The sequence below is a fragment of the Geodermatophilus sp. SYSU D00697 genome, assembly GCF_054050175.1.
This window is the reverse complement of sequence record NZ_JBJGYV010000004.1, coordinates 170,954-276,652: the sequence shown is the minus strand read 5'-3', so window position 1 is coordinate 276,652 and position 105,699 is coordinate 170,954. Positions and strand designations below refer to the sequence as shown.

Genomic DNA, 105,699 nt, shown 5'->3' with positions numbered 1-105,699 from the left:
GGAAGGGGCGGGGGCTGATGGACAGGTTCACAGCGTTACGGCGGCCATGGCGAGAGGGAAACGCCCGGATCCATTCCGAACCCGGAAGCTAAGCCTCTCAGCGCCGATGGTACTGCCCCGGAGACGGGGTGGGAGAGTAGGACGCCGCCGGACAACACTCCACGAAGGGGCCCCAGCAACCGCTGGGGCCCCTTCGCGCATCCACGCACCGTACGGCGGCAGCACCGTCCGCGGAGCACTGCGGCGCCGGTGACCGGAGTGCACTCCGGGCCGACGTCCCGACCCGGGGCGGTCGTGGGCACCGGGGCCAGACGCCGCCCGCCTCTCCCGTCTGCGACGCCACGGCCGCGCAGCTGCTGGCCCACAGACGTGCGTCGGCCCCTCCGTCACGTGACGAAGGGGCCGACGGTGGGGGCCGGGAACCGGGCTCAGGGGACGACCCGGCGGATGCCACCGAAGGAGGCCGCGGCGGCGACGGCGGCGATGGCCGCGGGGATGCCGAAGGTGAGGGTGATCGCCGAGCGGTCGGTCAGCCAGCCCCACACATCGCCCCAGGCGCTCAGGCCGGTCGTCAGGACGGCGAAGCCTCCGATGACGACGACGGTGAGGATGGCCAGCGCCCACAGGCCGTTGGCGCCCCAGAGCTTGTAGACCACGCCGATCCCGAGCCCCACGAAGATCAGCGCCAGCATCGGTCCGCCCGAGTAGAGCACCTGCAGCAGGAAGTTGTCGGCCAGCAGTGGCGTGGGCACCCAGAAGTTGAGGTCCACGCCCCAGCCCCCGGTGGCCTGCCCGATCTCGTTGAGGACGGCCAGCGCGATGCCGTAGCCGAGCGCCGAGACGACCCCGACCAGCGCGGTGCCGAGCCAGTAGGTCCGCCGGCTCAGGCTGATGCCCATCGCGAAGGGCAGCATCTGGGTGAGCGCCTGGACGAAGACCACGCACACGGTGATGTAGAGCGCGGAGACGCCGCCGGCGAAGTTGTTGGGGTCGTGCTCGGCGACGTCGGCGAGCGCCCAGACGGCCCAGTTGATGGCGAAGCTGGTGGTCCCGACCATCCACGGCACCCCGAAGGTGACCAGCGGGTGGACCAGGTGCAGCCGAGCAGCGGCGAGGACGCGGTTCACCGGGAGACCTCTTCGAGGTCGGACGGGACGGCGGGGTGGTCCCGAGCCGTCCGCAGGCTCATGGCCACCACCAGTTGCTGGAGGCTCGTGGCCTCCCAGGAGAGGCCGGCCGCGGCGGCGTCCCCGGCGTCGGTGCCGGGGCGCAGGCGGACGACGGCCCGGCTGTGCCCGCCCAGGGACTCGGTGTGCAGGACCTCGTGGCCGGCGGCGAAGGCGTCCACCGTGGCGCGCGGCCCGGTGACGGTCAGGGCGCTGCCGCGCAGGGAGTCGGCGTCGGCATCGAGCAGCACCCGGCCGCGGTCGATGAGCAGGACGTGCTCGAGCAGGCTGGCGATCTCCTCGATGAGGTGGGTCGACAGGACCACGGTGCGCGGGTTCTCGGCGTAGTCGGCGAGCAGCCGGTCGTAGAACAGCTGCCGGGCGACGGCGTCGAGGCCGAGGTAGGGCTCGTCGAACAGCGTGACCGGTGCCCGCGAGGCCAGGCCGATGACGATGCCCACCGCGGAGTTCATCCCTCGAGAGAGCTTCTTGATCGTCCGCTTCGGCGGGAGGTCGAAGTCCCGCAGGAGGGCGGCCGCCAGGTCGCCGTCCCACCGGGGGAAGAGCATCGCGGCCGACTCCAGCGCGTCCTGCACCCGGAAGTGGTCGGGGTAGCGCTGGCCCTCCTTGATGAAGCAGACGCGGCTCAGGACGGCGTCGTTCTCGTACGGCTCGCCGCCGAGGACCTCGACCCGCCCGCTGGTCGGCCGGCGGTGGCCGGTGAGCAGCTGCATGAGGGTGGTCTTGCCGGCGCCGTTGCGGCCGAGCAGGCCGGTGATGCTGTCGGCCTCGATGGTGGTGCTCACCCCCGAGAGTGCGGTGTGCTCCCGGAAGCGCATGGTGACGTCGGTGACGGTGGCCGCGGCGCTCATCGAGGGTCCTCCCAGCGGTCGATCATGGCGCTGAGCTCCCGGGTGGAGATGCCGAGCTTGTGCGCCTCGGCCATCAGGGGGCGGACGTACTGGTCGGCGAACTCGCTGCGCCGCCGCTTCAGCAGCTGCTCGCGGGCACCCGGGGCGACGAACATCCCGACTCCTCGTCTCTTGTAGAGGACCCCGTCGGCCACCAGCTGGTTGAGGCCCTTCGCGGCGGTGGCGGGGTTGATGCGGTGGAAGGCGGCCAGCTCGTTGGACGAGGGCGCCTGGCTCTCCTCGGCGAGGGAGCCGTCGACGATCGCGTTCTCGATCTGCTCGGCGACCTGCCGGAAGATCGGGCCGCCGTCCTCGTTCATCGGAGGTCCCGGCGGGGACCCCGTCGGTTCCTTGGTTCATTACTCATGTAACGAACCATAGAGGTGCCGTGGGGTCGTGGGCAAGGCCACTACGGTGGCCGGGTGGACGCCGACGTCATCAGGCCCTTCACGGTGGACGTCCCCGAGGAGGCGGTGTCCGACCTCCGGGGGCGGCTGCGCGAGACCCGCTGGTCCGACCCGGCCACGGTCGACGACTGGTCGCAGGGGGTGCCCCTGCCCTACCTGCGCGAGCTCTGCGCGTACTGGGCGGAGGGCTACGACTGGGCGGCGCGGCAGGAGCGGGTCAACGCCGTCCCGCAGTTCGTGACCGAGGTCGACGGCCTGCCGATCCACCTCCTGCACGTCCGGTCTCCGCACGACGGCGCGCTCCCGCTGGTCCTCACGCACGGGTGGCCGGGGTCGGTGTTCGAGTTCCTCGACGTCCTCGGCCCGCTCACCGACCCCGCCGACCCGCGGGACGCCTTCGACGTCGTCGTCCCCTCGCTGCCGGGGTTCGGGTGGAGTGGCAAGCCGACAGCGCCGGGCTGGGGGCTGGAGCGCACCGCCGACGCGTGGGCCGAGCTGATGTCCCGGCTCGGGTACTCCCGGTTCGGCGCCCAGGGCGGGGACATCGGCTCGTTCGTCTCGGCCAACCTGGGCGCCCGGCACCCCGACCGGGTCGCCGGGGTGCACCTCAACATGGTGGTCACCGGCCCGCCGGAGGGCCGCACGGAGCTCACCGACCGGGAGCAGCGGGCCCTGGAGCGGGAGCGGCGCTTCCGCGCCGAGGGCGCGGCCTACAACCAGCAGCAGCGCACCCGTCCGCAGACCCTCGGGTACGGGCTGACCGACTCCCCGGCCGGCCAGTGCGCCTGGATCCTGGAGAAGTTCCACGCCTGGGCGGACTGCGCCGGCGACCCGGTGGCGACGCTGGGCGCCGACCGCATCCTCGACCACGTCAGCACCTACTGGTTCACCGCCTCGGCGACGTCCTCGGCGCGGATGTACTGGGAGATGGCGCAGGCGCCGGCCGCCCGCACACCCCGCGCGACGGTGCCCGTCGGGGTGTCGCTGTTCCCGCACGAGATCTTCCAGCCGCCCCGCGAGTGGGTGCAGGAGCAGTTCCCGGACCTGCGGACCTGGCACGAGCACGACCGGGGCGGCCACTTCGCGGCGATGGAGCAGCCCGGCCTGCTGGTGGACGACGTCCGGGAGTTCTTCCGCCCGCTGCGCTGAGGCGCAACAGAGCCGTCACACGACGCGGCTAGCGTCCGGGCTCCGCGAACACCCGGAGGTCCCGCCGCTGTGCACCTGTCCCCCCACGAGCAGGAACGGCTGCTGCTCTCCTACGCCGCCTCACTCGCCCGCCGGCGGCGCGCACGCGGCCTGCGGCTGAACCTGCCGGAGGCGACCGCCATCGTCACCGACCACGTGCTCGAGGGCGCCCGGGACGGCGTGCTGGTGGCCGAGCTCATGCAGTCCGGCCGCACGGTCCTCACCCGGGACGACGTCATGGACGGCGTCCCCGAGCTGCTGGAGGAGGTGCAGGTGGAGGCCACCTTCCCGGACGGGACCAAGCTGGTGACCGTCCACCAGCCGATCCCGTGACCGCGAGCTCGCCGGGCGGTGGCCGGCTGGTCCCGGGCGAGGTGATCCCCGCGGAGGGGACGATCGAGACGCTGCCCGGGGCGCCGCGCATCGAGCTCGAGGTCACCAACACCGGCGACCGGCCGGTGCAGGTCGGCTCGCACTTCCACTTCGCGCAGGCCAACCGGGCGCTGGAGTTTGACCGGGAGGCGGCGCACGGTCATCGGCTGGACGTCGCCGCCGGCACGGCCGTCCGCTTCGAGCCGGGGATCACCCGGACGGTGACGCTGGTGCCGCTGGCCGGCGCGCGCGTCGTGCCTGGCCTGACGACGGCACCGGGAGCATCGCAGCGAGGAACGAGCGAGGAGCGGACCGGGGCGCGGAGTCGGGCCCGGGGGCACGGCCTGACGACGGCACCGGGAGCATCGCAGCGAGGAACGAGCGAGGAGCGGACCGGGGCGCGGAGTCGGGCCCGGGGACACGGCCTGACGACGGCACCGGGAGCATCGCAGCGAGGAACGAGCGAGGAGCGGACCGGGGCGCGGAGTCGGGCCCAGGGGCACGGCCTGAGAGGCGAGGGAGGGCTCGGCTGATGGTGCAGCTGTCCCGGGAGCGCTACGCCCAGCTGTACGGACCGACCGCCGGGGACCGGATCCGGCTGGCCGACACCGACCTGCTGGTCGAGGTCGAGGAGGACCGCTGCGGCGGTCCGGGCCGCGCCGGTGAGGAGGCGGTCTTCGGCGGCGGCAAGGTGATCCGCGAGTCGATGGGCCAGGGGCGCGCCACCCGCGCCGAGGGCGCGCCCGACCTGGTGGTCACCGGAGCCGTCGTCCTCGACCACTGGGGGGTCGTCAAGGCCGACGTCGGCGTCCGCGACGGCCGGGTCGTCGCCCTGGGCAAGGCGGGCAACCCCGACACGATGGACGGCGTCCACCCGGACCTGGTGATCGGCCCGGGCACCGAGGTGCTGGCCGGCAACGGCCGGATCCTGACCGCGGGCGGGATCGACTGCCACGTGCACTTCATCTGCCCGCAGATCGTGCCGACGGCGCTGGGGTCGGGGGTCACGACACTGATCGGCGGCGGCACCGGCCCGGCGGAGGGGTCCAAGGCCACCACGATCACCCCGGGCGACTGGTACCTGGCGCGGATGCTCGAGGCGATGGACCCGTGGCCGGTCAACGTCGCGCTGCTGGGCAAGGGCAACACCGTCTCGCACGAGTCGATGGAGGAGCAGCTGCGCGGCGGTGCCAGCGGCTTCAAGCTGCACGAGGACTGGGGGTCCACGCCCGCTGCGATCGACGCCTGCCTGACCGTCGCCGGGCGGCACGGCGTCCCGGTGGCGCTCCACTCGGACACGCTCAACGAGGCCGGCTTCGTCGAGGACACGCTGGCCGCCATCGCCGGGCGGAGCATCCACGCGTACCACACCGAGGGAGCCGGAGGAGGTCACGCGCCGGACATCATCACCGTCGCCGGGCACCCGAACGTGCTGCCCAGCAGCACGAACCCGACCCGGCCGCACACGGTGAACACCCTCGACGAGCACCTCGACATGCTCATGGTCTGCCATCACCTGGACAGCTCCGTGCCCGAGGACCTCGCCTTCGCCGAGAGCCGGATCCGGCCCACGACGATCGCCGCCGAGGACCTGCTGCACGACATCGGGGCGATCTCGATGATCGGCTCGGACGCGCAGGCCATGGGACGGGTCGGCGAGGTGGTGCTGCGCACCTGGCAGACCGCGCACGTGATGAAGCGCAAGCGCGGGTCGCTGGCCGGTGACGGCGCCGCGGACAACCTGCGGGCCCGCCGGTACGTCGCGAAGTACACGATCTGCCCGGCCGTCGCGCACGGCATCGACGGCGAGGTGGGCTCGGTGGAGCCGGGCAAGCTGGCCGACCTGGTGCTCTGGGACCCCCGCTTCTTCGGCGTCCGGCCCTCCGTGGTCCTCAAGGGCGGGGTGATCGCCTGGGCGCAGATGGGCGACGCGAACGCCTCGATCCCCACGTCGCAGCCGCAGCTGCCCCGGCCGATGTTCGGCGCGTACGGCCGCGTGCCGGCGCGGACCGCGCTGCACTTCGTCGCGCCCGCGGCGCTCGAGGCCGGGCTGGCCGGCCGGCTGGCGGTCGGCCGGCGGCTGGCCGCGGTCACCGACACCACCCGGCTGACGAAGGCGGACATGCCGGAGAACACCGCGCTGCCCGAGATCCGGGTCGACCCGGACACCTTCACCGTCACGGTGGACGGCGAGGTGTGGGAGCCCGAGCCGGTACGCGAGCTGCCGATGGCGCAGCGCTACTTCCTCTTCTGATGACGGCGGCACTCCTCACGCTCGCCGACTCGCGGCTGCCCGCAGGCGGGCACACGCACTCCGGCGGGGTGGAGCAGGCGATCGCGGCCGGGCTGGTGCACGACCCGTCGTCCCTGGCCGCCTTCCTGCTGCGCCGGCTGGCGACGTCGGGTGCCGTGGCGGCCGGCCTCGCGGCCGCGGCGTGCCAGGGCGGGGACCTCGCGGTCCTCGACGCCGAGGCCGACGCGCGGACGCCGTCGCCGGCGCTGCGGGCCGCCTCGCGGCAGCAGGGCCGCGGGCTGGTGCGGGTGGGCCGCCGGGCCTGGCCGTCCCCGCTGTGGGACGCGCTGCCGGCCGCGCCGCACCACCCGGTCGCGCTCGGGATCGCCGCGGCCACCGGCGGTCTGACCCCGCGGGACGCCGCCGCGGCCGCCGCCTACCTGTCGGTCAGCGGCCCGGCCACGGCGGCGCAGCGGCTGCTGGCCATGGACCCGCTGACCGTCGCCGCGGTCACCGCGCGGCTGGCGCCCGAGATCGACGCCGTCGCCGACGGGAGCCTCTGCAGCGCTGTCGGCTCCCTCCCCGCCGACACCGACCCGCTCCTCGACCTGCTGGCCGAGGTGCACGCCACGAGAGGGGACCGCTTCTTTGCCTCCTGACCACGACCTGGACGACTACGTGGACCCGTACGAGCAGGGGCACCGGCACGGCGGGCCGCTGCGGGTCGGGCTCGGCGGTCCGGTCGGCTCCGGCAAGACCGCGCTGGCCGCGGCGCTGTGCCGCACGCTGGGCGGCGAGTACGACCTCGCCGTCGTCACCAACGACATCTACACGACCGAGGACGCCGACTTCCTCCGCCGCCACGCGGTCCTGCCCGACGACCGGATCGAGGCGGTGCAGACCGGCTGCTGCCCGCACACCGCGATCCGCGACGACATCACGGCCAACCTCGACGCCGTCGAGCTGCTCGAGGCCCGGCACCCGGGGCTGGAGCTGGTCCTGGTCGAGTCCGGCGGGGACAACCTGACCGCGTCGTTCAGCTACGGCCTGGTCGACGTGCAGGTCTTCGTCATCGACGTCGCGGGCGGGGACAAGGTGCCGCGCAAGGGCGGTCCCGGGGTCACCGCGGCCGACCTGCTGGTGGTCAACAAGACCGACCTGGCGCCGCTGGTGGGCGCCGACCTCGACGTCATGCGCCGCGACTCGGCGCTGGTGCGCGGGGACAGGCCGACCCTGCTGGTCTCGCTGCGGGAGGACCCGACAGCCGGCCCCGTGGCCGACTGGGTGCGCGAGCAGGTGCGGCTGCGGGCGCTGCAGACCACCGGGTGAGGACGGTCGTCGAGGTCGTGGCACGGCGGGGACGCGACGGGCGGACCGACCTGCCGGTGGTGCGGGCGAGCGGGCAGCTCGCCGTCCGGCGCACCGGGCCGGCGACGGTGCACCTGGTCGCCACGGCCTTCGGCCCGCTGGGCGGGGACGACGCGACGATCCGGCTGGTCGTCGAGGAGGGCGCCGCGCTGACGGTGCGCTCGGTCGCGGCGGCCGTCGCGCTCCCCGCGCGGGAGGAGGCGCCGTCGGTGCAGCGGGTGGCGGCGACCGTCGGCGGGCTGCTCGACCTGAGGCCCGAGCCGACGGTGGTGACCGCACGGGCCCGGCACGTCGCGGAGCTCACCGCCGACGTGGGCCCGGACGGCGTGCTCACCGCCACCGAGCAGGTGCTGCTCGGCCGCACCGCGGGGGCGCCCGGCCGCTGGACCGGCACCACCCGCGTGGTGCGCGACGGCCGGCCGCTGCTGCACACCACGGTCGGGCTGGGGCCGGGTGAGCCCGCCTGGTTGCCCCCGGTCGCCCCGCGGGCGTATGCCTCCACGGTGCACTCCGGCCCTGTGCCCCTCCCAGGCCGCGCGGGGGACAGCGCCACCGCGGACGACGCCGTCCGGCTCCCGCTGCCCGGCGGCTGGGTCGCCACCGCCTGGGGTGCCGAGCTGCACCGGGTGACCCGGGCGCTGGAGGAGCTCGGCCGCCCGGCGCGGATCCCGGCATGAGCCTGGTCGTCCGTGCCCGCCGGGTGGTCACGCCGGAGGGCGAGCGCGCCGCCGCCGTCCACACCGAGGACGGGCGGATCACCGCGGTGACCGGCTTCGCCGATGCCCCGCCCGGGGCGGTCACCCTGGCCGACGACGAGGTGCTGCTCCCCGGCCTGGTGGACAGCCACGTGCACGTCAACGAGCCCGGCCGCACCGAGTGGGAGGGCTTCGCCACCGCGACCCGCGCCGCGGCGGCCGGCGGGGTCACCACGATCGTCGACATGCCGCTGAACTCGATCCCGCCCACGACCACCGTCGAGGCGCTGCGGGTCAAGCGGCAGGCCGCCGACGGACAGGTCGCCGTCGACGTCGCCTTCTGGGGCGGCGCGGTCCCCGGGAACCTCGACCAGCTGCGGCCGCTGCACGAGGCGGGGGTGGTCGGGTTCAAGTGCTTCCTGCTCGACTCCGGCGTCCCGGAGTTCCCGCCGCTGGACGACGCCGGCCTGCGTGCCGCGCTCGCCGAGCTGGCCGCCGTCGACGGGCTGCTCATCGCGCACGCCGAGGACGCCGGGGTCGTCGCGGCGGCGCCCGGGCCGCACGGACCCAGCTACGCGGCGTTCCTCGCCTCCCGGCCGCCGGCGGCGGAGGAGTCGGCGATCGCCGGGCTGGCGGCGGCGGCGCGCGACACGGGAGCGCGCGTGCACGTCGTCCACCTGGCCGACGCCGACGCGCTGCCGGTGCTGCGGCGGGCCCGGGCGGACGGTGTCCGGATCACCGTGGAGACCTGCCCGCACTACCTGACCTTCGCCGCCGAGGAGGTCCCCGACGGGGACACCGCCTACAAGTGCTGCCCGCCGATCCGCCAGACCTGGCACCGCGAGGCGCTGTGGGCCGCGCTGGCCGACGGCGAGGTCGACCTCGTCGTGAGCGACCACTCGCCGTGCACGCCGGACCTCAAGCGGCTCGACGTCGGCGACTTCGGCCTGGCCTGGGGCGGGATCGCCTCGCTGCAGGTGGGGCTGCCGGCGGTGTGGACCGGAGCGCGGGCGCGCGGCCTGTCGCTGACGCAGGTGGTGCAGTGGATGTCGGCGGGGCCGGCGCGGCTGGCCGGGCTGCCGGGAAAGGGCGCGATCGCGGCCGGGAAGGACGCCGACCTGGTGGCCTTCGCCCCCGATGAGCGGTGGACCGTGGGGCAGCTGGCGCACCGCAACCCGGTCACGCCCTACGCGGGCCGGGCCCTGGTGGGACGGGTGCGGCGGACCTGGCTGCGCGGCCAGGACGCCGACGGCAGCCCCCGCGGCCGGCTGCTCGACCGCGGGAGCCGCTGATGTCGGCGGCGCCCTCCTGCAGGGCCCCGTCCCCGTCCCGCGGCCCCGTCCCGGCCCCCTGCAGGGGACCCACCCCGAGCCTGCGAGGGGTGGGGGGCAGCGGGTCCTCCTACTGCTGCTCGCCCTCCTCGCGGGCGGCCTGGTCCATCACCTGGGGGTCGTCGGTCGAGCCGCCGGCGGGATCGGCGTTGCCGAGCGCCGTCTCGGCCGGCATCTGCTGCACGTGCTCGCGGGCGCGCTCCCGCAGGTCGTCAGTGGGTTCGGACACGAGGCCTCCTCCGTGGTGGGTGTACGGGGTCTGCCCTACCCGTGCCGTGCCAGAGTGACCCGCGCGCCGTCCACGCACCGAGGAGCCCGATGAGCGACCCCACGCGCCTGACCGACCTCGCCAGTCGTGCCCTCGGCGGCGCGGTCGTGGCGGCCAACGACGAGTTCTTCGCGGCCAAGGAGAACCTGGTGCTCCCACACCCGCCGGTGGCCCGCACCGAGTTCGGGCACCGGGGCAAGGAGTACGACGGCTGGGAGACCCGCCGGCGCCGCTCACCCGGCGCCGACTGGGCGATCGTCCGGCTGGGCGCGCCCGGGACCGTGGCCGCGGTGGTCGTCGACACCGCGCACTTCACCGGCAACTCGCCGTCCCGGGTCTCCCTCGACGGTGCCGCGGTGGAGGGTCACCCGGCGGTCGGCGAGCTGGTGCGCGCCGACTGGCAGCCGCTGCTGCCGCTCTCCGACGTCACCGGCGACACGGCCAACGTCTTCCCGGTGAGCTCGGCGCGGCGCGTCACGCACGTGCGGCTGGTCATCCAGCCCGACGGCGGGGTGGCGCGACTGCGGGTGCACGGCACGGTCGTCCCCGACCCGCGGCTGGTCGACGCCGGCCCCTTCGACCTGGCCGCGCAGGAGTGGGGCGGCCGCGTGACGGCGGTCAGCGACGACTTCTACGGCCGGCCGGCCCAGCTGATCGCGCCCGGACAGGCCCGCACCATGGGCGAGGGCTGGGAGACCCGGCGGCGTCGCGGCGAGGGCAACGACTGGGTGGAGGTCGCCCTGGCCTGCGAGGGCGTGGTGACCCTGGCCGAGCTCGACACCACCTGGTTCCTGGGCAACGCCCCCGGCTCGGCGTCGCTGACCGGCACCGGTCCGGACGGCGAGGTCGTCGTCCTGCCGCGGACCCGGTTGCAGCCCGACACCCGGCACCGGTTCGTCCTCGACGGCGGCCCTGCGGTCGAGCGGGTCCGGCTGGACGTGTTCCCCGACGGCGGCATGGCCCGGTTGCGGCTGTGGGGCCGGCCCACCGCGGCGGGGCGGGCCTCGCTCGGCCGCCGCTGGTTCGAGGCGCTGCCCGACGTCCAGGCGCTGGAGGTGCTGGGGTCGGTCGGTGTGCCCCCGGCCGACGCGGGCCGGCTGGTCGGCGGGCGCGCCCTGCCGGCGGACCTGCCGCCGGCCGTGCGGGGTCTCCTGGAGGGACCGGGGCGGTAGACCGGAACGGGCTCGGGCGCCCCGGTGCCGCGGGCTGCCGATAGGGTTTCGGCTCCCCGCCGCGACACTCCCCGAGGAGCAGCCGTGTCCCGTCCCGGTCCTCTGGCTCTGCTCGTCCCGGCCGCGGCGCTGGCACTCGCCGGGTGCAGTTCGGCGATCGAGCAGGGCGAGCTGGAGTCGCAGGTGGCCGCGGCGCTGGAGGCCGAGACCGGGGTCAGCCCGGAGGTCAGCTGCCCCGGGGACCTCGACGCCGAGGTCGACGCCACGACCGAGTGCACCGCCACCGAGCCCGACACCGGCCGCGAGTTCACCTACCGGATCACGGTCACCTCGGTGGAGGACGGCCGCGCCGCGTTCGACATCCAGTCGGTCGACTGACGCCGCGCCGGGCGTCGGGTGACCCGGCCGGCACCCCCACCTGTGCAGGATGCCGGGGTGCGGACCGCAGACCTCCTCGTGCACGACGCCGAGTTGCTGGCCACCGTCGACGACGCCCGCCGCGAGATCGCCGGGGGCTGGGTGGCGGTCACCGACGGGGTGGTCAGCGGGATCGGCGGGCCCGCGGACCCCCGGCCGGCCGCCGCCCGCCGGATCGACGCCCGCGGCTGCCTGGTCACCCCGGGGCTGGTGAACACCCACCACCACCTTTACCAGAACCTCACCCGGGCCTACGCCCCCGCGCTGGCCGGCGGCCTGTTCGACTGGCTGGTGACCCTCTACCCGCTGTGGGCGCGGCTGGACGAGGAGGCGGCCTACGTCAGCGCCTACGTGGGGCTCACCGAGCTCGCGCTGTCGGGCTGCACCGCCTCCACCGACCACCTGTACGTGCACCCGCGCGGCGGCGGGGACCTCATCTCGGCGGAGGTCGCGGCGGCCCGCGACCTGGGCGTGCGGTTCTCGCCCACACGGGGCTCGATGTCCCTGTCGGTCAAGGACGGCGGGCTGCCCCCGGACTCCGTCGTCCAGGACGAGGACGAGATCCTGGCCGACTCCGAGCGCCTCGTGCGGCTGCACCACGACCGCTCGCCGTTCGCGATGACGCGCATCGCGCTCGCTCCCTGCTCCCCGTTCAGCGTCTCGCCCTCGCTCATGGCCCGCACCGCGGAGCTCGCCGAGACCCTCGACGTGCGGCTGCACACCCACCTGTGCGAGACGCAGGACGAGGACGCCTTCTGCCTGGCCACCTTCGGCCGGCGGCCCGTCGACCACCTGGCCGACGTCGGCTGGATGAGCGACCGGGTGTGGTTGGCGCACGTCGTGTGGCCGTCCGCCGAGGAGGTCACCCGGCTCGGCGCTTCGCGGGTCGGGGCGGCGCACTGCCCGTCGTCCAACATGATCCTGGGCAGCGGGCTGGCGCCCGTGGCCGAGCTGCGCGCGGCCGGCGCGCCGGTGGGCCTGGGCGTGGACGGCTCGGCGTCCGCGGACTCGGCGTCCCTGTGGCTCGAGGCCCGGACGGCGATGCTGCAGGGCAAGCTGCGGCACGGCGCGGGCGCCTTCTCCGCGCGCGACGCGCTCGAGCTGGCGACCCGCGGCGGGGCGGCGTGTCTCGGCCGGGTGGGGGAGATCGGCCAGCTGTCGGTCGGCGCGTGCGGGGACCTGGTGGTGTGGCCGCTGTCGGGCGTCGCGTTCGCCGGCGCGCTGTCGGACCCGGTGGAGGCCTGGCTGCGCTGCGGGCCGGTGGCGGCGCGGCACACCGTCGTCGCCGGGCGGCTCGTCGTGGAGGACGGCGTCCCGGTGCACTCCGCGCTCGACGAGCAGCTCGCCGTCCACGCCCGGGTGGCGGCCCGGATGCAGGCCGCCGACTGACGACACCGCTCGTCTTCAGAGGGCCGAGGCGAGGGCGTCGAGGTCGTCGGGGGTGGCGTCCAGGTGCGGGGAGACGCGCAGCACCGGCCCGGTCATCTCCCCGGGCGCCCGCTCGCGCTCGATCGCCGTGGTCACGATGCCGTGCTCGGTCAGCAGCCGCGCCCGGGTGGTGACGACGTCGACGCCGTCCGGCGGGCGCAGCGTGGTGGTCGCGGTCGGCTCGTCCAGCGGCTCGACGACCCGCCAGCCGGCTGCGCCCTCCAGCACCTCGCGGGAGGCCCGTCCGAGCGCGGCCAGCCGCTCCCGCACCCGCACCGGACCGGCCGCCACGTGCTCGCCCACCGCCAGCACCAGCCCGACCCGCCCGGCCACGTGCGCCTCCCCGGACTCGAGCGCCCGCAGCGGCGGCAGGTCGGCCGGCGCGGGCAGCGCGGGGGTGAGCTCCGCGGTGATCGCGGGCCGGACGCACAGCACCCCCACGCCGCGCGGGCCGGCCAGCCACTTGCGGGAGGTGGCGTAGACGACGTCGGCGCCCACGTCGGTGTCGACGTGGCCCAGCGACTGGGCGGCGTCCAGCACCAGCGGCACGCCGGCCGAGCGGCACAGCGCGGCCACCTCGGCGGCGGGCTGGACGATGCCGCGGTGGCTGCCGATGTGGGTCAGGTGGACCACGCGCGGGGGGTCGGTGGCCAGCAGGCGGGCCAGCCCGTCGAGGTCGGCCCGGCCGAGGTCGTCGACCGGCAGCGGCTCGGGCACCAGCCCGGCGGCGCGCAGCTGGGCGGCGTTGGGCGCGTACTCGCCGGGCAGGCAGGCCACCCGCGACCCCGCGGGCAGGCGCCAGCCACCGAGCAGGGCGACGAGGGCGGCCTGCGCGGACTCCACGAAGACGACGTCGGCCGCGGCCATGCCGACCAGGCCACCGATCACCGAGCGGCCCTGCTGCAGCAGGTCCTCCGCGGTCGCCTCGGCGACGTACCCGCCGAGCTCGGCCTCGTGCCGGGCGTGGTGGGCGACGGCCTCCAGCACGCGGTGGCTCTGGCGGCTGCAGGCGGCGGTGTCCAGGTGGCGCCCGGCCGGGCGGGGGCGGGCGGAGCGCCACGAGGCACCGAGGTCCTCGTGGACGAGGGCGGGGTCGAGCACGGTCACGGCACCACGCTAGGCGAGCCGGGCGACCGGACGGGTCAGGTGTCGAGGTCCCCTCGGGCCACCGAGACGCCGGAGTGGGCCGGGTTGCCGTCGAGGGGCTCGACGGAGACGTCGACCACCGGGTACTCACCGAGGTCCAGGCCCGGCGGCAGCTCGAACACCGCGGTGTCGCCGCCCCGGACGACGCCCATCGCCATCAGGCGGGAGACCGACCGGTCCAGCAGCCACACCTCGTAGTACTCCCCGCGCAGTTCGGCGGCGCTGAGGTCGACCGACAGCACCAGGCTGCCGTCGCTGCGCTCGATCACGCGCGCCTCACCCGACGCGCCGCTGGCGTCGAGCGGGTCGAGGGCGGCCGCGGCGACCGTGAGCCCCTCACCGCTGCGGGTGCCGAGCGCCACGGTGCCCGCGCCGATGCCCGCGCCGACGACGAGCGCGGCCGCGGCGGCCAGCACCAGCCGGGAGCGGCGCGGGCGCAGTCGGGTGACCGGAGCCGGCGGCGGCCCGGAGTCGGCCGGCTCGGCTCCCGGGGCCTGCGTGGCTCCCGGGCCCGGCTCGGCTCCCGGGGGCGGCTCGGCTCCCGGGGGCGGCAGAGCCGCGCTGACCGGCGGGGACGCCCCGGCGACGGCCTCGGGACGCGGCGCGACGGACACCCCGGTCGCCGCGGCGATCCCCGCCCACACCCGCGGGGGCGGCGGGACCGGAGCGCCGGGGGCGGCCAGCTGCGGAACGGCGAGCGCGTCCACCCCGCGCCGCAGCGAGACGACCTCGGCGCGGCACTGGGTGCAGGACTCGAGGTGCGCGGCGTCGGACTCGGGCAGTGGCTCGCGGAGCGCGGCCAGGGCGAGTTGCTCAGGCGTGCAGTGCGGCACCGTCCACCTCCAACCGGTTGCGCAGGCGCTCGAGGGTGCGCCGGATGTGACTCTTGACCGTGCCCAGGGGCAGCCCGGTGCGGGCGGCGATCTGGGCGTGAGTGAGGTCTTCGAAGAAGGCCAGCTCGATGATCCCGCGCTGGGGCTGACCGATCTGGTCCAACTCGTCGAGGAGCAGCACACGATCGGCGACGGTGGTGTCCACCAGCGGGCCACCGGGGTCCGGCGCGGACTGCGCCTGGGCCATGGCCGCCTCGGTGGTGCGCCGCTGCCGGTCCCGGCGGGCCCAGGTGTCGGCGATCTTGTGCCGGCAGACGCCCACCAGCCACGCCGGCAGCGGCCCCTGCTCGGGGCGGTACCCGGCGCGGCCGGTCCAGGCGGAGATGAAGGTCTGCTGGGTGACGTCCTCGGCGTCGGGCCCGGGGCCGAAGGCGCGCACCGCCATGCCGTGGACCTGGCCGGCGAAGCGCTCGTAGGCCCAGGCCAGCCCCTGCTCGTCGCCGGCGGCGAACCGGCGGGCGACCTCGGCGTCGTCCGGTTCCGGGGTCTCCCCCGGCAGCGGCCCGACGTCCGTGGTCACGCGCTCGACCCTAGGCCCTTGGCGGCCCCGGTTGAGGACCCTGGTCACGGGAGGGCCTCGGCGACGACGACCACGACGTCCCGGTAGCTGCCCAGCTCGGGCAGGAACGGGCCGCCGCAGGTGACCAGGGCCAGCGAGGGCCGCCCGGTCCGGCTGAACAGGCGGTCCAGCGGCAGCGCTCGCTTCTCGACCAGCTCGCGGGACACGACTCGCCACCCGGTGACGGCGCCGGCCGCGTCGGTCACCTCGATCTCGTCCCCGGGCGAGGCCTCCCGCAGCGGGGCGAGTGCCCCGAGCCCCTGGGTGCGGTCGTCGACGTGGCCGGCGAGGACTGCGACCCCCTCCGCGCCGGGCAGCGGCCCGAACCGGTACCAGCCCACACGGTCGACGTCGTCGGGCAGGTGCACCTGACCGTCCTCGCGCACCCCGACCGGGTCGACCGGGGCGTCCACGCCGAGCCCGGGCACGGTCAGCCGCGTCGGCTCCGGGGGCCGCGTGGCGGGCGTGGGAGCCGCGTCGCGGGTGACCACCGGGATCCCCGACCACTCGTGGCCGGTCGGCGGAGGGGCCGCCGGTGCCGCCGCCGAGGAGGCCGGCGGCGGCACCGACGGGGTCGGTGCGGGGAGGGCCTGCTCGACCGGTCTCCCGGTCGCCGTCGGTTCCCGGGTCAGCGCCCAGGTGGCCGGTGCGCCGACCGCGAGCGCCAGGCCCAGGGTCGCGACGGCGGCCGCGGAGCGCATGGCCGGGCTCCCTCCCCCGATGGAGGTCAGGAGCGGACGGGCACGAGCCGGCGGGCGGCCACACCGGCGAGGGCCAGTCCGGCCAGCGACAGCGCCACGACCGGCACCGGGAGACCGTCCTCGTGGGCCAGGCCAGCCGAGCCACCGGGGACGCCGGACGGGGCGGAGTGCGATCCGGAGATCGTCTGGACGGCCAGGTCGAAGCCGGCGTCCTGCGATCCCCAGGCGTAGACGATCGTCGTCGCGCCCTCGGTCAGGTCGAGGTCGGCCGGGCCGAGGGCGACGGTGTCGGTCCCGGCGAGCACGACGTCCGCGGTGACCGTGCCGGCCGGCACGGTCAGGGCCGCCTCGTTCGGGTTGGTCAGACCCGGGGCGACGACGCTGCCGCCGGCCCGGACGTCGACCGCCGGTGCGGCCGCGGTGTGCCGGACGACGACGCGGGCCTGGCCGGCGGGCACCGCGGAGGTGTCGTTGACGAACGGGGTGAGGGTCGGCGCACCCTCGGCGGACAGGTGCGCCACGACGGTCGCGTTGGCCCCGGCCGGAACGGCGACGCCGTCGGCGGACAGCAGCGGATCGCCGGACGCGTCCGGCGCGTCGGCGGGGTAGAGGGCCAGGTCGTAGGTCCCGGCGGGCAGCTGCAGCGGATCCGTGAGGGTGCCGGGCTGGAAGTCGTCGATCAGCTGTTCTCCGTTGGCGTAGACGTCGACCGGGGTGGCCGGCACCGCGTGCAGCACCGAGACGGTGGCGGTGTCCGCGGCCAGCGCCGGAGCGGCGCCCAGGGTGACGAGGGCGCCGGTGGCTCCGCCGACGACGATGGCGAGGGAGGTGCGGCTACGGGGCACGGGACGGTCCTTCCGGAGGTGGAGGTGCCTGTCACTCCCTCCTTCCGGGCCTTCCCGTCCGGCGGATGCAGTGTCGGGGCCCGCCCGTCCGGCGGATGCGTCGACGGGGCCCTCCCGTCCGGCGGATGCGGCGTCGGGCACAGGTGTTCCCGAGGAGCTCGTGCTCTGCATGCGAGGGGTGTGCAGAGCGCGAGCGTGCCGGGACCGACGTGGCGGGGCGGTCCTTCGTGCCCTGCATGCGAGGGGTGCGCAGAGCGCGAGCGTGCCGGGACCGACGTGGCGGGGCGGTCCTTCGTGCCCTGCATGCGAGGGGTGCGCAGAGCGCGAGCGTGCCGGGACCGACGTGGCGGGGCGGCCCGGCCGACGGGGCTCAGGCCGGGACGGACAGGGAGAGCGCGAAGTCGCCGTCCGGGTCGGTCCACCAGTGGGTCATCGACAGGCCCGCGGCGGCCAGTTCGCGCGCCACCCCGTCGCGGCGGAACTTCGCCGACACCTCGGTGCGCATCTCCTCGCCTGCGGCGAACGGGACGTCGAGGTCGAGCTCGGCCACCCGCACCACCTGGGCGGCGCGCGACCGCAGCCGCATCTCGATCCACTCGTGGTCGGCGTCCCACACCGCCACGTGCTCGAAGGCGTCGAGGTCGAAGTCCGCGCCGAGCTCGCGGTCGAGCACCGCGAGCACGTTCCGGTTGAACTCCGCGGTCACGCCGGCCGCGTCGTCGTACGCGCGGACCAGCCGGGCGGGGTCCTTGACCAGGTCGGTGCCGAGCAGGAAGGAGTCGCCCGGCGTCAAGGTGCCGGCGAGCTCGGCGAGGAACTCCGCCCGCGGCCCGGGCTCGAGGTTGCCGATCGTCGAGCCGAGGAACGCCACGAGACGCCGGCCGGAGCGGGGCAGCTCGGCCAGGTGCCGGGTGAAGTCGCCGACCACCGCCTCGACCTCCACGCCCGGGAACTCCGTCTCGATGGCGGCCCCCGCCGCCCGCAGCACCGACGGGTCGACGTCGCAGGGCACGAACCGGCGCAGCGTGCCCGCCCGGCGCAGGGCGCTGAGAAGCAGGCGGGTCTTCTCCGACGTCCCGCTGCCCAGCTCCACCAGGACGTCCGCCCCCGAGGCCGCGGCGACCTCTCCGGAACGGGCGGCGAGGATCGCCCGCTCGGCGCGGGTCGGGTAGTACTCCGGCAGGCGGGTGATCTCGTCGAACAACGCACTGCCGCGCGCGTCGTAGAACCACCGCGGCGGCAGCGACTTCGGCGTCGCGGTGAGCCCCGCGAGCGCGTCGGCGCGCAGCGCCTCCGCGGCGTCCTCGGGGGCGAGGTGGGTGGTCAGCGAGATCGACACGGGTCTCCTCAGGCGAGCGGGGTCAGGGTCAGGCCGTCGGGGGTGACCTCGACGAGGGAGCGGTCGGGCACGTCGGTCCACGCCGGGTCGTCGTCCCAGGGCTCGCTGGCCAGCGCCGTCCCGTCCGGAGTGACCAGCGCCGACAGCGTGTCGCCCCAGGTGGTGGCCAGCAGCCGGGTGCCGTCGGCGGCCAGCAGGTTGAGCCGGGCGCCCGGGTCCGCGGCGCCGACCTCGAGCACGGTGGCTCCCAGCGCATCCGGGCCCCGGGCGAAGACCAGGGCCGCCAGCAGCGCGCTGTCGACGGTGGACTCGGCGTCCCGCACCGGCGGCAGCACCGACCGGTCCACCCGGCCGTTGTGCGACAGCAGCCACCGGCCGTCCGTGAACGGCGCGACGGCGCTCTCCTCCAGCGGCATGCCCACCGTCGCGGACCGGACGGCGGCCACCACGCACCCCGACGACAGCACCGGCGCGACCGAGGCGAACGACGGGTCGGCCCACATCGGGCGCGGTGAGCGCCAGCGCGCCGGCTCCGCGCGACCGGGCACGAAGAAGCCCACTCCCCAGCCGTCGGCGTTCACCGTGCCGTACCGCTGCCGGCGCGGCGCCCAGGACTGCACCAGCAGGGAGGACGGCGGCTCGAGCACGAGTGCCGCCAGGGTCCGCGGCCGGCCCAGCCAGGCGAGGTGTCGGCACATCAGGCGGACGACCCGTCGACCGACCAGGCCAGCCGGACGCCGCTGAAGACCTGCCGGCGGACCGGGTGGTCCCAGTTGCGGAAGCTCGGCCGCAGGATCGAGGCCGCCACCGCCCAGGAGCCACCTCGCAGGACCTTGTGGTCCCCGCCGAAGAACGGCGCCGAGTAGTCGGCGTAGAGCATCGGCCGGAAGCCCGGCCAGGGGAGGAAGTCCGAGGAGGTCCACTCCCAGACGTCGCCCAGGAGCTGCTCGGCGCCGTAGGCCGAGGCGCCGGCCGGGTAGGCGCCGACCGGAGCCGGGCGCAGGGCGGTCCCGCCCAGGTTGGCCAGCGCCGGCGCCGGCTCGGCCGAGCCCCACGGGAAGCGGCGGCGCCGGCCGGTGGCAGGGTCCCAGACCGCGGCCTTCTCCCACTCCACCTCGGTGGGCAGCCGCGCCCCCGGGGCCACGGTGCCGGTGCCCCCGGCCCAGGCGGCGTACGCCTCGGCCTCGAAGAACGTGACGTGCTGGACCGGTTCGTCGGGGGGCAGCTCCTCGGTGATCCCGAACCGGGTGCGGGTGCCGTCGGGCCCCCAGAACTGCGGCCGCTCCAACTCGGCCTCCACCCGGTGCGCCCAGCCCCGCTGCGACCACCACCGGGGCTGGGCGTAGCCGCCGTCGGCGACGAAGGCGGCGTACTCGGCGTTGGTCACCGGCACCCGCCCGATCCGGAAGGCCGGGACGTCGACCACGTGCGCGGGCCGCTCGTTGTCCAGGGAGAACGGCTCCTCGGTGGCGTGCACGCCGAGGACGAACTCCCCGCCCGGGACGAGCACCGACGTGCCGGCCACCCCGGGCCGGCCCGACGGCAGCGGCGTGCCGGCGCCGAGCAGCGGCGGGCCGGGACGCAGGTTCAGCGCCTGCAGCATCGTCTCGTCGTGCTGCTGCTCGTGGCTGACCACCATGGCGAAGTCGAACGGGTCCCCGCCGTCGGCAGCAGGGTCGGCGCCGAACCGGTCCAGCCGGTCCAGGACGCGGCCGCGCACCTCGCCGCAGAACGCCCGCGCCTCGACCGGTGGCAGCAACGGCAGCCGGGAGCGGACGGCGCGGGGGTGGGTGAACGCGTCGTAGAGCGCCTCGACGTCGGCCGGGAGCAGACCCGGGCGGGTGGCGTCCCCGCGGCGCAGCAGCCAGAGGTCCTCCTGCTGGCCGATGTGCGCGAGGTCCCAGACCAGCGGGCTGAGCAACGGCGTGTGCTGGCGCAGCAGCTCGGGCTCGTCGAGGTCGGTGAGCAGCAGCGTGCGCGCCCGGGCGGCGGTCAGCTCGCGGGCGAGGATCTCGGTCAGGTCGCTCATCGAGGGGACTCCGTGGCTGACAGGAGGGCGGCGGCGGGGCCGTGGGTGCGGGCGGTGCGGAGCAGGGAGCCGCCGGGGCTCCCTCCGCGGTCGACGAGGTCGGCCAGGGCGGTCACCTCCCCGCGCAGGGCGGTGGGTGCGGCGTCGCACGCGGCGGCGAGACAGGTCCGGGCCGCGGCGTGCAGCGCCCGGTCGGCGAGCCCGAGCCGGGCGGCGCGGTCCCACGCGCCGGCGACCGGTTCGGTGGCCGCCGCGGCGCGCCCGGCCGCGACCGGGTCGTCGAGCAGCGTGGTCGTCACCGCGGCCAGCGCCGGCCACCAGGGCTCCGGAGCGGCGTCGAGGTAGCGGATCTCCAGCCAGCCGCGCGGCCGGACCGGGGGGAAGAGCGTGGTCAGGTGGTAGTCGAGGTCGGCGGTCGTGGGCGACCGCCCGCCCAGCGGAGCCGCGCCGGTGACCCAGTCGGCGAACGGCACCCGCCCCCGGACCGGGACGGCGCCGCCGGACGCCGGGTCGCGCACCAGCATGACCGGGGCAGCGAGGGCGTACCGCGCCCACTCGCCGGCCGGGTCGGCCCCGCCCAGCAGGGGGCCGCAGCGGGCCTGGTCGATCTCGCCCCACACCCGCTGCCGGTGCGACGTCCAGCCGGTGGACCGGCCGGCCGCCAGGGGCGAACAGGCGGAGACCGCGACCAGCACCGGCCCGATCTGGTGGGCCAGGGCCACCCGGCAGCTCCACCCACCGCGGGGGCCGGCCTCGAGGTTGACCTGCAGGGACGCCGTCCCCGACATCATCGCCGTCCCCGCGGCCGCGCAGCCGACGGCGGCGAAGTGCTCCTCCATCGCCGCGTAGCGAGGGGCGGGACTGACCCGGCGGGGCGGGCGCAGCGGATCGGCGCCCACGGGGGCCGACCCGAGCCCGTCGTCGGCCAGCGCCGCGGCGAGCACGGCCCGATCGGCGCGCAGCGCGGCGACCGCGTCGGCGACGCCGGGCAGCGGCGGCCCGGACAGCTCCACCTGGCCGCCCGGCTCGAGGGTCACCCGGCTGCCCCCGGGCAGGGTCGGCAGCGCGTCGAGGACGCCGCGGACGCGCGCCCACGGCACCCGCGAGGCGGGATCGGTGCGGTCGACCAGGTGCGCCTCGAGTTCCAGGCCGACGGCGCCGACCGGTCCGGGGCGCAGCGCGGCGTCGGCCACGTGCGCCAGCGCGCCGTCGAGGTCGAGGGCAGCCGCGTGCCGCTGCTCGGTGACCGGGGCCACGGGCCCCACCCCCTCCAGGTCCGGACCGGTCGACGTCGACCGCGGGTCGGTGCGGGGGCGGCCCGTCGTCGCGGCCGTCCTCGGCGAACATCCTGCACACCCCCACTGACAGGACAAGCCCCGCGCGACGACGTCCTCCGGTGTTCGGACGAAGATGGGCGCGTGGATGCCGCTCGGGACCGGGACGCCGAGGGGCGCGCCCGCAACGCCCGCCCGCGGGACGCGCTGGGCCGCCCGCTGCCTCGCGGCGCGGTGGGCGAGGAGCGGGCCCCCGAGGGGGTGGTCCGCCCCCCGGCCGAGGCCCTGGCCGAGGCCCAGCGGCTGCTCGACGCGGGCCGGCCGTTCCACGCCCACGAGGTCCTCGAGGACGCCTGGAAGTCCGCGCCGGAGCCCGAGCGGCAGCTGTGGCGGGGGCTGGCGCAGCTCGCGGTGGGGCTCACCCACGCCGCCCGGGGCAACGCTCGGGGCGCGGCCACCCTGCTCGACCGCGGGGCCGGGAACATCGCCGGCTACGCCGCCGACCCGCCGCACGGTCTCGACGTCGCGGGCCTGGCCGCCCGGGCGCGGACGCTGGCCGCCGAGGCGGCCGCCGGGCGGGAGGTGCGTGCCGCCTCGATCCGGCTGAGGAGCCCCGGGACGTGACACGAGGACGACGTCGCGACGGTGTGCGCGCGGCGGCGGTGCTGGCCGCGGCGGTCGCCCAGATCGGGGGCAGCCCGCTCGGGACGGCCGTCGCCGGGCGCAGCGTGGGCGAGGTCAGCGACGCGACCCGCTCGCTGATCACCCCGGCCGGCTACGCCTTCACCATCTGGGGCCTGGTCTTCGCCGGCGCGCTGGCGTGGGCGGTGTACCAGGCCCTGCCCGGCCAGCGAGACCGCCCGGTGCACCGGCGGACCGGCTGGCCACTGGCCGCGGCGTTCGCCGGCAACGCCGCCTGGGAGGTGCTGTTCCCGCTGGTGGGGGACAGCGCGCCCCTGGTCCCGGCGGTGCTCCTCTTCGCCATCGTCGCGGCGGCGGCGACGGCCTGGGCCCGGCTGCAGGACCTGCGCCTGTCCGGACTCGCCCGGCTGCTCCCGGCGGCGGTCACCGGCCTGCTGCTGGGCTGGGTGACGCTGGCCTCCGCGGCGCAGGTGGCCTCGGCGGGTGTCGCGCTCGGCGCGCCCGCCCAGGGGCCGGCAGCGCAGGCGTGGTCGGTGTCCGCCCTCGCGGCGGTGGCCGCGCTGGGGGCCGGGGTCGTCCTGGTCGCCCGGGTCTCGGCGGGGCCGTTCGCGGCGGCGGTGGTCTGGGGACTGGCCGCGGTCGCGGTCGACGGCGGACCGGTGACGGTGACCGTCGCGGCGGTGGTGGCCGCCGCCGTCGTGGTCGCGGCCCTGGCGGTCCGGGCGGTGCGGCGGCCCGACCGCGGGGCGCTGCTGGTCGGCTGAGCGCACCCCTACCCCCCGCCGAGTGACGCGGAGCACACTGCCGGGCATGACCGCCTCCAGCGCTGCGCGCACCCGCGAGGTCTGGGCGGCCGGGGACTACCAGCGCGTGGGCGTCCGGCTGGTGCCGGCCAGCGAGCAGCTGGTCACCGACCTGGGCGTGCGGCCCGGGGACCGGGTGCTCGACGTGGCCGGCGGCACGGGCAACACCGCGCTGGCCGCCGCCCGCCGCGACGCCGACGTCGTCTGCACCGACCTCGTGCCCGAGCTGGTCCAGTACGCCGGCCGCCGCGCGCAGATGGAGGGGCTGGCCTTCACCACCGAGGTCGCCGACGCCTGCGCGCTCCCGTTCCCGGACGGCTCCTTCGACGTCGTGGTCTCCACCTTCGGCGTCGTCTTCGCCGCCGACCCCGAGCAGGCCGCGCGGGAGCTGCTGCGGGTGCTGCGGCCGGGTGGCCGGCTCGGGCTGACCGCCTGGCGCCCCGAGGCACCCGGCGGCCGGCTGCTCTCGCTGATCGCGCGGCACGACCCGGAGGACGCCACCGGGGACCCGGTGAGGTGGGGGACGCCCGACGGTGTGCAGGGGCTGCTGGGCCTGGGGGAGTGCTCGCTGCGGCACGCGGAGCGCACCGTGGAGTTCACCGCACCGTCGGTGGCGGCGCAGTGGGAGCGCTACCGCGACTGGTACGCGCCGGTGCACGTGGCCTGGCGGCGGCTGGACGAGGCCGGGCGTGCGACGCTGGAGGCCGAGTTCAGCGACATGTGGGGCAGCTTCACGCGCGGCGGCGGACCCGGCATCGTGGTGCCCAACACCTACCTGCAGTCCACCGGCGTGCGGGCCGGCTGAAGGGGAGAGCGATGAGGAGCTTCGAGGCCGCCACCCGGATCGACGCGAGCCCCGCCGCGGTGTGGGACCTGCTGGTCGACGTCGGCGGCTGGCGGGACTGGGACTCCGGCGTCGACCGCGTGGAGGGCCGGGTCGCCCTGGGGGAGCGGCTCACGCTCTACGCCACGATGATCCGCAACCGCCCGTTCGACGTGACGGTCACCGAGATCCGTCCCGGCGAGGTCATGCGCTGGCGTGGGGGCCTGCCGTTCGGCCTGGCGGTCATCGAGCGCACCTACCACCTCGACGGGCAGGAGGACGGCGGCACGGTGCTCACCGTCCGCGAGGACCACAGCGGGCCGCTGGCGTTCCTGCTCGGCCGCACCACCCCGGACCTCAACCCCTCGTTCCGGCAGTTCTGCGCGGGCCTCAAGGCGCGCGCCGAGGGGCGGACCTCCCGGCACGGGGGCTGAGGCCGGCCGGCGGGACCCGCTGGTGCACCGGCCGGTCGGGGACGCGGACTAGCGGCCGATGCCGTCGAGCAGCCGCTCCGTCCGGGCGGCGAACGGTGCGAACCCGAACCGCTCGCACAGCTCCAGGGCGCGCTGCAGCTCGGCGGCCGCGCCCGGCAGCCCGAGCAGGGCCATCACCCCGCCGCGGTAGAGCGCGGCCGGGCCGAGCACCGTCGTCCCCGGCCACAGGACGACGACGGTGTCGCCGTAGGACCGCAGGGCCGGGAGCACGGTGGCCGCCCGCTCACCGTCGGCGAGCTCGAGGAAGACGTCACTGAGCAGGACGGTCTGCACGGGCTCCCGCGTGCCGCCGCCGGGGGAGGTCAGCAGCCGGTCGACCGCGGCGAGGGCGGCCTCGCGGCGGCCGGCCTGGGCGTGCGCCTGGGCCAGCACCCCCAGCCAGCCGGGGTCGACCGTCGCGGCGAGGTCCACCACCTCCGGGACGACGTCGGGCAGCCGGTGCTCGTGCCAGGCGGCGATCCCCTCGATGGTCTGCCGGGACATCCGGGTGACGTCGGCGGCCGCGGGGGAGGTGGTCGGCGCGTCGGCGACCGCGGCGTCGGCCAGCTCCCGGGCCCGGCCCGCCTCGCCGCGGGCCAGCGCCAGGCCGGCCCGCCACCAGGCGTCGAGCTGCAGCAGGTCGCCGTCCCCGCGGCGGACGGCGAGGTCGGTGAACCGCTGGGAGACCGCGGCGGACTCCTCCGCCTGCGTCGTCTCCAGCAGCGCGCAGCGCAGCAGGTGGAGGGCGGTGGCCTCGGCCGCGGGGTCGCCGGACCGCTGCCGGAGCATCGCCCGCGCCCACTCCAGGCGCTCGCCCGCCCACGCCGGCGTCCAGTGCGCCACGAAGCGGGCGACCATCGCCCGCGGCCGGGCGGTGGGCCGGTCCCGCGCCGCCGCGAGCGCCCGCGCGGCCAGCTCGGGACCGCCCGGCGACCCCACCGACGCCCGCTGCACGGCGAGCGCGGCCAGCACGGCCGACCGCAGGTCGGGGTCGAGCTCGTCGGCCAGTTCGGCGGCCTCCTCGAGCAGGGACACGTCGGTCGCGGCGAGGGCGCCGGAGGTGGCCCAGTAGCCCCCGAGCCCGCCGCCGGCCGAGGTGACCGCGGCCCGGGCCAGCCGCGCCGCGTCGTCCGCCCGCCGGGCCAGGTCCGCGGCGGCGGCCAGGGCGGCTCCGCTGGCCTCGATCAGGCCCAGCCGGCGCAGCGCGGCGCCCCGCACGAGCTGCAGGTCGGCTCCCGTGTCGCCGTCGCCGGGGCCGGCGTGGGCCAGGCCGCGGGCGGCCAGCGCGGCGGCCTCGTCGTCGCCGGCCCGGTCGAGGGCCTCGGCGGCGGCCGTGAGGCAGGCGCGGGCGGCGGCCGGGTCGGGGGCTCCGGCGGCGGCCTCGCTGCGGTGGACGGCGATGGCGGCGGCGGAGGTGGCCGCGGCCGGGCTGGCCGCCAGCGCGTCGGCCAGCAGCCCGTGCAGCCGGGCGCGGCGGACCGGCCCGAGGTCGGCCAGCAGCACCTCCCGGACCAGGTCGTGGGCGACGCGGACCCGCCCCGGCACGGGCTCGACCAGCAGCCCGGCGCGCAGGGCGGCGGGGACGGCGTCGTCGGCCGCCCCCTCCAGGACGGCGGCCAGCAGCCCGACCGAGGTGTCGCGCCCCGCGACGGCGGCGGCCTCCAGGGCGGCCCGGGTCGCGGCTGCCAGCGGAGCCAGGCGCAGCCGGACGACGTCGCGCACCCCGGCCGGGACCGGGCCGCCGCCCTCGGGCAGCGCGGCGAGCTCGGTGACGAAGAAGGGGTTGCCGGCCGACCGCTCGGCCACGGCGGACGCGGTGCGCTCGTCCTGCGGGCCGCCGCGCAGCGCCGCCACCAGCGCGCCGACCTCACCGGCGGCCAGCCCGGACAGCTCCAGCCGCCGCGCTCCCGGCACCCGGGCCGCGAGCCCCAGCACGCGGGCCAGGGAGGGGTCTCCGGTGGCCTCCTCGCGGCAGGTCAGCGCGACCAGCACCCGGCTGTCGGACAGCTGGGAGAGGACGACCTCGAGCACGTGCAGCGAGTCGCCGTCGGCCCACTGCAGGTCGTCGAGGACCACCAGCAGCGGCGCGGCGGAGGCCAGGGCGCGCAGCCGGCGGGCGGTGTCGAGGCCGAGGGCGAATCGGGCGCCGGTGTCCGTGCCCGGCAGCGCCTCGGGCAGGCCGCCGAGCACCTGCTGCCAGGGCCAGTAGGGGGGAGCGCCGCCGATCTCGGCGCAGCGGCCCCAGCGGACCGCCGCCCCAGACCGTCCGGCGAACGCCTCGACCAGCCGGGTCTTGCCGATGCCCGGCTCCCCGGTGACCACCACGGCCGTGCCACGACCGGCGCCGGCCGACGCCCACGCCGCCCCGAGCGCGTCGAGCTCGGTGGCGCGGCCGACGAAGCCGTCGGGCACCGGCGCCGTGGCGGGGGCCGCGCGCGGCGGCGCGGGGGCCAGTCCCCGGTCCTGCCGCAACACCGCCGACTCCAGCTCCCGCAGCTCGGGCGAGGGGTCGAGGCCGAGCTCGTCGGCGATCCGGGCGCGGGTGGCGCGCAGGACGTCGAGCGCCTCGCCCTGCCGGCCCGCCCGGTAGAGCGCCCGGGCCAGCAGGGCGGCCGTGCGCTCGCGCAGCGGTTCGGCGGCCGCGGCCGCGGCCAGGTCGGCCACCAGTTCCGCGCCGGCACCCAGCGCCAGCCGCACCTCCGCCAGCCGCTCCACCGCGCCCCGGTGCAGCTCCTCCAGCCGGGCGGTGACCGGTCCGACGTCGGGCACGTCGGCGACGTCGGCGTAGGGCCGGTCCCGCCACAGCGCCAGCGCCTGGGTGAGCAGCCGCGCGGCGCCCGCGTCGTCGGCCGTCGCGGCGGCCCCGACCAGGTCGGCGAAGGCGTGCGCGTCCACCGCCGTCCGGGGCAGCACGAGGGCGTAGCCGGCCCCGCGGGTGACCAGCACGGTCGCCTCGCGGGCGCCGCGGCCCGGGTCGAGCAGCCGGCGCAGCCGGGCGACGTGGCCCTGCAGGGTCGTGGCCGCGGTCGCCGGCGGGCCCCCCCGCCACAGCCGGTCGGCCAGGACGTCGGCGGGCACGGGCCGCCCCTCGGCCGCGGCCAGCAACGCGAGGACCTCGGCGGGCCGGCGCCCGCCGAGGTCCAGTTCGCTGCCGTCCCGGGTGACGCGTGTCGGGCCCAGCACGCCCACCCGCAGCTCCACGGCTGCGGAGGGTAGGCGAGATCAGTGCTGCGCAGGGGTCAGCGGCGCGAGGTCGCGACCGTGCCGCCCGTGGCCGACCGGACGAGGGGGGAGGCGCGCAGCCAGACCGCCGCACCGACCACGAGGACCAGCCAGCCGAACAGGCCGGTCTCCGCGGAGAACCAGGCGGTGTGCTCGCGCTCGGCGGTCAGCGGCGCGAGCACGTGGTACAGGGTGGCGTTGGCGACGGCGTGCGCGAGCACCCCCGGCCAGATGCCCCACCGCAGCTGCATGCTGGCCAGCACCGCACCCAGCGCGGTGGTCCCGAGCGTGGTGCACAGCAGGGCGTAGGTCACCGGCAGGCCGTCGGGCGCGCCTCCGAGGAAGAGCACCAGCGGCCAGTGGAACGCCCCCCAGGCCACGCCGCTGACCAGCACCACGGTGCGTGGCCGGGCCACCTCGGCCAGCCGGGTGACCAGCAGGCCGCGCCAGCCGACGTCCTCGGCGAGGGCCAGCACCACGTAGGGCAGGACCAGCAGCGTCAGGCCCAGGGCGGTCATCGGGCCGAGGCCGCCGGTGTCGACGCCGCCCAGGCCGGTGACCCACAGCAGCGCCCCACCGGCCAGGGTGGTCACGAGCGCCCACAGCCAGGCCCGCCCCAGGACGCGCAGCGGCACGCGGCGGACGCCCCAGCCGGGCCGCCGCAGGCTCCCGGTGGTGACCAGCCGGGTCAGGACGGCGGCCAGGAGCGGGATCAGCGCCTGGCCGTAGAGCACGGCCTGCACCAGCGGCGGGGACTGGTCGATCGCGCGCACGTCGGCGTCCTGCGAGGCGGCGAACGCCGTGGTGCCGGCGAGGAGGGCGGCCGTCGTCCCGAGGAAGACGGCGATCTCCTTCCCGGGTGAGGGGGTGCGCGGCGGTGCGGCCGGCGCGGGGGAGAGCTGCGGGGTGGTGGTCATCGCGGTTCGGTGCTCCCGGGTCCTGGGGTGTGCCATCGCCGCAGAGCCTCGGGACCGCCGCTGGTCGGCCCCTGGTCCGCCGCTGGTCGACCCCGACCAGCGGCTCACCAGCGGACCGCGCGAGCGTGGCCGGCATGCAGCGCCCCGACCCCGTCCCCGCCGCCGCCGTCGTCGCGCTGCCGGCCGGGGGCGCGCTGAGCCGCTGCCGGGCCCGCAGGGCCGACCTGGTGCTCGTCGTCCTGGCCGGCTGCCCCGTCCTGGCCGCCGGGGACGGCCGACCACGCCCCCTGACCCCGGGCGGGACGGCGGTCTGCCGGCGCGGGACGGCGTGGTCCCTGCGGGCCGGGCCGGAGCCGGCGCGGCTGGTCGTCGTGGCCTTCCCCGCCGGGCCGGAGCGGGCGGTGGCCGACCTCGCGCAGCGGCCGGCCCTGGACGACGCCGCGCGCGTGGCGCTCGCCGCCGACGGCGGGCTCGAGCTCGTGCTGGAGCCCACACGACCGATGTGACCGCAAGCGCGACCCCCGGCGGCCGAGGTGGGACGATGGGCACCGCCATGAGCACCGAGACCACAGCCGCCGCACCCCGCACCGACGACACCGACCTGGGCGAGCCGGCCACGCCGCCGCGCGGGCCGGTCACCTCGGCGTCGTACTCCCTGACCGTCCGGCTCACCGCCGACGGCGACCCGGCCTCGATCGGCCGGATCGCCACCGCCGTCGGGTCCGCCGGCGGCGCGGTCACCGCCATCGACGTGGTGGACAGCCGCTCCGACGGGCTCACCGTCGACGTCACCTGCTCGGCCGCCGACGCCGCGCACTCCGAGGAGATGGTGGAGGCGCTCCGGTCGGTCCCCGGGGTCAAGGTCCGCAAGGTCAGCGACCGGACCTTCCTGCTGCACCTGGGCGGCAAGCTGGAGGTCGCCTCCAAGGTGCCGCTGAAGACCCGTGACGACCTGTCGATGGCCTACACGCCCGGTGTCGCGCGGGTCTGCCTGGCGCTGGCGGCCAACCCCGACGACGTCCGCCGGCTGACGATCAAGGGCAACACCGTCGCCGTGGTCACCGACGGCTCCGCCGTCCTCGGCCTCGGCGACATCGGCCCGGGCGCGGCGATGCCGGTCATGGAGGGCAAGGCGGTCCTGTTCAAGCGGTTCGCCGACATCGACGCCTGGCCGATCTGCCTGGACACCCAGGACGTCGACGAGATCGTCCGCACCGTGGAGCTGCTGGCCCCCGGCTTCGGCGGGATCAACCTCGAGGACATCGCCGCGCCGCGCTGCTTCGAGATCGAGGCCCGGCTGCGCGAGAAGCTCGACATCCCCGTCTTCCACGACGACCAGCACGGGACGGCGATCGTCGCGCTGGCGGCCCTGCGCAACGCCCTGCGCGTGGTGGACAAGCAGCTCGAGGACGTGAAGATCGTGGTCGCCGGTGGCGGTGCCGCCGGGACGGCGATCGTGCACCTCATGCTCGAGGCGGGCGCCCGCCGCGTGCTGGTGTGGGACCGCGAGGGCATCCTCTCGCCCGACGACGAGCGGCTGTCCCAGGCCAAGCGGGACCTGGCCGAGCGCACCAACCCCGAGTGCGTGCGCGGGGAGCTGCCCGACGCGCTCGAGGGCGCCGACGTCTTCATCGGCGTCAGCGCCGGCAACGTGCTCGCCGTCGAGGACCTCGCCCGGATGGCGGAGAACGCGGTCGTCTTCCCGATGGCCAACCCGACCCCCGAGGTGGACCCGGTCCGGGCCCGGCAGTACGCGGCGGTCGTCGCGTCGGGCCGCTCGGACCTGCCCAACCAGATCAACAACGTGCTGGCCTTCCCCGGCGTCTTCCGCGGGCTGCTCGACGCCCGCGCCCGGGAGATCAGCGACGGCATGCTGCTGGCCGCGGCCGAGGCGATCGCGGCTGTCGTCAAGGACGACCAGCTCAACGCCAACTACATCATCCCGAGCGTCTTCGACCCCGCCGTCGCCAAGGCGGTCGCGGCCGCGGTCGCCGACCAGGCCCGCACCGAGCCCGGCGCCACGGTCCAGCTGAACGAGGACAACGGCGACGACGCCTGACGGAGGACCCCGGACCGGGCGGTCCCTCGCGGGGACCGCCCGGATCGGGGGACGGCGCCCGGTGGGCTGAGCAGGGCATCATGGCCCGGTGCCCGAGTTGCCCGAGGTGGAGGCCCTGACGGCGTTCCTGCGCGGGAACGCCGTGGGGAAGGTGGTGACGCGGGTCGACCTGGCCGCCGTCCAGGCGATCAAGACCTTCGACCCGCCGCTGTCCTCGCTGGCCGGCCTGGAGCTCTCCGGCGTCACCCGGCACGGGAAGTTCCTCGACCTCGACGTCTCCGGCCTGCACCTGGTGGTGCACCTGGCGCGGGCCGGCTGGCTGCACTGGCGCACCGGCCTGCCGCCCGCCCCGCCCAAGCCCGGCAAGGGCCCGCTGGCGTTGCGGGTCCACCTGGACGACGGCAACGGCTTCGACCTCACCGAGCAGGGCACCCGCAAGGGGCTGGCGGTGTACGTCGTCCGCACGCCGGCCGACGTCCCCGGGGTCGCCCGGCTCGGCCCCGACGCGCTCGAGGTCGACCGGGAGGCCTTCGCCGCGCTGCTCGCCGGCCGCTCCGGCCAGTTGAAGGGCGCGCTCACAGACCAGACGCTGGTCGCCGGGATCGGCAACGCCTACTCCGACGAGATCCTGCACGCCGCCCGGCTCTCGCCGTTCAAGATGGCCGACAAACTGACCGACGACGAGGTCGTCCGGCTCTACGACGCGGTGCGGACCACGCTGACCGACGCCCTGGAGCGCCAGGTCGGGCAGCAGGCCGCGACGATGAAGGGCGAGAAGCGCTCCGGGCTGAGGGTCCACGCCCGCACCGGCCTGCCGTGTCCGGTGTGCGGGGACACCGTCCGCGAGGTCAGCTTCGCCGACACCTCGCTGCAGTACTGCCCGTCCTGCCAGACCGGCGGGAAGCCGCTGGCCGACCGCCGGCTGTCCAAGCTGCTGCGCTGAGCGGAGTGCCACGGGCGCACAATCCGCGCCGTGGCACTCCGACTCGTGACCGTCGACCTGTTCAGCGCCCTCATCGACTCGCGCACCGGCGGGTCGGCCGCGCTGGCGTGGATCACCGGGGCCGACGGCGCCGTCCTCTACGACGCCTGGGACGCCGCCAACAAGGCCTCCCAGCGCGACGAGCCCACCTGGGTGCCCTTCGCCGAGCACAGCCGCCGGGCGCTGACCGCCGCGTACGCGCAGCTCGGCGTCGACCGGGACGCCGACGCCGACACGACCGCGCTGCTGGCCTCGGTCGGCGACTGGCCGCTGTGGCCCGACGTCGAGACCGGGCTGACCGCGCTCGCGGAGCTCGCCCGGGTCGGGGTCCTCTCCAACGTCGACGACGCCGTCTTCGCCCGCACCCGCGTCGCCGGCCGGGTGGACGACGCCGCCGTCCTCACCTCCGAGCGGCTGCGGGCCTACAAGCCGGCGGCGGCGATCTACCGGCGGGCCCTCCACCGCGCCGGTGGCCGGCTGGTCCACGTGGCCACCTCGGCGCGGGACGTGCGCGGGGCCCTGGCCGCCGGCATCGACGTCGTCCGGCTGCGCCGGCCGGGCCACACCCTCGACCCGCAGGGCGGGACGCCGCGGCGGGAGGCCGGCGACCTGTCCGAGGTGGCGCGACTGCTCGGTTGAGCGGAGGGGGCGGCGGGTGGACGGCGACGTCGTCGCAGTCCCGCCACCGTCGGTGTGGGAGGGCCTGCGGCCTGGCCTCAGTCGGCCTGCCGCCGGGCCGTCAGCCACGACGCCGCCCGCGCCACCACCGAGCTGCCCACCCCGGCGTCCCCCTGGTCGGCCGGCTCGTCGGCAGCCGACCCGACCCGGCTCCACCAGTCGGCGAGCCGGGGTGGGGCCAGGACGTCGACCCGCTGACCCGGCCGCGGGACGGCGACCTGCACGCCGGACCGCTCGGCCGCGGCGCACAGTCGCTCCACCGGCTCGGCCCAGCGGTGGAACGCCAGGTTGAACGTGGCCCAGTGGACCGGCACGAGCAGCCCGCCGCCGAGGTCACCGTGGGCGCGCACGGCCTCCTCGGGGGTCATGTGGATGTACCGCCAGGCGTCGTTGTAGGCGCCGATCGGCAGCAGGGTCAGGTCGAAGGGGCCCAGCTGCGCGCCGATCCCGGCGAAGGCCGGCGTGTACCCGGTGTCGCCGCCGAAGAAGACCCGGTGGCGCGGCCCGGCGATGGCCCAGGACGCCCACAGGGTGGTGTCCCGGGCGAGGAACCGGCCGGAGAAGTGCCGGGCCTCGGTGCAGGTGACCGTCAGCCCCGCGACGACCGCGACGCCGTCCCAGTCGAGCTCGACGATGCGCTCCTCCGGCACGCCCCAGCCGCGCAGGTGCGCCCCGATGCCCAGCGGCACCAGGAACGGCGCGGTCTGGGTGCGCAGCAGTTCCCGGACGGTGGGCAGGTCGAGGTGGTCGTAGTGGTCGTGGGAGACCAGGATCGCGTCGACCGGCGGCAGCGCGTCCAGGGGTGCGGGCGCCGGGTGCAGCCGGGTGGGGCCGAGCAGCGGGGACGGCGACACGCGGTCGCCCCACACGGGGTCGACCAGCACCCGTCGCCCGTCGAGCTCGACCAGCGCGCTGGAGTGCCCGAACCACGTGACGGCCAGCTCCCCGGGCTCGGCCGGCAGCTCCGGGCGGGCCAGCGGCACCGGGCGTGCCGGGAGGCCGGTGTGCCGCTCCTCGTGCATCTGCCGCAGCAGCCCGCGCCGCGCGCTGGCCGAGGGCAGCGCCGGCGTGCTCATCCGGTTGTGGAAGCGGCCCCCGGCGAACTGCGGTGACCCCGCGGCGTACCGGCGCACCTCCCGGCGGCTCGCGCCCAGCGCCGTGGGCAGGCCCCAGGCGGCGCGGGCGACCCAGAGGGCGGGCCCGGCGAGGGTGGCGGTCAGGGCGAACGCGGTGCGGCGGGCGGCAGGGGACGGCACGCCTGCCAGCATCCCAGCGGAGTGCGCCCGCGCGCCGCGTCAGGGTTCGACGTCCTCCGACGGCGTGAAGTCCCCCTGGCCGGGTGGCTCCGGGGCGACCGGCGCCTCGAGGGTCACCTCGCCCGCCTCCTCGAAGACGAAGGTCACCTGCACCGACTGCGAGGAGCGCAGCGACGTGGCGAGGTCCAGGAGGGTCACCGACGGCGGTCCCTCGGGCTCCAGGTAGGCGTTGTCGTCCGCCCCGACCACGATCGCACCCTCGCTGCCGTCCGTGGCGGTCAGCCGGGCGTCGGCGAAGTCGGGGCCGGTGACGTCGAGGAGCCGGTCGTCGGCCGTGCCGGTGTTGGAGAGGGCCGCGTAGAGCGGGACGTCGGACCCCTCCTCGTGGAGGCCGTCCTCCGGGAAGGCCAACTGCAGGGCGTTGACCTCGACCGTCCCGGACACGGCCTCGTCCGGCGCCGGGTTGCCGCCCTCGACCTCCGCTCCGGGGTCCTCGATCGGATTGGCGCTGTCCTCGTCGTCCACGACCCCGCCGCACCCCGCCACCACGAGGGTCGCGGCGAGGGGCACTGCCGCCAGGCGGCGGTGTCGACGGGCTCGGTGCTGCGCAGTCATGTCTCTCCCGGATCCGTGTTCGGCTGGCACCGCAGGGCTACCCGGCCGGTCCGCGGGCCGGCGCCCGTCGGCGGGATCGCAACGGGACCGTCATGCTGGCGCCATGAGCGACGCCGGGGACCCCGAGGCCGAGCCGGGCCGCGCACCGGCCGAGCCCGAGGGGGGCGACCCCGCCTGCTGGCTGCGGCGGGTCTGCCCCGCCTGCGGGCGGATGGCCGACGAGGACCCACCCACGCGGTGCGCGGACTGCGGGGAGCTCCTGCCGGCCGGGTGACCGCGGCGCTCAGGCGGCGCCGCGCAGCCGCCGGGTCGAGGCCGCGAAGTCGGCCAGCGCCCGCCGCAGTGCCACCCCGGGCCGGTCGGCGCGCACGTGCAGCTCGTCGCGCAGGTCCAGGGGCAGCCCGCTGCCCGGCAGCCGCGCCTGCAGGGCGAGGTCCTCGGCGAGCACCTGGCGCTGGATGGCCACCTCCCGGGCGACGTCGTCCGGCCACGGCAGGCGCGCCCCGGGCCCCGCGGACACCAGCATCCGGGTGTAGACGCGGGTGGAGTCGGCGTCCTCCGGCTGCAGCAGGCACAGGATCGTCGTGACGGCTCCCGAGTCGGGGGAGTCCAGCCGCAGCCGGAGCTGGAACGGCGCCCGGTAGCTGTAGGTGGCCCGCCGCCGCACCGGCGGGCCGACGACGCCGCCGGGGTGGTGCGGCGTCTCGTACGGCCGCTCCAGCTCGGCGCGGAAACCACCGTCCTCGGGGACGACGTCGAAGGCGGGCACCTCCGCGGCGTCCGGTGAGCCGCCGATCCGGCTGTGCACGAACGGTGCGTGCGCCACGTCGAAGAAGGTGTCGGCCAGCGGCCCGGCCGGCCCGGGGGAGCGGACCGGCGGCAGCCAGGTGCTCACGAAGTGGCGGTCGCCGGCCTCGGGGAGGTCCAGGGGCACGTCGTGCGGTTCGGCCGGCGCGAGCCAGACGACGCCGAGCCGCTCGGTGACGGCGTGGGCGGGTGGGTCGGCCACCAGCCCGTCGGCAGTGCGCCGCAGCAGCCAGGTGCGCCCCAGCAGCCGGACCTGCAGCCATCCCCCGGGCAGCAGCTCCCGCGACAGCGCGACCGGGTGCCACGCGGAGTCCAGGGACCGGTCGAGGTTGCCGAACACCGGGCCCCGGAGCTCCTCCTCCGGCGGCGCCGGCTCGGCGGTGGTGTCCGCCGACGGACGCGGGGGGAGGGCGGTGGTGGTCCGGTCGGGGGCCAGCCAGACCCAGCCGTGCCGCTCCTCCACCGCCCAGGGCATCGCGAGGTCGGCCCGCGGCGGGGGTGACCCGTCCGCGCCGAGGGACGGGATGGCCACGCAGCGCCCCTCGCCGTCGAACCGCCAGCCGTGGTGGCCGCACTGCAGCCGGCCCTCCACCACCGTCGCCGCCGCGAGCGGCACCAGCCGGTGCGGGCAGCGCGCGGGGAAGGCGCTCACCTCGCCGCCGGGCCGCAGCCGGACCACCACGTACGGCCGGCCGCCGGCGCCCACCGGCACCGGCGTCGTCCCGACCTCGGCGGCGCGGGCCACCGGGAACCACCCCGTCGACGTCGTCCCCGTCGTGTCCATGACCCATTGCAGCGCGGCCGCGTTCCCGGACGGTTACGGGCGCCGGACGGTCAGGCAACGTCGGTGACGGGTCCAAGGCCCCGAACGTCGGGGGTCGTCCGACACGGTTCCGTCTCGAACAGCAGACGGCGGGTCGACACGTCTCTACAGTGACGACGATCACTCCAGGTCCACAGTCCTGACAGGGGAGGGCGCGCCGTGACACCACCCGCCGAACGCCGGTTGCTGACACCGGAGGAGTACGAGGAGGCCCAGGCCTCACCCGAGTTCGCCGAGCTGCGGCGTCGGTTCCGCCGGTTCGCGTTCCCGATGACCGTCGCCTTCCTGGCCTGGTACCTGCTCTACGTGCTGCTCTCGACCTACGCGCCGGACCTCATGTCCACCCCGGTGTTCGGCAACGTGAACCTCGGGATCCTGCTGGGCCTCGCGCAGTTCGTGACGACGTTCGTCATCACGCACCTGTACGTCGCCCACGCCGACCGGCGCACCGACCCGATCGCCGACGAGATGCGTGAGCGGCTGGAGCACCACGACTACGCCCGCCACCGGGACACGTCGGTGGGCGGGGAGGTCACCCGTGGCCGTTGAGGTGCTCGCCGCCGAGAGCGGGACGATCGGCAACCCGGCGATCAACATCGCGATCTTCGGGGTCTTCGTCGCCATCACGCTGGTCATCACGTTCCGGGCCAGCCGCACCAACAAGAGCGCGGCCGACTACTACGCGGCCGGCCGCAACATCAGCGGCACCCAGAACGGCCTGGCCATCGCCGGTGACTACCTCTCGGCTGCCTCGTTCCTGGGCATCGCCGGCGCCATCGCCGTCTTCGGCTACGACGGGTTCCTCTACTCGATCGGCTTCCTCGTCGCCTGGCTTGTGGCGCTGCTGCTGGTCGCGGAGCTGATGCGCAACACCGCGCGGTTCACGATGGCCGACGTCCTGGCCTTCCGGATGCGGCAGGGGCCGGTGCGCACCGCGGCGGCCATCTCCACGCTGGCGGTGTCGCTGTTCTACCTGCTGGCCCAGATGTCCGGCGCCGGCGGCCTCGTGACCCTCCTGCTCGGTGTCACCGGCGAGGCGGCCCAGGCCCTGGTCGTCATCCTGGTGGGCGCGCTGATGATCATCTACGTGCTGGTCGGCGGCATGCGCGGCACCACCTACGTGCAGATCATCAAGGCCTCGCTGCTCATCGCCGGCGCGCTGGTCATGACGCTGTGGGTGCTGGCCGAGTTCGGCTTCAACCTCTCGGCCCTGCTCGGCGGCTCGGTGGACAACGCCGTGGCCGGCCGCGACGTCCTGGCACCCGGGGCGCAGTACGGCGCGACCGACACCTCGAAGCTAGACTTCGTCTCCCTCGGCCTCGCGCTGGTGCTCGGGACGGCGGGCCTGCCGCACGTCCTGATGCGCTTCTACACCGTGCCGACGGCCAAGGACGCCCGCCGCTCGGTGGTGTGGGCCATCTGGCTGATCGGCATCTTCTACCTGTTCAGCCTGGTCATCGGCTACGGCGCCGGTGCCCTGGTGGGCCCCGAGACGATCCTCGGTGCGCCGGGCGCGGTGAACTCGGCCGCGCCGCTGCTGGCCTTCGAGCTCGGCGGCACGGTCCTGCTGGGCATCATCGCCGGCGTCGCGTTCGCCACCATCCTCGCGGTCGTCGCGGGTCTGACGATCACCGCGTCGGCGTCGTTCGCGCACGACGTGTACGCCTCGGTGATCAAGAAGGGGAACGTGCCGCCCAACGGCGAGGTGAAGGTCGCCCGCATCACCGCCGTCGTCATCGGCGCGATCTCCATCGGGCTGGGCATCCTGGCGCTGCAGGCCGGGCTGAACATCGCCTTCCTGGTGGCACTGGCCTTCGCCGTCGCGGCGTCGGCCAACCTGCCGACCATCCTCTACACGCTGTTCTGGAAGCGCTTCACCACCCAGGGCGCGCTGTGGTCGATGTACGGCGGGCTGATCGCCTGCATCGTCCTGATCATCTTCTCGCCGGTGGTGTCGGGTGCGCCGATCGTCGAGGCGACCGGCAAGAGCACCTCGCTGATCCAGGGGGTCGACTTCTCCTGGTTCCCGCTCAACAACCCGGGCCTGGTGTCCATCCCGCTGTCGTTCTTCCTGGGCTGGCTGGGCACGGTCCTGTCCAAGGAGAAGCCGAACGAGGCCAAGTGGGCCGAGCTCGAGGTGCGGGCGCTCACCGGCATCGGGGCGGAGAAGGCCGTCCAGCACTGAGAGGACCCCCGTGCCCCCCACCGCTCGCAGGCTCGCGGCGGGACCCTGCACGGGGGCCGTCCTCCTCCTCACGCCTCGCTCCGCTCGGGGGCGGGGCCCGGGAGGGGGCCGGTCCAGCGAGTTGCCAGCGCCGAGGCGCGCGTCCCCTGCTGGGGGCGCGCGCCTCGTGCGTGTCCGGCGGGATCGGCTCAGGCAGCGCGCGCGGCGGGGGTGGCGTCGGCGGCCAGGACGGCGTCCACGGGGACCGGGACGACGCGGTGAGCCCGGCGGTGCCGCACCGCCCAGCGGGTGACCAGGCCGGTGAGGACGACCGCTCCGGCGAGGCCGTGCTGGCCGGGCGCGGTGACCGCGACGGCGAGGGCCGCGGCGTAGACCACCGTCAGCAGGACGGCGGGGAGGGACAGGTGCACGGTGCTTCCTCCGGGAGGTGGAGGCGTCCCGCCGGCCGGCAGCCGGGTCCGGTGAGGGCCCGGCCGCCGGCGCGGCGACGGCGCAGGACGGGTCAGGTCAGCTCACGGGCGCGATTCGCCGGCGCGCGTCGGCCGCGTCCGCGGAGCTGCCGTGCTCGTGGGTGAGCTCGCTCACTTGAGCATGTCCTTGGCCTTCTGGAGCAGCGACTGCCCCGGCTGCTGCGGGGTCGGGAACAGCCGCGGGTCGCCGGGCGGCAGGATCGGGGCGTCCGCGGTCGCCTCGATCGGGCGGGCGGAGAACTGGCCGCGGCCGTCGACCGACGGGCCCGACGCCCAGCGGCCGGCCGAGGCCTCAGGGCCGTCGGAGGCGTCGATGAAGGTGTAGCCGAGGTCGCCGACCTCCTCCTCGAGCGGGAACGCCTCGGGCACCGGGATGCCCTCGATCCCGTCGTCCTTGAGCTCCTCGATCGCCGCCAGCCACTGCTGCTGGTGGTAGTGGTCGCGGGTGATGAGGAACCGCAGCATGTCCTTGACCCCGGGGTCGTCGGTCATGTTGTAGAGCCGGGCGACCTGCAGCCGGCCCTGCATCTCGGCCGTGGCGTTGTACATGAAGTCGGCCATCAGGTTGCCGCTGGCGGTGACGTACGCACCGGTCCAGGGGTTGCCCATGCTGTCCATGTAGGAGGCGCCGGCCCCGTTCACGATCGGGTGCTGCGGGTTGTGCTGGCCGTAGCCGGCAGCCGCCTCCTTGGTGCGGTCGGCCGAGTCGGGCTTGAGCGGGATGTGGTCGAGCAGCCGGTCGATCATCGTCACGATCATCTCGACGTGGGCCAGCTCCTCGGTGCCGATGGAGAGGAGAAGGTCCTTGTACTTGCCGGGCAGCCGGCAGTTCCAGCCCTGCAGCAGGTACTGGGTGGCGACGGTCATCTCGCCCCACTGACCGCCGAGGACCTCCTGCATCTTGCGGGCGAAGTCCGGGTCGGGACCGTCGGGCTTGGCCTCGTACTGCAGGGCGTGGGTGTGCGTGAACATGCGGCTCTCCCTGGCGTCGTCGCGACCACCGCCGATGCGGTGACACCAGGGATCTGCCCGCGCCCGGTGGCCCGCCCGTGCCGGTCCCTGGCCCTCGGGTGCCAACCTCGGACCGGAGGGGCTGGGTGCGGGTGACGCGCACGGAGCCCCTCCGCCTCAGCGGTCGGGGAGCTGCACGGTGAGCGTCAGGGACGCGCCGTCGGCGTCCCACACCACCTGGCCACCGAGCTCGAGCGTCTGCCGCCGCACCGACCACAGCCCGAGGCCGGTGAGGTCGGGTGGCGGCAGCTCGGTGCCCAGGTGCTCGACCAGCCGGTCCGGGTGGGCGACGGCCTGGGTGAGGGCGAGGTCCACCCAGCCCGGCCCGCAGGTGACCGCCAGCCGGACCGGCGCCCCCTCCCCGTGGCGGTGCGCGTTCTCCAGCAGGTTGGTGAGGATCCGCCCGACCCGGGCGTCGCCGACGGCGACCTCCTCCGCGCCCTCGCCGAGCGCCACGGTGAGCTGCCGGGCCGGCAGCCCGGAGGCGGCCACCGCCGCACGGACGACGTCGCCCAGCCGGCGCGAGGTCGGCGCCCGCGACACCGCGCCGCCGGCGGCCGCCGCCGTCCGCAGCATGGAGGACAGGTGGGCGGTCTGGGCACGCGCCAGCTCCAGGACCTCACCGCGGTCGGCGGGGGTCTCGTCCAGCGAGCCGAGCAGCGCCTCCAGCGAGGCCAGGGGCGTGCGCATGTCGTGGCACAGCGCCCGGACGACGGCGTCCTCCGGCGTGGCCGGCGGCTCGGCCGGCTGATGGCGGGTGGCCCGGGGCAGGTGTGCCCGGAACCGTTCCGCCAGGCCGGAGAGCAGCCGCGGCGGGGTCGGTGCGGTCGGGGGGTTGGCGGCCAGGGTCATGGGCACCTCCGTCGTGCGCAACCGGTCAGCCAGCGCCGGGCGCCGCGACCGTCAGGGGAGAGATGGAGTTGACCGACGCCGGGGCTGAGCGCCGTCCAGTCGACGTCGTGCTCGTCGACGACCACCCGCTGTTCAGCCGTGGTCTCGCCCTGCTCCTGCCCGGGGTGAGTGACGGGCGGGTGAGGGTCGTCGGGACGACGGATGACGCCTCGGCGGCGGCTGCCCTCGTGCGCCGCCACCACGCCGACGTCGCCGTCGTGGACCTGCACATGCCGCCGCCCGGCGGGACGCGCGCGATCGGCGCCATCCGCCGGGCCGACCCGATGGTCCGGGTGGTGGCCCTGTCGGGCATGGCCGACGCGGACGACGCCATCGAGGCGCTGCGGGCCGGTGCGGCGGGCTACCTGCCCAAGACCGCCGACCCCGAGACCCTGGTGCGCCCGCTGCTCGCCGTCCTCGACGGGTGGTCGGTGCTCCCGGAGGAGCTGCTGCGGCGGCTGCTGGACGACGCCGCCCCCACCGGCGAGCAGGGCATCGCCGAACGGCTGACCGCCGACGAGCGCCGGCTGTGGCGGCTGGTGGCCGACGGCGCCCCCACCATGGAGATCGCGACGACGCTGCACGTGTCGGAACGGACCGCCAAGCGGCTGGTCGCCTCCCTGCTGCGCAGCCTGGGGGTGACCACCCGGGTCGAGGCGGCTGCGCTGGCCGGCCGGGTCCACCTGGGGAAGTCCGCGGGCCGGCAGGAGTGAGCTCCGGAACGGTGCCGGCTCGGAGGTCATCGGCGGCCCGCTACCCACGATCGCGAACCGACAGTCGCGGCTAGGGTCGCCCGGATGAGCGCGCGGATCGTCCTCTTCGGGGCCACCGGCTACACCGGCGCCCGCACCGCGGAGGCCCTCGCCGGCCGCGGAGCCCGCCCGGTCCTGGCCGGCCGGGATCCCGCACGGCTCGCCGAACTGGCCGGGCGGCTGGGCGGGCTGGAGACAGCGCGGGCCGACGTCACCGACCCGGCGTCGGTGCGCGCCCTGCTCGGCCGCGGTGACGTGCTGGTCAGCACCGTGGGGCCGTTCCTGCGGTTGGGTGGCCCGGCCGTGGACGCCGCCGTCGACGCCGGGGCGGTGTACCTCGACTCCACCGGCGAGCCGCCGTTCATCCGCCGGGTCTTCGAGGAGGCCGGCCCGCGGGCGGCGGCCACCGGTGCCACGCTGGTGCCCGCGTTCGGACTCGACTACGTGCCCGGGACCCTCGCCGGCGCGCTGGCACTGGCCGACGCCGGGGACCGCGCCCACCGGGTCGACATCGGCTACGCCATCGACGGCACCTCGGGCCAGGCGTTCTCCCGCGGCACGCTGGTCTCGGCCGTCGGGGTGCTGCTGGAGCCGGGGTACGCGTTCACCGGCGGCCGCCTGCGGACCGAGGCCGCGGGCCTGCGGACGTGGCGGTTCGAGGCCGGTGGGCGGGGACGGCGCGGCCTGTCGGTGGGCGGCTCGGAGCACCTGACCCTGCCGGCGCTCGCCCCGACACTGCACGACGTCGGCGTCGTCCTGGACTGGTTCGGTCCCCTGACACCGGTCGCCTCCCGGCTGGCCCCGCTCACGGCGCTCGCCGGCCGGCTGCCCCTGGCCCGGCAGGCCGTGCAGCGGGTGGCCGCGGTCGTGGCCACCCGGGTGGGCGAGGCGCCGTCGGACCGCACGCTGGCCGGCGCCCGCACGCGCACCGTCGCCGAGGTGCGCGACCGCACCGGCGCGCTGGTCAGCCGGGTGGAGTTGGCCGGCCCGGAGGCCTACGGGCTCACCGCCGCGCTGCTGGCCTGGGGTGCCACGTCCGCCGCGGAGCACGGGGTCCGCGGCACCGGCACGCTCGGCCCGGTGCAGGCGTTCGGGCTCGGCGCGCTCACCGCCGGCGCCGCCGAGGCGGGGCTCCTGCGCGCATGAGCGCGGTCGCCTGCGTCGACATCGGGTCCACCTGGACCAAGGCCGCCCTCGTCGGGCTGCCCGCCGGGACGCTGCTGGCCCGGGCGCAGGCCCCCACCGACCACGGCGACGTCGTCCGCGGGGTGCTCGCCGCCACCGCCTCCTTCCCTCCCGACGTGCCGGTCCTCGCCTGCTCGAGCGCCGGCGGGGGGTTGCGGCTGGCGGTGGTCGGCTACGAGGAACTGATCAGCGCCGAGGCCGGACACCGGGCGGCGCTCTCGGCCGGCGCCCGCGTCGTGTCCGTCGCCGCGGGCCGGCTGTCGGACGAGTCGCTGGCGCGGCTGTGGGCCGACGAGCCCGACGTCGTCCTGCTGGTGGGCGGTACCGACGGCGGTGAGGCCACGGTGCTGCGGCACAACGCGGCGGCGCTGGCTTCCCCGGCCCCGCCGCAGGGAGGCAGCGGGGTCCGTCGTCGGCCCGTCCCGGTGGTGCTGGCCGGCAACACCGCCGTCCGGGACGAGGTGGCCGCGGTGCTCCGCGCGGGCGGGGTGCCGGTCACCGAGACGGCCAACGTGCTGCCCGACATCGGCCGCCTGGCCCCGGAGCCGGCGCGGGCGGCGATCCGCGAGGTGTTCCTCCGGCACGTCATCGGCGGCGACCGGCTGTCGGCCGACCCGCGGCTCCGGGAGTGGGTGCGCACGGTCACGCCGGACGCCGTCCTGGCCGGGGTGTCGGTGCTGGCCGCGAGCCGCGCGGGCGCCGACGTCCCGGGGGTCGTCGTGGTGGACGTCGGCGGCGCGACCACCGACGTCCACTGCGTGCCCGACCCCGACGCCGAGCAGTCCTCGCTGGGCCGCGAGGCGGTCGGCGTGCCCGCCGCGCGGCGGACGGTGGAGGGTGACCTCGGGGTCGAGGCCAGCGCGGACGCGCTCCGGTCGGCCGCCGCTGACGAGGGGCTCCCGCCGGTCGGGGAGGACCCGCTGGACCTCGGGACGGCGGCGGCGACGATCGCCCTGCGCCGGCACCTGCGGGCCGAGGCCGCCTACGGGACCGGTGGCGCCGGAGCGCGCACCGTGGGGCTGGTCGTGCTGTCGGGCGGGGTGTTCCGGCACGCTCCCCCAGGAGCGGTGGAGGACGCGGTCGGCCGGATCGCCGCCGACCGCGCAGGAGCGGGCGGGGTGCTGGCCGGCGCGGAGATCGCCGTCGACGAGCGGTACGTGCTGGCCGCGGCCGGCCTGCTCGCCGCCGACGCGCCGGCCGCGGCTGCGGGCCTGCTCAGCGGGGGGCGAGCGTTCCGGCCCACGACCCCGAGGACGCCGCCGCGGTGAACCCGGCGACGTCCGCGGCGGCCAGGTCCACCGCGGCGTAGCCGCCGCTGCCGGCGCCGACGCAGGCCACGACCGAGGCCAGCCCGGCGCGGCGCTGGAACAGGCTCTGCCGGACCTGCCAGCCCACGACGGCGCGGCGCTGCAGCACCGCCTGCTCCCGGACCAGCCAGCCGCTGCGGACGCTGAACGAGCGCGGGCCGGCCCGGTGCCCGAGCGAGTGGTACCGCCCGATCCCCATCGGCACCCCGAGCACGGTCAGCACGATGCCGGCCACGAGGACCCACCACCAGCCGAGCGTGGCCGTGGCGAGGACGCCGACGGCCGTGACCAGCAGGCCGGACGCCAGCGCCCGGACCAGCCGGCGTCGCCGGGCGGCCGGCGGGTGCGCGGTCAGCGGCCCGGGGTCCTCGACCAGCCGGCGCAGCAGCGTCTCGGCCTCCGACCGCGGGCCCAGGGGCAGCAGCTGACCCCGCCGGTTGGCCTGGCCCAGGCCGGTGACCAGCGCGTTGACCCGGGCCGCGCGCACCCAGCGCATGCCGAGGCCCTCGCTGAGCGTGCCGCCGCGGATCCGGTCGACCTCCAGCTCGGTGTGCCGCCGGGTGAGCAGGCCGCGGACGGCGACCAGCGACCCGCCCCGCCGCACCAGCCGGAACCGCCAGTTCACCAGCGCCGCGCCGACGACCGCGGCCAGCGCCAGCAGGGGTACCGCGGCCGCGAGGGCGAGCAGCAGCACCCGGGGGTCGGACAGGTCGGGACCGGCCACCTCCGGCACCAGGCCGTCGGGCAGCTCGTCGACGAAGCGGAACAGCGCGCCGACGGCGGCCAGCGGCACGACGAGGTAGCTGCCCACCAGCGGCGCGTACAGCAGCCAACGGTCGTCGAAGCGGGCGAACTCCTCCTCGGCCGGCTCGTCGGCCGACACGGTGTCCGGCGCCGCCGCCGGGCCGGGGGCTCCCCGGCGGGCCAGCAGCCGCGTCCGCAGCCGGTCGCCCTCGGCCGTCGGGACGCCGTCGATGACCAGCTCCTCCTGGGTGGCGCCCACCGAGCCGGCCGCGGCGTCGACGCGCACCCGCACCAGCCCGAACAGCCGGTGCAGCAGCGGCGTCTCGACCTCGACCCCGCGGATGCGGTCGTTGGGCACCGTGCGCACCGAGCGGGCCAGCAGTCCGCGGGTGACCACCACCGCCGTCGGACCGTCGGCGTAGCCGAACCGCCACCAGCTGAGCGCGGCGGCGGCGAGCGACAGCGCGGTGATCGCGACGGCCATGGTGATGACGGTCGTCAGCCCGTCGTCGAGGCCGACGACCGCGGCGAGCGGGATCAGCAGCGGGACCAGCTGGCGGGCCTGCCGGAACGTGGCGGTGTGCACGAGCACGATGCGCGGGGAGGTCCGCCGCGGCGGGACCTCGCCCCCCTGCACGGCGCCTTCCGGACCCCGGAGCTCCTCCGGCCGCTCGGGTCCGCTCACGGTGCCCTCGGGTCCGCCCGTGGTGCCGTCGAGCCCGCTCACGTCGCCTCGTCGCGGACCTGCTCGGCCCGGCGGGCGAGGTCGTCGGCGACCCGCGCGGCGACGTCGGCCTCCAGGTGCAGCACCCGCACCGTGCCCTGGCTGGAGGCGGTCAGCACCGCGACCGTGGCCAGGCCGAACAACTGCTGGAGCACGCCCCGGGTCACGTCGACGGTCTGGATGCGTGAGATCGGCACCAGCGTCCAGGTCCGGGTCAGCCAGCCGGTGAGGGTGTAGACCGCCTCGTCGGTGACCTCCCAGTGGTGCACCCGGTAGCGGAACCGGGGCCGGATGCCGATCGCCACCACCGCGTACACGACCACCAGGGCCGGGAGGACCCAGCGCAGCACCGGCACGGGGCCGCCCGGGGGGACGAAGAGGACGAACGCGGCCACCACGGCCCCGTAGAACAGCGTGCCGAGGACCCCCTCGGTGACCCACAGCCCGATCGCGGAGCGCGACAGCGCCCAGGCGGGGTCGCGGACGGGCGCGGCGGTCTCGGCAGTCATCGCCGTCCATCCTCGCAGCCGGTCGGTGCGCGGACGCGTGCCACGATGGACTCCGTGATGCCGCAGCAGGTCCCGACCGTTCCCGCCGGTGAGCTCCCCGAGGACGCCGTCGTGCTCGACGTCCGGGAGGACGACGAGTGGGTGCACGGGCACATCGAGGGCGCGACGCACATCGCGATGGGTGAGGTCCCGGCCCGGCTCGACGACGTGCCCGAGGGCGACCCGGTGTACGTGGTGTGCCGCAGCGGGGGGCGCTCGGCGCGGGTCGCCGCGTGGCTGAACCACAACGGCTACGACGCGGTGAACGTCGGCGGCGGCATGGGGGAGTGGGAGGCGGCCGGCCGGCCCATGGTGAGCGAGACCGGCCAGCCCCCGTTCGTGCGCTGACAGCCGCGGGAGCATCGCAGCGAGCGCCGGCGAGCGAGGAGCGGACGGCGGCGCGGAAGCGCACCGGTGTGTTCGTGCGCTGACAGCCGCGGGAGCATCGCAGCGAGCGCCGGCGAGCGAGGAGCGGACGGCGGCGCGGAAGCGCACCGGTGTGTTCGTGCGCTGACAGCCGCGGGAGCATCGCAGCGAGCGAGGAGCGGACGGCGGCGCGGAAGCGCACCGGTGTGTTCGTGCGCTGACAGTCGCGGGACGCTGAGCGGAGTGCCAGGGGTGAGGATCCCTCGCCCCTGGCACTCCACTGGCGCTCAGCTCTTGGCGGGGAACTCGGGGAACCGGGCGCGCAGGTCCTTCTTCGAGAACTTGCCGACGCTGGTCTTGGGCACCTCGTCGATGAAGGCGACGGCGTCGGGCAGCCACCACTTGGCGACCTGTGGCCGCAGGTGCTCGAGCACCTCCTCCTCGGTCATCGTCTGGCCCTCCTTGACGACGACACAGGCCAGCGGGCGCTCGTCCCACTTCGGGTGCGGGATGCCGACGACCGCGGCCTCCTTCACCTTCGGGTGGCTCATGATCACGTTCTCGAGGTCGACCGAGCTGATCCACTCTCCGCCGGACTTGATGAGGTCCTTGGTGCGGTCGGCGATGCGGATCGAGCCGTACTCGTCCATGGCCGCGACGTCCCCGGTGCGCATCCAGCCGTCGTCCGTGGACAGCACGACGCCGGCGTCGGGGTTGTAGTAGTCCTGCGCGCACCACGGGCCGCGCACCTGCAGCTCACCGGTGGCCTTGTCGTCCCAGGGCTGGGGCTCCATCGTCTCGGCGTCGACGATGCGGGCCTCCACGCCGAGGAACGGGATGCCGGCCCGCGCCCGCTGGGTGGCCTTGGTCTCCTCGTCGGCGTCCAGGTAGCGCCGGGGCAGGATCCCCGACGACGCCACCGGGTGGGTCTCGGTCATGCCCCAGGCCTGCAGGATCGCCAGGCCCACCTGCTCGCGGTAGGCCTCCGAGAGCGCCTTGGGCACCGCCGAGCCACCGCAGCCGATCTCGCGCAGCTTGTGCGGGCGGCCGACCAGGTGCGGCAGCACGCCCTGCCAGATGGTGGGGACGCCGGCGGTGAAGGTGACGCCCTCCTCCACGATCAGGTCGGCCAGGGCCTGCGGCTGCATCATCGAGCCGGGCATGACGAGGGAGGACCCGGCGGCGGGGGCGGCCTGGGCGATGCCCCAGGCGTTGGCGTGGAACATCGGCACGACCGGCATGGCGACGTCCTGGATGCCCAGGCCGAAGGCGTTGGGCGCCATCACGCCCATGGTGTGCAGCCAGGTCGAGCGGTGGGTGTAGACGACGCCCTTGGGGTTGCCGGTGGTGCCGCTCGTGTAGCACATCGACGCGGCCCGGTACTCGTCGGTGACATGGAAGTCGACCGGGGACGCCTCGGCCAGCAGGGCCTCGTAGTCGAGCACCCGCGCGTCGTCGGGGATCTCGTTGTCCCCGCCGTCGTCCATGACCACGACGTGCCTGATCGTCTTCATGGTGTCGATCAGCGGCCACAGCAGCGGCAGCACGGTCCGGTCGACGAAGACGACCTCGTCCTCGGCGTGGTTGGCGATGTAGGTCAGCTGCTCGGGGAACAGCCGGATGTTGAGCGTGTGCAGCACCCGGCCGGTGGACGGCGCGGCGAAGTAGAGCTCCAGGTGGCGCTGGCTGTTCCACCCGAAGGTCGCCACGCGCCCGTCCTCGGAGATGCCGAGGGTGTCCAGGACCCCGCCGAGCTTCCGGGTGCGCTGCGCCCACTCCGCGTACGTCGTCCGCGTGATCCCGTCGGGCCCGGCGGTGGCGATGGTGCCGTCGCCGTAGTGCTGCTCGACGTGCCGGAAGATCGCATCGATCGTCAGAGGGAAGTCCTGCATCAGCCCACGCATGGCCGCATCGTGCCAGTGAGCTGGCTCACTCTCCACCGGTCCGCCTCCGCCGTGGGCGCGGACCGACCGCACCCGACCACACGGCGGTCCCGGGCTGCCGGAGGCCGACCGTCAACGCAGCACGACGGGCAGCTCCGACAGGCCGCGGATGACGAACTCCGGACGGCGCACCGGCTCCCCGCCCAGCTCCAGCAGCGACGTGCGGGCGAGCAGTGCGCCGAAGGAGGCCTGCAGCTCGACGCGGGCCAGGGGTGCGCCGATGCAGAAGTGGACGCCGGCGCCGAAGGAGATCTGCGGGTTGTCGGTGCGGCCGACGTCGAGGGTGTCCGGGTCGGCGAACACGGCCGGGTCGCGGTTGGCCGACCCGAGCAGCGCAGCGATCTTCTGCCCCTCCGGGACGGTGACCCCGCCGATCTCGACGTCCGCGGCCGCGGTGCGCTCGAACAGCTGCAGCGGCGAGTCGAAGCGCATGAGCTCCTCGATCGCGGTCGGCAGCAGGCTCCGGTCGGCCCGCAGCCGGGCGAGCTGGTCGGGGGTGCGCAGCAGGGCCAGCAGCCCGTTGCCGGTCACGTTCACCGTCGCCTCGTGGCCGGCGTTGAGCAGCAGGATGCAGGTGGTGACCAGCTCGTCCTCGGTCAGCGCGTCGCCGTCGGTGTCCCGGACGCTCACGAGGTGGCTGACCAGGTCCTCACCGAGGTGCGCCCGGCGGTCGGCGGCCAGCTCCCGGAGGTAGGCGACGAACTCGGCGGCCGCCCGCTCGGCGGCCTCCTCGACGGCCGCCGTCCGCCCGTACTCGTACATCTTCACGATCGCGTTGGACCACGGCCGCAGCAGCGGCCGGTCGGCCTGGGGGACGGCGAGCAGCTCGGCGATCACGTCGACGGGCAGCTGCTCGGCCATGCCGGAGAGGACGTCGACGGGCTCGGTGCCACCGGAGCGCTCGACGAGCTCGTCGACCAGGCGGGCGGCGAGCTCCTCGACCCAGGGCCGCAGCCGCTCCACGTGCCCGCGCGCGAACGCGGTGCTGATCAGCCGGCGCAGCCGCGTGTGGGAGGGCGGCTCCATCTCCAGGATGGCGTTGCGGTGGATCAGGTTGAAGCTCTCGAACCGTGCCGGGGGCTCCCTGTCCCGCCAGATCCGGCCCAGCCGCCGGTCCCGCAGGACGGCGTTGGCCTCGGCGTGGGTGAACGCCAGCCACAGGCCCAGCCCCTCGTGCCACTGCACCGGGGCCGCGGCCCGCGCCCGCGCGAACGCGGGGTAGGGGTCGGCGACGACGGCCGGGTCGGTGAGGTCGAGCAGGGCGGCGGCGCTGGTCACCCCCGGAGCCTAGGAGGGCCCGGCGGGCGGCTCCGTAGGCTCGTCCCCATGGCTCGTTCCGCGACCCGCAAGCGCTCCGCTGCCCCCGCTGCCGACGGCGGCGTCAACCCCAAGGCGCCGTGCCCGTGCGGCTCGGGCCGCCGGTACAAGCACTGCCACGGCTCGGGCTACGCGCCGCCGGTGGCCCGTCCCTTCGAGGGGCTGCCCGGCGAGCCGCACTGGGTGGCCCTGCGCGAGCTGGTGCCCGCGGCCACGGTGCCGCTGCGGACGACCGACGGCCGGGACGTGACCCTGGCCAGCGTCCTGCCCGGCGGCGCCCCCGCGCTGGTGCGGGCCAACGGGGAGATCCTGCTCGGCGTCCAGCTGCAGACCTCCTCCGACGACGTGAGCCGCGACCTCGGGACGGCCCTCGCCGCGGCCCTCGAGGCGCCCACCGGTGCGCCGGTCGACCCCGGACCGATCGGCGGCGCGGGCTCGGCCGGGCCGCGGCTGCAGGAGCTGCTCGACCTCGACGCCCCCTTCGAGGTCACCGTGCACCCCGACTTCGGCTTCTGGCTGGAGGGCACCGAGCCCTCCGCGGCGGCGAAGGCCGGGCTCGAGCAGGCGAACGCCGCGGTGCTGCCCACCGAGCTGCTGCCCGGCCTGGGGGCCGCCTACTGGGTGCGCCCCGGGAGCGAGCGGGCGCACCTGCGCTGGGTGCGGCCGGAGTCCGAGGAGCGGCTGCTCGATGCGCTGGCCCGGCTGCGGGCGGCCGAGCGGGTCACCCTCGGGGAGCAGACCCGCTACGCCGGGGCCTTCCGTGCCCACGGTCTCGTCGTCCCCGTGTGGGACCTGCCCGCCGACACCCCGGCCGCCGACTGGACCGGCCCGGCCACCGAGTTCCAGGCCCGGCTGGAGGAGGCGCTGGCCGTGACCGACCCGCTGACCCCCGACGAGCGCCGGGCCCGCGCCGGCCTGCTCTCCCGGCAGATCACCCTGCGCTGAGCCGCGCCTGCCCCGTCCACCCCGGTGGGCGGGGCAGGCGCACGCCGGGGCCGACGCGGGGTCCGGGGAGGGCTCGGCCGCGTCCGCGGACGCCGGCCGCGGGACGTCGCGGCGCAGCCCGTCCGGCGGTGTCCCGGAGGCCGTGGAACGGCGGATGTTGCCGGGGAGTAATGCCGTTCGCGACGCACGGCGACCCGGACCGGACGCATTGCACCCAAACGACTGGGGCGTTACGAGACCGTGACGCCGGATTGTCCGCGAGGGGTTGACGGCCCCCCGTTGTTAGCGCTCACACTGATCCCGCTCGCCAGGGGCGGGCCTGCGCCGGGTCGAGCGCGCAGAAGTCTCGAGGAGGAGATCACGTGAGCAGAAGGCTCGGCTTCGCCGCCGTGAGCGCCACCCTGGCGCTCACGCTGGCGGCGTGTGGCGGCGAGGGTGCCGGTGGCAGCGGAGGTGCCGGTGGGGGCGCCGAGGCGGAGGAGCTGACGATCGGCGTCTCGATGCCGACCCAGACCTCCGAGCGCTGGATCGCCGACGGCAACAACGTCAAGGAGCAGCTGGAGGGCGAGGGCTACACCGTCGACCTGCAGTACGCCAACGACGACATCCCGACGCAGTCGCAGCAGATCGACCAGATGATCACCGAGGGTGCCGACATCCTCGTCGTCGCGGCGATCGACGGCACGGCTCTCGCGGGCCAGCTGGAGAACGCGGCGTCCAACAACATCCCGGTCATCGCGTACGACCGGCTCATCCGCGACAGCGAGAACGTCGACTTCTACGTCACGTTCGACAACTTCCAGGTGGGCGTGGCCCAGGCCAACGCCCTGCTGACCGGCCTGGGCGTGCTCAACGCCGACGGCTCGGCGGGCAGCGCGACCGGCCCGTTCAACATCGAGCTGTTCGCCGGCTCGCTGGACGACAACAACGCCTTCTTCTTCTTCAACGGCGCCATGTCGGTCCTGCAGCCCAAGATCGACGACGGCACGCTGGTCGTGAAGTCGGGTCAGACCGACATCGAGCAGGCCGCGATCCTGCGCTGGCAGCAGGAGACCGCCCAGCGGCGGATGGAGGACCTGCTGACCTCCACCTACAACGACGGCTCGCGCGTCGACGGCGTCCTGTCGCCGTACGACGGTCTGTCCCGCGGCATCATCACCGCGCTGCAGAACGCCGGCTACGGCCCGAACCTCGACTCCCCGAACCCGATGCCGGTCGTCACCGGTCAGGACGCGGAGATCGCCTCGGTCAAGCTGATCGCCGACGGTGTCCAGAGCTCCACGATCTTCAAGGACACCCGTCTGCTGGCCGAGCAGGCCGTCGCCGCCGCCTCCGCGTTCGCCGAGGGCAACGAGCCCGAGGCCAACGACACCGAGACCTACGACAACGGCGTCAAGGTCGTCCCGTCGTACCTGCTCCCGGTCGAGACGGTCTACGCGGACAACATCCAGTCCGTGCTGGTCGACTCCGGCTACTGGACCCAGGAAGAGGTCGCCAGCGGCCAGGCGGACTGACCTCCGCCCCCCGAGTCCCGGCCGGGCTCGGCAGCCACTGCTGCCGGGCCCGGCCGGTACCACCCCGGGACGACGTCCCAGCTGAGCTGCCCACCCCGACCGGGCGGGCGCACACTCTCTCCACCATCCGCGGGCGCGCCCTGTGCACGGCAGGGGCACCGACGACAGGACGACGAGGTCCCATGGACGACTACATCCTGGAGATGCGCTCCATCACCAAGACGTTTCCCGGCGTGAAGGCGCTGTCGGACGTGAACCTGAAGGTCCGCCGCGGCGAGATCCACGCCATCTGCGGCGAGAACGGCGCCGGGAAGTCGACGCTGATGAAGGTGTTGTCGGGCGTCTACCCGGCCGGCAGCTACGACGGCGAGATCGTCTACGACGGCAACGTCAGCACGTTCGCGGGCATCCGCGACAGCGAGCACGTCGGCATCGTGATCATCCACCAGGAGCTCGCCCTGGTGCCCTACCTGTCGATCGCCGAGAACCTCTTCCTGGGCAACGAGGTCCGCGGCCGCGGCGGGCTCATCGACTGGAACAAGGCCAACGCCGAGGCCGCGCGGCTGCTCGACGAGGTCGGCCTCAAGGAGTACCCGGTCACCCCGGTGGGCCAGCTCGGCGTCGGCAAGCAGCAACTGGTCGAGATCGCCAAGGCGCTGTCCAAGGACGTGCGGCTGCTGATCCTCGACGAGCCGACCGCCGCGCTCAACGACAACGACTCGGCGCACCTGCTCGACCTGCTCCGGCGGCTCCGGGAGCGCGGGATCACCTGCATCATGATCTCGCACAAGCTCAACGAGATCACCGCGATCGCCGACAACGTCACCGTCATCCGCGACGGCAAGACCGTGGAGACGCTGAGCCTGCACGCCGGCGAGGTCACCCAGGAGCGGATCATCCGCGGGATGGTCGGCCGCGACCTGGAGAGCTACTACCCCGAGCGCGAGTCGCACCCCGGCGAGGAGGTCCTCCGCGTCGAGGACTGGACCGTCTGGCACCCGACGCAGGACCGCAAGATCGTCGAGGGGGCCAACCTCACCGTCCGCGCCGGTGAGGTCGTCGGCATCGCCGGCCTCATGGGCGCCGGACGCACTGAGCTGGCCATGAGCATCTTCGGGCGCGCCTACGGGCGGAACATCTCCGGCCGCCTCTTCGTGCACGGCAAGGAGATCCGGCCCCGCAACGTCGCCGACGCGATCGACGCCGGGATCGCCTACGCGACCGAGGACCGCAAGCACTACGGCCTCAACCTCATCGAGGACATCCGGCGCAACATCTCCGCCGCCGCGCTGTACAAGCTCGCCAGCAAGGGCTTCGTCAACGCGAACGAGGAGATCAAGGTCGCTGAGGGCTACCGCAAGAGCATGAACGTCAAGGCCCCCAGCGTCACCTCGGTCGTCGGGAAGCTCTCCGGCGGCAACCAGCAGAAGGTCGTGCTGTCCAAGTGGCTGTACACCGACCCCGAGGTGCTGATCCTCGACGAGCCCACCCGCGGCATCGACGTGGGTGCGAAGTACGAGATCTACACGATCATCAACCGGCTGGTCGCCGACGGTAAGGCGGTGCTCGTCATCTCCTCCGAGCTGCCCGAGCTGCTCGGCATCTGCGACCGGATCTACACGCTGTCCGCGGGCCGGATCACCGGTGAGGTGCCCGTCGCGCAGGCCACCCAGGAGAACCTCATGGAGCTCATGACCAAGGAGAAGGAGCTCGCGGCATGACCAGGACCGCGCCCCCGCGCCCCGAGGCCCCGCAGGAGCCGGCGCAGACTGCCGCCCTGCACACCGGGACCAGCAACCTCAAGGAACTGGTCACCCGCAACATGCGACAGAGCGGCATCTACGTCGCCTTCGTGGTGATCGTCGCGCTGTTCGCGATCCTGACCGACGGGACGTCGCTGTCTCCCGGCAACGTCACCAACATCGTCCTGCAGTACAGCTACATCCTGATCCTGGCCATCGGCATGGTCATCGTGATCATCGCCGGGCACATCGACCTCTCGGTCGGGTCGGTGGTGGCGCTGACCGGCGCGGTCTCCGCCGTCCTGGTGATCCGGCAGGGGATGCCCTGGTGGGCCGGCGTGCTCGCCGCGCTCGCCGTCGGCCTGGCCATCGGCGCCTGGCAGGGTTTCTGGGTCGCCTACGTCGGCATCCCGGCCTTCATCGTGACCCTCGCCGGCATGCTGCTGTTCCGCGGGCTCACCCTGCAGGTGCTCGACAACATCTCGCTGTCGCCGTTCCCGAGCGAGTACGGCCGGATCGCCAGCGGCTTCCTCAACGGGCTCATCGGCGGCGACGGCTACGACGCGTTCACCCTGCTGATCGGTGCGATCGGTGTCGCCGGGTACGCCTTCAGCAGCTTCCGCACCCGCGTCGCCCGCATCCGGTACCAGCAGCCGGTCGAGTCCTTCCCGCTGTTCGTGGCGAAGATCGTCCTGGTCGGCGCCGTCGTGATGTGGTTCGCCTGGCAGCTGGCCCACGCCCGCGGCCTGCCGATCGTGCTGATCATCCTGGCCGTCCTGGTCATCGCCTACGGCATCGTCACCAACCGCACCGTCTTCGGCCGCCAGGTGTACGCGATCGGTGGCAACCTCGCGGCCGCGACGCTGTCGGGCGTCAAGGTCCGGATGGTCAACTTCTGGATCTTCGTCAACATGGGCTTCCTGGCCGCGATCGCGGGCGTGGTCTTCTCGTCGCGGTCTAACGGCGCCCAGCCCAGCGCGGGCAACATGTTCGAGCTCGACGCGATCGCCGCCTGCTTCATCGGTGGCGCGGCCGTCACCGGCGGTGTGGGCACCGTCGTCGGCGCCATGGTCGGTGGCCTCATCATGGCCGTCATGAGCAACGGCATGCAGCTCATGGGCATCGACCAGTCCATCCAGTCGGTGGTCAAGGGCCTGGTCCTGCTCCTGGCCGTGGCCTTCGACGTCTACAACAAGCGGCGGGCCGGCGCCTCGCGCTGACCTCCCGGGCGGCCCCGCGCGAACCCGCGGGGCCGCCCCCGCCGGAACGGGGCGTCATTCCGGGGCGGGGCGCCCCGTCGACGAGAGGGGTGAGCGTGGAGCCCGAGGGGGCGACCCGGGCGCTGGTCATGTCGGACGTCGCCGCCCGCGCCGGTGTCTCGCACCAGACCGTCTCCCGCGTGATCAACGGGCACCGCAACGTCGCGCCGCAGACCCGCGAGCGGGTGGAGCGGGCGATCCGCGAGCTGGGCTACCGGCCCAACACCGCGGCGCGGGCCCTGGTGACCGGATCCACCCGCACCATCGGCTTCGTCGTCGTGAACATCAACCAGTACGGGCCCGCGCAGACCCTGGTCGGGCTGGAGCAGGCCGCGCGCACCGCGGGGTACTCCCTGTCGGTGACCGTCCTGGACGAGGCGACCGCGGAGGCGATGCGCGAGGCGGTGGACCGGTTCGTCGGGGCGTCGGTCGACGCGGTGGTCGCGCTGGCCACCTACGACGACGCGGCCGAGGCCCTGCACCAGGTGGACGTGCCGTTGCCGCTGGTCACCGTGCAGAGCGGCGGTGCCGTGGAGGAGCCCGCGGTCGGTGTGGACCAGGTCGCGGGGGCGCGCCTGGCCACCCGCCACCTGCTCGACCTCGGCCACCGGACCGTCCACCACGTCACCGGCCCGGCCGACTCCAAGGAGGCCCGGGACCGCATCGCCGGCTGGCGGACCGAGCTGCGCGCCGCCGGCGCGCAGGTGCCCGCGTACCTGCGCGGCAACTGGACGCCGTCGTCGGGGTATGCGGCCGGCCGGGAGCTGGCCGCCCGCATCCGGGACGGCGAGGAGATCACCGCGGTCTTCCTGGCCAACGACCAGATGGCGCTCGGCCTGCTCGCCGCACTCCACGAGGAGGGGCTGGAGGCGCCGCGCGACGTCAGCGTCGTGGGTTTCGACGACCTGCCGGAGGCGCCGTACTTCACCCCGCCCCTGACCACCGTCCGGCAGGACTTCGCCGAGCTGGGCCGGCGCGGGGTGGAGCTGGTGCTGGCCCGCCTCCGGGGGGAGGAGCTGCACCCCGACCCCGTGCCGCCGGCCCTGCTCGTCCGGTCGAGCACCGGGCCGGCGCCGCACCGGGCATGAGGCGGCTGGTCGTGGTGGCGTTGACATCTGACCGCGGGACCCGTCCCGCGGTCCACGGGACCGCTGGGGCCGGGTCGGTCACCGGTGGGGGAGAGGGATCCAGGACATGACGATGGACGTCGGCGCCGCGATCGCCGGAGGGCGCACGGCCCTGGGGATCGAGCTCGGATCGACCCGGATCAAGGCGGTGCTGATCGGTCCGGACTCCGCTCCGCTCGCCGTCGGCACCTCCGACTGGGAGAACCAGTTCGTGGACCGGTTGTGGACCTACTCGCTGGACGCCGTCTGGGCCGGTGTGCGGGAGAGCGTCGCGGCCCTGGCGGCCGACGTGCAGCGACGCCACGGGATCGAGCTGTCCACGGTCGGCGCACTCGGCGTGTCGGCGATGATGCACGGCTACCTGGCGTTCGACGCCGACGGTGAGCTGCTGACGCCGTTCCGCACCTGGCGCAACACGAACACGGGGGAGTCGGCCGAGCGGCTGAGCGCGGAGTTCGGCCACAACATCCCGCACCGCTGGAGCGTCGCCCACCTCTACCAGGCGATCCTGGACCGCGAGGAGCACGTCGGCCGGCTGGACCATCTGACGACCCTGTCCGGCTACGTGCACTGGCAGCTCACCGGCGACAAGGTGCTCGGTGTCGGCGACGCCAGCGGCATGTTCCCGATCGACAGCGACACCGGCGGCTACGACGCCGCGATGCTGGCCCGGTTCGACCAGCTCGCGGCCGAGGCGGGGGTGGAGCTGACCCTGGCGGACCTGCTGCCGGCGGTCGCCCTCGCCGGCCAGCCGGCCGGGACGCTGACCGAGGCGGGCGCGGCGCTGCTCGACCCCACCGGGCGGCTGCGCGCCGGCATCCCGCTCTGCCCGCCCGAGGGGGATGCCGGAACGGGGATGGTCGCCACCAACTCGGTCGCCCCGCGCACCGGCAACGTCTCCGCCGGGACGAGCATCTTCGCCATGGTCGTGCTCGAGCACGAGCTCAGCCGGATGCACCGCGAGCTCGACCTGGTCACCACGCCGGCCGGGGACCCGGTCGCCATGGTCCACTGCAACAACGGGGCCAGCGAACTGGACGCGTGGGCCGGGCTGTTCGCCGAGTTCGCCCGGGCGCTGGGGGTCGCGGCCGACCCGTCGGTCGTCTTCGAGACGCTCTTCACCGCCGCGCTCGGCGGTGCCAGCGACTGCGGCGGCCTGCTGGCGTACAACTACCTCTCCGGCGAGCCGATCACCGACTTCGAGGAGGGGCGGCCGCTGTTCGTGCGGTCCCCGGACAGCCGGTTCGACCTCGCGACCTTCATGCGGACGCACCTGTTCGCCTCCCTGGCCACCCTGCGCATCGGCATGGACGTGCTGCTGGAGACCGAGCGTGTGCGGCTCGATCGGATGTTCGCCCACGGCGGCCTGTTCAAGACCAGGGGCGTGGCCCAGCGCTTCCTGGCCGCGGCGATCGACACGCCGGTCTCCGTCGGTGACGTCGCGGCCGAGGGCGGCGCCTGGGGGATGGCCGTCCTCGCCGCCTTCGCCGCCGGGCGCGCGCCGGAGCAGAGCCTGGCCGACTACCTGGACACCGTGGTCTTCACCGGCACCGCGCTGGAGACCGTCGAGCCCGACCCGGCCGACGTCGCCGGGTTCGACGCGTTCATGCAGCGCTACGTCGCCGCACTCCCGGTCGAACGGGCCGCCGTGGACCACGTGGGGATCGGCCACCGGCCGGCCGACCCGCCACCCCCCGACGTCGAGACGACGGCGTCGGCCCTGATCGAGGAGCAGGCATGAACCCACCGACGGCGACGAGCGCCCGTACCGAGCGAGGCACGTTCCGCGAGCAGCGTGAGCACGTGGCCCGGTTGCACGGCTACCTGACCCGCTACGAGCTGGTCACCTGGACCTCGGGGAACGTCTCGGAGCGGGTGCCCGGCGAGGACCTCTTCGTCATCAAGGGCAGCGGCGTCGAGTACGACGAGCTGACCTGGGAGGGCATCACCGTCTGCGACCTCGACGGCAACGCCGTCGACGGGGTGAGGAAGCCCTCCAGCGACACCGACGCGCACGCCTACGTCTACCGGCACATGCCGGAGGTCAACGGGCAGGTGCACACGCACAGCCCGTACGCCACCGCGTGGGCCGCGCGCGGCGAGGCGATCCCGTGCGTGCTCACCGCGATGGGCGACGAGTTCGGGGGGCCCATCCCGGTCGGGCCGTTCGCGCTGATCGGCGACGACTCGATCGGCCAGGGGATCGTGGCCACGCTGCGCGGCTCCCGGTCGCCCGCCGTCCTCATGCAGAACCACGGCGTCTTCACCATCGGCCCGTCGGCGAAGGCCGCGGTCAAGGCGGCCGTCATGACCGAGGACGTCGCCCGCACGGTGCACTTCTCGCGCCAGCTCGGCGAGCCCCTGCCGATCGCTCAGTCCGACATCGACTCGCTCTACAACCGCTACCAGAACGTCTACGGACAGTGAGGAAGGACGCCCCCGTGGTCGCAGACCCGTTCACCGGGCACGAGCTGTGGTTCCTGACGGGCAGCCAGGGGCTGTACGGCGAGGAGACCCTCCAGCAGGTCGCCGAGCAGTCCCAGCGGGTGGCCGCCGCGCTCGACGAGGCCGGTGAGGTCCCGATCCGGGTGGTCTGGAAGCCGGTGCTCACCGACGCCGGCGCCATCCGGCGGGCGATGGGTGAGGCCAACGAGGACCCGGCCTGCGTCGGCGTCATCACCTGGATGCACACCTTCTCCCCGGCGAAGATGTGGATCAGCGGGCTCGACGCGCTGCGCAAGCCGCTGCTGCACCTGCACACCCAGGCCGACGCCGCCCTGCCGTGGGCGACGATCGACATGGACTTCATGAACCTCAACCAGGCCGCCCACGGCGACCGGGAGTACGGGTACATCCTCACCCGGCTGCGCATGCCGCGGACGACGGTCGCCGGCCACGTCGCCAACCCGCGGGTGCGGGCCCGGGTCGGGTCATGGGCCCGGGCCGCGGCCGCCGCGCACGCGGTGCGGTCGCTCAAGGTGGCCCGGTTCGGCGACAACATGCGCAACGTCGCGGTCACCGAGGGGGACAAGGTCGAGGCGGAGATCCGCTTCGGCGTCTCGGTGAACACCTGGGGCGTCAACGACCTGGTCGCCGTGGTGGACGCGGTGGAGGACAAGACGGTCGACGCCCTGGTCCAGGAGTACGGCGACCTCTACGAGTTCGCCGAGGACGCCGGCCCGGGCGGTCCGCAGCACGAGGCGGTGCGGTACCAGGCCCGCATCGAGGCGGCGCTGCGCACCTTCCTCGAGGACGGCGGGTTCGGGGCCTTCACCACGAACTTCGAGGACCTCGGCGGGCTGCGACAGCTCCCCGGCCTCGCCGTCCAGCGGCTGATGGCCGACGGCTACGGCTTCGGCGGCGAGGGCGACTGGAAGACGTCGGTGCTGCTGCACACCCTCAAGGTCGCCGCCACCGGGCTGCCCGGGGGCACGTCCTTCATGGAGGACTACACCTACGACCTGGCCGTCGACACCCCGACGATCCTCGGCGCGCACATGCTCGAGGTCTGCCCGACCATCGCCGGGGACGAGCCGCGGGTGGAGGTGCACCCGCTGGCGATCGGCGGCCGCGAGGACCCCGCCCGGCTGGTGTTCACCGCGGCCCCGGGCGAGGGCGTCGTCGTGGGCTGGTGCGACCTGGGCGACCGGTTCCGCTGGGTGGCCAACGAGATCGACGTCGTCGAGCCCGCCGAGCCGCTGCCGAACCTGCCCGTGGCGCGCGCGGTCTGGCAGCCGCGGCCGGACTTCGAGACGGCGACCGAGGGCTGGCTGACCGCCGGCGGGCCGCACCACACGGTGCTCTCGACGGCGCTGGGCGCCGAGGAGCTCACCGACCTGGCGGAGGTGTTCTCCACCGAGCTGGTGCTCATCGACGCGGACACCACCCGCCGGTCGCTGGCCAAGGAGCTGCGCTGGTCGGCGGCCTACCACCGGCTGGCCCAGGGGCTGTAGCCGCCCGGCACCCCCGTCCCCCGGGGCGGCCCGACCCCACCCCGAGGAGCTCGTGCTCTGCATGCACCCGGCAGGCAGAGCACGAGCTCCCCGGGGAGAGGGGTGCCCCGGCCGGGCGGCGTCGGCCCGGAGCGGGTCGCGGCGGACCGGGCAGCGGACGACGGCCGGGTCGTGTCCGGGTCGTGGCCGCCCCTGATCGCGGATGTCAGGCGAAGGTGACCAGCGGCTTGAGGATGCCGTCTTCCTTGGTCTGCATCATCGCGAAGGCACGCTCGATGTCGTCGAAGCCGAACCGGTGGGTGGTCAGTGGGGTCGGGTCGACGCGCCCGGTCTGCAGGAGCCGGAGGAGCCGGCCCATCCGCTCGCTGCCGCCCGGGCACAGCCCGGTGTGGATGGACTTGTCGTTCATGCCGAGCCCGATGCTGTCGAGGGGCAGCTGCAGCGGCGCGGGGTTCTCCCCGTGGTAACCGATGTTGGACACCCTGCCGCCGGCCTTGGTGACGCGCAGGCAACCCTCGAAGGTCTCCGGGAACCCGAACGCCTCGATGGCCGCATCGACGCCCTCGCCGTCGGTGAGGTCCATGATCTGCTCGACCGGGTCGCCCTCGGTGAAGTCGACGACGTCGTCCGCGCCGAAGCGGCGGGCCAGCTCCTTGCGTTCGGGCCGCGACTCCACGGCGATCACCCGCCCGGCTCCGAGCAGGTTGGCCCCCATCGTGGCGCACAGCCCGACAGGTCCCTGCGCGAAGACCGCCACGGTCTCGCCGAGCTGGAGACGGGCGTGCTCGGCTCCCATGAAGCCGGTGGAGAGCATGTCGCAGGTGTAGGCCGCCTGCTCGTCGCTGACGTCGTCCGGGATGGCCGCGAGGTTGGCCGCGGCCGCGGGCACGACGAAGTACTCGGCCATGGTGCCGTCCATCTGGGCGGTGTACCGATAGCCGCCGAGGGCGCCCCCGCACTGGCTGGAGAACCCGCGCTGGCAGTAGCTGCACCGGAAGCACGGCGTCACGGCGTTGACCGCGACGCGCTGTCCCTCGGTGAACCCGGACACCTCCGAGCCCAGCGCGTGGACCACGCCCACCGACTCGTGGCCCAGCGTGCGCCCGTTCTCGACCGGTAGGGCGCCCTTGACCGTGTGGACGTCGGACGTGCAGACCAGTGCCGCCGTCGTCCGGACGACGGCCTCCTCCGGACCCGGCGTCGGGAGGGGCTTCTCCACCACCGCGGTCTTGCCGACCTCGAGCATCACGAACGCGCGCATCACGTCGGCCATGGGTCGCTCCTTGGCACCGGATCCCGGAACCGGGCGGCCAGGCGGTGCGCCCGGTCCACGGCCCCGTCTCGGGGCCGATGCGCAGGAGGGTGGCAGAGTCGGGCACGGCTGCACACCCGCCGCTGCGCGGCCGACCGGGGTCTACAGCGGGTCGCGGGCGACGGGGCAGCTCATGCACCGCGGCCCGCCGCGGCCGCTGCCGAGCTCGGAGCCGGCGATCCGGACCACCTCGATCCCGGCGGCCTCCAGCGCGGCGTTGGTGACCGTGTTGCGCTCGTAGGCGACGGTCAGCCGCGGGGCCAGCGCGAGGGTGTTGTTGCCGTCGTCCCACTGCTCGCGCTCGGCGGTGACCGGGTCCAGACCGGTGTCGATCACCCGCAGCCGGTCGATGCCCATCGCGGTGGCCGCGGCCTCGAGGAACGGCGCCGGGCCGCGCACCACGAGGTCGGTCGCGTCGTCGCCGGCCGTCGGGCCGGCCCCGCCCTCCCCGGCCGTCACCGTCCAGGCCACCAGGGAGTCGGCGACCGCGGGGTACATGACCAGCGCGTCGACGTCGACCATCGTGGCGATGGTGTCCAGGTGCATGGTCGCCCGCTGCTGGGCGATCGGGACGACCAGCACCGTGTGCGCCAGGCCGCGGGCGAACACCCGCTGCGCCAGGCGCTCGGCTCCCCCCGGAGTCGTCCGCTCGCCGACGCCCACCGCCACGACCCCCGGCGCCAGCAGCAGGACGTCGCCGCCCTCCAGGTGCTCCAGCGAGGCGTCGTAGAGCTGCTCGGCGCCGGCGAATCGCGGGTGGTGGGCGTAGACGGCGGCGGTGATCGTGCTCTCCCGGTGCCGGGCCGGCATCGCCAGCGACGTGACCGCCACCTGGTCGCCGACCCACACCGACGAGTCGCGGGTGAACAGCAGGTTGGGCAGCGGCCGGACGACGAACTCGTGCCGGTCCATGAGCTCGTAGGACAGGCCGCGCGCGCCGGGCAGCTCGTCGTGGGCCAGCCCGGCGATCAGCGTGGCGGCGAGGTCGTCGGGTGCCAGGCCGGCGAGGTGGGTTTCCGCCGTGCGGGTGAGGGTGGTGCCCAGCCGCGGGTCGTCGACGGCGGCGGCGACCAGCTCGTCCCGCGCGGCCGTGACCTCGAGCACCTCGGCCAGCAGCCGATCCAGGTAGAGCACCTCGACGCCGCGGGCGGTGAGCTCGGCGGCGAAGCGGTCGTGCTCCTCCTGCGCGCGCGGCACCCACGGCACGCCGTCGAAGAGCAGCTCGTCGTTGTTGCGCGGGGTCAGCCGCCGCAGCTCGGCACCGGGCCGGTGCAGGAGCACCGTGCGCAGCGGCCCCACCTCGCTGGTCGCGCCCGGGACGGTCTCGGCGGCTCCGCTCATGGGGCGAGGCTGGCACAGCGCACGCCGCGCGGCCCCTCACCGCACGGTCCGCATCTCCTCGCCGTGCACCGTGACGGCGTAGATGACGAGCAGGTTGACCGCGATGAGCATGCTGCACCACCACGGGTAGGCCGGGAGGAACACGTAGTTGGCCACGGCGTTGACGACCGCGAACACCACCGCGGCGGCGCGGGCCGCGGGATGGCCGCGCGTCAGGCCCCAGCCGATGAGGACGGCTGCGACGCCGAGGAGGATGTGCACCCACCCCCAGACGGTGTAGTCGACCGGGATGCCGAGCGCCTCGGCGGGCACCCGGTAGAAGTCGTCGTTGAGCAGGGCGGTGAGTCCCTGCATGACCGAGAAGACCCCGATGGCGGACAGGAGCACGGCCGCGAACGCGATGAAGGCGAGCCAGCCCGTCGCCCGGTCACGGGGGCCGTAGCTGCCGATGCCGGCCTCCGCCTGCCAGTTCGCCTCCGGCTGCCGACTCTGGAAGGCGCTGGTCATGGCGCCGCTCCCTCCCGGGCGGGACCGTCCCGCCCGGTGCAGCAGCCTGGTCGCCGGCGGGGGTGGGCGCCTCACGCGGAACGGACGATGCGCCGTCTGCACCGGGGTCGCGCCGGACGGGCCCGGGTAGGGTGCCCGCGCCGGGGGCCGACGACGTCCCCACGACCCTCGTGGAGGACGTCCTGGTGGACCTGTTCGACCTGACCGGCAAGGTCGCCGTCGTCACCGGTGGCACCCGCGGCATCGGGCTGATGATGGCCCGCGGCCTGCTGCAGGCCGGCGCGGCGGTCTACGTCAGCTCCCGCAAGCCCGAGGCCGGCGAGGCGGCGGTCGCCGAGCTGTCCCGGTTCGGGCGGGTCGCCTCGATCCCCGCCGACGTCTCCACCGAGGCCGAGTGCCTGCGGCTGGCCGCCGCGGTGGGGGAGCGCGAGGAGCGGCTGCACGTCCTGGTGAACAACGCCGGCGCCACCTGGGGCGCGCCCCTCGCGGAGTTCCCCGCGTCGGCGTGGGACAAGGTGCTCGACCTCAACCTCAAGGCGCCGTTCTTCCTCACCCGCGCGTTCCTGCCGCTGCTGGAGGCCGCGGGCACCGACGACGACCCGGCCCGCGTGGTCAACGTCGGCAGCATCGACGGCCTGCACGCGCCGACGCTGCCGACCTACTCCTACTCGGCCAGCAAGGCCGGGGTGCACCACCTCACCCGGGTGCTGGCCAAGGAGCTCGGCCCGAGGCGGATCACGGTCAACGCCGTCGCCCCCGGCCCGTTCGAGTCGAAGATGATGGCCGCGACGCTGGCGGCGCACGGCGAGGAGATCGCGGCGTCGTCCCCGCTGCGGCGGATCGGCCGGCCCGATGACATGGCCGGCGTCGTGGTCTACCTGAGCAGCCGGGCCGGCGCCTACGTCACCGGCGCGGTCATCCCCGTGGACGGCGGCCGGGCGACCACCCTCTGAGTCGATGACCCAGCGGCTGCGCTTCGACGGCTGGATCCTCGGCGTCGGCACCACCTCGGGCACCCGGGTCGTCGTCGGGCACTGGCCCCGGTCGCCGCTGGGGCCGCTCTCCGACGTGATGGTGCAGCGCCCCGACGGGCACCGGGTGCTGCTGGCCCCGTCGGCGGAGGCCGCGGAGTTCATCGCGGGCACCTACGCCTTCGACGAGGTGCGGGTCCTCGACGTGACGGTGGACCGGCCGCGGGTGCGGACCTGGACGGTCACCGGCGGGCCGCTGCGGCTGACGGTCGAGGCGGGGCGCCGTCCGCCGCTGGGGTGGCTGCTGCGGTCGGTCCCCGCGCCGCTGGCCCGCACCCCCGCCTGGGTGGGCCTGCTGGACCGGCCGGCGCGGCTGCTCACCGGCCTGCGCACCACGGGCTCGGCCGGCAACGGGCGCACCGAGTGGTACGGCGTCCAGGACCTGCACGCGCTGACGTCGGCCGCCGGGGCGTGGGACGGAGCGCCGCTGGGCGGGCTTGCGCCGGTCCGGCCGCCGGTCACCTTCGGGTTCGGCTCGGTCCCGCCCCGGCCGAGCGTCGTGCGGGTGACGACGACGGTGCAGCTGCCCTGACGGCGACGATCAGGGTCCCTGATCGCACCGCGTGCTCCCTCACCGTCGGCGGTGCGGGAGGACGCCCGATGACCAGGGACCCTGATCATCGACCGGCAGCGGTCAGGCGGACCTCGGCGCGCTCGGCCGCTTCCCGCGCGGCCGGGTGGCGGACTCCTCGGGCACCCGGGCCAGGTGCGAGTCGGCCAGGGCCACCTGGTGCGGCGACCCGACGAGCTGGCCCTGCCGGCGTGCCGCCAGCCACCACTCGCGGGCGGCCACGGTGTCCCCGGTGCGCTCGGCGATCCGGCCGAGCAGCTCGTCGTAGGCGCCGAGGGTGAACGACGGCGTCCCCAGCACGGCCTGCCGGCCCCGGAACGGGTGCAGCTGCACCGTCGCCATCTCGATCTCCGGCTCGTCGCCGATCTGCAGCGCGACCTCGGCCTGCAGCAGCGTCGCGACGTCGCTGGCCCAGTCGCGGACCTGGGTGCGTCCCCAGCGCTTGCGCAGCCGGCGGGCCTCGGGGAGGTCGCCGGACTCGGCCGCGGCGAGCACCGCCATGAGCTGCAGCAGCGGGTTGCCCTCGTCGCCGGTCCGCACCAGCAGGTCGATGGCCTCGGGGAGGCGGTGGTCCCCGCGGCGCAGGGTGAACTGGTGCGCCGCGAAGGCGTGCGCGGCGTGCGGGGTGACCTTGCGGTAGAGCTCGTAGGCCTCGGTGGTCAGCTCCTCGGCGCGGGCGGCGTCCCCGCGCAGCCAGGCGGCGCCGGCCTGCTGCCACAGCACGTGCGGGCGCACCTCGGGGCCGGACAGCGAGATCGCCAGCCGGCGCCCGGCGTCCATGTCGGCCTCGAAACCGCGCAGGTCGGCCAGGTGCAGCCGGACCGCCGCCCGGTGCAGCCGGGCGTAGAACTCGGTGCGGCGCGGCAACCCCCGACCGGTCAGCCCGAGGGCCTCGTCGGTCGCGGCCAGCCGCAGCTCGGCCGCCCCGGGACGGCCCCACACGGCGAGGGAGAGGTTGTTCAGGGTCCGGCCCAGCAGCTCGGCGTCGCCGACCTGGCGCGCGAGCTCGACCGCGCGTTCGGCGTAGCGCGGGCCCTTCTGCAGGTCCTCGCTGAAGGCCAGCTCGACGCCGAGGGTGCCCAGCAGCCGGGCGGTCAGCCGGTCGCGCTCCTCGCCGGCGGCGTCCGGGGCGATCTGGTCCCGGTGCTCGAGCAGGTCCTCGAGCAGGGCCACCATCTCGTGGTCGACCACGCCGTGCGGTCGCCAGTTCCACAACGTCGGCGAGCCCCACACCGCCGCTGACTCCAGCAGGCAGCGCCGGTCACCGAGCTCGCGGGCGACGGCGATCGCCTCCTCCACCACGTCCCCCGCCTCCGTGCGCTGGCCGCTGCGCAGCAGGTCGTTGCCGAGCGTGGTGAGCAGGTCGTGCCGGGTGCGGGCGGCGTCGGGCGCGGACGGGTCGAGCAGGGACAGCGCCCGGCGCACGTGCGCGGCCGCCTCGCCGTGCGCCAGCCGCTCCCGTGCCACCTGCGCCGCCGCGGTCGAGTACCGCAGCGCGGGGCCCGGGCCGGTGACCGGGACCGCCTCGACGAAGTGGTGGGCCAGCCGCTCCACGACGGCGTCGTCGGCGCGCCCGCCCAGGGCCCGCCGCTCCAGGGCACCGGCCAGGCGGGCGTTGAGCCGGGCCCGGCGCAGCGCCGGCAGGTCGCCGTGCAGCACCTCCTGCACCAGCGCGTGGGTGAACCGCCAGCTCCACGGCTGGTGGCCCTCGACGACCAGGCCGAAGGCGGTCGCCGAGTCCAGCGCGGCGAGCGCCTCCTCCGCCGGCGTGCCGGCCGCCTCCAGCAGGTCCAGGCTCACCTCGCGGCCGGCGACGGCGGCCAGCTCCAGCACCTCCCGGGTGCTGGGGCCCAGCCGGGCCAGCCGGTTGCGCAGCACCTCCCGGATCGACGGGGGGACCGGCACCCGGTCCAGGCGCAGGTCGTGGGTGCTGACCATCCACCGTGCCAGCTCGACGACGAAGAACGGGTTGCCCGCGGTGCGGTCGTGCACGGTCTCGGCGAGCGCGTGCCCGCCCACGGCGCCGAGCTGCCCGGCCATGAGGGCGGCGACGTCCTCGGTGGGCAACCCCGACAGGCGGATCCGGCTGGCCGCCGGCTCCCGGTTGAGCCGGGCCAGGCAGTCGACCACCACCTCGGGCAGGTCCTCGCCCACCGAGCGGACGGTGACCACCACCATCAGCGGCACCCGCGGCAGGTGCCGGGCCAGCAGGCTCAGCAGCTGCACGGACGTGGTGTCGGCGCCCTGCAGGTCGTCGAGGACCACGAGCACCGGTCGGCCGGCGGCGGCCGCGGTGAGCCGGGCGCGCAGGTCCTGGAACAGCCCGAACCGGGCGGCGTCGGCGTCCGCGGCGGGGTCGTCGGGCAACGGCGCCAGCTGCTCCTGGCCCAGCTGCTCGAGCACCTGGGTCCACGGCCACAGCGCCGGCGCGCCGGCGTCGTCCGCGCACCGGCTCCAGGCCACCGACCAGCCGGCCGCCCGACCGACGTCGGCGGCCGCCTCGGCCAGCCGGGTCTTGCCGATGCCCGGCTCGCCACCGAGGACCACGATGGCCGGCCGCCCGGCGGCCACCTGCTCGCCGACGGTGCGCAGGTGGCCCAGCTCGGCCTGCCGGCCGACCAGGGTGTCGTGGCCGGGAGCGCTGGACGGCATGGCCGCCGGCGGCGGGACGACGGAGAGGACGGGGCGGGGCACCCGGTCGGTGAGCCTCGGGTCCTGGCGGAGGACCGCCCGCTCCAGGTCGCGCAGCTCCGGGCCCGGGTCGATGCCCAGCTCGCCGCGCAGCAGCTCGGTGCAGCGGCGCAGCGCGTCCAGCGCGTCGGCCTGCCGGTCGGCGGCGTAGAGGGCGGTGACCAGCCGGGCCCACAGCCGCTCGCGCAGCGGGTGCCCGGCGACCAGGTCCTCGAGGTCGGGAACGGCGGAGTCGGCCCGGCCCATCGCCAGCAGCGCGTCGCAGCGTCGCTCGCGGGCCCGCACGTGCAGCTCGGTGAGCCGGAGCCGGTCGGTGGCCGCCGCCGGCGTCTCCCCGAGCTCGGCCAGCGGCTCACCCCGCCACAGCTTCAGCGCCTGGTCCAGCAGCGCGACGCCGCGGGCGGGGTCACCGCCCTCGACGGCGCGGTCGCCCTCGTCGACCAGCTGGGCGAAGCGCAGGCTGTCCAGGTCGGCGGCCTCCACCTGCAGCAGGTAGCCCGGTGGCCGGGTCAGCAGCACCTTCGGCGCCTCGCGGGGGCCGCGGGCCGGCTCGAGCACCCGCCGCAGGTGGGAGACGTAGGCCTGCAGGGTGCCGGTGACCGTGGGCGGCGGTTCGTCGCCCCACAGGGTCGCCACGATCCGGTCGATGGCGACCGCGCGACCCGGCTCGGCGAGCAGCAGGGTCAGCAGCGCGCGGGGTTTGGCGCCGCCCACGTCGAGGGGGCGACCGTCAGGGCCCGTGACCTCGAGAGGCCCGAGGACGCGGAACCGCACGAGGCGGGATCCTCCCAGGTCCGGACGGGAAACGGGAGTCCTTCCTGCACCGCCCGGGACCGCAAGTCCGCGCGCAAGCGGCCTGCAAGTGCCCGTCAAGTCCGCGCGACCAGGGTCGTCCCCGTCCGACACCCGAACCCGCGGCGCCGCCGCGACCGTCCCGTCGAGGAACCCCCGATGAGCCTCTCCGAGGTCAGCACCGCCGTCGAGACCATCCCCGCCCCGCGCCCGCCCGCCGACAGCGCCGTCCCGGCCGCCGACGTCGACGCCCTGCGCGCCCGCGTCCACGGACCGGTCTACGCCGCCGGTGAGGAGGGCCTCGCCGCCGAGGTCCTCGCGTGGAACGTCGCGGTCACCCACACCCCCGCCGTCGCGGTCGGCGCCACCTGCGCCGCGGACGTCGCCGCCGCCGTCTCCTGGGCCACCACCCACGGCCTGCCGGTGGCCGTGCAGGCGACCGGGCACGGGCCGGTCCGCAACGCAGCCGGTTCCGTGCTGGTCTCCACCCGGCGCATGCAGGGGGTCACCGTCGACCCGGTCCGCCGCACCGCCCGCGTCGAGGCCGGCGTGCGGTGGGAGAAGGTGCTCACCGCGGCGGCCGAGCACGGGCTGACCGGGCTGTGCGGCTCGTCGTCCGACGTCGGGGTGGTCGGCTACACCCTCGGCGGCGGGATGGGCTCGCTGGGCCGCCGGTTCGGCTTCGCCGCGGACGCCGTCGTCTCCTTCGACATCGTGACCGCCGACGGCGCGCTGCGGACGGTCTGCGCCGAGAGCGAGCCCGAGCTGTTCTGGGGGGTGCGCGGGGGCAAGGGCAACTTCGGCATCGTGACCTCCATCGAGATGGAGCTGTTCCCGGTGCGCTCACTGGTCGGCGGTGGGGTCTTCTTCGCCGCCGAGGACGCCGCCGCCGTCCTGCACGCCTTCCGCACCTGGGCGCCGACCCTGCCCGAGGAGGCCACCACCTCGATCGCCGTCCTGCGCCTGCCGCCGATGGAGGAGCTCCCCGAGCCGCTGCGCGGGCAGATCGTCGTCCACCTGCGCTACGCCTACTGCGGCGACGACCCGGCCGAGGGGGAGCGGCTGGTGGAGCCGATGCGGGCCGCCGGGCGGATCGTGCTCGGGTTCGTCGGCCCGCTGCTGACCACCGAGATGGACGCGGTGCACATGGACCCCGAGGACCCGATGCCCGGCTGGGAGAAGGGCATGCTGCTCGCGGAGCTGACCGAGGAGACCGTCGACGCGTTCCTCGCCGCGGCCGGCCCGCAGGTCGAGGTGCCGCTGGTCATGGCCGAGATCCGGCAGATGGGTGGCGCGCTGGCCCGCCAGCCGCGGGTGCCCAACGCCGTCGCCGGTCGGGACGCCGCCTGGTCGGTGCTGGTGCTCGGCCCGGCGGTGCCCGAGCTGGCCGAGGTCCTGCCGCACGTCGGGCGGGGTGTGCTCGCCGCGCTGCAGCCGTGGGCCGCACCCGGGTGCATGGTCAACTTCCTCGGCGACGTGGCCGGCCCGGCAGAGGTGGCGGCGGCCTACCCGGCGGACGTCCGCGAGCGGCTGCTCGCCCTCAAGGCCGCCGTCGACCCGCGGGGGGTGTTCTCCTTCGGCCATGCCCTCGATGCCCGGGCCCTCGATGTCCGGGCCCTCGATGTCCGGGCCCTCGATGCCCGGGCCCTCGATGCCCGGGCCCTCGACCCCCGTGGCTGAGGGTGACGCCGGGGCGGGCCGGCACGGGGGCCCGGAGGAGCGGCCCCGGCGCCTGCCCCGGCACTACCGCCGGATCCGCCCGGGCCTCCCGGCTCCCCGGGACGGGGAGGCCGCCGACCGCCGGTCCGACGAGGACCCCGGCGACGAGGACTGAACGGAGGGGGTGCGTGGCGGTCGGCTCCGTCCAGAGGCTCGCCGCGAGCCTGCGAGTGGTGAGGAGGACGGGGTCCTTCCTCAGTCGGGGAGCAGCACGCCGGGGTTGCAGACGCCCTGCGGGTCCAGACGTTGCTTGACCGCCCGCAGCACCTCCACACCCAGGGGGCCGATCTCCCGCTCCAGCCACGGGCGGTGGTCGGCCCCGACGGCGTGGTGGTGGGTGAGCGTGCCGCCGGCGGCCACCAGCGCGTCGGTGGCCGCCCGCTTCGCCGCCAGCCACTGCTGGATGGGCAGGTCGTCGTCGCGGTCGGCGACCACCGTGACGTAGAGCGAGGCGCCGGTGGGGTAGCCGTGCGACACGTGGCTCATCAGCAGCGGACGCCGTCCCCTGCGGCCCAGCGCCTCGCGCAGTGCCCCCCGGACGGCGTCGTAGACCGTGGGCAGCGCCGTCCAGGTGGCCGCGGTCTCCAGGGTCTCCACCAGCAGGCCGGCGTCGAGCATGCTGTCGCGGGTGTAGGGCGCGGCGAACCGGTGCCGCCGCCAGGACTCGCCGACCCGCCGGCCGACCCGGATCGCGCCGCCGTCGCGCAGCACCGACGCCGCTGCCCGCGTGCGGGCGCGCACCAGCGGGGGCAGCCCCTCCCAGCCGACCACCAGCAGGCAGCCCTCGCCGCGACGGCGGGCGCGCAGCGAGCCGCGCAGCGCCCGCGCGCCGGGGCCGCCGGCCATGAGCAGGGTGGCGCGGGTCTCCTCGGGGTCGGACAGCCGGACGACGTCGGGCAGCAGGTCGTGGCGGGCCAGCCGCTGCAGCCCGGCCAGCCCCGCCGCCCAGGAGCGGAACGACCAGCCCTCGTACTCGGACGCCCGAGGCTTGGGGCGCACCCGCAGCCGTAGCTGGGTGATCACGCCGAGCGCGCCCTCGGACCCCAGCGCCAGGCCGAGCAGGTCCGGCCCGGCGGCCGACGCCGGTGGGGAGCCGAGCTCCAGCACCCCGGACGGCGTGGCCAGGGTGAGCCCGGCGACGAGGTCGTCGAACCGGCCGACCCCGGTGGAGGACTGCCCCGCCGACCGGGTCGCCGCGTAACCGCCCAGGGTGGCGTACTCCCAGCTCTGCGGCAGGTGCCCGAGGGTGAGCCCGGACGACTCCAGGTGCTGCTCCAGCGCGGGCCCGCGCATGCCCGGGCCGACGGTGACCAGGGACGAGGGCACGTCGAGCGCCTGCACCGACGCCATGCGCCGGACGTCCACCGAGATCGAGGGCCGGTCGTCGGCGTCGATGCCCGAGAGCCCGCCGACGACGCTCGTGCCGCCCCCGAAGGGCACCACGACGACGCCCATCTCGCTGCACAGCGCCAGCAGCGCGGCGGTCTCCTCGGTGCCGCCCGGGGTGACGACCGCGTCCGGGGCGTCGGAGGCGTCGCCCTCCCGCCGGCGCAGCAGGTCCAGGTAGCTCTTGCCGCCCGCGTGCCGCAGCCGGCTCTCCCGGTCGGTGCGGACGTTCTCCTCGCCCAGCAGGTCGGCCAGCCGCGTCCGGCAGTCCTCGGCCAGCCGTGAGGGCGCCAGCCGGATCGCGTCGACCGGCACCGGCGGGGTGGCGCGGGGCGTCCAGCCGAGCTCCCGCGCCAGGTGTCGCCGGGCGGCCTTGGGCAGCACCTCGGCCAGGTCGGGGAAGGTCGCCAGCGCCAGGTTGCCGTCGCCCCCGTCGGTCCCGGCGGTCACCGTGGCGTCGCGCGGGCGGGTGGGCGACCCCCAGCCCTGGATCGTCAGTTCGGGCTGCTCGGGCACGGCTACAGTCTGCCGGGTGCTGCGGAGGGGAGCGTCCGACGGCGCCGCTGCCGGCGCGCTCTCCCCGGCCCGGCGGGCCGCCGACCTCGACGTCGTCGCCGGGGGCCGGGTGGACGTGGTGGTGGTCGGCGGCGGCGTGACCGGCGCCGGGGTGGCGCTGGACGCCGCGGCCCGCGGGCTGTCGGTCGCGCTGCTCGAACGTGCCGACCTCGCCGCGGGCACCAGCCGGTGGTCGTCGAAGCTCGTGCACGGCGGGCTGCGCTACCTGGCCCACGGCGAGTTCGGCCTGGCGCGGGAGAGCGCCCGCGAGCGCGTCGTCCTCATGGGGGCGACGGCGCCGCACCTGGTCCGGCCGCTGCCGTTCCTGGTGCCCGACGCCGCCGGCCGGTCGGTGACCGCGCTGGCCGGCCTCGGGGGCCGGCTGGGGGACGCCGTCCGCTCCTCGGTGCCCGGTGGCCGCCGCTCGCTGCCCCGCACCCGGCGCGTCGGGCCGTCGGAGGTGGCCCGGCTGACGCCAGGGGTCCGCGGCAGCCGCGGCGGGGTCGTGTTCTGGGACGGCCAGCTCACCGACGACGCGCGGCTGGTCGTCGCGCTCGCCCGGACGGCGGCGGCGGCCGGGGCGCGGGTGCTGACCGGGGCGGCGGTCCGGGCGGTGGACGGCCAGGACGTGCACGTCGAGCTCGACAACGGCGAGGCGCTCCCGCTGCGCGCGGACGTCGTCGTCAACGCGACCGGGGTCTGGGCGCAGCGGCTGGCGCCGGGGGTCCGGCTGGTGCCCTCCCGCGGCTCCCACCTGGTCGTGCCGGCGGAGCGGCTCGGTTCCCCCACCGCGGCGCTGACCGTGCCGCTGCCCGGCTCGCGGTCGCGGTACGTGTTCGCGCTGCCGCAGCCGGGCGGCCCGGTGTACCTCGGACTCACCGACGAGCCGGTGCCCGGCGCGGTCCCCGACGAGGACCCGCAGCCGAGCGGGGCCGAGGTGGCGCAGCTGCTGGAGACGGTGAACCGGGTGCTGGCCGCGCCGCTGACCCGCGACGACGTCGTCGGCTGCTACGCCGGCCTGCGGCCGCTGGTGCTCCCCGCCGCGGCCGGGGCCGGCCCCGGGGGGGCCACCGCCGACCTCTCGCGCAGGCACCTGCTGCGGTGGGACGGACCGGTCCTCACCGTCGTCGGCGGCAAGCTGACCACGTACCGGGCCATGGCGGAGGAGGCCGTGGACGCGGTGGTGGCGCGGCTGGGCCGGCCCGCGCCGCGGTCGTGCACCGCGCGGCTGCCCCTGGTCGGGGCGGCCCCGCCGGTGGCGCTGGACCGGGTGGACGCCCCGCCCCGGCTGGTCGCGCGGTACGGCACCGAGGCCCCGGCGGTCGCCGCGCTGGGCGGGGAACCGGTCGTCGAGGGCCGGCCGGAGACGGTGGGGGAGCTGCGGTTCGCCGTCCGGGCCGAGGGTGCGCGCACGGTGGGCGACCTGCTCGACCGCCGCGTGCGGATCGGCCTGGTGCCGGCCGACCGGGCCCGCGCCGTCCCGGTCGCCGAGCAGGTCCTCGCCGAGGAGCTCTGAGCGCCACCGGATCTGCACTCCGGTGGCGCTCCGGGCCCTGCTGGCCGCCACCGTGCAGATCTCGTGCGGTCAGGCCGCCTGGCGGCGGGCGTGCGCGTCCAGGGCGGTCAGCCCGCGCCGGACACCGACCGCCACCGCGCCCAGGGCGAAGAAGCCCTCGTCGTCGGAGACCGTGGCGGTGCGCAGCAGGCCGACCAGGCGGTCGAGCGCGGTGACGGCGTCGGCGATCCGCTCGTCCCGCTCGTCCGGCGTCGTCCCGTCCGTGCTGTGGTACGGGGTGGCGACCACGCCGGCCAGGCCGTCGAGGGCGTCGGCGAGCACCCACCCGGTGCCGGCGTCCACCAGGTCCACGGCCCGGCGGTGCGGCTGGACCTCCACCACCAGCGAGATGAGGTCGTCGACGAGGACGGCGACGCGGTCGACCGCCCGCGACTCGGCGCGGATGCCGGCGGCGCTTCCCCGCCAGGCACGGGCCCGCGGGTTGGCGCGGCGGGCCCGCTCCACCTGCCCCTCCGCCGCGCGCATGCGGTCCAGCTCGCGCTCCAGGCGCCCGGCTCGGTCGGCCCACTCCGCGATGTCGGGCACCTGGCCCGCGCGCAGCGTCGCGGCGAGGCCGCGCAGGTGGTCGGCGAGCGCCCGGCGGGTGCGGGTCACCTGCTCGATCGCGCGGGTGAGCTGCAGTGGTGGGAACAGCACGGTGGTGACCAGCACGCCGATCGCCGCACCCAGCAGGGTCAGCCCGGCGTAGCGCAGCACGTAGGCGTCGGGGTCGTCGAGGCCGACGGTGAGCATGAGGACGGCGGCGAAGCTCACCCAGCTCGCCTGCTCCCGCCACAGCCGCCACTGCTCGGCGGCGACGGCCAGCGCCACGATCAGGGCGATCGTGAGCGCGTTGGGCACCGCCCGGGTGAGCTCGTAGACGGCGACGGCCAGCGCGAACCCGGTGAGGATCGCCAGCACGCTGCGCCAGGCGGCGCTCGCGGAGTCGGCGATCGTGGGGTGGACGGCGATGACCGCGCCGAGCGGGGCGTAGTAGGCGTAGTCGGACAGCAGGGGTGGCAGCAGGACGGCGACCTGCCAGGCGAGCCCGGCGGCGACGGCCGCCCGCACGCCGCGCTGCACGGCCGGGCGTCGCAACTGAGCCCAGAGGAGTCCCACGGGGACCCAGGATGATCGGTGCGCCGGGCCCGGTGCGGACCCTGGCGCGTGACCTTCGTCGCGGTCAGGCCGCCGGCTCCTCCCGGGGCAGCGCGTCGAGCGCCGTCAGCGCCCGCTCCACCCCCACCGCCACCGCGCTGAGGGCGAGCAGGCCGGGGTCCTCGTCGATGGTGGTGGCCCGCAGCCGGTCGACGAGTCCGGCCAGCGCGTCGCCGGCGACCTGGACCCGGTGGTCGCGGTCGTCGGGCCGGATCGCGTCCGCGGCGTGGTACGGCGTCCGGATCACGCCGGCGACCCCCTCGAGGGCGTCGGCGAGACGGCGGGCGGTGCCCAGGTCGGGCCGCTCGCCGCCGCTGCGGTGCGGCTGGTACTCGGCCACCAGGACGGTGACGTCGTCGAGCAGGACGGCGACCCGCTCCAGCGCCTGGGACTCCTGCTGCACGCGCGCCCTCGCGTCCTGCCAGCGGCGGGCCCGCACGTTGGCCCGCTGCGCCCGCTCCACGGTCCGCTCGGCCTCGCGGAGCCGGCCGAGGGCGGTGTCGCGGGCGGTGGCCCGCAGCAGCTCCTCCTCCAGCGTGGGCGACCGGCCCGCCCGCAGCTCCGCGGCGGTGGCGGTGAGGTGCTCGGCGAACAGCCCGCGGGTGGCGTCGATCGCGCGCCGGGCCGACGTGAGGTTCAGCGGCGGGAACAGGGCGGTGACCAGCACGCCGACCGCCGCCCCGAGCAGCACCAGCCCGGCGTAGGCCGCGACGAAGTCGGCCGGGTCCCCGGCCCCGACGGTGAGCATGAAGACGGCGGCCACGCTCACCCAGCTGGCGTTCCCCCCGAGCACCGGCAGGCGTTCGAGGCCGACGGCCAGGGCCACCAGGAGGGCCAGGACGAGCGCCTCGGGCAGCCCGGGGGTCACCTCGGAGACGGCGACCGCGAGCCCGAGGCCGAGCACGATGGCCAGCACCGTGCGCCAGGAGGCGCTCGCGGAGTCGGCGATGGTGGGGTGGACGGCGATGATGGCGCCGAGCGGCGCGTAGTACGCGTACTCGGCGAGGTCGGGCGGGAGCAGGACGGCGACCTGCCAGGCCAGCCCGGCCGCGATCGCCGCCCGGATCCCGCGCTGGGCGGTCGGGTCCCGGAGCAGGGCGCGCACGGAGCTCACGGGGGACCAGCCTCGCACGGCCCGTCACCGGCGTGTCCCAGAGAGCGAGACGGCTGTTCCACTCTGTGGACCATGCGGTGCAGGCTGTGGGGCGTGGACACCTACACGCACGGGCACGCCGACCCCGTCCTGCAGTCCCACCGCTGGCGCACCGCGGAGAACTCCGCGCCGCACCTGCTGCCGCTGCTGCGCCCGGGCCTGGACCTCCTCGACGTGGGCTGCGGCCCCGGCACGATCACCGTGGACCTCGCGCAGCGCGTCGGCCCGGGCCGGGTCCTCGCCGTGGACGTGTCGCCGGCTCCGCTCGACGAGGCCCGGGACCTGGCCGCGCGGCGGGGCGTGCCGGTGACCTTCGCCGTCGGCGACGTCTACGCGCTCGACGCCGCCGACGACTCGTTCGACGTCGTCCACGCCCACCAGGTGCTGCAGCACCTCACCGACCCGGTCGCCGCCCTGCGGGAGATGGCCCGCGTCTGCCGGCCCGGCGGGGTGGTCGCCGTCCGGGACGTGGACTACGCGGCGGTCACCTGGTTCCCCGCCGACGCCGGGCTCGACCGGTGGCTCGAGCTCTACTCCGCGGTGGCCCGGCACAACCGGGCCGAGCCCGATGCCGGGCGGCGGCTGCTGGCCTGGGCGCACGCCGCGGGGCTGCGGGACGTCACCGCCTCGGCGTCGTCCTGGTGCTACGCCTCCCCGGCCGAGCGGGAGTGGTGGGGGACCTCCTGGGCCGGACGGGCGACGGCGTCGGCCTTCGCCGAGCAGGCGGTGGCCTACGGGCTGGCCACGCCCGCCGAGCTCGAGGAGGTCGCCGCCGCCTGGCTGCGCTGGGCGGCCGCGGACGACGGCTGGCTGGGCATGCTGCACGGGGAGCTGCTCATCCGCATCTGAGCCGGGAGCTGTGCGGCTGAGCCGGCGACTCTGCGGGCGTTCCTCGTGCCGTGCGGGTGCTGCAGCACCCCGGTCGCACGGAGAACGCCCGCAGAGCGTCGCTCACGCCCCCTGGCGGGCGGCGTTGGCCTGGACGGCGGTGCTCACGTACTGCGCTAGCCCGGGTGCCATCGCCTCGTAGGTGGCGGTGAACCGCTGGTCCTCGACGTACATCCGGCCCAGGCAGGCGTGCAGCTCGGGGGAGCACTCGTAGAGGCTCCGGCTGATCGACTGCCGGTGCGCCTCGGCGACGTCCATCGCCTCCGTCGAGTCGGGTGCGGCGCCCGACCGCATCGCCGCGACGAACCGGCTGCCGATGTCCTCCTGCTCGGCCTTGACCCGCAGCCAGTCCTCCTTGCTGTAGCCGCGGGTGCGCCGCTGCGACTCGGCGTACGCCTCCGTCCCGCCCCAGCGCTCCTGCACCTCGGCCTCGTACTGCGCCGGGTCGTGCTCCCCGAACACCTCGAACCGCTCCTCCGCGGTCAGCTCGATCCCCATCGCCCTCGCCTCCATCTCCTTCTCGACGGCCGCGACCATCGCCCGGGTCCGCTCGAGCCGGTCGAGCAGCAGCCGGTGCTGCCGGCGCAGGTGCTCGGCCGGGTCCGCCGACGGGTCGTCCAGCAGGGTCGCGACCTGCTCCAGGGGGAACCCGAGCTCGCGGTAGAGCAGCACCTGGTGCAACCGGTCCAGGTCGGCCGGCGAGTACTGCCGGTAGCCGGCCGACGTGCGCCCGGACGGGGACACCAGACCGATGCGGTCGTAGTGGTGCAGCGTGCGCACCGTGACCCCGGCCAGGGCGGCCACCTCTCCCACGTTCACGCGGTCCCTCCTCTCTGACGGGGACGAGTGCACAGCCTGACGCCGCGTCAGGGTCAAGCGCGATGTCGCCCGGATGCGGGACGCTCCCGCGCGTGGACGAGAAGACCGACCTGCTCACCTGCCTGCGCGCCCGCCGGGCCGACCTGCTGGCCAAGCTCGACGGCCTCGACGAGTACGCCGTCCGCCGGCCGATGACCCCGACCGGCACCAACCTGCTGGGCCTGCTCAAGCACGTCGCCCACGTGCAGCTGGGCTACTTCGGCGACGTGTTCGGCCGGCCTGCCGGGCGCCCCTACCCGTGGGACGACGGGGGCGAGGAGGACGCCGACATGTGGGCGACCGCCGAGGAGACGCGGGAGGAGGTCGTCGAGCTGTACCGGTTCGCGGCCGCGCACGCCGACGACACGATCGAGGCGCTGCCCCTCGACGCCGTCGGCGAGGTGCCGTGGTGGCGGGAGGAGCGGCGCCGCCCGACGCTGCACACCGTCCTGGTGCACGTCTGCGTGGAGGTCGCCCGGCACGCCGGCCACGCCGACATCCTCCGTGAGCTGATCGACGGGTCGGTGGGCATGACCGCGGCCACCCCGAACCTCCCCGACCGCACCCCGGCCGAGTGGGCGGCGTTCCGCGAGCGCATCGAGGCGGCGGCCCGGCAGGCGGCGCGGACAGGTGCCCCCGCGGCGGATGGGTGAGGATCCTCGGCATGGCTGCCGACGACGTCTCGCCCGAGGACCCCTTCCCCCGCACGCGCGTGCGCGTGGACCGCCGGGCCGACGGCAACCTGCAGATGGCCTACGTCGAGGTGGGGCAGGGCGATCCCATCGTCTTCCTGCACGGCAACCCGACGTCGTCCTACCTGTGGCGCAACGTCCTCCCGCACGTGCAGCACCTGGGCCGCTGCCTGGCTCCCGACCTCATCGGCATGGGGGACTCCGACAAGCTCCCCGACCCCGGCCCGGGCAGCTACTCCTTCTCCGCGCACGCCGGCTTCCTGGAGCGCTTCCTCGACGCGGTCGGCGCCACCGAGCGGGTCACCTTCGTGCTGCACGACTGGGGCTCGGCCCTCGGCTTCGACTGGGCGCACCGGCACCCGGAGGCGGTCCGGGGGATCGCGTTCACCGAGGCCATCGTGACGCCGCTCACCTGGGCCGACTGGCCCGCGAACGCCCGCAAGATCTTCCGCACCATGCGGGGCCCGGACGGCGAGGCCGCGGTGCTGGACAAGAACGTGTTCGTCGAGCGCCTGCTGCCGGCCTCGGTCGCCCGCGGCCTGAGCCCGGAGGCGCACGAGCGCTATCGGCGGCCCTTCGCCACCCCCGGGGAGCGCTGGCCCACGCTGGAGTGGCCGCGGCAGATCCCGATCGAGGGCGTGCCCCCGCGGGTGCGCGACGTCGTCGCCCGGTACGGGCAGTGGCTGCGCACCAGCGAGATCCCGAAGCTGTTCCTCGACGCCGATCCGGGCTTCCTGCTCGTGGGCCGCCAGCGTGCCTTCGTGCGCAAGTGGGCGGCGCTGACCGAGGTCACCGTGCCCGGGTCGCACTTCGTCCCGGAGGACTCGCCGCACCAGCTCGGCCGCGCGCTCGCGGACTGGCTCCCGACGCTGCGCTGACCGACCCGGCGCCGCGCCGGCCCGGCGGCGGGGTCAGCGGGCCTTCCGCCCCGCGCGCAGCGACTCGGCCGCCTTCGCGATCCGCGCGGCGCGGGTCTCCGGCTTCTTGGCCTCCTCGACCCAGCGCACCCACTCCTTGCGGTGCGAGGGCGCCAGTCCGTCGAAGAAGGCCCGCGCGCCGTCGTCCAGGGCGGCCGCGAGGTCGTCGGGCAGCGGGGTGTCGCGGGACGCGGTGTCCAGCTCGACCCGGACGTCGACCTCCTGGCCGGCCCGCACGCCCGCGGCCTCCCGGTGCTCGGCGGCCAGCGGCACCCAGAAGGCCCCGCTCATCGTGGCGACCGTCGTCCGGTAGGTGTGCGGGCCCACGGTGACGACCACGGGCGGCCGCTTGCCGGCACCCAGGGCCGCGACCACCTCGTCGGGCACCTGCAGGCCGGTGGCGGTCTTGCCGCCCAGTACGACGGTCGTCCGGAACTCCATGCGCCGCAGGCTAGGGCCTCGACCGGTCAGGCGGGCTGAGCCTCGGCCGCCGCCACCGTGGGGACGACGCCGGCGGTGCCGGGGAGCGTCCGGTTGCTGAACTCCCGCATCTGCGGTCCCCACCGGCGCATCGCCGAGCGGTGCGGGTCGGTCCGGACGAAGGCGACCATCGCGGCCTGGTCGTCCCACCACGACACGGTGGTGAAGTGGCGGGCCAGCGGACGAGCCCGGAGGACCAGGGAGCGCGCCCCCGGCGAGCGCATGGCCTGCCGGCGGATGGCCATCGAGTCGCGGAAGAAGGCCGGGACGTCGCGGAAGCGGCGCAGGTGCAGCTGGGTGAGGACGACGATCCCGGGACCGGGCTCCGTCTCGTCGGCCGTCCAGGGCAGGTCGGGGATGATCGGCACGGCAACCTCCTTAACGGTTGTTAAGGACGGAGGTTAGGCCGCTTCTTAACGTGTGTAAAGTGGCTTTGTGCCCCCACGGACCCCTGGCCGGCTGACCGCCGACCTCGTCGCCGCCGCGGCTGCGCTGGTGGAGCGCACCGGCTCGCTGGAGGGGGTCACGCTGCGGGCGGTGGCCCGTGAGGCCGGTGTCAGCGCGCCCGCCGTGTACGGGCACTTCGCCGACCTGGACGCGCTGCTCGACGCCGTCCTGGCCGAGGCCTTCGGGGACCTCCGCGCGGCGATCGGTGCGGCCGTCGTCGAGCACGCCGACCCGGTCGACCGGCTGGTGGCCGGCTGCCGGGCCTACGTGGCGGCCGGCCTGGCCGCGCCCGGCCGCTACCGCGCGATGTTCGGCCCGCGCCGGCTGACGGCGGGGCAGGTGGCCTTCGAGGTCCTCGTGGACGGCGTGGCGGCCTGCGTGCGGGCAGGGCGCTCGGCCAGCCGGGACCCGCGCGCCGACGCCGCCCTGGTGTGGACGGCGCTGCACGGCGTGGTGAGCCTGCGGTCGGCCGGGCCGGACCTGCCCTGGCCCGACCTCGACACCCAGGTGGGCACGCTCGTCGTCCGGCTCGCGCTGCTGGAGCCGCGGCGGTCAGACGGGGAGCGCTGAGCGCCGGGCGATCTTCACCCGGTACATGGCCGCATCAGCCGCGGCCAGCGCGGTCTCCGGGGTGTCGGCGGGGCCGCACAGCGCGACCCCGACGCTCACGCCGACGCGGTGCGCCCCACCCCGGGAGTCGCGCAGCGGCGCCTCGAAGGCCGCGGTGACCCGGTCGGCCACGGCCCGCGCCGCTCCGGTGCAGTCCAGGCCGGGGCAGAGGACGACGAACTCGTCGCCGCCGACGCGGGCCACGGTGTCGCCCGGGCGCATCGCCGCCTGCAGCCGCTCGGCCGCCGAGACGAGCACCTGGTCACCGACCGCGTGGCCGGCGGTGTCGTTGACCGGCTTGAAGCCGTCGAGGTCGCAGAAGAGGACGGCCAGCGGCTCCCGGACCCGCCCGCCCGACCGCAGGTGCTGCCCCAGCCGGTCCATCAGCAGGGCGCGGTTGGGCAGGCCGGTGAGCGGGTCGTGCAGCGCCGCCGCGCGCAGCGCCTGCTCCAACTCGCGCTGCGCCGTGACGTCGGCCATCGCGACGACCGCGCCCAGCAGCGTCCCGTCCTCGTCCCGGACCCGCGTGCCGGAGGCCACCACCTGACGGACCGTGCCCCCGAGCGGCGCGATGCCCATCCCCACCTCGGTGATCCGGCCCTCGGCGAACACCCGGGTGAGCGGGACCTCCTCCCTGAGGAGCAGGCGGCCGTCGGGCTGGGTGAGGGAGAAGGCGGTGGGCAGGTCGGTGACCGGGACGCGGGAGTCGGCGTCGACCCCGTGCCACCGCCGGCTGACCTCGTTGAAGAGGGTCACCCGGCCGTCGGCGTCGGCGGCGACGACCCCGACGGGGAGCGCCTCCAGCAGGGCCCGGACGAACGCCTCCGAGCGGGCCAGCTCGCCGTGCGCCCGCTCGGCCTCCTGGCGGGCGACCTCGCTGGCCGCGGCCAGCGCCGCGAGCTCCCGGGACTGCCGACGGCGCTGCAGCAGCCCGAGGACCACCGCGGCGAGGTCGGCGAGCCGGTCGCACTGGCCGGGACCGATCTCCCGCGGCTGCTCGTCGTAGACGCAGAGGGCGCCGATGGGGGTGCCGTCGGCCACCAGCGGTGCGCTGGCGTAGCCGCGGATCCGCGCGCGGCGGCCGTCCACCCAGGCGTTGCCGGCGAACTCGGGCAGGGCGGCGAGGTCGGGGAAGGCGTAGACCCGCGGCGCCCACGTCGTCACCGTGGCGCAGAGCGACTCGCCCCGCGGGGAGCTGCAGCCGACGGCGCCGTGCGTGGCGACCTGGTGCTGCTCGTCGGCGTCCAGCAAGTTCAGCGTCGCGTTGGGCATCCCCGTGACGGCGGCGGCCACGCGCACGACGGCGTCGAGCTCGGCGTCGGTGGTGTCGCTCCCGATGCCCGACGCCGCGAGGATCTCGGCCTGGCGGGCGTGCAGGACCGCCTGCGCGTCTCCTGCGGCGGTGCTGGTCACGGGGTCCTCCGGGTGGCGCGGCCCGGTGGCCGCCTGGACTCGGCAACGGCCGCTGCCCCGCGCCGGTTGAGCGACTCCCGGGGACGGCTCCCCCCGACGGGTGGGTCAGGTCAGCGAGCGCACCGTCTCGATCGCGGCCACCACGGCGAAGACGAGGAACAGGACGGCGGCCACCCGGCGGATCAGCGCCACCGGCAGCCGGTCGGCGAGCTTCTTGCCCAGGAAGACGGCCAGGCCGGAGACGGTGAGCAGGGCGGCCCAGGCGCCGATGAAGACCGAGATCGGCGCGTCCAGGCGGGCGGCGAGGCCCGCGGTGGCGAGCTGGGAGAGGTCCCCCCACTCCGCGGCGAAGAGCACACCGAAGGAGATGGCCGCGGCGCGGAGGAACGAGGTGCCCTCGCGGGCCGCGGCGACGTCGTCGGCCTCCTCCGGGCCGCTGCCCGCGCTGCGCCACAGCAGCACGGCCCCGACGAGGAACAGGACGGCGACCACACCGCTGACCAGCGCCCCCGGCAGCAGCGACAGCAGGCTGCCCGCGGTGACCGCGATCGCCACCTGCAGGCCGAAGGCGGCCCCGACGCCGACGAACACCGGCCAGTGGGGGAGGCGGGTCGCGAGCACCAGGCTGGCGAACAGGGTCTTGTCCGGCAGCTCCACCGGGAGCACCAGGACGAACGCGGTCGCGATGACCGACAGGGACAGCACGGGCTTCTCTCTTCCGCTCGGCACGGCCGGGCGGGTGCGGGCAGCCTCCGACCGGCAGCACGGGACTGCTCTGGTCGAAGGTCTCGCCCACCCACGCCGAGGCGTGGGCCCGCTGACCGGGCGACCACCGAGGTGGTGCGCCAGCGTGTCGACCAGCGGACGGGGGGCTACTCCCCTTCTCGGCCCGCCAGCCTAGCCGAGGGCTCGCCGGAATCCGGGTGCGCACGGGTGAGGTGTCGCACTACCGTCGGGCCATGCCGTTCCGTTGACGCCCGTCCACGGCCTCCCTGACCCCCGCGGCCCGCCCGCTGGCCCGGCTGGCCGTGGGCTGGGCCGCGCTCTCGGAGCTGGTGCCCTACTACCCGCTCTACGCCCTGCTGTTCCTCGACACCGGGCTCTCCGACCCGCAGGTGTCGGCGCTGTTCGCCGTGTGGTCGGTCACCGGACTGCTGACCGAGGTCCCGGCCGGCGTCCTGGCCGACCGCTGGTCGCGGCGCGGGGTCGTCGTGGTCGGCGGCGTGCTGCAGGCGGCTGCGTTCGCCGTCTGGACCGCCGCTCCGGCGGCGCCCGCCTTCGCCCTCGGGTTCGTGCTGTGGGGCGTGTCCTCGGCGCTGGTCTCCGGCGCCGCGGAGGCCCTGGTGTACGACGGGCTGGCCGCGGTCGGCGCCGAGTCGGCCTACGCCCGCGTCAACGGCTGGATGACCGCGGCCGAGCTGCTGGTGCAGATCCCGACGGCGGCCGCGGCCAGCCTGCTGTTCGCCCTCGGCGGGTACCCGGCGGTGGGCTGGACGAGCGTCGCGGTGTGCCTGGCCGCCGCCGCGCTCGCGCTGCGCTTCCCCGAGGCCCGGCACGTCCCGGAGGACGGCGACGAGGAGCCGGTGCCGCTCCGGCGGGGCGTCGCCGAGGCACTGCGCCGTCCCGGCCTCCGGCTCACCGTGCTGGCCGTCGCCCTGCTCGGCGGGTTGGACGCGGTCGAGGAGTACTTCCCGGTCCTCGCCGGGAACTGGGGCGTGCCCACCGAGGCCGTGCCGTTCGCCGTCCTGGCCACCGCACTGGCCGGGGCGCTCGGTGGGGCACTGGCCGGCCGGGCCGAGCGGCTCCCCGACGCGGCGCTGCCCGCGCTGCTCGCGCTGGCCGGGGTGCTGCTCGTCGTTCCGGCGCTGTGGGCCCGGCCCGCGGCGCTGGTCGCCCTCGCCGCGGCCTACGGCGTCTACATCGCCGTACTGGTGGTCGGGGAGGCCCGCCTCCAGCACCGGATCACCGGACCGCACCGGGCGACCATCACCTCGGTCGCGGGGCTGGGCCTCGAGCTCGCGTCGCTGCCGGTGTTCGCGGCCTGGGCCCTCGGCGGGCTGGGCGGCGTGGCGGTCGTCGTCCTCGCCGTCGTCCCGGTGGTGGCCGCCGGCCTGCGCCGCCCGGCGGTCAGCTGACGGGGTGGGCGGCCTCGGCGGCGGCCGTGGCCGCGCGCAGCACCTCCTTGACCGGGGCGCCGAGCTCGGCGGCGAGCGCGGCCACGTCCTCGAACTCCACGCTGACGTTGACCACGCGGCCGTCCAGGACGGCGAGCTTGACGCCCACCCGCCCGCCGAGGACCTCCACCGACGCCGACGCCCGCTCCAGGGCCACCTTGCCCACCGGCAGGACCCGCAGCCCGATCGTCGACGTCGTGGTGAACACCGTCCGCCGGACCGCGTCGACCGCGCCCGGCGGGCACAGCACCGAGAGGGTGTGTGCCGGACGCCCCTTCTTCATGAGGATCGGCGTCAGCCAGGCGTCCGAGGCGCCGGCGGCCAGCAGCCGGTCGAGCGCGCCCGGCCACAGCCGCGGGTCCAGGTCGTCGACGTTGGCCTCGAGCACCACCGCCGACGCCGGTGCGGGCTGCTGGGGCTCCCCGAGGACCAGCCGGACGACGTTGGGCAGCTGCTCCGGGTCCCGGGCGCCGGCGCCGGTGCCCACGCGGACCACCCGCATCGGCGGCAGCGTCGTCCACTCGTCGACCCGGGCGGCCAGCAGTGCCGCGCCGGTGGGGGTGCACGCCTCGGCGGGCACCGGGCCGGCGTGCACCGGGGCACCGGCCAGCAGTTCCAGCACCGCGGGGGCGGGGACCGGGACGACGCCGTGCGCGCCGCGCGCGGAGCCGCTGCCCAGGGCGACGGGGGAGGCGGCGAGCCGGTCCAGCCGCAGGTGCTCGAACGCGGCGACGACCCCGACGACGTCGGCCAGCGCGTCGAGCGCGCCGACCTCGTGGAAGTGGACGCCCTCCGGCGCCACGCGGTGCACCCGGCCCTCGGCGACGGCCAGCCGCTCGAAGACGGCCAGTGCGCCGTCCCGGACCGCGGGGGCCAGGGCGGCGGCGCCGAGCAGCGCGCGGATGTCGGACCACGTGCGGGACGCCGTGGACGGCGGCGCGTGCACGTGGACCCGGGTGGCGCCCAGCCCGTGCCGGCTCACCTGTTCGGTGACCAGCCGGACGCGCTCCACCGGCAGCGCGGCGACCGCGGCGGCGGGGACCTCGAGCGGCACGCCGGCGTCCACCAGCGCGCCCAGCAACAGGTCCCCGCTGGCGCCAGCGGCGAGATCCAACCAGCCGATCACGGCGAGACCGTAACCGCCGCTCGAGAGCCGGGTACGGCACCCGGCCGGGCGCCACGATCAGGTGACCTGATCGTGCGGCGTCCTCCCTCACCGCCCACCGTGAGGGAGGACGCGTCGTGATCAGGTGACCTGATCGTGGGCCGCAGGTGGGGCGGAGCTACCCACGCGCTATCTCCGGGTCCTCCTGGCGATGCGGGCGGCGAAGACGCCGGCGGCGTGGCCGTTGTCGATGTTGCTCACCACGACCCCCGGCGAGGCCGAGTTCAGCATGGTCAGCAGCGCGCTGAACCCGCCGAAGGAGCCCGGCTGCCCGGTGGAGGTGGGGACGGCGACGATCGGCACGTCGGTCAGCGCGCCGACCAGGCCGGCCAGCGAGGCGTCCAGCCCGGCGACGACGACCAGGCAGTCGACGTCGTCGAGCAGGGAGCGGTCGGCGATCAGCGGGCGGAGCCGGTTGCCGCCGACGTCGTCCACCCGCACCACCTCGGTGCCGGTCACGCGCGCGCCGAAGGCGGCTTCCGCGGCCACGGGCAGGTCGCCGCCGGCGCCGCACAGGACGCCGATCCGGCCGACGGGTTCCGGCATCGGGCCGACCGCCGCCGACATCGCCGCGGCGTCGACCGTGGTGTAGGCGTCGTGCTCGCTGGCCAGCGCGACGAGCGTCTCGGCCGTCGCGCGGACCACGACCGCGGGCCGGTCGGGGAACTGCCGGCGCGCCTCGCGCACCAGCGCCAGCACCTGGTCGGTGCTGCGGCCGGTGCCCCAGATGACGTCGGGCTCGGCGACGCGGGACGGCGGGGCCGTCGCCGGCGCGGGGACCGGCTCGGCTGGCCGTGCACCCGCGGACGGCAGCGGGCCGAGGACCGGCTCGGCGGGGCTGCCCAGGCCCAGCGGCGGGTCCACGGGCTCGATGAGGAGCGGGGCGAAGCCGCCGGGGTCTCCGGCAGGGTCGTCCAGCGGGGAAGGCTGCACGGGAGGGACCCTAAGCGGCGTCGCGGAGGGCTCCGGCGTGCCGGCGGGGGTCGTGTCGTCCCCAGCGGACACGTCCGTCACTGCAGTCGCCGGCTGCCTCGGCGGACCGAAGACGGCGTCGAGCGGGCTGTCGCCGGCCCGGGTCTGGGTGACCGCCGACATCCGGACGACGCGGTTGCGCCCGCTGCGCTTGGCGTCGTAGAGCACGCCGTCGGCGGCGGCGAACAGGGTGCGCCGGTCGTCGCCGCGGGCCGCTGAGGCGATGCCGACGCTGATCGTCACCGGCAGGTCCACGCCGATCCCCGCCCAGTCGAACTCGGCGACCGCCCGGCGGGTGCGCTCCAGCGCGCGCTCGGCCTGCTCGGCGGTGGTGTCGGGCAGCAGGACGACGAACTCGTCCCCGGCCCAGCGGCACACCTCGTCGGTGTCGCGGACCCCGGCGATCAGCAGTTCGGCCACCGTCCGCAGCACGGCGTCCCCCGTGGGGTGGCCGGCGGCGTCGTTGACCTCCTTGAACCGGTCGACGTCGACGACGGCGAGCGCCGGCGCGGTGCCCGAGGACAGCAGCCCGTCCAGCCGTGCCTCGGCGTACCGGCGGTTGGGCAGGTGGGTGAGCGGGTCCTCGTAGGCCTGCCGGCGCAGTTGGCCGGCGGCCCGCTCGGTCTCCAGCAGGCTCTTGCGCCGGCCGAACAGCTCCACCCAGCGGGTCCGCCGCTCGTCGACCCGGTCCAGCTCGTCGGCCAGGTAGGCCTGCAGGTAGGGCAGCGCCCGGCCGGCGTCGTCCAGTTCGGAGTGCAGCGTGCACAGCTCGCGCAGGGCCGCCCGGCGCAGCCGCGGCAGGCCGTGCTCGGTGGCGATGGCCAGCGCCCGCGCCAGCTGCTCGTCGGCACCGCGGCCGTCCCCCTGGCGGCGCAGCGCGCGGCCCAGCGCCAGCAGCGCCGCCGACAGCAGCGCCCGGTCGCCGATGGCGGTGGTGACCCGGACGGCGGCGCGCAGCGGGCCCGCCGCAGCGGCGTGTTCACCGAGGCCGACCAGCGCCCAGCCGTGCACGACCTGGGCGGCGACGACCGCCGCGGTGGATCCGGGGGGCAGCAGGGCCAGGGCGCGCTCGGCCAGCTCCCGCGCCTCGGCGAAGTGCGGCTCGGCGGACTCCGGGACGCCGTCGTCGAGCAGGCCCTCGCCCAGCTCGGCGGAGAGCTCGCCGAGGCGGGTGGCGGTCCGGGCGACCAGGACGTCGGGGTCGCCGTCCGGGTCACCGCTCCCGGCCCGCCCCGGGGCACCGGGCGTCGCCGCGACGGCCACGGCGGTCTCGTGCGCGCGCCGCTGGTAGTCCAGCGCGAGCGGCATGAGCTCGAGGTCGGCCAGCACCCCGGCGAGGGTGCCGAGGGTGTCGACGAGCATCCCGGACGGCGCCAGCGCGGAGTCCAGCAGGCTCGCCGCCTCCACCGCCTCGTCCATCGCGGCGTCGATGCGGCGGGAGAGCAGCTCGATGCGGGCGTGCCGGGCCAGGCCGGCGGCGCGCTGCAGCTCGTCGTCGGCGGCGTCGAAGGCGGCCTTCGCGGAGCGGACGAGCGCGATCGCCAGGGCGGCCCGGGACGCCGACTCCGACCGCTGGTCGCCGTCCTGCGCCCCGGCCGGCGGGCCGTCGAGGAGCCCGGCCACCCCGGCGTGCAGGTCGAGCGCCGGAGGCGAGCCGGTGCCGTGCGGCGGCTCCACCGGGTCCCCGACGAGGGTGAACCCGGCCTTCCGCAGCCGCCGCACCAGCAGCTCCGCCCGCAGCGTGTCGGCCCAGGCCCGGCCGAGGTCGGCAGGGGTGTCGGCCGAGCCGTCGCGGGGCGAGGGGGCCACGTAGGGCGAGGGGTCGGACTCGACGTCGGCGAGCAGCTCCTCGGCGTCGTCGAGCTGCCAGTTGGAGAGGGCAGCGGTCACCCGTTGGTGCAGGGCTCCCGGTGGCACGAGCGCACTGTGCACGTCGGTACCGACAGAGTCGAGCACCGGTCGGTGGGCGCGCCGACCGGTGTGACCTCCGTCGTCCGTTTCGTCACAGCCGCCCCATCCGGCAGAGACGGTCACGAGGGACCTCCGCGTGACCTCGCGAGCACGGTCACGATGCGCCCTCCATCGGAGCCCGCCCGCCGGGGGCCCGGACCCGGTTGCGCCCTCCGCGCTTGGCCGAGAACAGGTGCAGGTCCGCGGTGTCGAACAGGGACCGCCAGCCCAGCGGTCCGTCGGCGGCCGCGGGCGCCGTGGCCACGCCGATGCTCACGGTCACCGGCTCGGTCAGGTCCAGGTCGTCCCAGTCGGCGTCGGCCACCGCCGCGCGCAGCCGGTCCATGGCCACCAGCGCCTGGGTCTCGGAGGCCGTCGGCAGCACGACGAGGAACTCGTCGCCCGCCCAGCGGTACACCTCGTCGCCGGCGCGGCTGTGCTCGAGCAGCAGGGCGGCCACCCGGCGCAGCACCTCGTCCCCCTGCGAGTGCGAGCTGTCGTCGTTGACCTCCTTGAACCGGTCGATGTCGACGACGGCCAGCGACAGCGGCTCCTCGCCCAGGCGCATGGTGGCCAGCCGGCGTTCGGCGCTGCGCCGGTTGCCGAGGCCGGTGAGCGGGTCCTCCATGGCGTGTCGGCGGAGGACCGCGGCCTGCCGCTCGGCCTCGCGCAGCCGGCTGCGGCGCACGAACATCTCCGCCCACAGCTGGCGGCCGCGCGCGTGGGCCCGGCCGGTGTCGGCGCGGTAGGCCTCCAGCCAGTGCAGCGCCTCGGCGGGCCGGCCCATCGCCGCGGTGCTCTGGCCGAGCTCCAGCAGGCACTGCCGGTAGCGCCGCCGGTCGCCGGCCGCCGCGAACGCGCCGGCAGCGTCCACCAGCAGGTCCGTGGCCTCGGCGCCGTGCCCGCCGCCGGCCTGGGCCTGGTCCAGGCGGGTCAGCAGCCGGGCGAACACCAGGTCGGCGTACCCGCGCAGCCAGATCCCGCCGTCCCGGTGGATGCGCCGGTGCGCCCGCCGCATCGGGCCCAGGGCGTCGTCGAGGTCCCCCTGGCAGCTCATCGCCCACGCCTGGACGACGTCGAGCAGGTCCTGCTCGCCGGGCTCGGGCTCCCAGTCCAGGTCCCGCGCGGCCTGCGCACACTCGACGGCGACCCCCGCCAGCTCCTGCGAGCGCTCGGTCCGGCCCCGGCGGTTCAGGGTCTGGGCCAGCTCGGCGTGCTGCTGGGCGCACAGCTGCAGCAGCCGCCAGCGGTCGCCCAGCCCCGGCAGCTGGCTGGCCACCCGGTGCCCCGCGAGGGCCTGGGCGACGGCGAGCTCCTCCAGGTCGAGGGCGGTCAGCGTCAGGGACAGCCACAGGTGCGCCTGGTGCAGGGCCCGGGAGGGACCCTCCACCGACGGGCTCTCGGTGAGCAGGCTGGCGTCGATCGCCAGCAGCATCGCGGCGTCGAAGTGGTCGGCGGTCACCTCGACGTGGGCCAGGTAGGCCAGCGTGAGGGCGGTCTGCGCGCAGGGCCGGCACCGTCCCAGGGCCTCGCGGGCGGCCGACACCCCGGCCGCGGCGGCCTCGCGGTCGCCGTCCAGCAGGCTGCGGCGGGCAGTGAGGGCGTGTCGCCAGGCGACCCAGACGGGGTCGGTCGCGGCCGCCAGGGCCCCCTCGGCGCGGTCGTGCTCGGCAGTGAAGGCGGTGGGGTCGTCCCGGTCGCTGGCCGCCAGCAGACGCCAGAGCGCATCATCGAGGTCACCCTCGGTGAGGTACTCGGGGCCGGGGGTCACACATCCTCCAACGACGGGTGGGGCCGATCGGTTGCGGCCGCCTGCTGCGGGCGGGACGACGCTCCCCCCGGGTGGAGCCTCCGCCCCGGCCCGACGCCACTACCCTCGTCGGATGCCTGCGATGCCTTCGACGCGGCCCCCGACGCGGTTCGCCTACCTCGGGCCCGAGGGTACCTTCGCCGAAGCGGCCCTGAGCAGTGCGCTTCCCCCCGGGGAGGGGATCCGGCAGCCCGCGCCCAGCGTCGCGGCGGCACTGGCCGCTGTCCGGGCCGGGGAGGCCGACGCGGCGCTGGTGCCCCTGGAGAACTCCGTCGAGGGTTCGGTGCCGGCGACCATGGACGGGCTGGCCGACGGCGCCCCGCTGCTGATCACCCGCGAGGTGTTCCTCGCGGTGTCCTTCGTCCTCGCGGTCCGGCCGGGGACGCGCCTGGACGACGTCCGCTCCGCCGCCAGCCACCCGCACGCGCTGGCGCAGACCACCCGGCGGCTGACCGAGCTGCTGCCCGGCGTGGTGGCCCTCCCGGCCACCTCCACCGCCGAGGCGGCCCGGCAGGTCGCCGAGGGGGCCGTCGACGCCGCAGTGTGCGCCCCCATCGCGGCCGAGCGCTACGGCCTGGCGGCCCTGGTCGAGGACCTCGCCGACCACCCCGGCGCCGTGACCCGGTTCGTGCTGGTCTGCCCGCCCGGGCCGCTGCCCGCGCCGACCGGCGACGACAAGACCTCGCTGGTCGCCGTCGTGAGCGACCGCACCGGTGCGCTGCTGGAACTGCTGGGTGAGTTCGCCGTCCGGGGGATCAGCCTGACCCGCATCGAGTCCCGGCCCACGCGCGAGCGGCTGGGCGTCTACTCCTTCTCCCTCGACTGCGAGGGGCACGTCGCCGACGCCCGGGTCGGGGAAGCGCTGGCCGCCCTGCACCGGGTGTGCGAGGACGTGCGCTTCCTCGGCTCGTATCCGCGGGCCGACGGGCGGGGCAACAAGCCGGTGCCCCCGACCGCGGCCGACCCCGCCTTCGCCGAGGCGGCCGACTGGCTCGTCCGGGTCCGCGCCGGCGAGGTCTGAGGAAGGACCCGTCCTCCCCACCCCCCCGCAGGCTCAGGGCGGGCCCCGGGACGGGGCCGCGGGACCCTACAGCTGGGCCGGCTGGACACGCGCCGGTTCGCGCTCGGGTGCCACCCGCGCCGGGCCGCGCGCCAGCCGGCCGGGCCACCACACCCGGTCGCCGAGCAGGGTGACCGCGGCGGGCACGAGCAGCGAGCGGACGACGAAGGTGTCGAGCAGGACGCCGAAGCCGACCAGGAACCCCAGTTGGGTGAGGATCACCAGCGGCAGCACGGTGAGCGCCCCGAAGGTGGCGGCCAGCACCAGCCCGGCGCTGGTGATGACGCCGCCGGTGACGGCCAGCGCGCGCCGGATGCCCTCCCGGGTGCCCGAGCGCAGCGACTCCTCCCGGGCGCGGGTCATCAGGAAGATGTTGTAGTCGATCCCCAGGGCCACCAGGAACACGAACCCGATCAGCAGCACCTGCGGGTCGCTGCCGGGGAAGCCGAAGAGGTGCTCGAAGACGAGCGCGCCGACGCCGACCGTCGCCGCCGTGCTCAGCGCGACGGTGGCCACCAGCAGCAGGGGCGCCACGACCGCCCGCAGCAGCAGGGCCAGGACGACGGTGATCACCAGCAGCACCAGCGGCACGATCACCGCCAGGTCGCGCGCGGCCGTCTCCTGGGTGTCCAGGTCCTGCGCCGAGGACCCGCCGACGAGCGCCTCGGGATCGGCGGCGCGCACCGCCGTGCGCAGGTCGGCGACCGTCGCCTGCGCCGCCTCGCTGTCGGGTGCGTCGGCGAGGGTGGCGTCGAGTCGCACCAGCCCGTCGACCTCGACCGGCTCGCCGGCGCCGGGCGGCCCCGACCGCGCGCCGGTGAAGGGGGCGACGCCGACCACACCGTCGACCGACGCGGCCGCGTCGGCCACCTCCGCCCAGCCGTCGGCCGGCGTGATGACCACCGCGGGGCTGGCCCCGCCGGCGTCGAAGTGGCGGGCGAGGGCCTCCTGGCCCTCCGCCGACTGGGAGCCGCCGCGGACCGCGTCCGACAGCGGGATCCCGTCGTCGTCGAACGTGGGCAGGAAGGCGGCGAGGGCGAACAGGCCGACCAGGGTCCAGGTCAGCACCCGGGCGGGACGGCGGCCGACCGCGTCGGCCACCCGCTCCCAGCCCCGGCCGTGCTGCTGCTCGTCGCCGTAGCGCGGCCGGAACGGCCAGAACGCCGCGCGCCCGAACAGCACGAGGACCGCCGGCAGGAAGGTGAGCGCGGCCAGGACGGCGAAGGCGATGCTCACCGCCGAGATCGGCCCGAGCCCGCGGTTGGAGCCCAGGTCGGAGAACAGCAGGCACAGGACGCCCAGGATCACCGTCCCGCCGCTGGCCACGATCGGCTCCCAGGACTGCTTCAGCGCGATCCGCATCGCGGTGAACCGGGACCGCTCGAGCCGCAGCTCCTCCCGGTAGCGGGCGACCAGCAGCAGCCCGTAGTCGGTGGCCGCACCCACGACGAGGATCGAGGCGATGCCCTGGCTCTGCCCGTTGACCGCGATCCAGCCCCGGTCGGCCAGGAAGTAGGCCACCGCCAGGGAGACCACCAGTGCCATGCCTGCGGTGCCGATGACCAGCAGCGGGAGCAGGGGACTGCGGTAGACGACCAGCAGGATGAGCAGCACGACCCCGAACGCCGCCACCAGCAGCAGCCCGTCGATGCCGGAGAACCCCTCGGCGAAGTCGGAGAAGACGGCGCCCGGCCCGGTGACGTGGGCGGTGGTGCCGTCGATGGCGGGGAGCTCCCGCAGTTGCCCGATGACCTCACCCAGCGTCTCGCCGAGGTCGGGGTCGAAGGGCAGCACCGCCTGCACGGCCGCGCCGTCCTCGGACGGGATCGGCGGGGAGGCCTCGCCCGCCAGGGCCCCGGCCTCCTCGGCGAGGGTCACCGCCTGCTCGACCCGGTCGGCCGCATCCGTCAGCGCCGCCTCGCCGAGGGCGCCGTCGTCGCTCTCCCACAGCAGGATCACCGGCAGCGTGCGCTCCGTGTCGAAGCCGCGCTGCAGCTCGGTGACGCGGGTGGACTCCGCGCTGTCGGGCAGGAAGGCGGCGGAGTCGTTCTCCGACACCTCGCCGAGCTTCCCGCCGAACGGGCCGAGGGAGCCGGCGAGAGCCAGCCAGAGGAGGGCGATGATGGCCGGGACCAGCCAGCGGGCGAGGGACGTACGGCGGGGCATCGGTTCCCCTCGATAGTCGATAATCTCGATCGTCGAGAGGATACTCTGGACGAGGGCCGGGCGCGAACGGGGAGGTGGCGCGTGACCGACGAGGGTGCTCGCACGCGGCAGGAGCTGGCGCTCCTCCTGCGCCGGCTGAGCGTGGAACTGGACGCGGTCGGCCAGCGGTTCGCGGACCTGCACGGTCTCAACCGCACCGACGTCCGGGCGCTGGTGGCGATCATGGACGCCGCCCGGCGCGGCGAGGCGCTCACCGCGGGCCGGCTGGGGGAGGCCGTCGACCTGCGGTCGGCGTCGGTGACGGCGCTGGTCGACCGGCTGGAGCGGGTCGGCCACGTGCGGCGGGTCCGCGACCCCGAGGACCGGCGGCGGGTGGGCCTGGAGATGTCGGAGTCGGCGATGGCGGCCGGCGCCGAGCACTTCGGCGGCCTGGCCCGCGACCTCGTGGCCGCGATGGAGGACTACACCGACGAGGAGCTGGCCGTCGTCCGCCGCTGGCTCGAGGACATGACCGCCGTGATCACGCGTCACTCCCGCGGCGGGGACGCGCCGGTGTCGGAGGCGACGCTCGGGTCCTGAGCCGCTGGAGGGGTGTCGCTCCCGGCACCGCTACAGGTACAGGCCGGTGGACTCCTCGATCCGCTCGGCGGCCACGGCGTGCACGTCGCGCTCGCGCAGGATGATCAGGTCCTCGCCGTGCACCTCGACCTCGTGCTGGTCCTCAGGGGAGAACAGCACCTGGTCGCCGACCTTCACCTGGCGGACGCTGGAGCCGATGCCGCGCGCCTCGCCCCACACCAGCCGCTTGGCCACCTGGGCGGTCGCCGGGATCAGGATGCCGCCGCTGGAGCGACGCTCGCCGTCCTCCTTGCGCAGCGCCACCAGGATGCGGTCGTGCAGCATCTTGATGGGCAGCCCCGAGCCCCTGACGTCAGCCACGTCGATCAACCTACGCGAGTGAGGCCCCCCTCCCACGAGCCCTCCGCGAGCTCGGGCCACGACCGGAGGCGGCCTCAGGCCCAGCCGAGCTCGTGCAGGCGCTCGTCGTCGATGCCGAAGTGGTGGGCGATCTCGTGGACGACGGTGATCGTGACCTCCTCCACGACCTCCTCCGCGGTGGAGCAGATGTCGCAGATGGCCTCGCGGTAGATCATGATCCGGTCGGGCAGCGCGCCGCCGTACTCCCAGCCGCGCTCGGTCAGCGCGTACCCGTCGTAGAGGCCGAGGAGCTCTGGTTCCTCCTCGTTGCGGTCCTCGACGAGGACGACGACGTTGTCCAGCAGCGCCATGAGCTCGGTGGGCACCTCGTCGAGCGCGTCGGCGACCAGCTCCTCGAAGACCTCGCGCGGGAGCGGCTTCACCAGGAGGTCGGCAGCGGCCGGCCCTCCTCGTAGCCGGCCGCGCTCTGCACCCCCAGCACCGCGCGCTCGTGCAGCTCGTCGACGGTGCGGGCCCCGGCGTAGGTGCACGACGACCGCACGCCGGCGACGATCTGGTCGATGAGGTCCTCGACGCCCGGGCGGGCGGGGTCGAGGTACATGCGCGAGGAGCTGATGCCCTCCTCGAACAGGCCGGCGCGGGCCCGCTCGAAGCCGCTCTGCGTCGCCGTCCGGGCCCTCACCGCCCGCGCCGAGGCCATGCCGAACGACTCCTTGTAGAGCCGGCCGGAGCCGTCGTCGTGGATGTCGCCGGCGCTCTCGTAGGTGCCGGCGAACCAGGAGCCGACCATGACGTTGGCCGCGCCGGCGGCCAGGGCCAGCGCGACGTCGCGGGGGTGCCGGACGCCGCCGTCGGCCCACACGTGCCGACCGAGGGCGCGCGCGGCCGCCGCGCACTCCTCGACGGCGGAGAACTGCGGCCGGCCGACGCCGGTCATCATCCGCGTGGTGCACATCGCCCCCGGCCCGACGCCGACCTTGACGACGTCGGCACCGGCCTCGACCAGGTCGCGGGTGCCCTCGGCGGTGACCACGTTCCCGGCCACCACCGGCGCCGACCCCGCCACCGAGCGCACCGCCCGCACCGCCTCGACCGCCTTCTCCTGGTGGCCGTGCGCGGTGTCGACCACGAGCACGTCGACGCCCGCGGCGAGCAGCGCACCCGCCTTGCCGGCGACGTCCCCGTTGATCCCGACCGCGGCCGAGGTGAGCAGGTGCCCGTCGGCGTTGGTCGCCGGGAGGTACAGCGCCGAGCGGAGGGCGCCCTTGCGCGTGATGACGCCGACCAGCCGGTCGCCCTCCACCACGGGGGCGGCGTTGACCCGCTCCTCGGAGAGGACGTCGAAGATCTTGGGCAGGTCGGTGCCGGCCGGGACGGTCAGCGGCTCGGTCATCACCTGCGCGAGCTGGCTGAACCGGTCGACGTCCTGGCAGGCGCCGTCGGTGACGATGCCGACCGGGCGGTGCTCGGAGTCGACGACGACCACCACGCCGTGGGCGCGCTTGTGCATCAGCGACAGCGCCTCGGCCACGGTGGAGGTCGGGGTGAGCGTGATCGGCGTGTCGTACACCGGGTGCCGCGTCTTGACCCAGGACACGACCTCGGCGACGACCTCCACCGGGATGTCCTGGGGCAGCACGGCCAGCCCTCCGCGGCGGGCCACGGTCTCGGCCATCCGCCGTCCGGAGATCGCGGTCATGTTGGCCACGACCACCGGGATCGTCGTGCCGACGCGGTCCGGCGTGGTGAGGTCGACCTCGAGCCGGGAGCCCACGGTGGAGTGGTTGGGCACCATGAAGACGTCGGCGTAGGTCAGGTCGGTCGCCGGGCGGGTGCCGCCGAGGAAGCGCATGTGCCCAGTGTCCCTGACGACGGCCCGCTGCCGTACGGGATCACGTGGGTGCGACCTGCACCCACGTGGACCAGGCTCGAGGTCGTGGCCCGCGTCATCCAGATCCGCGACGTGCCCGACGACGTGCACGACGCCCTGCGCGCCGCTGCGAGGACGCGGGGCCAGTCGCTCACGAAGTTCGTGCTCGCCGAGTTGGAACAGGTGGCCCGGCGCGCCCGCACCGTCGAGGCCGATGCGGAGGTCATCCGGCCGGCCCAGCGGGCGATCAGTGCGCACGTGCCCCGGGAGGAGGTCCTCGCCGCTCTCCACGAGGGCCGTGGCGAGTGAGGGTCGTGGACGCCGGGGTCGTCGTCCAGGTGCTGCTCGACGAGGTGGACCCGTGGCGCCTCGGGGACGAGGAACTGGGCGTTCCACACCTCCTCGACAGCGAGGTGACCAACGTGCTGCGCCGGCTCGTCCAGCGCGGACGGCTCTCAGAGGCGCAGGGTGCGGCCGCGCTCGCAGCGTTCACCGCGCTGGAGTTGCTGCGCTTCCCGGCCGACTGGTTGCGTCCGCGCATGTGGGAGTTGCGGCACGACGCGACGGCGTACGACGCGACCCACCTCGCCCTCGCCGAACTCACCGAGGCGACGTCCCTGCTGACGACGGACGCGCGACTCGCGACGGTCCCGGGGATCCGGGTCCCGGTCGAGGTGCTCTGACCGGCCGGCGCGCGCTCCGACTCTGCCGTGGGGGGGAGCAGGTCTCGCACGGCGGAGAGGGCGAGACGCCGCCGCCTACGATCGGGGCGTGATCGACCTGCGACTCGTGCGTGAGCACCCCGACCTCGTCAAGGCCAGCCAGCGCGCCCGCGGGGCCGACGAGTCCCGGGTCGACGACCTGCTCGCCGCCGACGCCGCCCGCCGCGAGGCGGTCAAGCGCACCGACGACCTGCGCGCCGAGCAGAAGGCCGCCTCCCAGGCCGTGAAGAAGGCCAGCCCCGAGGATCGGCCGGCCGTCCTCGAGCGGGCCAGGGCGCTGGCCGCGGAGGTCAAGGAGGCCGAGGAGGCGCTGCGCGCCGCGGACGCCGCGCTCCGGGAGGCGCACCTGCGCATCCCCAACGTCGTCCACGACGACGTCCCGCCCGGCGGGGAGGACGACGCGGTGACGATGCGCACCGTCGGCGAGGTCCCCACCTACGACTTCCCGGTGCGCGACCACCTGGAGATCGGCGAGGCGCTCGGCGCGATCGACATGGAGCGCGGCGCGAAGGTCTCCGGCGCCCGCTTCTACTTCCTCACCGGCCCCGGGGCGCTGCTGGAGTTCGCCCTCGCCCAGCTGGCGATCAGCCGGGCGGTCGCGGCCGGCTTCACCCCCGTCGTCGCCCCCGCCCTGGTCCGGCCGGAGGCGATGGAGGGCACCGGCTTCCTCGGCGAGCACGACGAGGAGGTCTACCGGGTCGAGCGCGACGACCTGTATCTCGTCGGCACCTCCGAGGTCGCGCTGGCCGGGATGCGCAGCAACGAGGTGCTCGACCTCTCGTCCGGGCCGCTGCGCTACGCCGGCTGGTCGTCCTGCTTCCGCCGCGAGGCCGGGTCCTACGGCAAGGACACCCGCGGCATCATCCGCGTGCACTGGTTCGACAAGGTCGAGATGTTCAGCTTCTGCCGCCCCGAGGAGGCCGCGGAGGAACACCTGCGGCTGCTGGCGTGGGAGGAGGAGTTCCTCCAGGCGCTGGAGCTGCCCTACCGGGTGGTCGACATCGCCGCCGGCGACCTGGGCACCAGCGCCGCCCGCAAGTACGACATCGAGGCGTGGTTCCCCAGCCAGGGCACCTACCGCGAGCTGACCTCGACGTCGGACTGCACGACCTTCCAGGCCCGGCGGCTGGCCATCCGGTACCGCGACGCGGACGGGAGGAACCAGACCGCGGCCACGCTCAACGGCACCCTCTGCGCCATCGCGCGCACGATCGCCTGCCTGCTCGAGGTGCACCAGCGCGCCGACGGCTCGGTGCACGTCCCCGTCGCGCTGCGGCCCTGGCTGGGCGGCGCGGAGTCCCTCACCCCGGGCATGACGCTGGCGGCGCCGGTGCCGGTCGCATGACGGCGCACCCGCCGAAGGCGCTGCCCGCCGTCGGCGTCCTGGCCGGCGCCGACTCCGTCGTCGACCTGGGCGACGTCGGCACCTGGCGGCCCAAGCTGGTGGCCAGCGACCTCGACGGCACGCTGCTGACCTCCGACGGCGAGGTCAGCCCGCGCACCCGGGCGGCGCTGACCGCCTGCTGGGACGCCGGCATCCCGGTCGTCGGGGTGACCGGCCGCGGCCCGCGGCTGCTCGACAGCGTGCGGGCCGCGCTCGACGGCCGCGGGATCGCCGTCCTCGCGCAGGGCGGGTTCGTCGTCGACCTGGAGCGCGACGAGGTGCTGCGCACGGTGGGCCTGCCGCGCGACCGGGCCATGGCGGTCATCGAGCGGATCGAGGACGTCGCCGGTGAGCTGGTCGTCGCGGTGGAGGACGCCGCCGAGCAGGGCGAGGTGCACTCCCCGCTGCGGGTGCAGCACGGGTTCGACTGGCCCTACCCCGAGCCGGCCCACCTGCTGCCGCGCCACCAGGTGCTGCCCGCGGGCGCCGTGCTCAAGGTCTTCCTGCGGTCGGCGTCGCTCGGGCAGGACGAGCTGCTGGCCCGCGCCCGCGGGGTGGTGGACCCGCAGGAGGCCGAGGTCACCCACGCCGGGCTGGGCTTCATCGAGGTGCTCCCGGCCGGCGTCACCAAGGCGTCCGGGCTCGCGATCGCGCTGGACCGCTACGGCGTCGGGTTCGGCGACGTGCTGGTCTTCGGGGACATGCCCAACGACCTGCCGATGATCGAGGCGGTGTCGGCCGCGGGCGGCCGCGCGGTCGCGGTGGCCAACGCCCACGTCGACGTCCGGGCGGCCACGCCGCTGGTCACCAGCGGTCACGACGTCGACGGGGTCGCGCACTACCTGGAGGCGGTGCTCGGTGTCTGAGCGGGTGCGCGATGTCTGACTGGCGCCCGAAGCTGATCGCCAGCGACATGGACGGCACGCTGCTGCGCTGGGACGACACGGTCAGCGAGGCGACGGTCGCCGAGCTGGAGCGCTGGCGGGCCGACGGTGTGCCGGTGGTGCTGGCCACCGGCCGGCCGCCGCGCTGGATGAGCCGCATCCGCGAGGTGCTGCGGCACGGCACCGCGGTGTGCTGCAACGGCGCGGTGCTGCTGGACCTGGGCGGCTTCCAGATCCTCGACGAGGACGCGCTGCACCCGGACGTGCTGCAGGAGGTCACCGCCGAGCTGCGGCGGCAGCAGCCCGACACCTGGTTCGCCGTCGAGTACGGCTTCGAGTTCCGCCACGAGCCGGTCTACCAGCCGCGGTGGGACGTCGACGCCCCCGGCGTGGCCGTCGCCCCCCTGGAGGAGCTGATCGCGGCACCGGTGGCCAAGCTGCTGGCCCGCCACGAGACCCTGCCGCGGGACGAGTTCGTCGCCCTCGTCGAGTCCGTGGTCGCCGACCGCGCCACGGTCACCAACTCCTCCAGCGACGCGCTGGCCGAGATCTCGGCGCTCGGCGTCACCAAGGCCACGGGGCTGGCCAAGGTCGCCGCCCGCCACGGCGTCGGACCCGAGGACGTCGTCGTCTTCGGCGACATGCCCAACGACATCGCCGCCTTCGACTGGGTCCGCGAGGCCGGCGGGCGGGCCGTGGCGATGGCCCACGCCCACCCCGACCTGCTGGCCGCGGCGACCGACGTCACCGGCACCAACGACGACGACGGCGTCGCCGCGTTCCTCGCGTCCCTGTAGCCGCGGACGGGATGGGTCGTGCACGACCTTCCTGACTGTGTGTAGTGGTTCCACTTTCGGCTCAACCCACCCGCGCCGATGTCGACACCTGCTGTCGAGGGAGTGACCGCTCCCCCTGGACACGGGCCGCCGGAGAGCGCCATGGGAAAGAGCTTGTCGATCAGCCGCCGACTGACCCTCGGCTTCCTCGTCGTCGTGCTGAGCATGGTCGGACTGACCGGCATCGGTGTGGTGCGGGTGGAGACCATCAACAGCCACCTGACGACGATCAACGACCTCAACGCGGTGAAGCAGCGGTACGCGATCAACTTCCGCGGCAGCGTCCACGACCGGGCGATCGCGCTGCGGGACGTCGTCCTGAGCGCCACCCCGGTGGAGCTGCAGCAGGAGGTCGACCTCATCGAGGAGCTGGCGGCCAAGTACACGGCGTCGGCCGGCCCCATGGACGACCTCTTCGCCGTCGAGGGCAACGTGAGCGAGGAGGAGGTCGCCGCGCTCGCCGAGATCAAGCGGATCGAGGCGCAGACCCTGCCGCTCATCGAGCAGGTCGTGGACCTCGAGCGCGCCGGGCAGCAGGCCGCGGCGCTGCAGGTGCTCACCCAGCAGGCCAAGCCGCTGTTCGTCGAGTGGTTGGGCGCGATCAACGTCCTCATCGACATGGAGGAGGCGATGAACGCGAGCCTGAGCGAGGAGGCGCGCGGGATCGCCTCGGGCTTCCTGCTCACCATGGTCCTCGTCTGCGCCGCGGCGGCCGTGCTCGCGGTCGTCATCGCCTGGCGCATCACCCGCGGCATCACCCGGCCGCTGGTGGCGGCCGAGAGCGCCTTCGCCGCCGTCGCCGAGGGCGACCTCACCCAGCGGCTCGAGGTCCGCAGCGGGGACGAGATCGGCCGCATGGCCCGCTCGACCAACGCCGCCCTGGACTCCCTCGGCCGGCTCATGGCCACCTTCTCCGAGGCGATCGCCGCGCTGACCACGGCCAGCACCCGGGTCGGTGACCTCTCGCGACGGATCTCCACCGGGGCGGAGGAGTCCTCGGCGCAGGCGGCGGTCGTCGCCGCGGCGGCGGGGGAGGTGTCCTCCAGCGTGCAGACGGTGGCGGCCGGGTCCGAGCAGATGGGCGCCTCCATCCGGGAGATCGCGCACAACGCCACCGAGGCGGCCTCGGTCGCGGAGCGGGCGGTCGTCGCCGTCGGGACGACGACCGAGACCGTGTCCCGGCTCGGGGAGTCCAGCCGCACCATCGGGGACGTCGTCAAGGTGATCTCCTCGATCGCCGAGCAGACCAACTTGCTCGCGCTCAACGCGACGATCGAGGCCGCCCGCGCGGGGGACGCCGGCAAGGGCTTCGCCGTCGTCGCCAACGAGGTCAAGGAGCTGTCGCAGGAGACCGCCAAGGCCACCGAGGACATCGCCCGGCGGGTGGAGGCGATCCAGGCCGACACCGGCAGTGCCGTGACCGCCATCGCCGAGGTCGCCGAGGTGATCACCCGGATCAACGACTACCAGACGACGATCGCCTCGGCCGTCGAGGAACAGACCGCGACGACCACCGAGATGAACCGCAGCGTCGGCGAGGCGGCCACCGGATCGGGCCAGATCGCCACCGGCATCGAGAGCGTCGCCGCGGTGGCCCGGTCCACCACCGAGCACGTCGGGGCCTCGCAGGAGGCGGCGGAGGAGCTGGCCGCCGTCTCCACCCGGCTGCGCGACCTCGTCGGCGGCTTCCGCTTCTGACGCCGTCCCGCATCCCCGTCGGCCACCGGCGGGTGGCCGCCCGACCCGCTGTCGGGGCCCGCCACCCGTCGGTGGCCGTGTCACACGTGACCCAGGGCACGCGGAGTGCGCCGTCCGGCTTGAGGTCTCCGGCGAGACGCCGACAGTGCACCCGGGACCGTCAGCGCAGGCGGTCCGTCCCTCGGACCCAGGAGAGCCCGGCATGGACGCCGCACGCACGCAGGTACCGCCCCCGACCACGCCCGACCGGACGCCGGGCCTGCTCAGCCGCGTGGGGCTGCGCGGCCGGCTGTTCGCCGCGCTGCTGCTCGTCGCCCTCACCACCCTCGCCGTCGGGGCCATCGGGGTCCAGCGGATGGGCGTGCTCAGCGACAGCGCCGAGCGGGTGTACCGGGAGGGCACCGTCCCGCTGGAGGCGCTCGAGCAGCTGCAGACCGCCTGGTGGACCCATGAGGCGTTCTCGGCCCGGTCGCTGATCGTCAGCGCGGGCCCGGAGGTCAACGCCCAGGACGCGGCGTCCGCGGCGGAGGCTCAAGAGGCCCTGGAGGCCCAGGGCGACGTGGTCGCGCAGCAGCCGCTGGCCCCGGGCGTGGCCGAGCAGTTCGCCGCCTACCAGGAGGCCGCGGGGGAGTACTTCCGGCTGCAGGTGGAGCTGCAGGGCCACCTGGCCGCGCGCGACATGCAGGCGGCGGCGGCCACCATCGGCCGGCTGAAGGGGTACGAGGCCACGGCCGTCGAGGCCTTCGGCGCGGCGACGCAGGCCCAGGCCGCCGTCGCGTCGAGCACCGCCGCGGCGGCGCGGGACGCCTACACCTCGGCCCGCACGCTGACCGTCGTCGTGGTGGCCCTCGGCCTGGCCGTCTCGGTGGTGCTGGCGCTGCTGCTGGTCCGCTCGGTGACCCGGCCGGTGCAGCGGGTGCGCGAGGTGCTCGACCGGGTCGCGGACGGCGACCTGAGCGTGCGGGTCGGCGAGACCGGCGGCGCGGAGATCGGGGAGGTCGCCCGCTCCCTGGACCACACCCTCGACTCCATCGGCCACGTGCTGACCCTGGTCGGGGACTCGGCGCAGCGTCTGGAGGGCGCGTCGCGGAAGCTGAACGCCGCGGCCGACGGGATCGCCGACAACGCGCGGACCGCGGCCGGGCAGGCCGGGGTGGTCGTGGCCTCGGCCGGCGAGGTCGCCTCCAGCGTCGACACCGTGGCGACGGGGTCCGCGCAGATGGAGACCGCGATCCGGGAGATCGCGCAGAACGCGACCGCGGCGGCCCGGGTCGCCGGTCAGGCGGTCGGCGTCGCGGAGAACACCACCCGCACCGTCGGCAAGCTGGGCGACTCCTCGCAGGAGATCGCCACGGTGGTCAAGCTGATCAACGGCATCGCCGAGCAGACCAACCTGCTCGCGCTCAACGCGACGATCGAGGCCGCCCGGGCCGGCGAGGCCGGTAAGGGCTTCGCCGTCGTGGCCAGCGAGGTCAAGGAGCTGGCGCAGGAGACGGCGCGGGCCACCGAGGACATCTCTCGACGGGTCGAGGCCATCCAGGCCGACACCGCCGGCGCGGTGGAGGCGATCGGTCAGATCAGCTCGGTGATCGGCGAGATCAACGACTTCCAGGCCACGATCGCCGCGGCCGTGGAGGAGCAGACCGCCACCACCAACGAGATGAACCGCAACGTGGCCGAGGCCGCCGGTGGCTCCCGGGACATCGCCGCGGCGATCTCCGGGCTGGCCGCCGGGACCGAGGAGACCAACACCCGGGTTGCCGACGCGCAGCGCGCCGCGGCCGAGCTGGCCCGGATGAGCGGGGAGCTGCAGGACGCCGTCCGCCGCTTCACCGTCTGACGCCCGCCGTCAGCCGGGATCAGGTGACCTGATCGTGGAGCGTCCTCCCTCACCGTGGACCGTGGGGGAGGACGCTCTGCGGTGAGGGAGGGCGCCGGTCAGGCCACCGCGTCGGCGGTGTCCGCTCCGGGTTCGGGCCGGCGGACGGTGGTGAAGCACCGGGGTCCTCGCAGTGGCCGCGCCAGCAGCCCGGCCACGCGCCGGGCCAGTGTCTGCGGGACCGCGAGGTCCTCCTGGCCGACCCGCACGACCCGGACGTCCAGGTCCCGGATCTGGTCCTCGCGCCGCTTCTCCTCCCACAGGACGTGGCCGGGCGAGCGGGCGCCGTACGGCTCGAGGTACTTGACCCGACCGTCGAACTCGATGGCGACGGCGGCGTCCTCGTACCAGGCGTCCACTCGGGCGACGAACCCGCGCGCGCCGCGGAGCTCCACCTGCAGCTCCGGCCGTGGGAGACCGGCCGCCATGAGCGCCAGTCGCCCTCGGGTCTCCAGCGGCGACTCTGCACGACCGTCCGCGAGGTCCACGGCACGAGCCGCCTCGCCGATCCCCACCCAGTGCGTCTGCGCCAGCACCGTGGACGCGACGTCGGTCCGCCGGACCAGGCGGGCGTGCAAGGCGGCATCGATCGCCACGACGGCGTCGACCAGAGACCACTCCCGGGCGCAGTCGACGAGAGTGCGCGCCGCTCCGGTGACCGCCAGCGGCCCGGCGTGGACGACGTCGCGCGCAGGGAGCGTGGCCGCCGCAACCTGGTATCCGCGTCCCCGCCGCCACTCCTCGGACTGGGTGAGCCGGACCTCCTCGCCGGCATCCCGTGGCAGGACGAGGCTGTGGAACCGGGCCGCCGAGGAGTGGCTGACCACCGGGCCGGGCCCCAACGCGGTGAGGACGGCGACGCAGTGCACGAGGTGCCGGGCTCGGTCGTCCTCTGTCAGAGCGACCCAGGCAGGCGTCTCGATGTAGATGCCGCGGCGTAGCCGGTGCCAGGCGCCGGTGCCCACGAGGGAGCGGATCTCGTCCGCTCGGTAGCCGGCTCGGCGGGCGTCGGCGACGGTGAAGACGCCGAGGCGGCGCAGGGCGACGGGCTCCAGCAGCGGGTGCACGCCGCGAGTCTGGGCACCCCAAAGCGCCGGGGGGACGGCGCGGGCAGATCTGGGGATGACGTCCTCGTCGTCCCCAATCCGCCGCGTCCTCCCCCTCCGTCGGGCGTCCTCCCCCTCCGTCGGGCGTCCTCCTGGACCGCACACCGTGCGGGAGGACACGCGACGATCAGGTCACCTGATCCCAGCCCCGGCCCCGGCCGCTTCGGTCAGAGGTACTGGCCACCTCCGGGGCGGAAGTCGGGCTGCTGCGGCGCCACCGAGGGTCCTCCGGGCAGGGCGCGGCGCCGCATCTCCTCCAGCTGCGCCCGGGCGGCCATCTGCTGGGCGAACAGCGCCGTCTGGATGCCGTGGAACACGCCCTCGAGCCAGCCCACCAGCTGCGCCTGCGCGATCCGCAGCTCGGCGTCCGACGGCGTCTCGTCCTCGGCGAAGGGCAGGGTGATCCGCTCGAGCTCCTCGCGCAGCTCCGGCGCCAGTCCCTGCTCCAGCTCGCGGATGGAGGAGGCGTGGATGTCCCGCAGCCGCTGACGGCTGGCCTCGTCGAGGGGTGCGGCGCGGACCTCTTCGAGCAGCTGCTTGATCATCGTGCCGATCCGCATGACCTTCGCCGGCTGTTCGACCATGTCGGTGACGCCGGCCGCGCCGTCCGGGGAGTCGTTGCCCCCGTCAGACGCCTGCGGCACGGGCATCGTGCCGACCGGCCGGCCGTCTGGGCCGACGACGACGACCTGCTGAGGACGCTCACTGCCGTTTCCCGGTGCGGTCATGCCCCCATCCTCCCCCGCGCCGGGCGGTGCCTGCCGGGGGCCCGTGAACACGTGCTCACCCTCCAGATCCAGCGTCTAGGGTCGAAACCCATGGGACCGGGGGAGGGACGGCTGGACGTCGCGCGCGTCCGGGGTCTGTTCCCGGGGCTCTCCGACGGACTCGTGCACGCCGAGGGGTCGGCCGGCGCCCTGCTGCCGGAGAGCGTCGTGCTCGCCGTCGCCCAGGCGATGCGCACCCCGGTGGCCGCCCGTGGTGGCGTCTTCCCGGCGTCGGCCCGCGCCGAGGGCCTGGTGGCCAGCGCCCGCGCCGCCGTCGCCGACCTGGTAGGGGGCGTCTCCACCGGGGTGGTCCTGGGCGCCAACGCGACCGCGCTCACCTACACGATGGCCCGCGCGCTGGCCCGCACCTGGCGCCCGGGCGACGAGATCGTGGTGAGCCGCCTCGACCACGACGCC

General features: G+C 75.7%; 100 protein-coding genes and 1 rRNA gene (1 of these 101 running past the window's edge). 55 read left to right on the top strand and 46 right to left on the bottom strand.

All coding sequences use genetic code 11. From position 1 onward, the window contains the following. Positions 1-36: 36 nt before the first annotated feature. A 5S ribosomal RNA gene (gene rrf, locus ACI79C_RS06285) occupies positions 37-153 on the top strand. Between the two features lie 275 nt (positions 154-428). Here the strand turns inward: rrf and ACI79C_RS06280 are convergent. From ACI79C_RS06280 to ACI79C_RS06270, 3 genes are read right to left on the bottom strand one after another with little or no spacing between them, the layout of a single operon-like run. Next, entirely contained in the window at positions 429-1,127 is a 699-nt protein-coding gene (locus ACI79C_RS06280; protein WP_456944768.1) for a hypothetical protein, read from the bottom strand. Further along, on the bottom strand, positions 1,124-2,038 hold the full coding sequence (locus ACI79C_RS06275) for an ABC transporter ATP-binding protein (RefSeq protein ID WP_456944767.1): 915 nt from the start codon (positions 2,036-2,038) through the stop codon (positions 1,124-1,126). Before ACI79C_RS06275 ends, ACI79C_RS06280 begins: the two co-directional genes overlap by 4 nt. Beyond that, positions 2,035-2,397: a GntR family transcriptional regulator gene (locus ACI79C_RS06270; RefSeq protein WP_456944766.1), complete on the bottom strand. Its 363-nt coding sequence runs from the start codon at positions 2,395-2,397 to the stop codon at positions 2,035-2,037. Before ACI79C_RS06270 ends, ACI79C_RS06275 begins: the two co-directional genes overlap by 4 nt. Before the next feature lie 102 nt (positions 2,398-2,499). On the opposite strand from ACI79C_RS06270, the gene ACI79C_RS06265 reads away from it, so the two are divergent. From ACI79C_RS06265 to allB, 8 genes are all read left to right on the top strand, one after another. Further along, on the top strand, positions 2,500-3,633 hold the full coding sequence (locus ACI79C_RS06265; RefSeq protein ID WP_456944765.1) for an epoxide hydrolase family protein: 1,134 nt from the start codon (positions 2,500-2,502) through the stop codon (positions 3,631-3,633). 69 nt (positions 3,634-3,702) lie between these two features. Next, positions 3,703-4,005 carry an urease subunit gamma gene (locus ACI79C_RS06260; RefSeq protein ID WP_456944764.1) on the top strand — a complete coding sequence of 101 codons (303 nt, stop codon included), beginning with the start codon at positions 3,703-3,705 and terminating at the stop codon, positions 4,003-4,005. Continuing rightward, positions 4,002-4,577, top strand: coding sequence for an urease subunit beta (locus ACI79C_RS06255; RefSeq protein WP_456944763.1), 576 nt, complete (start codon positions 4,002-4,004; stop codon positions 4,575-4,577). The genes ACI79C_RS06260 and ACI79C_RS06255 overlap by 4 nt, the downstream gene beginning before the upstream one ends. Then, the gene (locus ACI79C_RS06250) at positions 4,577-6,298 is read left to right on the top strand and encodes an urease subunit alpha (protein WP_456944762.1); all 1,722 of its coding nucleotides are present in this window, start codon (positions 4,577-4,579) and stop codon (positions 6,296-6,298) included. Before ACI79C_RS06255 ends, ACI79C_RS06250 begins: the two co-directional genes overlap by 1 nt. After that, positions 6,298-6,936, top strand: a complete 639-nt coding sequence (locus ACI79C_RS06245) for an urease accessory protein UreF (protein ID WP_456944761.1) — start codon at positions 6,298-6,300, stop codon at positions 6,934-6,936. Before ACI79C_RS06250 ends, ACI79C_RS06245 begins: the two co-directional genes overlap by 1 nt. After that, positions 6,926-7,606: an urease accessory protein UreG gene (ureG, locus tag ACI79C_RS06240; RefSeq protein WP_456944760.1), complete on the top strand. Its 681-nt coding sequence runs from the start codon at positions 6,926-6,928 to the stop codon at positions 7,604-7,606. Before ACI79C_RS06245 ends, ureG begins: the two co-directional genes overlap by 11 nt. A 17-nt stretch (positions 7,607-7,623) precedes the next feature. Further along, positions 7,624-8,322 (top strand): urease accessory protein UreD, encoded by a 699-nt coding sequence (locus tag ACI79C_RS06235; RefSeq protein ID WP_456944759.1) that lies wholly within the window; start codon positions 7,624-7,626, stop codon positions 8,320-8,322. Then, positions 8,319-9,632: an allantoinase AllB gene (gene allB / locus ACI79C_RS06230; protein ID WP_456944758.1), complete on the top strand. Its 1,314-nt coding sequence runs from the start codon at positions 8,319-8,321 to the stop codon at positions 9,630-9,632. The genes ACI79C_RS06235 and allB overlap by 4 nt, the downstream gene beginning before the upstream one ends. A 109-nt stretch (positions 9,633-9,741) precedes the next feature. Here the strand turns inward: allB and ACI79C_RS06225 are convergent, their stop codons facing one another. Further along, the gene (locus ACI79C_RS06225) at positions 9,742-9,900 is read right to left on the bottom strand and encodes a hypothetical protein (RefSeq protein WP_456944757.1); all 159 of its coding nucleotides are present in this window, start codon (positions 9,898-9,900) and stop codon (positions 9,742-9,744) included. An 89-nt stretch (positions 9,901-9,989) separates the two neighbouring features. Between ACI79C_RS06225 and alc the strand changes: the two genes are divergently transcribed. The 3 genes from alc (at position 9,990) to ACI79C_RS06210 (ending at position 12,917) form a co-directional block, all read left to right on the top strand. Beyond that, the gene (alc, locus tag ACI79C_RS06220) at positions 9,990-11,111 is read left to right on the top strand and encodes an allantoicase (protein ID WP_456944756.1); all 1,122 of its coding nucleotides are present in this window, start codon (positions 9,990-9,992) and stop codon (positions 11,109-11,111) included. A gap of 84 nt (positions 11,112-11,195) precedes the next feature. Further along, positions 11,196-11,489, top strand: coding sequence for a DUF4333 domain-containing protein (locus ACI79C_RS06215; RefSeq protein WP_456944755.1), 294 nt, complete (start codon positions 11,196-11,198; stop codon positions 11,487-11,489). Positions 11,490-11,546: 57 nt separating this feature from the next. After that, positions 11,547-12,917, top strand: coding sequence for an 8-oxoguanine deaminase (locus tag ACI79C_RS06210; RefSeq protein WP_456944754.1), 1,371 nt, complete (start codon positions 11,547-11,549; stop codon positions 12,915-12,917). A 15-nt stretch (positions 12,918-12,932) separates the two neighbouring features. On the opposite strand, the gene egtE is transcribed toward ACI79C_RS06210, so the two are convergent. The 9 genes from egtE to egtA form a co-directional block, all read right to left on the bottom strand. Next, positions 12,933-14,063 carry an ergothioneine biosynthesis PLP-dependent enzyme EgtE gene (gene egtE / locus ACI79C_RS06205; protein ID WP_456944753.1) on the bottom strand — a complete coding sequence of 377 codons (1,131 nt, stop codon included), beginning with the start codon at positions 14,061-14,063 and terminating at the stop codon, positions 12,933-12,935. A gap of 35 nt (positions 14,064-14,098) precedes the next feature. After that, positions 14,099-14,935 carry an anti-sigma factor gene (locus ACI79C_RS06200; RefSeq protein WP_456944752.1) on the bottom strand — a complete coding sequence of 279 codons (837 nt, stop codon included), beginning with the start codon at positions 14,933-14,935 and terminating at the stop codon, positions 14,099-14,101. Beyond that, the gene (locus ACI79C_RS06195; RefSeq protein ID WP_456944751.1) at positions 14,916-15,515 is read right to left on the bottom strand and encodes an RNA polymerase sigma factor; all 600 of its coding nucleotides are present in this window, start codon (positions 15,513-15,515) and stop codon (positions 14,916-14,918) included. The genes ACI79C_RS06200 and ACI79C_RS06195 overlap by 20 nt, the downstream gene beginning before the upstream one ends. Positions 15,516-15,559: 44 nt before the next feature. Further along, on the bottom strand, positions 15,560-16,255 hold the full coding sequence (locus ACI79C_RS06190) for a class F sortase (protein ID WP_456944750.1): 696 nt from the start codon (positions 16,253-16,255) through the stop codon (positions 15,560-15,562). Between the two features lie 26 nt (positions 16,256-16,281). After that, positions 16,282-17,100 (bottom strand): DUF4397 domain-containing protein, encoded by an 819-nt coding sequence (locus ACI79C_RS06185; protein WP_456944749.1) that lies wholly within the window; start codon positions 17,098-17,100, stop codon positions 16,282-16,284. Positions 17,101-17,470: 370 nt separating this feature from the next. Further along, positions 17,471-18,439, bottom strand: a complete 969-nt coding sequence (egtD, locus tag ACI79C_RS06180; protein WP_456944748.1) for an L-histidine N(alpha)-methyltransferase — start codon at positions 18,437-18,439, stop codon at positions 17,471-17,473. An 8-nt stretch (positions 18,440-18,447) separates the two neighbouring features. Continuing rightward, positions 18,448-19,137: an ergothioneine biosynthesis protein EgtC gene (egtC, locus tag ACI79C_RS06175; protein WP_456944747.1), complete on the bottom strand. Its 690-nt coding sequence runs from the start codon at positions 19,135-19,137 to the stop codon at positions 18,448-18,450. Next, positions 19,137-20,468 carry an ergothioneine biosynthesis protein EgtB gene (gene egtB / locus ACI79C_RS06170; RefSeq protein WP_456944746.1) on the bottom strand — a complete coding sequence of 444 codons (1,332 nt, stop codon included), beginning with the start codon at positions 20,466-20,468 and terminating at the stop codon, positions 19,137-19,139. Before egtB ends, egtC begins: the two co-directional genes overlap by 1 nt. Continuing rightward, complete coding sequence (egtA, locus tag ACI79C_RS06165) at positions 20,465-21,724, bottom strand: ergothioneine biosynthesis glutamate--cysteine ligase EgtA (RefSeq protein WP_456944745.1); 1,260 nt, start codon at positions 21,722-21,724, stop codon at positions 20,465-20,467. Before egtA ends, egtB begins: the two co-directional genes overlap by 4 nt. Positions 21,725-21,886: 162 nt before the next feature. On the opposite strand from egtA, the gene ACI79C_RS06160 reads away from it, so the two are divergent. The 4 genes from ACI79C_RS06160 to ACI79C_RS06145 are packed head-to-tail and all read left to right on the top strand — an operon-like array spanning position 21,887 to position 24,444. Further along, complete coding sequence (locus ACI79C_RS06160; protein ID WP_456944744.1) at positions 21,887-22,366, top strand: DUF309 domain-containing protein; 480 nt, start codon at positions 21,887-21,889, stop codon at positions 22,364-22,366. Beyond that, positions 22,363-23,148 (top strand): hypothetical protein, encoded by a 786-nt coding sequence (locus ACI79C_RS06155; protein WP_456944743.1) that lies wholly within the window; start codon positions 22,363-22,365, stop codon positions 23,146-23,148. Before ACI79C_RS06160 ends, ACI79C_RS06155 begins: the two co-directional genes overlap by 4 nt. A gap of 46 nt (positions 23,149-23,194) precedes the next feature. Continuing rightward, complete coding sequence (locus ACI79C_RS06150) at positions 23,195-23,992, top strand: class I SAM-dependent methyltransferase (protein ID WP_456944742.1); 798 nt, start codon at positions 23,195-23,197, stop codon at positions 23,990-23,992. An 11-nt stretch (positions 23,993-24,003) separates the two neighbouring features. Continuing rightward, a complete protein-coding gene (locus ACI79C_RS06145; protein ID WP_456944741.1) occupies positions 24,004-24,444 on the top strand; it encodes an SRPBCC domain-containing protein in 441 nt (146 codons plus the stop codon). Positions 24,445-24,492: 48 nt separating this feature from the next. Here ACI79C_RS06145 and ACI79C_RS06140 read toward each other — a convergent pair whose 3' ends face one another. Together ACI79C_RS06140 and ACI79C_RS06135 are read right to left on the bottom strand one after the other, a co-directional pair. Then, on the bottom strand, positions 24,493-27,684 hold the full coding sequence (locus tag ACI79C_RS06140; RefSeq protein ID WP_456944740.1) for a BTAD domain-containing putative transcriptional regulator: 3,192 nt from the start codon (positions 27,682-27,684) through the stop codon (positions 24,493-24,495). A 38-nt stretch (positions 27,685-27,722) separates the two neighbouring features. Beyond that, positions 27,723-28,622 carry a CPBP family intramembrane glutamic endopeptidase gene (locus tag ACI79C_RS06135; protein ID WP_456944739.1) on the bottom strand — a complete coding sequence of 300 codons (900 nt, stop codon included), beginning with the start codon at positions 28,620-28,622 and terminating at the stop codon, positions 27,723-27,725. 134 nt (positions 28,623-28,756) lie between these two features. Here ACI79C_RS06135 and ACI79C_RS06130 point away from each other — a divergent pair, with 134 nt between their 5' ends. From ACI79C_RS06130 to ACI79C_RS06115, 4 genes are all read left to right on the top strand, one after another. Further along, positions 28,757-29,128 carry a hypothetical protein gene (locus ACI79C_RS06130; RefSeq protein ID WP_456944738.1) on the top strand — a complete coding sequence of 124 codons (372 nt, stop codon included), beginning with the start codon at positions 28,757-28,759 and terminating at the stop codon, positions 29,126-29,128. A gap of 35 nt (positions 29,129-29,163) precedes the next feature. Then, entirely contained in the window at positions 29,164-30,681 is a 1,518-nt protein-coding gene (locus tag ACI79C_RS06125; RefSeq protein WP_456944737.1) for a malic enzyme-like NAD(P)-binding protein, read from the top strand. An 88-nt stretch (positions 30,682-30,769) separates the two neighbouring features. Then, positions 30,770-31,624 (top strand): Fpg/Nei family DNA glycosylase, encoded by an 855-nt coding sequence (locus tag ACI79C_RS06120; RefSeq protein WP_456944736.1) that lies wholly within the window; start codon positions 30,770-30,772, stop codon positions 31,622-31,624. A 30-nt stretch (positions 31,625-31,654) separates the two neighbouring features. Then, positions 31,655-32,302 carry a haloacid dehalogenase gene (locus ACI79C_RS06115; protein WP_456944735.1) on the top strand — a complete coding sequence of 216 codons (648 nt, stop codon included), beginning with the start codon at positions 31,655-31,657 and terminating at the stop codon, positions 32,300-32,302. Positions 32,303-32,379: 77 nt separating this feature from the next. On the opposite strand, the gene ACI79C_RS06110 is transcribed toward ACI79C_RS06115, so the two are convergent. Together ACI79C_RS06110 and ACI79C_RS06105 are read right to left on the bottom strand one after the other, a co-directional pair. Next, positions 32,380-33,597 carry an MBL fold metallo-hydrolase gene (locus ACI79C_RS06110; protein WP_456944734.1) on the bottom strand — a complete coding sequence of 406 codons (1,218 nt, stop codon included), beginning with the start codon at positions 33,595-33,597 and terminating at the stop codon, positions 32,380-32,382. A 39-nt stretch (positions 33,598-33,636) separates the two neighbouring features. Next, a complete protein-coding gene (locus ACI79C_RS06105; protein WP_456944733.1) occupies positions 33,637-34,212 on the bottom strand; it encodes a copper chaperone PCu(A)C in 576 nt (191 codons plus the stop codon). A gap of 103 nt (positions 34,213-34,315) precedes the next feature. Between ACI79C_RS06105 and ACI79C_RS06100 the strand changes: the two genes are divergently transcribed. Continuing rightward, positions 34,316-34,486 carry a hypothetical protein gene (locus ACI79C_RS06100; RefSeq protein WP_456944732.1) on the top strand — a complete coding sequence of 57 codons (171 nt, stop codon included), beginning with the start codon at positions 34,316-34,318 and terminating at the stop codon, positions 34,484-34,486. Between the two features lie 9 nt (positions 34,487-34,495). Here ACI79C_RS06100 and ACI79C_RS06095 read toward each other — a convergent pair whose 3' ends face one another. Beyond that, entirely contained in the window at positions 34,496-35,803 is a 1,308-nt protein-coding gene (locus tag ACI79C_RS06095) for a Rieske 2Fe-2S domain-containing protein (protein WP_456944731.1), read from the bottom strand. 198 nt (positions 35,804-36,001) lie between these two features. Here ACI79C_RS06095 and ACI79C_RS06090 point away from each other — a divergent pair, with 198 nt between their 5' ends. Then, positions 36,002-36,391 (top strand): DUF485 domain-containing protein, encoded by a 390-nt coding sequence (locus tag ACI79C_RS06090; protein ID WP_456944730.1) that lies wholly within the window; start codon positions 36,002-36,004, stop codon positions 36,389-36,391. Then, positions 36,381-38,027 (top strand): solute symporter family protein, encoded by a 1,647-nt coding sequence (locus ACI79C_RS06085; RefSeq protein WP_456944729.1) that lies wholly within the window; start codon positions 36,381-36,383, stop codon positions 38,025-38,027. The genes ACI79C_RS06090 and ACI79C_RS06085 overlap by 11 nt, the downstream gene beginning before the upstream one ends. A 188-nt stretch (positions 38,028-38,215) precedes the next feature. Here ACI79C_RS06085 and ACI79C_RS06080 read toward each other — a convergent pair whose 3' ends face one another. The 3 genes from ACI79C_RS06080 to ACI79C_RS06070 all read right to left on the bottom strand — a co-directional run bounded on the left by ACI79C_RS06080 (position 38,216) and on the right by ACI79C_RS06070 (position 40,360). Beyond that, positions 38,216-38,437 carry a hypothetical protein gene (locus tag ACI79C_RS06080; protein ID WP_456944728.1) on the bottom strand — a complete coding sequence of 74 codons (222 nt, stop codon included), beginning with the start codon at positions 38,435-38,437 and terminating at the stop codon, positions 38,216-38,218. Between the two features lie 171 nt (positions 38,438-38,608). Beyond that, positions 38,609-39,469, bottom strand: a complete 861-nt coding sequence (locus tag ACI79C_RS06075) for a manganese catalase family protein (RefSeq protein ID WP_456944727.1) — start codon at positions 39,467-39,469, stop codon at positions 38,609-38,611. A gap of 156 nt (positions 39,470-39,625) precedes the next feature. Further along, positions 39,626-40,360, bottom strand: a complete 735-nt coding sequence (locus tag ACI79C_RS06070) for a sensor histidine kinase (RefSeq protein WP_456944726.1) — start codon at positions 40,358-40,360, stop codon at positions 39,626-39,628. A 62-nt stretch (positions 40,361-40,422) separates the two neighbouring features. Here ACI79C_RS06070 and ACI79C_RS06065 point away from each other — a divergent pair, with 62 nt between their 5' ends. From ACI79C_RS06065 to ACI79C_RS06055, 3 genes are all read left to right on the top strand, one after another. Further along, on the top strand, positions 40,423-41,112 hold the full coding sequence (locus tag ACI79C_RS06065) for a response regulator transcription factor (protein ID WP_456944725.1): 690 nt from the start codon (positions 40,423-40,425) through the stop codon (positions 41,110-41,112). A gap of 84 nt (positions 41,113-41,196) precedes the next feature. Further along, the gene (locus tag ACI79C_RS06060) at positions 41,197-42,297 is read left to right on the top strand and encodes a saccharopine dehydrogenase family protein (protein WP_456944724.1); all 1,101 of its coding nucleotides are present in this window, start codon (positions 41,197-41,199) and stop codon (positions 42,295-42,297) included. Beyond that, positions 42,294-43,604, top strand: coding sequence for a glutamate mutase L (locus ACI79C_RS06055; RefSeq protein WP_456944723.1), 1,311 nt, complete (start codon positions 42,294-42,296; stop codon positions 43,602-43,604). Before ACI79C_RS06060 ends, ACI79C_RS06055 begins: the two co-directional genes overlap by 4 nt. Here ACI79C_RS06055 and ACI79C_RS06050 read toward each other — a convergent pair. Together ACI79C_RS06050 and ACI79C_RS06045 are read right to left on the bottom strand one after the other, a co-directional pair. After that, positions 43,552-45,114 (bottom strand): PH domain-containing protein, encoded by a 1,563-nt coding sequence (locus ACI79C_RS06050; protein ID WP_456944722.1) that lies wholly within the window; start codon positions 45,112-45,114, stop codon positions 43,552-43,554. The genes ACI79C_RS06055 and ACI79C_RS06050 overlap by 53 nt on opposite strands. Continuing rightward, complete coding sequence (locus tag ACI79C_RS06045; protein ID WP_456944721.1) at positions 45,111-45,620, bottom strand: PH domain-containing protein; 510 nt, start codon at positions 45,618-45,620, stop codon at positions 45,111-45,113. Before ACI79C_RS06045 ends, ACI79C_RS06050 begins: the two co-directional genes overlap by 4 nt. Before the next feature lie 57 nt (positions 45,621-45,677). Here ACI79C_RS06045 and ACI79C_RS06040 point away from each other — a divergent pair, with 57 nt between their 5' ends. Continuing rightward, entirely contained in the window at positions 45,678-46,007 is a 330-nt protein-coding gene (locus tag ACI79C_RS06040) for a rhodanese-like domain-containing protein (protein ID WP_456944771.1), read from the top strand. Positions 46,008-46,312: 305 nt separating this feature from the next. Here the strand turns inward: ACI79C_RS06040 and ACI79C_RS06035 are convergent, their stop codons facing one another. Both ACI79C_RS06035 and ACI79C_RS06030 read right to left on the bottom strand, forming a co-directional pair. Further along, positions 46,313-47,929, bottom strand: coding sequence for a long-chain fatty acid--CoA ligase (locus tag ACI79C_RS06035; RefSeq protein ID WP_456944720.1), 1,617 nt, complete (start codon positions 47,927-47,929; stop codon positions 46,313-46,315). Positions 47,930-48,040: 111 nt separating this feature from the next. Then, positions 48,041-49,246 (bottom strand): cytochrome P450, encoded by a 1,206-nt coding sequence (locus tag ACI79C_RS06030; RefSeq protein WP_456944719.1) that lies wholly within the window; start codon positions 49,244-49,246, stop codon positions 48,041-48,043. Between the two features lie 48 nt (positions 49,247-49,294). Between ACI79C_RS06030 and ACI79C_RS06025 the strand changes: the two genes are divergently transcribed. The 8 genes from ACI79C_RS06025 to araA all read left to right on the top strand — a co-directional run bounded on the left by ACI79C_RS06025 (position 49,295) and on the right by araA (position 59,825). Further along, positions 49,295-50,230 carry a DUF5926 family protein gene (locus tag ACI79C_RS06025; protein WP_456944718.1) on the top strand — a complete coding sequence of 312 codons (936 nt, stop codon included), beginning with the start codon at positions 49,295-49,297 and terminating at the stop codon, positions 50,228-50,230. A gap of 362 nt (positions 50,231-50,592) precedes the next feature. Beyond that, positions 50,593-51,744: a multiple monosaccharide ABC transporter substrate-binding protein gene (gene chvE / locus ACI79C_RS06020; protein WP_456944717.1), complete on the top strand. Its 1,152-nt coding sequence runs from the start codon at positions 50,593-50,595 to the stop codon at positions 51,742-51,744. 182 nt (positions 51,745-51,926) lie between these two features. After that, entirely contained in the window at positions 51,927-53,465 is a 1,539-nt protein-coding gene (gene mmsA / locus ACI79C_RS06015; protein WP_456944716.1) for a multiple monosaccharide ABC transporter ATP-binding protein, read from the top strand. Continuing rightward, positions 53,462-54,706: a multiple monosaccharide ABC transporter permease gene (gene mmsB / locus ACI79C_RS06010; RefSeq protein WP_456944715.1), complete on the top strand. Its 1,245-nt coding sequence runs from the start codon at positions 53,462-53,464 to the stop codon at positions 54,704-54,706. Before mmsA ends, mmsB begins: the two co-directional genes overlap by 4 nt. 89 nt (positions 54,707-54,795) lie before the next feature. Next, on the top strand, positions 54,796-55,833 hold the full coding sequence (locus ACI79C_RS06005; RefSeq protein ID WP_456944714.1) for a LacI family DNA-binding transcriptional regulator: 1,038 nt from the start codon (positions 54,796-54,798) through the stop codon (positions 55,831-55,833). A gap of 106 nt (positions 55,834-55,939) precedes the next feature. Continuing rightward, entirely contained in the window at positions 55,940-57,613 is a 1,674-nt protein-coding gene (locus tag ACI79C_RS06000) for a xylulokinase (RefSeq protein WP_456944713.1), read from the top strand. Then, positions 57,610-58,299 (top strand): L-ribulose-5-phosphate 4-epimerase, encoded by a 690-nt coding sequence (locus ACI79C_RS05995; protein ID WP_456944712.1) that lies wholly within the window; start codon positions 57,610-57,612, stop codon positions 58,297-58,299. The genes ACI79C_RS06000 and ACI79C_RS05995 overlap by 4 nt, the downstream gene beginning before the upstream one ends. A 14-nt stretch (positions 58,300-58,313) precedes the next feature. Then, positions 58,314-59,825: an L-arabinose isomerase gene (gene araA, locus ACI79C_RS05990; protein WP_456944711.1), complete on the top strand. Its 1,512-nt coding sequence runs from the start codon at positions 58,314-58,316 to the stop codon at positions 59,823-59,825. Positions 59,826-60,030: 205 nt separating this feature from the next. Here araA and ACI79C_RS05985 read toward each other — a convergent pair whose 3' ends face one another. From ACI79C_RS05985 to ACI79C_RS05975, 3 genes are all read right to left on the bottom strand, one after another. After that, positions 60,031-61,098, bottom strand: coding sequence for an NAD(P)-dependent alcohol dehydrogenase (locus ACI79C_RS05985; RefSeq protein ID WP_456944710.1), 1,068 nt, complete (start codon positions 61,096-61,098; stop codon positions 60,031-60,033). Between the two features lie 141 nt (positions 61,099-61,239). Continuing rightward, positions 61,240-62,478 (bottom strand): arginine deiminase, encoded by a 1,239-nt coding sequence (locus ACI79C_RS05980; protein WP_456944709.1) that lies wholly within the window; start codon positions 62,476-62,478, stop codon positions 61,240-61,242. Positions 62,479-62,514: 36 nt separating this feature from the next. Next, a complete protein-coding gene (locus tag ACI79C_RS05975; RefSeq protein WP_456944708.1) occupies positions 62,515-62,985 on the bottom strand; it encodes a DUF7144 family membrane protein in 471 nt (156 codons plus the stop codon). A gap of 131 nt (positions 62,986-63,116) precedes the next feature. On the opposite strand from ACI79C_RS05975, the gene ACI79C_RS05970 reads away from it, so the two are divergent. Then, positions 63,117-63,938 carry an SDR family oxidoreductase gene (locus tag ACI79C_RS05970; protein WP_456944707.1) on the top strand — a complete coding sequence of 274 codons (822 nt, stop codon included), beginning with the start codon at positions 63,117-63,119 and terminating at the stop codon, positions 63,936-63,938. 4 nt (positions 63,939-63,942) lie between these two features. After that, the gene (locus tag ACI79C_RS05965) at positions 63,943-64,548 is read left to right on the top strand and encodes a hypothetical protein (RefSeq protein ID WP_456944706.1); all 606 of its coding nucleotides are present in this window, start codon (positions 63,943-63,945) and stop codon (positions 64,546-64,548) included. A gap of 102 nt (positions 64,549-64,650) precedes the next feature. Here ACI79C_RS05965 and ACI79C_RS05960 read toward each other — a convergent pair whose 3' ends face one another. Further along, positions 64,651-67,992, bottom strand: coding sequence for a BTAD domain-containing putative transcriptional regulator (locus tag ACI79C_RS05960; RefSeq protein WP_456944705.1), 3,342 nt, complete (start codon positions 67,990-67,992; stop codon positions 64,651-64,653). Between the two features lie 237 nt (positions 67,993-68,229). On the opposite strand from ACI79C_RS05960, the gene ACI79C_RS05955 reads away from it, so the two are divergent. Both ACI79C_RS05955 and ACI79C_RS05950 read left to right on the top strand, forming a co-directional pair. Continuing rightward, a complete protein-coding gene (locus ACI79C_RS05955) occupies positions 68,230-69,750 on the top strand; it encodes an FAD-binding oxidoreductase (protein ID WP_456944704.1) in 1,521 nt (506 codons plus the stop codon). Continuing rightward, on the top strand, positions 69,743-69,904 hold the full coding sequence (locus ACI79C_RS05950) for a hypothetical protein (RefSeq protein WP_456944703.1): 162 nt from the start codon (positions 69,743-69,745) through the stop codon (positions 69,902-69,904). Before ACI79C_RS05955 ends, ACI79C_RS05950 begins: the two co-directional genes overlap by 8 nt. Before the next feature lie 80 nt (positions 69,905-69,984). Here ACI79C_RS05950 and ACI79C_RS05945 read toward each other — a convergent pair whose 3' ends face one another. After that, positions 69,985-71,691, bottom strand: a complete 1,707-nt coding sequence (locus tag ACI79C_RS05945; protein WP_456944702.1) for an FAD-binding oxidoreductase — start codon at positions 71,689-71,691, stop codon at positions 69,985-69,987. A 16-nt stretch (positions 71,692-71,707) separates the two neighbouring features. On the opposite strand from ACI79C_RS05945, the gene ACI79C_RS05940 reads away from it, so the two are divergent. Next, positions 71,708-73,246, top strand: a complete 1,539-nt coding sequence (locus tag ACI79C_RS05940; protein WP_456944701.1) for a glycerol-3-phosphate dehydrogenase/oxidase — start codon at positions 71,708-71,710, stop codon at positions 73,244-73,246. A gap of 69 nt (positions 73,247-73,315) precedes the next feature. Here ACI79C_RS05940 and ACI79C_RS05935 read toward each other — a convergent pair whose 3' ends face one another. Both ACI79C_RS05935 and ACI79C_RS05930 read right to left on the bottom strand, forming a co-directional pair. Continuing rightward, positions 73,316-74,404 carry an FUSC family protein gene (locus tag ACI79C_RS05935; protein WP_456944700.1) on the bottom strand — a complete coding sequence of 363 codons (1,089 nt, stop codon included), beginning with the start codon at positions 74,402-74,404 and terminating at the stop codon, positions 73,316-73,318. Between the two features lie 64 nt (positions 74,405-74,468). Then, complete coding sequence (locus ACI79C_RS05930) at positions 74,469-75,557, bottom strand: FUSC family protein (protein ID WP_456944699.1); 1,089 nt, start codon at positions 75,555-75,557, stop codon at positions 74,469-74,471. Positions 75,558-75,650: 93 nt separating this feature from the next. Between ACI79C_RS05930 and ACI79C_RS05925 the strand changes: the two genes are divergently transcribed. Continuing rightward, a complete protein-coding gene (locus ACI79C_RS05925) occupies positions 75,651-76,445 on the top strand; it encodes a methyltransferase domain-containing protein (RefSeq protein WP_456944698.1) in 795 nt (264 codons plus the stop codon). Between the two features lie 102 nt (positions 76,446-76,547). Here ACI79C_RS05925 and ACI79C_RS05920 read toward each other — a convergent pair whose 3' ends face one another. After that, positions 76,548-77,303: a MerR family transcriptional regulator gene (locus tag ACI79C_RS05920; RefSeq protein WP_456944697.1), complete on the bottom strand. Its 756-nt coding sequence runs from the start codon at positions 77,301-77,303 to the stop codon at positions 76,548-76,550. A gap of 92 nt (positions 77,304-77,395) precedes the next feature. Here ACI79C_RS05920 and ACI79C_RS05915 point away from each other — a divergent pair, with 92 nt between their 5' ends. Together ACI79C_RS05915 and ACI79C_RS05910 are read left to right on the top strand one after the other, a co-directional pair. After that, positions 77,396-77,995, top strand: a complete 600-nt coding sequence (locus ACI79C_RS05915) for a DinB family protein (RefSeq protein WP_456944696.1) — start codon at positions 77,396-77,398, stop codon at positions 77,993-77,995. 11 nt (positions 77,996-78,006) lie between these two features. Beyond that, positions 78,007-78,912, top strand: coding sequence for a haloalkane dehalogenase (locus tag ACI79C_RS05910; protein WP_456944695.1), 906 nt, complete (start codon positions 78,007-78,009; stop codon positions 78,910-78,912). Between the two features lie 33 nt (positions 78,913-78,945). Here the strand turns inward: ACI79C_RS05910 and ACI79C_RS05905 are convergent, their stop codons facing one another. Both ACI79C_RS05905 and ACI79C_RS05900 read right to left on the bottom strand, forming a co-directional pair. Next, positions 78,946-79,392: a YdeI/OmpD-associated family protein gene (locus ACI79C_RS05905; protein ID WP_456944694.1), complete on the bottom strand. Its 447-nt coding sequence runs from the start codon at positions 79,390-79,392 to the stop codon at positions 78,946-78,948. A gap of 26 nt (positions 79,393-79,418) precedes the next feature. Then, positions 79,419-79,799, bottom strand: coding sequence for a hypothetical protein (locus tag ACI79C_RS05900; protein ID WP_456944693.1), 381 nt, complete (start codon positions 79,797-79,799; stop codon positions 79,419-79,421). Positions 79,800-79,866: 67 nt separating this feature from the next. Between ACI79C_RS05900 and ACI79C_RS05895 the strand changes: the two genes are divergently transcribed. Further along, positions 79,867-80,448 (top strand): TetR/AcrR family transcriptional regulator, encoded by a 582-nt coding sequence (locus ACI79C_RS05895; protein WP_456944692.1) that lies wholly within the window; start codon positions 79,867-79,869, stop codon positions 80,446-80,448. On the opposite strand, the gene ACI79C_RS05890 is transcribed toward ACI79C_RS05895, so the two are convergent. Together ACI79C_RS05890 and ACI79C_RS05885 are read right to left on the bottom strand one after the other, a co-directional pair. Beyond that, positions 80,431-81,900: a diguanylate cyclase domain-containing protein gene (locus ACI79C_RS05890; protein ID WP_456944691.1), complete on the bottom strand. Its 1,470-nt coding sequence runs from the start codon at positions 81,898-81,900 to the stop codon at positions 80,431-80,433. The two genes, ACI79C_RS05895 and ACI79C_RS05890, sit on opposite strands and share 18 nt — an antisense overlap. A gap of 105 nt (positions 81,901-82,005) precedes the next feature. Then, entirely contained in the window at positions 82,006-82,629 is a 624-nt protein-coding gene (locus ACI79C_RS05885; RefSeq protein ID WP_456944690.1) for a TMEM165/GDT1 family protein, read from the bottom strand. A 299-nt stretch (positions 82,630-82,928) separates the two neighbouring features. Here ACI79C_RS05885 and ACI79C_RS05880 point away from each other — a divergent pair, with 299 nt between their 5' ends. Then, a complete protein-coding gene (locus ACI79C_RS05880) occupies positions 82,929-84,035 on the top strand; it encodes an MFS transporter (RefSeq protein ID WP_456944689.1) in 1,107 nt (368 codons plus the stop codon). Here the strand turns inward: ACI79C_RS05880 and larC are convergent. The 3 genes from larC to ACI79C_RS05865 all read right to left on the bottom strand — a co-directional run bounded on the left by larC (position 84,028) and on the right by ACI79C_RS05865 (position 89,932). Continuing rightward, positions 84,028-85,200, bottom strand: a complete 1,173-nt coding sequence (gene larC, locus ACI79C_RS05875) for a nickel pincer cofactor biosynthesis protein LarC (RefSeq protein ID WP_456944688.1) — start codon at positions 85,198-85,200, stop codon at positions 84,028-84,030. The two genes, ACI79C_RS05880 and larC, sit on opposite strands and share 8 nt — an antisense overlap. 168 nt (positions 85,201-85,368) lie before the next feature. Further along, on the bottom strand, positions 85,369-88,128 hold the full coding sequence (locus ACI79C_RS05870; protein ID WP_456944687.1) for a diguanylate cyclase domain-containing protein: 2,760 nt from the start codon (positions 88,126-88,128) through the stop codon (positions 85,369-85,371). Positions 88,129-88,276: 148 nt separating this feature from the next. Beyond that, positions 88,277-89,932 carry a GGDEF domain-containing protein gene (locus ACI79C_RS05865; RefSeq protein ID WP_456944686.1) on the bottom strand — a complete coding sequence of 552 codons (1,656 nt, stop codon included), beginning with the start codon at positions 89,930-89,932 and terminating at the stop codon, positions 88,277-88,279. Positions 89,933-90,044: 112 nt separating this feature from the next. Between ACI79C_RS05865 and pheA the strand changes: the two genes are divergently transcribed. Further along, complete coding sequence (gene pheA, locus ACI79C_RS05860) at positions 90,045-90,992, top strand: prephenate dehydratase (RefSeq protein WP_456944685.1); 948 nt, start codon at positions 90,045-90,047, stop codon at positions 90,990-90,992. A 66-nt stretch (positions 90,993-91,058) separates the two neighbouring features. On the opposite strand, the gene ACI79C_RS05855 is transcribed toward pheA, so the two are convergent. Continuing rightward, positions 91,059-93,197, bottom strand: a complete 2,139-nt coding sequence (locus ACI79C_RS05855; RefSeq protein ID WP_456944684.1) for an MMPL family transporter — start codon at positions 93,195-93,197, stop codon at positions 91,059-91,061. 81 nt (positions 93,198-93,278) lie between these two features. Between ACI79C_RS05855 and ACI79C_RS05850 the strand changes: the two genes are divergently transcribed. After that, positions 93,279-93,776 carry a MarR family winged helix-turn-helix transcriptional regulator gene (locus ACI79C_RS05850; RefSeq protein WP_456944683.1) on the top strand — a complete coding sequence of 166 codons (498 nt, stop codon included), beginning with the start codon at positions 93,279-93,281 and terminating at the stop codon, positions 93,774-93,776. A gap of 30 nt (positions 93,777-93,806) precedes the next feature. On the opposite strand, the gene ACI79C_RS05845 is transcribed toward ACI79C_RS05850, so the two are convergent. The 3 genes from ACI79C_RS05845 to ACI79C_RS05835 all read right to left on the bottom strand — a co-directional run bounded on the left by ACI79C_RS05845 (position 93,807) and on the right by ACI79C_RS05835 (position 95,988). After that, a complete protein-coding gene (locus tag ACI79C_RS05845; protein ID WP_456944682.1) occupies positions 93,807-94,136 on the bottom strand; it encodes a GroES family chaperonin in 330 nt (109 codons plus the stop codon). A gap of 74 nt (positions 94,137-94,210) precedes the next feature. Next, positions 94,211-94,558 carry a metallopeptidase family protein gene (locus ACI79C_RS05840; protein WP_456944681.1) on the bottom strand — a complete coding sequence of 116 codons (348 nt, stop codon included), beginning with the start codon at positions 94,556-94,558 and terminating at the stop codon, positions 94,211-94,213. Continuing rightward, on the bottom strand, positions 94,555-95,988 hold the full coding sequence (locus ACI79C_RS05835; RefSeq protein ID WP_456944680.1) for a GuaB1 family IMP dehydrogenase-related protein: 1,434 nt from the start codon (positions 95,986-95,988) through the stop codon (positions 94,555-94,557). The genes ACI79C_RS05840 and ACI79C_RS05835 overlap by 4 nt, the downstream gene beginning before the upstream one ends. An 84-nt stretch (positions 95,989-96,072) precedes the next feature. Between ACI79C_RS05835 and ACI79C_RS05830 the strand changes: the two genes are divergently transcribed. The 7 genes from ACI79C_RS05830 (at position 96,073) to ACI79C_RS05800 (ending at position 103,370) form a co-directional block, all read left to right on the top strand. Then, complete coding sequence (locus ACI79C_RS05830) at positions 96,073-96,315, top strand: FitA-like ribbon-helix-helix domain-containing protein (protein ID WP_456944679.1); 243 nt, start codon at positions 96,073-96,075, stop codon at positions 96,313-96,315. Further along, positions 96,312-96,689 (top strand): type II toxin-antitoxin system VapC family toxin, encoded by a 378-nt coding sequence (locus ACI79C_RS05825; protein WP_456944678.1) that lies wholly within the window; start codon positions 96,312-96,314, stop codon positions 96,687-96,689. The genes ACI79C_RS05830 and ACI79C_RS05825 overlap by 4 nt, the downstream gene beginning before the upstream one ends. An 88-nt stretch (positions 96,690-96,777) precedes the next feature. Next, a complete protein-coding gene (gene serS / locus ACI79C_RS05820) occupies positions 96,778-98,073 on the top strand; it encodes a serine--tRNA ligase (protein WP_456944677.1) in 1,296 nt (431 codons plus the stop codon). Then, positions 98,070-98,978, top strand: a complete 909-nt coding sequence (locus ACI79C_RS05815) for an HAD family hydrolase (protein WP_456944676.1) — start codon at positions 98,070-98,072, stop codon at positions 98,976-98,978. The genes serS and ACI79C_RS05815 overlap by 4 nt, the downstream gene beginning before the upstream one ends. Positions 98,979-98,989: 11 nt before the next feature. Beyond that, positions 98,990-99,793: an HAD family hydrolase gene (locus ACI79C_RS05810; RefSeq protein WP_456944675.1), complete on the top strand. Its 804-nt coding sequence runs from the start codon at positions 98,990-98,992 to the stop codon at positions 99,791-99,793. A gap of 141 nt (positions 99,794-99,934) precedes the next feature. After that, the gene (locus ACI79C_RS05805) at positions 99,935-101,530 is read left to right on the top strand and encodes a methyl-accepting chemotaxis protein (protein WP_456944674.1); all 1,596 of its coding nucleotides are present in this window, start codon (positions 99,935-99,937) and stop codon (positions 101,528-101,530) included. 202 nt (positions 101,531-101,732) lie between these two features. Next, positions 101,733-103,370 carry a methyl-accepting chemotaxis protein gene (locus tag ACI79C_RS05800; RefSeq protein WP_456944673.1) on the top strand — a complete coding sequence of 546 codons (1,638 nt, stop codon included), beginning with the start codon at positions 101,733-101,735 and terminating at the stop codon, positions 103,368-103,370. A gap of 98 nt (positions 103,371-103,468) precedes the next feature. Here ACI79C_RS05800 and ACI79C_RS05795 read toward each other — a convergent pair whose 3' ends face one another. Then, positions 103,469-104,476 (bottom strand): type IV toxin-antitoxin system AbiEi family antitoxin domain-containing protein, encoded by a 1,008-nt coding sequence (locus tag ACI79C_RS05795; RefSeq protein ID WP_456944672.1) that lies wholly within the window; start codon positions 104,474-104,476, stop codon positions 103,469-103,471. A gap of 206 nt (positions 104,477-104,682) precedes the next feature. Beyond that, the gene (locus ACI79C_RS05790; RefSeq protein WP_456944671.1) at positions 104,683-105,243 is read right to left on the bottom strand and encodes a bacterial proteasome activator family protein; all 561 of its coding nucleotides are present in this window, start codon (positions 105,241-105,243) and stop codon (positions 104,683-104,685) included. 90 nt (positions 105,244-105,333) lie between these two features. Between ACI79C_RS05790 and ACI79C_RS05785 the strand changes: the two genes are divergently transcribed. Then, a protein-coding gene (locus tag ACI79C_RS05785) for a cysteine desulfurase-like protein (protein WP_456944670.1) crosses the window boundary here: on the top strand, positions 105,334-105,699 show its 5' portion. It continues 858 nt past the right edge of the window; only the first 366 of its 1,224 coding nucleotides appear in the window; it begins with the start codon at positions 105,334-105,336; its stop codon lies off the right edge, out of view.

Coding starts and splice junctions, on each gene's coding strand:
- ACI79C_RS06275 (WP_456944767.1), bottom strand. CDS start 2,038: ATGAGCGCCGCGGCCACCGTCACCGACGTCACCATGCGCTTCCGGGAG.
- ACI79C_RS06270 (WP_456944766.1), bottom strand. CDS start 2,397: ATGAACGAGGACGGCGGCCCGATCTTCCGGCAGGTCGCCGAGCAGATC.
- ACI79C_RS06250 (WP_456944762.1), top strand. CDS start 4,577: ATGGTGCAGCTGTCCCGGGAGCGCTACGCCCAGCTGTACGGACCGACC.
- ACI79C_RS06245 (WP_456944761.1), top strand. CDS start 6,298: ATGACGGCGGCACTCCTCACGCTCGCCGACTCGCGGCTGCCCGCAGGC.
- allB (WP_456944758.1), top strand. CDS start 8,319: ATGAGCCTGGTCGTCCGTGCCCGCCGGGTGGTCACGCCGGAGGGCGAG.
- alc (WP_456944756.1), top strand. CDS start 9,990: ATGAGCGACCCCACGCGCCTGACCGACCTCGCCAGTCGTGCCCTCGGC.
- ACI79C_RS06190 (WP_456944750.1), bottom strand. CDS start 16,255: ATGCGCTCCGCGGCCGCCGTCGCGACCCTGGGCCTGGCGCTCGCGGTC.
- egtC (WP_456944747.1), bottom strand. CDS start 19,137: ATGTGCCGACACCTCGCCTGGCTGGGCCGGCCGCGGACCCTGGCGGCA.
- egtB (WP_456944746.1), bottom strand. CDS start 20,468: ATGAGCGACCTGACCGAGATCCTCGCCCGCGAGCTGACCGCCGCCCGG.
- ACI79C_RS06150 (WP_456944742.1), top strand. CDS start 23,195: ATGACCGCCTCCAGCGCTGCGCGCACCCGCGAGGTCTGGGCGGCCGGG.
- ACI79C_RS06145 (WP_456944741.1), top strand. CDS start 24,004: ATGAGGAGCTTCGAGGCCGCCACCCGGATCGACGCGAGCCCCGCCGCG.
- ACI79C_RS06135 (WP_456944739.1), bottom strand. CDS start 28,622: ATGACCACCACCCCGCAGCTCTCCCCCGCGCCGGCCGCACCGCCGCGC.
- ACI79C_RS06130 (WP_456944738.1), top strand. CDS start 28,757: ATGCAGCGCCCCGACCCCGTCCCCGCCGCCGCCGTCGTCGCGCTGCCG.
- ACI79C_RS06125 (WP_456944737.1), top strand. CDS start 29,164: ATGGGCACCGCCATGAGCACCGAGACCACAGCCGCCGCACCCCGCACC.
- ACI79C_RS06105 (WP_456944733.1), bottom strand. CDS start 34,212: ATGACTGCGCAGCACCGAGCCCGTCGACACCGCCGCCTGGCGGCAGTG.
- ACI79C_RS06100 (WP_456944732.1), top strand. CDS start 34,316: ATGAGCGACGCCGGGGACCCCGAGGCCGAGCCGGGCCGCGCACCGGCC.
- ACI79C_RS06095 (WP_456944731.1), bottom strand. CDS start 35,803: ATGGACACGACGGGGACGACGTCGACGGGGTGGTTCCCGGTGGCCCGC.
- ACI79C_RS06075 (WP_456944727.1), bottom strand. CDS start 39,469: ATGTTCACGCACACCCACGCCCTGCAGTACGAGGCCAAGCCCGACGGT.
- ACI79C_RS06070 (WP_456944726.1), bottom strand. CDS start 40,360: ATGACCCTGGCCGCCAACCCCCCGACCGCACCGACCCCGCCGCGGCTG.
- ACI79C_RS06065 (WP_456944725.1), top strand. CDS start 40,423: ATGGAGTTGACCGACGCCGGGGCTGAGCGCCGTCCAGTCGACGTCGTG.
- ACI79C_RS06060 (WP_456944724.1), top strand. CDS start 41,197: ATGAGCGCGCGGATCGTCCTCTTCGGGGCCACCGGCTACACCGGCGCC.
- ACI79C_RS06055 (WP_456944723.1), top strand. CDS start 42,294: ATGAGCGCGGTCGCCTGCGTCGACATCGGGTCCACCTGGACCAAGGCC.
- ACI79C_RS06045 (WP_456944721.1), bottom strand. CDS start 45,620: ATGACTGCCGAGACCGCCGCGCCCGTCCGCGACCCCGCCTGGGCGCTG.
- ACI79C_RS06040 (WP_456944771.1), top strand. CDS start 45,678: ATGCCGCAGCAGGTCCCGACCGTTCCCGCCGGTGAGCTCCCCGAGGAC.
- ACI79C_RS06035 (WP_456944720.1), bottom strand. CDS start 47,929: ATGCGTGGGCTGATGCAGGACTTCCCTCTGACGATCGATGCGATCTTC.
- ACI79C_RS06025 (WP_456944718.1), top strand. CDS start 49,295: ATGGCTCGTTCCGCGACCCGCAAGCGCTCCGCTGCCCCCGCTGCCGAC.
- mmsA (WP_456944716.1), top strand. CDS start 51,927: ATGGACGACTACATCCTGGAGATGCGCTCCATCACCAAGACGTTTCCC.
- mmsB (WP_456944715.1), top strand. CDS start 53,462: ATGACCAGGACCGCGCCCCCGCGCCCCGAGGCCCCGCAGGAGCCGGCG.
- ACI79C_RS06000 (WP_456944713.1), top strand. CDS start 55,940: ATGACGATGGACGTCGGCGCCGCGATCGCCGGAGGGCGCACGGCCCTG.
- ACI79C_RS05995 (WP_456944712.1), top strand. CDS start 57,610: ATGAACCCACCGACGGCGACGAGCGCCCGTACCGAGCGAGGCACGTTC.
- ACI79C_RS05985 (WP_456944710.1), bottom strand. CDS start 61,098: ATGGCCGACGTGATGCGCGCGTTCGTGATGCTCGAGGTCGGCAAGACC.
- ACI79C_RS05980 (WP_456944709.1), bottom strand. CDS start 62,478: ATGAGCGGAGCCGCCGAGACCGTCCCGGGCGCGACCAGCGAGGTGGGG.
- ACI79C_RS05975 (WP_456944708.1), bottom strand. CDS start 62,985: ATGACCAGCGCCTTCCAGAGTCGGCAGCCGGAGGCGAACTGGCAGGCG.
- ACI79C_RS05965 (WP_456944706.1), top strand. CDS start 63,943: ATGACCCAGCGGCTGCGCTTCGACGGCTGGATCCTCGGCGTCGGCACC.
- ACI79C_RS05955 (WP_456944704.1), top strand. CDS start 68,230: ATGAGCCTCTCCGAGGTCAGCACCGCCGTCGAGACCATCCCCGCCCCG.
- ACI79C_RS05910 (WP_456944695.1), top strand. CDS start 78,007: ATGGCTGCCGACGACGTCTCGCCCGAGGACCCCTTCCCCCGCACGCGC.
- ACI79C_RS05905 (WP_456944694.1), bottom strand. CDS start 79,392: ATGGAGTTCCGGACGACCGTCGTACTGGGCGGCAAGACCGCCACCGGC.
- pheA (WP_456944685.1), top strand. CDS start 90,045: ATGCCTGCGATGCCTTCGACGCGGCCCCCGACGCGGTTCGCCTACCTC.
- ACI79C_RS05855 (WP_456944684.1), bottom strand. CDS start 93,197: ATGCCCCGCCGTACGTCCCTCGCCCGCTGGCTGGTCCCGGCCATCATC.
- ACI79C_RS05835 (WP_456944680.1), bottom strand. CDS start 95,988: ATGCGCTTCCTCGGCGGCACCCGCCCGGCGACCGACCTGACCTACGCC.
- ACI79C_RS05815 (WP_456944676.1), top strand. CDS start 98,070: ATGACGGCGCACCCGCCGAAGGCGCTGCCCGCCGTCGGCGTCCTGGCC.
- ACI79C_RS05810 (WP_456944675.1), top strand. CDS start 98,990: ATGTCTGACTGGCGCCCGAAGCTGATCGCCAGCGACATGGACGGCACG.
- ACI79C_RS05805 (WP_456944674.1), top strand. CDS start 99,935: ATGGGAAAGAGCTTGTCGATCAGCCGCCGACTGACCCTCGGCTTCCTC.
- ACI79C_RS05800 (WP_456944673.1), top strand. CDS start 101,733: ATGGACGCCGCACGCACGCAGGTACCGCCCCCGACCACGCCCGACCGG.
- ACI79C_RS05790 (WP_456944671.1), bottom strand. CDS start 105,243: ATGACCGCACCGGGAAACGGCAGTGAGCGTCCTCAGCAGGTCGTCGTC.